Genomic DNA, 113,298 nt, shown 5'->3' with positions numbered 1-113,298 from the left:
GGTCTCCGGGAGCGTCCAGCGCCACCAGCAATCGAAGGCGCAGGACCAGTACGAGCAACAGCAGTACGAGCAGCAACAGCAGCAGATGGAGATGCAGGCGATGGCGCAGCAGGCTGCACAGCAGCAGGCCGCGCAGCAGCAAGCTGCGATCCCCGCGGCAGCGGCGGCGCCCGCGGACGACATGATGACGAAGCTGCAGCAGCTGGGCACGCTGCACTCGCAGGGCATCCTGTCGGACGAGGAGTTCTCGGCCGCCAAGGCCAAGCTGCTCGCCTGAGGCCGACGAACCCTTCGTCCCGGCACGCCGTTCACGAGCGCACTCGTGCGGCGTGCCGGGACGAATCGTTCGACGTCAGCGGCGGTAGCCGGGGTGTCCGTCGGGGGTGAGATCGGAGGCCGCGGCGAGCTTGGCCAGGAGCGCAGCGAGTGCCTGCTGCTCGCCTGGGTCGAGCGGAGCGAGCACGTCGCGCTGATGGGTCTGCGCGACCTCCCGCAACTGCGCCAGCATGCGTTCGCCGCCGGGCGCGAGCGTGAGGACGTTGTTGCGGCGATCCCCCTCACTGCGCTCGCGGACCACGTAGCCCTTGGTCTCGAGTTCGTCGACGAGTGCGACGAGGCGGCTCGGCACGGTTCCCAGCAGCTCGGCGAGCTCGCGCTGGCTGAGGCCCTGGCGGCGGCCGAGGACGCGGATGGCGCCGGCCTCCCGAGGCGTCAGACCGAGTTCGGCGACCCGGTCGGCGAAGCGGTCGGCCGCGTCGGCTCCGAGCTGGGCGAGCAGGAACGCGGTGCGCGGGGGCGCTCCGCGGCGGGGCCGGGCCGACGGGACGCCGTCTGGACCGGGTTCGGCGGCGGGGTCGGTGAGGGGAGCGTTCGTCACGGATCCAGAATAGCGCTTGCGCGTAACGATTACACTATGTAACGATTATCGACATGAACGATATTCAGCCGACCTCCCGTCGTCGCGGCTCGGGCGGGCCTCCGCTCGGCATTCTCGCGATCGTGCACGCGGGGCTGTTCCTGCTCGCGCTGCTCGTCGGCGTGCTGCTCTCGGGCACCGGCGCCTTCCTCTCGCCGTTCGCCGGCGCCGATGCCGTCGCCGCCCACGCGCACGCCGACTGGGCCGCGATCCGTGTCGGCGCGATGCTGCAGTTCGGCTCGGCCGTCCCGCTCGGCATCTACGCCGCGACCGCGTTCGCTCGCCTGCAACGACTGGGCGTGCGCGTTCCTGGCCCCGCGATCGGCTTCGCCGGAGGGCTGACCGCCTCCATCATGCTCATGGTGTCGGCGCTCGGCAGCTACCTGCTCAGCCGGCCCGAACTGACCGCCGACCCGCACCTCGCCCTCGCGTTCTCCTTCCTCGCTTTCGCCGCGGGCGGCGTCGGCTACGTCGTCGGCCTGGGGTTGCTGATCGCGGGGATGGCGGTGCCGGGGCTCATCCTCGGCCTCCTCCCCCGGTGGCTGGCCTGGGTCGGGCTGGTCGTCGCAGCACTTTCCGAGCTCTCGTTCCTGTCGCTCGCCGTCGAGCCCCTGCAGTTCCTCCTGCCGGTCGGACGATTCGTGGGGATGGCCTGGTTGATCGCCGCCGGTTTCCTCCTGCCACTCGACCGGCGCGAGGTGCGCGATGCCCGCGGCGGAGGCGGCGCGCGCGGCGCTCAGACGGAGGTGCGATCGTGACCGACGCGCTTCCCGCCGACACCCGGATCGCCCTCGTCCTCGGCGCCGACGGCCGGATCGGCAACGCGATCTGCCACGCGCTCGGCGAGGAGGGGCTGGCGGTCGTGCCGTGCGCCCGCGACGTGCAGGCACTGGCGCGACTCCGGAGCGAACTTGTGGACGCCGCGCTCGATTGCCCGCGCACCATCGCGGTCGACGCCACCGACGACGCCGCGCTGGCGTCCGCGGTCGCGGAGGCGGCCTCCCTCGGCGATCTCGCCGTCGCGGTCAACAACGTGGGCCGCGGCCACCGACCGATTCCGCTCGCGGACATGCCCCTCAACGAGTTCGACTCGGTCGTGTCGGTCACGTTCCGCAGTGTGGCGGTCGCGATGCGCGAGGAGGTGCGGGCCATGCGCGCTACCGCCGGGCCTCGGGCGATCGTCAACGTCTCGTCGACCGCCGGTGTGAGCGGCGCCCCGGGCATGGCCGCGTACACGGCGGCCAAGCACGCGATCGTCGGGCTCACGCGCACGACCGCACTCGACGAGGCCCGCGCGGGCATCCGCGTGAACGCCGTGGCGCCGGGTCCGATCGAGTCCGGCCCGATCATGAAGCAGGACCCGGCTGTGCGCGAGCGGGTCGGCGGCTACGTGCCGCTGGGGCGCATGGGGTCGCCGGCGGAGGTCGCGGCGGCCGTGGCCTGGCTCGCGTCTCCCGCGGCCTCCTACGTGACCGGGACCGTGCTCGCGGTGGACGGCGGCCGCACGATCTGACCGGCCGTCGCCTCTACGATGGACGGGTGAGCGAACTGGCAGGCTGGAAGCACGTCTACTCCGGGAAGGTCCGCGACCTGTACGTGCCGGAGGGCGCGGACGGGCTGGAGGACACCGACGCCGTGCTCGTCGTGGCCTCCGACCGCGTGAGTGCGTTCGACCACGTGCTCGAGCCGGGAATCCCCGGCAAGGGCGAGCTGCTCACCACCCTGAGCCTATGGTGGTTCGACCGGCTGCACGGCGTCCCCAACCATCTGATCCCCGACCACCGCCTCGACGGCGACCGGGTCGTCGAGCGGATCCCGGCCGACGTGTCGGGCCGCGCGATGCTCGTGAAGCCTCTGGACATGTTCCCGATCGAGTGCGTCGTGCGCGGCTATCTGACCGGCAGCGGCTGGGCCGAGTACCAGCAGTCCCAGAGCGTCTGCGGCGTGCCCCTGCCCTCCGGTCTCACCGACGGCGACCGCCTCCCCGAGCCGATCTACACTCCCGCGTGGAAGGCTCCGCTCGGCGAGCACGACGAGAACATCAGTTTCGAGCGCACCGTGGAGCTGGTCGGCCCGCAGATCGCCGAGGAGCTGCGCCGGCTCTCGCTCGAGGTGTACGCGCGAGGTGCGGCGATCGCCGAGGACCGCGGCGTGATCATCGCCGACACGAAGTTCGAGTTCGGCGCCGACCGGACGACGGGCGAGATCACCCTCGCCGACGAGGTGCTGACCAGCGACTCCAGCCGGTACTGGGACGCCCGGGTGTTCGCGACCGCCTCAACGGCCCGCGAGCGGATGGCGAGCTTCGACAAGCAGATCGTGCGGGACTGGCTGGCCGCCAACTGGGACAAGACCGGTACGCCTCCGCACCTCCCCGACGAGATCGTGGCCCGCACCGCCGACCGCTACCGTGAGCTGCTGCGGCGGCTGACCGGGGAGTAGGCGTCAGGAGGCGCATTCCCCCGCGCGCATGCGGACGGCGGTAGCGTCGCGCCATGGATACGAACACAGCGCTCCCTGCCTCGATCGCGGAGGCCACTACCGTCGCGACCGCCGCCCTCTCCGACGCCGCGGTGCGCCTCGGCATCCCGGTCGCCGTCGCACCCGTCACCCTCACCGCTCTCCTCCCCGGACGCCCTTTCCAGGGACCGGCCGCACCGGTCACGCACCTCGGCAGCGTGGACGTCCTCCTCGAGACGATCGACGACGCGCCGCCCGGGGCAGTGCTCGTGGTCGACAATGGAGGCCGCCGCGACGAAGCCTGCGTCGGTGACCTCATGCTGCTGGAGGCTGCCGGCGCCGGGATGGCCGGCGCGGTCATCTGGGGGCTCCATCGCGACACCGCCCAGCTGCGCGAGATCGGCCTCCCGCTGTTCAGCCTCGGTGCGCATCCGTTCGGGCCGCGGCGCGTTCCTCCGGCCGGCACGGCCATGCGCAGGGCGTTCCTCGACGGGGTCGCCGTGGCACCGGGCGACTGGATCGTAGGGGACGACGACGGCATCCTCGTCATCGCGGGCGGCCACGACGACGAGCTCTTCGCGGAGGCGCAGCGCATCCAGTCGGTCGAAGGCGCCCAGGCCGACCGGATGCGGGCCGGTTCCTCCCTGCGCGACCAGCTCGACTTCCGCCGCTACCGCGAGCTCCAATCCGCCGACCCGACGCTGACGCTGCGCCGCTACCTCGCCGAGACCGGTGGGGCGATCGAGACCTGAAAGCACGGGAGACGAAATTCTTGCGGCCCCCCGGCTGTTGAATCTCCCATGCCCGAACTCCTGCCTGCCGACTCCGCCATGGGAGCGGTGACGCTGCGCGTCGCCGATCTCGATGCGATGACCGCCTATTACCGCGACGCCGTCACGCTGGCCGTGCTGGCCGCCGAGGGCGGACGCGTCATCCTGGGCCGAGGGGCGACCCCGTCCGTCATCCTGGAGCATGCGCCGGAGCTGAAGCACGCCTCACCCGGCGAGGCCGGCCTGTTCCACACGGCGATCCTCTTCGACAGCCAGGAGGCCCTCGCCGCCGCGGTCTACTCCGTCGCGCGACGCGCGCCCGGCACGTTCACCGGCAGCGCCGACCACCTGGTGTCGCAGGCCTTCTACTTCACCGATCCGGAGGGCAACGGCGTCGAGCTGTACTGGGACCGCGACCGCAGCCAGTGGAGTTGGACCCACGGTCAGGTGGAGATGGACACGCTCTTCCTCGACCCGAACGCGTTCCTCCGCGAGCACCTCACCGACCGTGGCGCCGCGCTGGCCGAGGCCGCTGCGGACACGCCCGGCGACGACCCGCGATTCGGTGACGCGACCGTCGGCCACGTGCATCTCTCGGTGGGCGACGTCGCGACTGCGCGCGCCTTCTACGTCGATCGGCTCGGATTCGAAGCCACGGCCTCCGTCGGCTCGTCGGCACTGTTCGTCTCCGCAGGCGGCTACCACCACCACATGGCGATGAACACCTGGAACAGCCGAGGTGCGGGCGCGCGACGGCTCGCCCTCGGACTCGGCGAGGTGGAGCTGCGCCTCCCCGGGGCCGACGACATCGGCGCCCTGACCGAGCGGATGCGGCACTACGGGGTGCAGACGCGCGACGACGGCCGCTCGGTCGCCTTCGACGACCCGTGGGCGAACGCCGTGCGGGTGGTCGCCGAGCCGTAGCGGAGGAGATCCGCGGCGCCGTGACGCCGGAAAGCAGCGAAGGGAGGACTCCCGGGCCGGATCGGCTCGGGAGTCCTCCCTTTGTTCAGGCGTTCGTCAGTCGGTGGCCGGCGCGGCGTGGATGCCGTGGTGCTCGTCGCCGTCGCGAAGCGCTTCGGCCGGTTCGGCCGCGTGCGCGCCGTGCTGCACCGCGTCGATCGGTGCCGCGGCGGCGTGAGCGCCGTGCGCGGCTCCGGCCGCCGCGGGCTCCGCGGAGCCCAGCGTCGCCTCGGCCTGTGCTCCCGCAGGGGCCACGGCGCGCGGTCCCCACGCGGGCGGACGGGGCTTCTCCCACCAGATGACGATGAGGGCGCCGAGGAAGGCGACGGCCGCCGGCAGCAGCAGGGCCTCCGACATCGCCTGGGTGAACCCGGCGTGCAGGAAGGTCGGCAGCTCGGTGCCGGTGGTGGTGGCCGGAGCCGCGCCGCCCGGCGCCTTCGGCAGGTCGGCGGCGAGACGACTCGTGATGAGCGCCGAGATGGAGGCGCTGCCGAGCACCGCACCGATCTGGCGTGTGGTGTTGAAGACGCCCGACCCCGCACCCGCCTGGTCCATCGGAAGGTTGCGGGTCGTGGTCGCGGAGATCGGACCCCAGACACCGGACATCGCGATGCCGAGCAGGGCGCTCGGGACGAGCAGCCACCAGATGCTGACATCCGGCGTGAGCATCCGCGAGTAGAGGAACAGCGACAGCGAGAAGAGCACGAGGCCCGGGGTCGCGACCCACTTCGGGTTGATCTTGTCGATCAGCCGGCCCATCACCGGGGCGAGCACGCCGGAGAGCACCGCAGTCGGGGCGAGCATCAGCGCCGACTCGGTCGGGGTGAGGCCGCGGACGGTCTGGAAGTAGAACACCAGCGGCAGCGCCATACAGGTCACCGCGAAGCCGACCGTGGTGATCGCGCCGTTGCTGAGCGAGAAGTTGCGGTCTTTGAACAGCGGGAGCGGAAGCAGCGGCTCCTTCTTGTTGAGCGCCTGCCAGACGACGAACGCGATCAGGACGACGATGCCGGCGATGATCAGACCCCACACGCTGAACGGGCCGTCGCCGATGGTCCCCCAGTTGTAAGTGCCGCCCTCCTGAATGCCGAAGACCAGCAGGAACATGCCGACGCCCGAGAGCAGCACGCCGAGGATGTCGAAGGCGTGCGTGTGCGTCGGCAGCTTGGGCACGAGGCGCATCGCGAGGATGAAGGCGACGATTCCGACCGGCACGTTGATGAAGAAGATCCACTCCCAGCCGAGCGTGTCGACGAGGACACCGCCGAGCAGCGGGCCGATCAGGGTCGCGACGCCGGCGACGGCGCCCCAGAGGCCCATGGCGGCACCACGACGGTCCGGCGGGAAGATGCGGGTGATGACGGCCATCGTCTGCGGGGTCATCAGCGCGGCGCCGAGACCCTGCACGACGCGGGCGGCGATCAGCATCCCGATGCCGCCTCCCGGCAGCGCTCCGGAGAACCCGCACCACGCGGAGGCCAGGGTGAAGATCACGAGCCCGATGAGGTAGATGTTCTTGGGGCCGAAGCGGTCGCCGAGGCGACCGGTGATCAGCAGCGGGACGGCGTACGCGAGCAGGTAGGCGCTGGTGACCCAGATGACCGCGTTGTAGTCCGTCCCGAGGTCGAGGCCCTTCATGATCGACGGGTTGGCGACCGACACGATGGTCGTGTCGATCAGGATCATGAAGAACCCGATGACGAGCGCCCAGAGGGCGGGCCACGGCTTCAGTTGGCGTTCCATGTGATTCTTTCTCTCAGTGCTTCTTCTCCTCGTCCCAGGAGATGGATCCCGAGTCGAGGTCGTCGATGAGGGCTTCGAGGGCGGAGGCGTCGGCCTCCGCCATCGTGCGCAGGTAGCGCACGTCGAGCCAGTACTTGGCGGGCAGCTCCTTCGCCGTGACGCGGCGGATGCCGTCGTCGAGGAGCGCGATGTCGGCACGGAGCAGGCCGACGCGCTTGCGCAGGAGGTCGATCACGGTCTCGAGCGGGAGGTTGTGCGCCTCGCCGAGGCCGAGCGGGAACTCCGGGAACTCGTTGACCGGCGTCGCGATGATGTCCGCGACGCGTTCGCCCAGCGCCAGGGTGCCCTCCTCCGTGATCTCGTAGGTGGTGCGCTCCGGGCGGTTGCCCTCGCGCTCGGTGCCGGTCGACCGGACCAGGCCCTGGCGGGCCAGCCGGTCGACCGTGTGGTACAGCGATCCCGGGCGCACCTTGACGAGCCGGTCCTCCGAGCGCATCACGAGCGTCTGATACATCTCGTACGGGTGCGTCGGCCCCTCGGCGAGCAGCGCGAGCGCTGCGACGGCGAGAGGTGTCAGGGAGGGGGAGTGCGGCATGGATCTCTCGGGTGGTGGATGATGATCGGAGAGGATTATTCCACATGGAATAATACGCGAGGGGCAATCGCGACGCAAGCGGCTACGGCTTAAGGCCGCGGTTCAGCTCGATCAGCTGCTCGGCGAAGAGCGCCGCCCCGCCCTGCGCGGGGGGCCGGATCGCCGGCGCCTCCACGCCCGCAGCGGCGATCGCGCCCTGCGCCTTGCGCCCGACGGCGACAACAGTCTCGATGTCGAGCGCTCGGATCAGCTCGAGCGCGACCGGCGCCCCGGCCCGCACCTCGGCGGGCCTCGGCGTGCGATTGGTGCGCGGGTCGCCCGCCACGAACGGATGCAGGGGATACACCGGCCACGACAGGGGGATCGGCCCGCGCCAGTCGCGCAGCGTCGCCCACACCACCCGACTGGAGGCCTCCCACGGCGCCTGCGGATGTTCGGGGAGCTCCAGCCCGGCCTGCGCCTCCCGAACGGACACGAACGGCACTCCCGTCACGGTCATCCCCCGCCACCCCGGCGCCTCGCCGAGCAGCAGCACGGGCGCGTGCGGCATCGCGAAGTAGCGGCGGAGGTTGCGCTCGCGGCGCCGCCCCTCGGCGTCGTCACCGTAGAGCGGCTCTGCGTCGACGGGTTCGGGCAGCGCGCGCAGCAGCTCGAAGAAGCGGGCGAGCGGATCGGCGGGCACGCCTCCACCCTGGCACGAGGGCGGCGCGCGCGTCAGCGCCGCCGGTCAGTGCACCGCAGCGGCCCCGCGCGGCTTCGACATCCGGTCGATCGCGGCGAGCGCCACGGCTGACACGATGAACACCAGATGGATCATCACCTGCCAGAACACGCCGAGCGAGGTGTACCGCTCCCCGTCGATGGAGCCGCCGTTCGTGGCGCCCAGGTCGCCGACCGCGATGAACGTCTTCAGGAGGTGGATGGACGAAATGCCGATGATCGCCATCGCGAGCTTGACCTTCAGCACGTTGGCGTTGACGTGCGAGAGCCACTCGGGCTGGTCGGGATGCCCCTGTACGTTCACGCGCGAGACGAACGTCTCGTAGCCTCCGATGATCACCATGATGAGGAGGTTGGCGATCATCACGACGTCAATCAGCCCGAGCACCGCCAGCATGACGTAGGCCTCGTCGACGTGGCTCGGGTCGGAGATCACCTCCTCGGTGAGGTGCCACAGTTCGACCACGAACACGTAGACGTAGACGGCCTGCGCGACGATCAGGCCCAGGTAGAGCGGGGCCTGCAACCACCGGCTGGAGAAGATCAGGGCACCGATCACGCGGCTCGGCATCCGAGGGGACGGTGACGCGGCTGGGCGCGGCGCGGGCGGTGCGGGCGGCTGGTCGTCGGCGGCGGGCTGGGCGGTGGTCGGGGCGACAGGGGTCTCGATCACGGGTGTCCTCACGGTCGGGCGGATCCCAGAATACGAACCCGAAAATGTGAGAACGCTCAGGAAAGAACTACGGCCGCACCGCCACCCGCGCAGAACCTCGGCACACCAGCGCCGCATCCACCTCGGCGAGGGGGAACACGGCGCCGACCTGCTGAGCGAACGGATACTTGGCGCCCGCGTCGGTCAGGAACCGCACCGCCTCCTCCAGGTGCCGCGGCGCGTAGTTGTGGACGCCGCGGATGGTGAGCAGGTGCCGCACGAGAAGGTCGGGGACGACCGGCAGCTCCGGGCCGGGCGACACCGAACCGGCGAGGACCAGCACGCCCCCCACGTCGACGACGGAGAGCAACGAGCGGACGGCGGATGCTGCACCTGAGAGCTCGAGGGCGATCGAGGGCACGGAGGCGCGGCCTCCCGCCTTGGCCAGCGCGTGCTGCAGACCCGAGCGGGCTCCCGGCGCGGCGTTCGGGTCGGCGACCGCGAGGGCGCCGAACAGCAGCGCGGTCTCGCGTCGTTCCGGGAGGGGGTCGATCACGACGACCTTCGCCCCCGCCTCCGTCGCCATCGCGGTGGCCGTCAGTCCGAGCATCCCTGCGCCGGCGATGACCAGCAGCGCTCCGTCGAGCGGGACGATCGCCGCCGCTGCCTCGAGCGCCGCCGCGACCGTCGCGGTGGAGCACGACGCGGGTGCGAGCACCTCGGCCGCGACGCCCTCGGGGACGGCCACCAGCGGGGTGCCGTCCAGGATGTGCGTGTGCGTGGCGAAGCCGCCCGAGAGCTCCCAGCCGCGCCGCATGCGTTCGTGCCCGTACTTCTGGAGGCTCACGCACTGCTGCGGGACGCCTCGGCGGCACCGCGCGCACCGGCCGCAGGGCACGGCGGCCGACCAGACCACCCGCTCCCCGAGCGCCACCCGCTTGCCGTCGGTCGTCTTCGCGCCGCCGCGGCCGAGTGCGATCACCCTGCCGACCTGCTCGTGACCCAGCACCAGCGGCGTGGAGGCCGGCCGATGGCCGAGCACCGTCTCGACATCGGACCCGCAGACCGTCGCGAGCTCCACCTCCACGAGCGCGTCGCCGGGCGCGAGCCGCACACCGGGCACGGCGACCGCCTCGTGCGTGTGCCCCTCACCCGGCCACACCATCGCGGTGGCCGACGGATACACGCTCACCCCCATCCCCAGGCTCGCCGGTGGCTCGACGACGCGCGGGGTCACTGCTTTGATCGTCACCGCGGGGTCTGCCCCTCCGGCTGGTCGTCCGCGTCGAGGTCATCGAAGTCGTCGAAGTCGTCGAAGTCGTCGAAGTCGTCGAAGTCGTCGTCGAGCCTGTCGACGTGCTCCAGGTCGTCGAGGCCGAGCAACTCGCCGAGGTCGGCGACGCTCGCGACGACGGCATCGGCTCCGGCAGCGGTGAGCGCGCGCTCGTCGTTCGAGCCCGTCAACACCCCGACGACGAGACCGGCGCCCGCGGCCAGGCCGCTCGCGATATCGGCGGAGGTGTCACCGACGACGACCATCCCCTCGACGGTGGACGTCCCCGTCCGCAGCAGCGCCGTCAGCGGGAGGTCGGGGTACGGGCCGCCCCGGCCCGCCTCCGCCGGGGTGAGGGTGAGGTCGGCGAGGTCGCGCCAGCCGACGGCGTCGAGCACGGCGTCGGCAGTGGCGCGCGAGAGCCCGGTGGTCAGGACGACGGCCACGCCGATCGCGCGCAGACGCCGGATGATCTCCGCGGCCCCGGGAACGGGCCGGATCCCGCCCGCGGCCGCGAGCTCGGCGTAGGACGACTCGAAGACGGCGTTGGCGTGCTGCGCCTGCTCCTCATCGCCGGTGAGGGCGCGGAAGACCGCCACGGTCGAGCGACCCGTGGTCGCGCGGACGAACGCGAGCGCGCGCTCGAACTCGTCGTCGGACTCGGCGATGCCTGCGGCGTCTGCGGCGCGCTCGAACGCCCGCTCCACGAGGCCGTCGTCGACCACGGTGGTGCCCGTCAGATCGAGCACCACGACTTCGAGGTCGGCGAGGTCGTCGGGATCCTCGCCTTCGTCGACGGCGGCGGCGACGGCGGCGACATCGGCGTCGATGATCGCGGCGTCGTCGAACTCACTCGTGATGAGTCCTTCAGGGGACATGGCAGAAGCCTTTCTGTGCGGTCTTCCTGGTCGGCGGGGCGGGTGTCGGCGGGGCGGTCGGTTGCGGGGCGGTCGGTGGTGGGAGGCCGGCTCGGGCGGCCGGCGGAGGTCAGCGGGAGCGGGCGGCCCCTGCCGCGGTCAGCACTCCCGGAGCGGTCGAGAAGAGCTCATCGACGACCCGGTCCGCGAGACCGAGTCCGGTTGTCATGCCGATGCCACCAGTGACGGAGACGACCCTCACCGACGGCGCCGGGGACGACACGAGGAAGTCGTCGGGCGCCGCTGCATCGATGCCCTGCCAGCGCTCGAGTACTCGCACGCGGCCGAGCCCGAAGAGCGTCCGTGCGCGCTCGACGAGCAGCTCGGAGGCGGACTCCGACTGGAACGGCGACACGTCGTCACCGCGGTGGCGGGTGTGGCCGAGGATCAGCGCGCCGTCCGGTCGCTGCACGTACATCAGGTCGGCGTCGAGGGCGGCCGGCACCGGATCCTCCGCGGCCAGCCGTTCGCGCAGCGCGTCCGCAGACGGGGTGTGCGCGAACCCGGGGAGGCGCAGGAGCGACCACCCGGTGAGCACGGGCGCCGCGAGCGGTTCGTCCAGCTCGGCCTCCACGAGCATCATGTCGAGACCGCAGCGCTGGATGCCGTTCGCCTCCGCGATGCCGGGGAAGAGCTGGTCGACGTCCTGATTCACGGCGACGACCACCGCGTCGGCCGACACGCGTCCGCGCGAGGTGTGCACGCGTCCTGTCTCGACGCCGGTCACTGTCGTCTGCCAGAAGAAGTCGACCCCGTGCGCGTCGAGCCAGCGCGCGATCGCGGGGGCCGCCTCGCGCGGATCGACCTGGAGGTCGGCCGGAAGATGCGCACCGCCGACGGCGACGCCGTCTCCCACGGGGATCCGCTCCCGCACCTGCGCGGGCGTGAGCAACCGCACATCGTGGCCGCCGCGCCGATCGCGGAACTCCTGGAGCACGTCCAGCTCGTCCGGCGCCTGGGCGACGACCACCGCGCCGGACTCGCGCAGCCAGAACCCCGCCTCGACCGACAGGGTCAGCCACAGCTCGCGTGCCAGCTCGGCGTACGCCCGCGCTTCGCCCTCCTGACCGGTGATGCCGAGATGGCCGAAGTTGCGGATGGACGCGCCGTTCACGCTCGACGCCCGATCGACGACGGCCACGGTGAGGCCGCGGCGCAGGGCCGCGACGGCATGGCCGAGTCCGACGATTCCACCGCCGACGATCGCGAGGTCGTAGTGCCTGCCCATGCCCGTCTCCCGTCCGCGTGCCGACGCAGCGCCTCCACGCTAGGAGGCAGCGACGACGGAGGCGGCAACTCCGGGTAACCGGCGGGTGAACGGAGGCGAACGTGCGGGTGCCGATCGGCCTCCCGCCGCCCTTCGTGCCCCGCGAGCGGCTTACCTGTTGCACTTTCGTGACGATCGACGCAGAATCGCAACATGGCTGTCAACGAGAACACCCGAGAGTTCGACCCGGACATCGTCACCGACTTCCGTGAGCGGATGTCGTACGGGTCGTACTTGGACCTCGGCACTTTGCTCAGCGCACAGAAGCCGGTGAGCGTCCCCGAGCATCACGACGAGCTGCTGTTCATCATCCAGCACCAGACGACCGAGCTCTGGCTCAAGCTCGTGCTGCACGAACTCGAGGACGCCCGCGACCTGCTCCGGGCCGACCAGCTCCCGCAGGCGCTCAAGCGCATCGCGCGCGTCAAGCACATCCAGAAGACGCTCACCGAGCAGTGGTCCGTGCTCGCCACCCTGACGCCGACCGAGTACGCGCAGTTCCGCGGATTCCTCGGCAACTCGTCCGGTTTCCAGTCGTACCAGTACCGCGCCGTGGAGTTCGTGCTCGGCAACAAGAACCGGCGCATGCTGACCGTGTTCCGCGACGACCCCGACGCCCTGGCCTTGCTGACCGAGCTGCTGGAGGCGCCCAGCGTCTACGACGAGTTCCTGCGGTACCTGGCGCGCGCCGGCCACCCCGTGCCGCAGTCGGTGCTCGACCGCGACGTGACGGAGGCCCACGTCTTCTGCCCAGAACTCGTCCCCGTCTTCCGCGACATCTACGAGCACGCCGCGGAGCACTGGAGCGAGTACGAGGCCTGCGAAGAACTGGTCGATCTGGAGGACAACTTCCAGCTCTGGCGCTTCCGCCACCTCAAGACGGTGCAACGCACCATCGGCATGAAGGTCGGCACCGGCGGCTCGAGCGGCGTGTCCTTCTTGCAGAAGGCCCTCGACCTCACGTTCTTCCCCGAGCTCTTCGCGGTGCGCACCGAGATCGGCGCGCCGGAGTGAGCAGCGGCGGGCTCGTCCGAGTCGACGCGCTCTGGACCGGCGACCGCTTCACCGGCCCGACCCTCCTCTCGCTCGTCGGCGAGCGCCTCCAGCGGGCGACGGACGTCGCGACCACGTCGAACGTCGTCGAGCTCGGCGGCACCCTCTTCGCGTCGCTCACCGACCACCACACGCACCTCGGCCTGAGCAACCCCACCGCACTCTTCCGCGGTGGCATCACGCACGCGGTCGACCTGGGCTGGGTCCCGTCCGTCGCCGCCACCTGGCTGCGTGACGTGCGCGACCGCCCGGCCGTCGCCATCGCGGGCGCGCTCCTCACCGCTCCCGGTGGCTACCCCGTGATGTCGGGGTGGGCTCCTCCCGGTGCGGCGAGCGAGGTGGGCGGCCCCCGGGAGGCCGGAGAAGCAGTGCAGCAACAGATCATGACAGGAGCCTCCCGCATCAAAGTCGCGCTCAACAGCGACGCGGGCGAAACCGTGGACAACCTGACCTTGAGCGCGATTGTGCAGGAGTCTCATGCGGCCGGCATCCCGGTCGTCGCCCACGTGGAGGGCGTCGGCCAGACCGCCCGAGCCCTGCGCGCCGGCGTCGACCAGCTCGCCCACACCCCGTTCAGCGAACGCCTCGACGACGGGCTTGTGGCCGAGGCGGTCGACGCGGGGATGAGTTGGATCAGCACCCTCGACATCCACGGCTGGGGCACGCCGACCGCCGCGTTTCGCATCGCCGTCGACAACCTCCGCCGCTTCGCGGCCCGCGGCGGGCGCGTGCTCTACGGCACCGACCTCGGCAACGGCGACCTCCCGGTCGGCGTGAACGCGCGCGAACTCGCCGCCCTCCAGAAGGCAGGGCTGAACGGCCCCGCCCTCCTCCGCACGATCGCGGACACCACCAGCACCAGCGGCACCAGCACAATCGAAACCACCCCACCCCTCGGCCCCCGCGTCGCCTGGGTCCCCTCCCCGCCTCCCGCAGAACCCGCCCGCCTCGCCGCCTGGCTGGCCGGCGCGCGCGGCCTCCACCTCTCCGACCTCGCGCCCATCCGACAGGAGCACTCATGACCGACACCCCCACTGACGACCCCTTCGCCGACGACGAGGCCCTCGACGGCGACCCTCTGGCGGCGGCGCGCGCACTCGACGCCGCCGACCCCCTCGCCGCCTACCGTGAGCGCTTCGTCGGCGTCACGCCGAGCGCTGCGACTCCGGAGCCCGTGCTCGCCTACTTCGACGGCAACTCGCTCGGCCGCCCCGCCGTCGCGAGCGTCGAGCGCCTCCAGCGCTTCGTGATCGACGGCTGGGGAGGCCGCCTGATCCGCGGGTGGGACGAGGAGTGGATGGAACTCCCGTTCCGCATCGGCGACGACCTCGGCTCCACCGCCCTCGGCGCCGGAACCGGCCAGGTCTTCATCGGCGACTCGACGACGGTCCTGCTCTACAAGCTCGCGCGCGCGGCCGTCGACTCCTTGCCCGAGCGCAGCGAGATCGTGCTGGACACCGACAACTTCCCGACCGACCGCTACGTGCTCGACGGCATCGCGCGCGAGCGGGGCCTCGACCTCGTCTGGATCGAGGCCGACACCGAGGCCGGCGTCACCCCGGAACAGGTCTCCGCGGCCGTCGGACCGCGCACCGCACTGGTGGTCCTGAGCCACGTCGCCTACCGTTCCGGCTTCCTCGCCGACGCCCGGGCGATCACCCGCATCGTGCACGACGCGGGCGCGCTCGTGCTGTGGGATCTGTGCCACTCCGCCGGATCCGTGCCCGTCGAGCTCGACGACTGGGAGGTCGACCTCGCCGTCGGCTGCACCTACAAGTATCTGAACGGCGGCCCGGGTTCGCCCGCCTTCGGCTACGTGAACGAACGCCTGCAGAGCCGGCTGGTCCAGCCGATCCAGGGCTGGATGGGCGTCCGCGACGTCTTCCTGATGGGACCGGAGTACCAGCCGGCCGACGGCCTCCGGCGCTTCCTGTCCGGCACCCCGCCGATCGTCGGGATGCTCGCCCTCCAGGACACCGTCGCGATGATCCGCGAGTGCGGCATCCAGGCGGTGCGCGACAAGTCGGTCGCCCTCACCGAGTTCGCGCTGCGCCTGGCCGAGACCTGGCTGACCCCGCTCGGCGTCGCGCTCGCGAGTCCGCGCGACCCTGAGCGCCGGGGAGGTCACCTCACGCTGAACCATCCGGCGATGCGGGAGGTCACCGCGCGGCTCTGGGAGCGGGACGTCATCCCCGACTACCGCGATCCCGGCGGCCTCCGGATCGGCCTGTCGCCGCTGAGCACGAGCTTCGAGGAGGTCGCGGTCGGCCTGGCCGCCGTGCGCGACGTGCTCGGGGAGCTGATCCACGAGTGACCATCGGCCGCGAGGATCTGGAGGCGCGCAGCGGCTCGGCCACCGCCCTGCTCCGCACGGTCGTCGGCAGCACGCTGCGCCCGATCGGCGGCTGGATGAGCTCTGCGGGCGCGGTCGAGCTGATGGGCGCGCTGGGCTTCCCCGCCGCGACCGCGCGTTCCAGTCTCGCGCGGCTCTGCTCGCGCGGCGTGCTCGTCCGCGAGCCGCTGGACGGCGTGGCCGGGTACTCGCTCGACCCGGAGGCCGTGCCGATGCTCGAGCGCGGCGACGCCCGCATCTTCGGCGAGCGCCGCGCCACCGAGCACTGGTGTCTGGTCTCCTTCTCGTTCCCCGAGCACCAGCGCTCCCTGCGCCATCAGCTGCGCCGGCGGCTCGCGGCTCTCGGCTGCGGCACCGTCGCGGACGGGCTATGGATCGGCCCCGACCGTCTCGAGCCCGAGCTCGCGGAAGTCGCGGCCGAGTTCGGCGCCGACCTCTTCACCGGAGCCCGGCCCGCCGCCGACGCAGCGGAGCTCGCGGTCGCCGTCTCCCGCTGGTACGACCTGGAGGCCCTCCGCGCGCTGCACGAGTCGTTCCTCTCCCGGTTCGGCGACACGACGGTGCCCACCGCCGACGCCGAGGCGTTCGCGCTGTGGATCCGCGTACTCGACGAGTGGCGCGTGATCCCGTATCGCGACCCGGGCTTCCCCGCCGCCGCGCTGCCGGCCGAATGGCCCGGGGAGGCCTCCGCGGCGCTGTTCGCCCGCCTGCACCGCGACCTCGCCCCGCGCGCCGTCGCCTTCGCCTCCCGCGAGGCCGCGGTCCCGTCGCGCACCTAGATTCTCTGCGCGTCCGACGCCCTCCCGGGTGAATTCGCGCGTGCTCGGAGGGTCGCGCCGCCACGGTAGAATCGCTGCTGGCCCCGGATGCGCGAGTGGAGCGGAGATCACCCTTGTCGACGATCGTTGTTGAAGTCATGCCCAAGGCAGAACTGCTCGACCCGCAGGGCAAGGCCGTCGCCGGCGCCCTGGCCCGCATCGGCAAGGGCCAATTCTCGGCCGTCCGGGTCGGCAAGCGCTTCGAGTTGAGCGTCGACGGCCCGATCGACGACGCGACCAAGGCCGCCGTCGAGGAGATCGCGAACGAGATCCTCTCCAACTCCGTGATCGAAGACGTCGTGGGCATCCACTACCCGGAGGGCGACGCCTGATGCGCATCGGCGTCATCACGTTCCCCGGCTCGCTCGACGACCGCGACGCACTGCGCGCCGTGCGGCTCGCCGGCGCGGAGCCTGTCGCGCTCTGGCACGGCGACCACGACCTCCAGGGCGTCGACGCCCTCGTGCTGCCGGGCGGGTTCAGCTACGGCGACTACCTGCGCTGCGGCGCCATCGCGAGCCTCTCGCCGATCATGACCGAGGTCGTTGACGCCGCCGGCCGCGGGATGCCGGTGCTCGGCATCTGCAACGGCTTCCAGATGCTGGCGGAGGCGCACCTCGTCGCCGGCGGCCTGATCCGCAACGACCACGGCAACTTCATCCGCCGCGACCAGCACCTCGTGGTGGAGAACACCAGCACCCCGTGGACGAGCGGCTTCGAGCAGGGCCAGGAGATCGTCATTCCGCTCAAGAACGGCGAGGGCGGCTTCATCGCGTCCGCCGAGGAGCTGAAGCGGCTCGAGGGCGAGGGCCTCGTGGTGTTCCGCTACACCGGCGTCAACCCGAACGGTTCGCTCGACGACATCGCCGGCGTTCGCAATGAGCGCGGCAACGTCGTCGGCCTGATGCCGCACCCCGAGCACGCGGTCGAGCCGGGCTTCGGCCCCGACACCGCGGCCGCGATGCGCTCCGGCACCGACGGACTCACGTTCTTCACCTCGGTCATCCGTTCGGCCCTGGTCGAGGCCTAGCAGCACGACCCCGGCCGGCGGAGTCCCCGTCGGCCGACGCCAGCTGGCGCGCGAGCACATCCGCCTGGTGGCGGTACCCGACCGTCTCGTAGCCCACCACGACGACCGCGGGCGACAACGTCACCAGCATGAGGCTGACCCCGAGCGAGCCTCCCGCCGCCGCCAGCCAGACCGCCGCGACCAGCGTCGCCACCGTGCCCGCGAACAGCCCGACGTGGAACGAGTCGCCCTCGTGCACGAGGTAGGTGTAGAGCAGGAACAGCACGACCGAGAACAGCAGCACCGGCACCGCGACGCTCACGATTGCGCCCGTCACCCCGATCTCGGCCTGACCCTCGATCAGATACGCGACCACGTGCAGTCCTGCGCCCGTCGCGGCGATGGAGGCGAACAGCAGCACGTGACTGTATCCCCACACCACCGCGCGCCCGCGGTACCGGCGCAGGATCGCGGACGAGGGGATGATGAAGTACGTCCACCACAGGCCGAACGTGAGCCCGACCCCCGCCACCGCAACCAGCGCGGCCTCCACGCTCCACCCCTGCTCGGCCACGAGCGCCGACACCGACGTGACCGTGCCGAAGAGCACCTCGCCGAGGGCGATGATCGTCAGGAGGCCGTAGCGCTCCGCGATGTGCGCGGCGTTCCAGGGCGTGCCGCCGAGCCGGGTCTCCGCGAAGGCCGGGCCCCCGAGCTCGAGAAGGTAGAGCAGCACCGCGACGATGAGCACGGTGATGAAGTCGGGCGCCGCGATCACGAGCACGACCCAGCCGATCTGGGCCGCAGTGACGAAACAGGCGTAGGTCAGCGCCACCCTTCGTCGCACCTGGTCCTGCACCGCCGCGCGGAGCCACTGCGCGACCATGGCGATCCGCATCACGACGTAGCCCGCGACCAGGCCGCCGATCAGGAAGCTCCCTCCGTGCTCGACCGAGGCGAAGAGCTGCGGCAGCCCGAGCGCGAGCACGACCACGCCGACCATCTGCACCATCGTGGTGACGCGATAGAACCAATCGTCGGTGTCGTACGCGGACGCGAACCAGGAGAAGTTGATCCAGGCCCAGCAGATCGCGAACATGGCGAAAACGAACGCGGCGATCCCGGCCGCGACCTCCCCGACAGCGAGCAGGTGAGCGAGCTGGTCGCCGGCCTGGCCGAACGCGACGACGAACGTGAGGTCGAACAGCAGCTCCAGCGGCGTCGCGGCACGATGCGCCTCTCCGGGGTCGCGGCCGGTCATCCGCATCAGACGATGGTTGAACCCGGCTCCGGCGCTCGGCGGTGAGGTCGGCGGCGTGCTCGGCGATGTGCTCTCGGACACACGCCCATTCTGCTCACCCGAGCGCCGTGTACACCACCACGCGCAGGTCCGGATGGTCCGTCGGGGCGAGCTGGTGGTGCTCGAGCCGAACATCGCCGTCGCGCGGATGACGGAAGCGGCGCTCGCGCGAGGTGAAGCCCTGGATGTCGTAGCGGTCCCACGCCTCCCGGAACTCGGGGCTCGCCTCCCGCAGCCGCTCGACGAGCGCGCGCACCGCCGGATCGCCCGCACGTGTGCCGGTCTCGGCCCGGAACTCCGCCAGGAACCGCGCGCTGGTCTCCTCCCAGTCGGGCAACAGCTCGCGAACGGCCGGGTCGGTGTAGACGAGCCAGAGGAGGTTGCGGTCCTCGCGCGGAACCCGCGCGACGTTCGGGTAGAGCCGCGTGTACGCGTCGTTCCAGCCGGCGATCCCCCAGTCGGGCGCCAGCGCGAACGCCGGGTTGTCCCCGAGCGCGTCGAGGAGGCGCTGCACGTGCGCCGGTGCGTCCTCCACCGGTCTGGTGCCGCCGGGCGCCGGGAGGCCGAAGCCGGCGAGCGAGAGGAGGTACTCGTGCTCGGGGGCCGACAGCCGCAGCGTGCGCGCGACCGCGTCGAGCACGGATCGCGACGGGTTGATCGGCCGGCCCTGCTCCAGCCACGTGTACCAGGTGACGCTGACGCCGGAGAGGTAGGCGACCTCCTCGCGGCGGAGGCCGCGGTCGCGAGACCGGCCGACCGGCGGGAGGCCGTAATCCGCGCGCGCCGCCTGCTCGCGACGGCTGCGCAGAAAGCGACCCAGCTCCGCGCGCGCTCCGTCGGCATCCACGCGTCGATACTAGTGCTCTCACTACTAGTAGTGACGCCGTCTTCCTGCAACACCCGGGCGCCCGCAGCATGAGAGCATGCCCGCTCTCCGTTCCCGCACTGTCACCCACGGCCGCAACATGGCCGGCGCCCGCGCACTGCTGCGCGCCGCCGGCGTCGCCCGCGAAGATTTCGGCAAGCCGATCATTGCCGTCGCCAACAGCTTCACCGAGTTCGTGCCGGGCCACACCCACCTGCAGCCGGTCGGCCGCATCGTCTCGCAGGCCGTTCAGGCCGCGGGCGGCATCCCGCGCGAGTTCAACACGATCGCGGTCGACGACGGCATCGCGATGGGCCACGGCGGCATGCTCTACTCGCTGCCGTCGCGCGAGCTGATCGCCGACTCGGTCGAATACATGGTGAACGCTCACTGCGCCGACGCACTGGTGTGCGTCTCCAACTGCGACAAGATCACGCCGGGGATGCTGCTCGCCGCGCTGCGCCTCAACATCCCGACCGTCTTCGTCTCGGGCGGCCCGATGGAGGGCGGCCGCGCCGTCCTCGTCGACGGCACCGTCCGCAAGCTCGACCTCATCTCGGCGATCGCCGACTCCGCGAACGACGCCGTGTCGGAGGCCGACCTCCTCCGCATCGAGGAGAACGCCTGCCCGACCTGCGGGTCGTGCTCAGGGATGTTCACCGCCAACTCGATGAACTTCCTCACCGAGGCGCTCGGCCTGGCCCTCCCCGGCAACGGCTCGACGCTCGCCACTCACACCGCCCGCAAGGCGCTGTACGAGAAGGCCGGGGCGACCGCCGTCGAGCTGGCGCACCGGTACTACGACCAGGACGACGAGTCGGTACTCCCCCGTTCGATCGCGACGAGCGCCGCCTTCGGCAACGCCATGGCGCTCGACATCGCCATGGGCGGCTCCACCAACACGATCCTCCACCTGCTCGCCGCGGCGCGCGAAGGCGGCGTCGACTACGATCTGTCCGACATCGACGCGCTGTCGCGCCGGGTCCCCTGCCTCTCGAAGGTCGCCCCCAACGGCGCCGCGCTGGTGGAGGACGTGCACCGCGCGGGCGGCGTCCCCGCCCTCCTCGGCGAACTCGACCGGGCCGGCCTCCTCGACCGCGGGGTGCACACCGTGCACGCGTCCACGCTGGCGGGGTGGCTCGCCGACTGGGACATCCGGGGCGGCTCCGCTACGCAGGAGGCGATCGAGCTGTTCCACGCGGCTCCGGGAGGCGTCCGGTCGTCGACCGCGTTCTCGCAGTCGGAGCGGTGGCACGAGCTCGACCTCGACGCCGAGACGGGCGTGATCCGCGACGTCGCGCACGCGTACTCGAAAGACGGCGGCCTCGCGATCCTCCGCGGCAACCTCGCGCCCGACGGCGCCGTGGTCAAGACGGCAGGCGTGGACGAGAGCATCCTCACCTTCACCGGCCCCGCGGTGGTCGTGGACTCGCAGGAGGCCGCGGTCGAGGCCATCCTCGGCAAGCGAGTGAAGGAGGGCGACGTGGTCGTCATCCGCTACGAGGGCCCCCGCGGCGGCCCCGGCATGCAGGAGATGCTCTATCCGACGTCGTTCCTCAAGGGCCGCGGGCTCGGCGCGAAGTGCGCGTTGATCACCGACGGCCGCTTCTCCGGAGGAACCTCGGGCCTGTCGATCGGCCACGTGTCGCCCGAGGCGGCGGCCGGAGGACTGATCGCGCTCGTCGAGGACGGCGACACGATCAGCATCGACGTGCACACCCGCGCCCTCCGCCTCGACGTGCCCGATGCGGTGCTCGACGCGCGCCGCGAGGCGCTGGAGGCCGGGCGCGGCTACCGCCCGCTCGAACGCGACCGCCCCCTGTCGGCGGCGCTGCGCGCCTACGCGGCCATGGCCCTCTCGGCCGACCAGGGCGCCGCCCGCGACGTCGACCAGCTCACCCGCACGCCGATCCCGGCCGCCTGACCCCGCGGCGAACGGCACGTTGCGTGACCGGCTCCGGCCGCTCACACTGGTGATGTGAACCACGGCAACCGGGTGAAGGCTCGCATCAGCCGCGCCGACCGCGAGGGAGCACAGCGCTACACCCAGCTCGTCGCCGGCACCCCGCTCGACGACCGCGGCGAGGTCGACCTCGAGGCGTTTTCGCTCCTCTCCACCAGCGAGCTCGACGTGCTCGTCGCCGACCTGGTGGCCGGCGAATCGCAGCCGTCCACTCCGCCCTCCGCCGTGGGGTCGGTGCGGCGCTTCCTGCATGGGGAGCTCGGCTTAGCGGCCGCGTTGCTCGCCGCTTTCGCGCTCATCGGGGCGCTGGTGGTCGGCGCCGCCGCCTTCTCGAACAGCGGCGTCGTTGCGACGACGACGCCGCCGAGTCAGACGTCCGGTTCGACGACGTCCGGTTCGACGACCACCGGCCACTCGGCACCCGGCACCTCGATGCGACCGGGGGTCATCACCGACAGCTACGGCTCCGATTGGTGATGCCGGCTCGGGAGGTCACGCCTCCAGACGGAACGCCACCGCCCGCACCGGCGCCCCGTCGGCCCCGCTGAGCGGGATCGGGAAGAGCGAGACGAACGGGTCGGCGAAGGTCACGTCCTCCAGCCGCGTCAGGTTCTCGCAGATCACCCCGCCTGCTGCCGCGATGAGCCGGTGGCACGGATAATCCTTGCCCGAGCCCTCCTCGATCGGAGTCTCGTCGATGCTCGGGGCGTCGAGACCGAACGTCCGCACGCCGCAGTCGAGCGCCCCGGAACACGCGTCCGCGTCGAGAAAGGGATGCGCGTAGTACCGCTCGGTGCCGTAGTGGGCGCTCCACCCTGTGCGGAACAGCAGCACGACGCCCTCGTGCAGACGGTCCTCCAGCGGATCGAGCTGCCGCCGCCCGATCCTCCCGTGCGGCCCGAGGCCGCTCACGTCGACGATCACGGCCGGCCCGGAGAAGAGCGCGAGCGGCAGTTCGTCGACACGGGCACCGTCCGCCGCGAAATGGAACGGCGCATCGACGTGCGTGCCCGACTGCGAGCCCAGCTGCACCGCGAGGAGGTTGAAGCCGTCGGCCGCGATCGTCGCGTGCGGCTCGAGCCGCACCTCCGGGTCGCCCGGATAGACGTCCGTCTCATCGCCGAGCGGATGCGTCAGGTCGACGAACGAAGTGAGGCGCATCGGCTAACGTGCGCTCGCGCGCGGCGCCCGCGGCTTCTTCACCTTCGGCGGCATCGCCCCGACCTCCTCGAGCGCGACGCCGATCCACTCGCGCAGACGATCCGGTTCGTCGCGCCAGGAGTCGGGGAGGGCGACGTAACCGCCCATCGGCCGCTCGGCCGGCCCGTAGGGTCCCGTTCCGTCGATCGCGAGCAGCTGCTCGCGCACCGCCTCGTCGGGCAAACGGACCCCGACACTCTCACCGAACAGCCCGGCGAACATGTTGCCGTTCACGAACGCCCCGAGGTTGGCGAACATCGGCTTGACCTCCACGCCCGGCGCCTCGGGCACCACCGAGCGGAACAGCTCCATCGTCTCCTGCGACGGTCGTGGGATCTGCATCGGGCGGCCCTCCATCCGGCTCCGGGAGGCGCGCGGAGCGCCTGCCCACATCCTGCCACGCGCCACCTCGCCCCGGGCCGGCCGAGCGGCTCGGAGCCCGGGACGGGATGCCGCCGCGCGCCGGTAGACTTGACCCATCCCCGCCACCGCCCAGCAGCCTGGAGTGCCCGCGTGACCGACACCTCAATCCAGCACGTCGTCGACACTGTCGCGAACGCCGCCGCGACGCCGGAGAAGGAGCAGCCGTATGCGGCGCTCGGCCTCAAGAGCGACGAGTACGCGCGCATCCGCGAGATCCTGGGCCGCCGCCCCACCTCGGGCGAGCTGGCGATGTACTCCGTCATGTGGTCGGAGCACTGCTCCTACAAGTCGTCGAAGATCTACCTCCGCCAGTTCGGCCAGAAGGTCTCGCCTGCGATGAAGAAGAACCTCATGGTCGGCATGGGCGAGAACGCGGGCGTCGTCGACGTCGGCGAGGGCTGGGCCGTCACATTCAAAGTGGAGTCGCACAACCACCCGTCGTACATCGAGCCGTTCCAGGGCGCGGCCACCGGCGTCGGCGGCATCGTGCGAGACATCATCTCGATGGGCGCGCGCCCGGTCGCGGTCATGGACCAGCTGCGCTTCGGCGCGATCGACCAGGCGGACACCGCCCGCGTGGTGCACGGCGTCGTCTCGGGCATCTCCTTCTACGGCAACTGCCTCGGCCTGCCGAACATCGGAGGCGAGACCTACTTCGACCCGATCTACCAGGGCAACCCGCTCGTCAACGCCCTCTCGGTCGGAGTCCTGCGCCACGAAGACCTCCACCTGGCCAACGCCTCCGGCATCGGCAACAAGGTCGTGCTGTTCGGCGCCCGCACCGGCGGCGACGGCATCGGCGGCGCGAGCATCCTGGCCTCCGACACCTTCTCGGCCGGAGGCCCGACCAAGCGCCCCGCCGTGCAGGTCGGCGACCCGTTCGCCGAGAAGGTGCTCATCGAGTGCTGCCTCGAGCTCTACCGCGACAAGCTCGTCGAAGGCATCCAAGACCTCGGCGCAGCCGGCATCTCCTGCGCCACCTCCGAGCTCGCCTCCAACGGCGACGGCGGCATGTTCATCGAGCTCGACAGCGTGCTGCTGCGCGACCCCACGCTCACGGCGGAGGAGATCCTCATGTCCGAGAGCCAGGAGCGCATGATGGCGGTCGTCAAGCCCGAGCTGCTCGACGCCTTCCTCGCCGTCACCGCCAAGTGGGACGTCGAGACCAGCGTGCTGGGCGAGGTCACCGACACCGGCCGCCTCGTCATCAACTGGCAGGGCGAGGAGATCGTCAACGTCGACCCGCGCACCGTCGCTGTCGACGGCCCCGTGTACGAGCGCCCCGTTGCCTACCCCGCGTGGATCGACGCCCTCCAGGCCGACTCCGCGTCCGTGCTGGCCCGCCCGGCCTCCGGCGACGAGCTGCGCGAGCAGGTCCTCGCCCTCCTCGGAAGCGCCAACCTGGCCGACAAGAGCTGGATCACCGACCAGTACGACTACTTCGTCGGCGGCAACACGGCGCTCTCCTTCCCCGACGACTCCGGCATGATCCGAGTCGATGAGGAGAGCGGCCTGGGCTTCGCCATCGCGACCGACGCCAACGGCCGCTACTGCCAGCTCGATCCGAAGCAGGGCGCCAAGCTCGCCCTTGCGGAGGCCTACCGCAACGTCGCCGCGTCCGGCGCCGTGCCCGTCGCGGTCACCGACTGCCTCAACTTCGGCAGCCCTGAGAACCCCGAGGTCATGTGGCAGTTCTCGCAGGCGGTCGAGGGGCTCTCCGACGCCTGCCTCGAGCTGGAGGTCCCGGTCACCGGCGGCAACGTCTCGTTCTACAACCAGACCGGCGACACCCCGATCTTCCCGACGCCCGTCGTCGGCGTGCTCGGCGTGATCGACGACGTCGCCCGTCGCATCCCCGCCGGCTGGCAAGACGAAGGCGAGAACGTCTACCTGCTCGGCATCACACGTGAGGAGCTCGACGGCTCGGCGTGGGCCGGGACGGTGCACGGCCACCTGGGCGGCCGGCCCCCCGCGGTCGACCTGGCAGCCGAGCGCACGCTGGCCGAGACGCTGCACGCCGCGTCGCAGGAGGGCCTGATCTCGTCGGCCCACGACCTCGCCGACGGAGGCCTCGCGCAGGCGCTGGCCGAAAGCGTGATGCGGTTCGGCGTCGGCGCGCGCGTCTGGCTGGGTGAGCTGCAGGAGCGCGACGGCGTCGACGCCGCGACCGCCCTCTTCAGCGAGTCGACCGCACGCGTCATCGTCTCGGTTCCGCGGGAGGACGACGTGAAGTTCCGCGGACTGTGCGAAGGCCGCGGCGTCCCGCTCCTCCGCATCGGCGTGACCGACGCCGAGGTCGGCACGCAGCCGGTCCTCGAGGTGCAGGATCTCTTCACGATCGGCCTGGAGGAGCTCCACGGCGTGCACCGCTCGACCCTCCCGGAGCACTTCGGCCCGACGGTCGCCTGAGCAGCAGCCCGAGAGGCAGCGTCTCAGCTGCTGCTGCCGACCAGTTCGGCCTGCCGGCGCGTGAAGAGGCGCACGCGCTGCTGCGTGAGCAGGATGCCCGCGAGCACGATCACCGCTCCGACGGGTTCATTCCAGCTCAGGTGCTCTCCGAGAACCAGGATGCCGAGGGCGACTCCGACCACCGGAGTCACGTAAGTCACGCCGGACGTCGCGGTCGGCCCCCACGCGCGCAGCACGTTCATGTTCCAGATGTAGACGACCCCCGTGCCGAGGGCGCCGAGTGCCAGCAGGCTGAGCAGCACAGGCCAGCTGAAAGTGATCGGCGACAGCGCGACCACCGGTGTGAGCACCAGCATGATCGCCGCGGCGATTCCGATGTTGAGGAAGGCGACAGAGGTCGCCGGGATGTCCCTGTGGCTGATGAAGCGCCGGATGTAGCCGAAGCTGAAGCCGTAGCAGGTGACGGCGCCGAGACAGGCCAGCTGCCCCCACACGCTGCCGGAGAGCGCGGCGATCGACCACGGCCCGACGACCACGACGACACCGACCACCCCGACGAGAACCCCCAGCACCTGGTCGCGGTTGAGCTTCTCGACACGGAACGCAGCGGTCGCGAGGATCGCCGTGGTGATCGGGGTGACCGCGTTGTAGATGCTCGCCAGACTCGACGACACGTACTGCTCGGCCCAGGCGAACAGCAGGAACGGGACCACGCAGTACGTGACCGCGACGACCACGAAGTGGAGGTAGACGATCGGTTGTCGTGGCAGCCGGCTGCGGGTCGCGAGCACGATGATGCCGAGCGTCACCGCGCCGAACACCAGACGCGCCCACGCCACCTGCCCGAACGAGACACCCTCGAGCGCGACTTTCATGAACAGGAAGCTGGCACCCCAGACCAGTCCCATGGCGATGAACTGCAGAGCGACCTTCACTCGTCGAGGCTACTGCCCACCACCGACGTGCCACTCGCGGGAATCGGACAGGGCGTTCAGTTGCGCACCGGGCGCGACGCGGCGTCAGGAAGCTGGCCCCCAGGGAATTTGGTGTTGGCGGAGGTCATATACTCCTTCCAAACCCGGTGTCGCAGATTGTCCGCCCGGATGCCTCCGACCTCGGATCGTCGCAGCGAGACGTTCCCGTTGACGTTCCCCACCCAGACGGCAGTGGCGAGTCGGGTGGTCGCGCCGACGAACCAGGTGTCCTTCTCGGAGTCGGTCGTGCCGGTCTTGCCGAACACGGGTATGCCATCATGCGGGTTCGAAGCAGAGCCGGTCCCGCCCTGGATGACGCTGGTGAGCGCCGATGCCATAGTCGCGGCGACCTCTGGCGCAACGGCCTCGGAGCAAGCGCTCTTCGGAACCGGAACCTCCGAACCGTCCGGCGCGACGATCCGGTCGATCGCGATCGGCGAGCAGTACACCCCCTTGTTGGCGATGGCGGCGAACGCTGAGGCGACCCGAACCGGCGACACTTCGTTCGTCCCGAGCACGTCGGAGACGTAGGAGGTCAGTTCCTTACCGTCGGCACGCTTCATGCCGAAGGCTTCGGCCGTCTTGCGGATCTCGCACTGGTCGAGCTTCTGAGCCATCGAGAAGTAGGCCCCGTTGACAGATCCAGCCGTCGCCGCGCGCACGGACATGCTGCCCGGCTTCTGGGCGCCGTCGTTCTTCGGCGAGTAGGTCCCGGAACCCGTTCCCTGGCAGCTGTCTTTGAAGCTGGAGAGATTGAGCGCTCGGGAGTCGCCGTTGACCACGTCGCCGATCGATCTGCCGCTCTTGAGCCATTCGGCGAGCGTGAAGATCTTGTAGGCCGAGCCGGCCTGGAAGCCGCTCGATCCGCCGTACTCATAGTCGGCCCCGTAGTTGATAGCGGTGTTCCCTGCGGAGACCTCGTCCGGATCCGCGTTGAAGTCCTTGTTCTGCGCCATCGCCAGGATGCGTCCGGTGCCCGGTTCGACGGTGACCAACGACGAGCCGATGTCGAGGACCTCCGTGCTGTGCGGGACATAGGCGTCGACAGCGCTCAGCGCAGCGGCCTGGAGGTCGAGGTCGAGGGTGGTGAAGATGTCGTACCCACCTCGAGCCAGCGTGGTGTGTTCGATGTCTTGGGGATCGGCGAGGACCTTCTCATTCTCGATGACGCGCTGCACGTAGTCGCAGAAGAATCCTGCACCGAGGGGGTTCGCGGCATGACAGCCCGTGGACGGCGGAGTGATCCGCGGCTCGATCGGGGTCGCGACTGCCGCGTCGAACTGTGCCTGCGTGATGGCGCGCTGCTGGAGCATCGCCGCGAGCACGTCGTTGTCGCGCCGGAACTTGTTGTCGGCGATGTTATCGGGGTCATCGATACGCAGGCCGTTCGGCTCGTTGACCATGGCCACGAGGGAAGCGGCCTGTGCAAGTGTGAGTTCGGAGGCGCTGACACCGAAGTAGTACTCGGCTGCCGCTTGGATGCCGTACACAGATCCGCCGAAGTGTGCGATGTTGAGGTAGCCCAGCAGGATCTGATCCTTGGTCAGCGCCTTCTCGAGACCGATCGCGAGGCGCATCTCGCGCAGCTTCCTGTCGACGCTCGTCTTCACGGCCTCCTCGTAGGCGGCCTCGCGCGCCTCCTTGTCGCGGATTGCCTCTGCGCGCTGCACGAGTACGTTCTTGACGTACTGCATCGAGATCGTCGAAGCGCCCGAGCCGACCTCCCCCGATGCCGCGTTGCCGATGGCGGCACGCAGCGCGGAAGTGATGTCGACGCCGCCGTGCGTGAAGAACCGCGGGTCCTCCGTCGAGACGACCGCGTCCTTGACGAAGATCGACACGGCCTCCCACGGCACGCTCTTGCGATTCTGCTCGTAGACCGACGCCAAGAGGACGGGTTCGCCCGCGGCGTTCTTCGCGTAGATATCGGTCGTCTGCGCGAGGGCATCGATGGCGAGGGCCTCCGGCAATGTCTCGAAAAGCTGGATGCCCGTCTCGGCGGCAACGCCCGCGACAGCGACGAGGGGCGTCACCAGCGCACTTACCAGCGCTCCCGCCACGACACTGAGACCGACGAAGCCGAGCAGCGACGTCGATCGCCGATCGCTTGAACGGGCGTCAAAGCGGTCAGGCTGATTCATCGGATCCTCACTCTCGGTTAGCAGAGCCATTCTGATCCATGAACCTGGACGTTTGCATTTTACATTTGAATTTGTATTTCAAGATCTTTTAGTTAGTATTTAGCGCAACGACTCCGCCACCAAGGGTGACAAGCCCGTGTGACGGAGGTGAAATTCATATTCCCAATTCCCAATTGCACCCTCGACTGCCATGCTTGTCTTACGGACAACGACTATGACGGGTGCGCGCGAGCGGAATCTCGGCATCGAGCTCCGGCAACCCATGGTGTACTTTTATTGTTAGCATTTGAAATTACACTGTGAACTCGTTGATCGACCAAATTCCACGAGGTCGCTCGTATCCACGTACCGAAGGAAATCCTGTGAACGACTCTGAGAACCCGAAATCCAAGCTCTCTCGCCGGACGATGGTGGGGGCTGCTGCCTGGGCGGCGCCGGCCATCGCCCTCACGGCCGCTTCTCCCGCGCAGGCTGCGTCCACGCCGAAGGAGCCCGCGGTGCCAGGCGTGCGGATCGCCAACGCCGATGCACTGGCGAAAGCGTTCACCGGGCCCGGCTTCTATGCGGCGTACTACGGCAGCGACGGGAGTGGTGGCACCAGGCTGCGAGGCATGGAGATCAGTGCAACGGTGGATAGCCTGCCGGCCAATCCCAGCGCCAACCGCATCACCGTGAATCTGCCTCCTCAGTTCACCTTCTCCGACGGATCGACTTCCAAGAGCTTCGATCCGTCCGGCGACACGATCTCGGTGGCCTTGGGCGCGCAGGACATCAACGTGGCGTGGGGCACGGCGCCGGGCAAGTACCCCATCACGGTCGATTATCAGGGGGTGACCGACAGCGTCCTCATCACCGTCCTCAACGGCGGCACCGCCTGGGCCTGGGGCACCTCGACGAACGCTGTCAACGGCCTCGGTTCGGGTGTCATGGTCCCGACTCAGTGGACCTACTCCTCGAGCTACCGGGCCAACGAAGTCGCGACGTTCACCACCTACAACGCAATCGTCGGCACCGGCAACACCATGGCCGCCTACTCCGACCTCTACGACTGCCTCGTCGGGACCGGCATTGTCGGCAAGCCGCGCTGGCGTCGCGACTTCGACGTGGACCACATCGTCGCCGCCAACGCGGGCCAGCCCCACGGCGCCACGTTCTTCTGGTCCGGCGCCGGCACCCTGAACGCGTTCGGCACGAACAACGGCGACATGTTCTCCCTCGGCGACAACAGCCCGGCCACCGGCGCCGGCAAAGGCTACGACACGCCCGTCGCAGTCGGCACGAAGATCCTCGAGGCCAACCCGGGCAAGAAGATCATCGCGGTTCACGCCGCCCTGCTTCGCGCCGCCTACATCCTCGATGACAAGACCGTGTGGTGGTCCGGCGTCAACACCGGCCGCGCGATGGGCAACAACGACAGCTATAACGGTGCCTCACATGTGGCCACCCAGACCCTCACGGCCCCCGGAACCCCGCTGACCGATGTCGTGGACATCGCCTTCGGCGATGACACCTCGTTGTTCCTCGACGGCTCGGGAAACCTGTGGGGCGCCGGAACCGCAGGATCCCGCTCCGGGGCGGTCCAGCTTCCCGGCTTCACGGCCCTGGCCCCCGTCACCCTGGCAAAGCCTGTGTCACTTCCCGACGGCAAGAAGGTCAAGAAGATCTGGGGCTCCCAGAACAACTACATCGTCCAGACGACCGACAACGCCGTCTACTTCGCCGGATTGAACGCCTATGGCCAGGGCGGTAGCGGAGCTGTCGGCAGCACCTTCGGCGCCTGGCGCCAGACCAACGTCGCGGCCGGCAAGACCGTCGCAAACGTCACCATGAACAACAATCACGCGTTCTACCTGATGACCGACGGAACCTTGTACGCCGCGGGCGTCGGCTCCACGAACCCGCTCGGAGTCACCAACCCGTCAGCCAACAACATCACCACCATGGCCAAGGTCAACACCAACCCGGCCGCCAAGGTGCTCGACTTCAGCCTCACCGACAACGGCGCCTTCGTCGCCATCCTCCAATAACACACAGCAGAATCAGAGTGGGCCTGTGCCCGGCGATCGCCGGGCGCAGGCCCACTTTCGTTATGGAATCCCGCGCAACGAGCGAGAGCGACGTTTATGCTGCGGGAATACTCGAGCCTTCCCGGTGTTGTATGCATTTGCATAGATACGGCGAGAACGAACCTGAGGAGCCAGCAATGCAGTACGGAATCTTCTCCGTCAGCGACATCACCCGCGACCCGGTGTCGGGTGAGACGCCGAGCGAGGCGGAGCGCATCGATGCGATCGTGAAGATCGCCACCCACGCGGAGGAGGTGGGCCTCGACGTCTTCGCGATCGGCGAGCACCACAACCCGCCCTTCTTCTCGTCGTCGCCGACCACGCTGCTCGCGCACATCGCTGCCCTCACCGAGCGCCTGATCGTCACGACCTCCACGACGCTCATCACCACGAACGACCCGGTGCGGCTCGCGGAGGAGTACGCGATGCTCCAGCACCTGTCGAAGGGCCGCATGGACCTCATGCTCGGCCGCGGCAACACCGGCCCGGTGTACCCGTGGTTCGGCCAGGACATCCGCCAGAGCCTCCCGCTCGCGCTCGAGAACTACAACCTCCTGCACCGCCTGTGGCACGAGGACGTCGTGGACTGGGAGGGTCGCTTCCGCACGCCGCTGCAGGGCTTCACCTCCACGCCGCGCCCGCTGGACGACGTGCCGCCGTTCGTCTGGCACGGCAGCATCCGCACACCGGAGATCGCCGAGCAGGCGGCGTACTACGGCAACGGCTTCTTCGCGAACAACATCTTCTGGCCCAAGGAGCACTACCAGCACCTGATCGCCTTCTACCGCGAGCGCTTCGAGCACTACGGCCACGGCACCGCCAAGCAGGCGATCGTCGGGCTCGGCGGCCAGGCGTACATCGCCAAGAACTCGCAGGACGCGAAGAACGAGTTCCGTCCGTACTTCAACGAGGCTCCCGTCTACGGAAACGGACCGACGATGGAGGAGTTCACCGACGCGACGCCGCTCACGGTCGGCAGCCCGCAGGAGGTCATCGACAAGACGCTCGGCTTCCGCGAGTGGGCGGGCGACTACCAGCGCCAGCTGTTCCTGATGGATCACGCCGGCCTCCCCCTGAAAACCGTGCTGAAGCAGCTCGACCTGCTGGGCGAGGAGGTCGTGCCCGTGCTCCGCAAGGAGACCGAGTCCCGCAAGGACCCGGAGACGCCGGAGGCCCCCACCCACGAGTCGCTGGTGCGCGCGAAGTACGGCGACGCCACCCCGCGTCAGCCCCGCCCGAACGCCAATCGCGGCGACAACGTCACCGGCGCCTCCCCGTACCAGGACTCGGCCGACGAGTTCCAGGCCGAGTACCCGGCGCTCTGACGACGACCAACGCATCGAACGCGTGCGAGAGAAGGACATCATGACCAGCACCGACCTGCGACCCTTCAAGGTCGTCGTCGTCAACGCGGGCGTCAGCGACCCGTCGTCCACCAAGATGCTCGCCGACCGCCTCAGCCTGCGGGTGGAGGCCGCCGCCCAGCGCGACGGACGCACCGTCGAGACGCAGCACCTCGATCTGCGCGAGCTGCTGCCCGAGCTCTCGGGGGCCCTGGCCTCCGGTCACCTGGGGCCGAAGTTCACGGCCGCGATCGAGAAGCTCGCCGAGGCCGACGGGATCATCGCGACGGCCCCGGTCTACAAGGCCGGGCCGAGCGGGCTGTTCACCTCGTTCTTCCAGGTGCTCGACAACGACGTGCTGATCGCCAAGCCGGTCGTGCTCGGCGCGACGGCCGGCACGGCCAGGCACGCGCTGGTCGTCGACGAGCAGATGCGGTCGATGTTCGCGTTCCTCCGCACCATGACGGCTCCGACCTCGGTCTTCGCCGCCACGGAGGACTGGCAGGACAACTCCCTCGGCAAGCGCATCGACCGTGCGGCACGCGAGCTCGTCGTGCTCATGGAGGCCGGTGTGGAGGCGCGGATCAAGGACGCGTCCTGGGACAGCTACCAGCACGAGTTCGGCTCGGCGGGCGGCAACGAGCTCGGGATCGACCTGGGGTCGGACCTGATGCGGCTGGCGGCCGGCGGCTCGCTCGGAGGACCGGCGCGCAGCTGACCTGCGGAGACGGTCGCTCCTCCCTCTAGGCTTGTGCCACGCATCAGCCAGAGCGAGGAGCGCCGTCGTGACCACTGAAGCCGACGTGACCACCGACGAGGGACACCTCCGTTTCGAGCACGAGGCGATCAGGAGCGCCGCCGACCTGTACCAGGCGGGCAAGGCTGCGCGCACCCGCGTGCCGCGCAGCATCCACGGTGCGTATACGCCCGCACCGGACCGCGACCCGGTCGGCGTCCTCAAGCGGCAGCACGTGCACCGGGTCGCGGAGCTGATCCCCCTCCGGCTCGAGCGGATGACCGCCAACCCGTTCGCGTTCTACCGCGGATCGGCGGCCATCCAGGCGGTGGATCTGAGCTGCGAGCAGCGCACCGGCATCGACGTGACGATCTGCGGCGATGCGCACATCGCCAACTTCGGGATCTACGCCTCCCCCGAGCGCAGCCTCGTCTTCGACCTCAACGATTTCGACGAGTCGGCGTACGGGCCGTGGGAATGGGATGTGAAGCGCTTCGTCGGGAGCGTCGTCCTGGCGGCCCGCCAGAGCGGGTTCCGTGAGACGAAGGTGGAGGCCGCCGCACTGGAAGCCGCTGCCGCCTATCGCACCGGCCTGCGCCAGATGACCGGGCTCGGAGTCCTCGAGCGCTACTACCTCCGCGCCGACGTCAGCCGAGGGCGACGAGCTCTGAGCTCCCAGGAGGTGCTCGACCGGGCGATCGCGGCCGCATCGCGGCGGACGTCGGCGCGGGTCGTGCGGAAGATCACGCGCCGCGCGGAGGACGGGGCCGTGACGATCGTCGAGAATCCTCCGCTGCTCGCACACGTGCCGGAGGCCACCGAGCAGAACATGCTCGAGATCATCGATGCCTACCTCGCCACGGTGCCGTCGGACATCGCGGTGCTGCTGTCGCAGTACGTGACGACGGACGCCGCGCGCCGCGTCGTGGGTGTCGGCAGCGTCGGCACGCGGTGCTACATCATCGTCCTCACCGGGCCGGCGGGCGAGCCTCTCGTGCTGCAGGTCAAGGAGGCGAGCGAGTCCGTCGCCGTCGAGTTCGGAGGCGCCACCGCCGGGCGGTCCCCGGTGTTCGATGACCACGCTCACGACGACGAGCACGGCCATCGCGTCGTCGGCAATCAGCGCGTGCTCCAGTCCGTCAGCGATCCGTTCCTCGGCTACGCCCGCAAGGACGGGCACGCGTTCTACATCCGGCAGTTCCGCGACAAGAACGTGTCGATCGACACCGAGACGCTCGACTTCCGGCCGTTCGCCGACTACGTGGACGCGTGCGGCACCGTGCTGGCGCGCGCTCACGCGCAGTCCCCCGACGCGCCATTCATCGCCGGCTACCTCGGCAGCGGCGCCGCGTTCGACGCAGCCGTGGTGGAATGGGCCTTCTCGTACGCCGACCAGGCTCACGCGGACTACCTGACGGTCCGCCAGGCGTTCGCGGACGGCGAGTTCAGTGCGCCCGCCGCCGCCACGCACCGTCCCGACTAGACGACACGGGCCCATCGGGGGCAGACCTCCCGGGTATTGTGTGGGGGGACGAGGGGAGCCGCGTGGACGTGCTGGGCGTACTGCAATGGATCGGCGTCGTCGTGTGCCTGATCCTGGCCCTGAGCGGGCTGATCCCCGTGGTCGCGGCAGCCGCGACCTTCGTCGTGATCCCCTTCCATGCCTGGATCAACCACTACAAGAAGGCCGCGCCCTACCTCCCCCGTGTCGCCATCATCGTCCCGGCGTGGAACGAAGGCGCCGTCATCGGCGCCTCCATCGACCGCCTGATGGGCCTCGACTACCCCAAGGAGGCGTTGCGCATCTACGTCGTCGACGACGCCAGCACCGACGCGACTCCCGACGTCGTGCGGAGTCGCGCGGAGCAGTTCCCCGGCAGTGTCTTCCTGCTGCGGCGCGAGCAGGGCGGCCAGGGCAAGGCGCACACGCTGAACCACGGGATCGAGCGCGTGCTCGCCGAAGACTGGATGGAGGCGCTCCTGATCATGGACGCCGACGTCATCTACCTGCCCGACTCGCTGCGGCGGATGACCCGGCACCTGGCCGATCCGGAGGTCGGCGCCGTGTCCGCGTACATCCGCGAAGGCAGCAGCGACCGCAACTACCTCACCAAGTTCGTCAGCGTCGAGTACGTGCTCTCGCAGCCGGCGGCCCGGCGCGCGCAGAACGTGCTCGGGGCACAGGCGTGCCTCGCCGGCGGCGCCCAGCTGCACACCCGCGAGAACCTGGTCGCGCTCGGCGGCCGCGTGGACACCTCCACCCTCGCCGAGGACACCATCACGACGTTCGAGACCCAGCTGCACGGCAAGAGGGTCGTGTTCGAGCCGCACGCGCACGTGCTCGCGGAGGAGCCGCGTGCGGTCGACGCCCTGTGGAAGCAGCGGCTGCGGTGGGCTCGGGGCAATGTCTCCGTGACATCCCGCTATTCGAAGATCTGGTTCCGGCCGTCCAAGGTGCATCACCTCGGCGCGTGGACGTTCGGCATCGTGTGGTTCAGCCTGTGGCTGCTGCCGCTGATCATGGTGACCTCGGCCATCGGCCTCGCCGGTCTGCTGTTCCTGCAGAACGGCCTCGCGACCTCGGTGTTCCGGGTGCTCTGGATCTCGGCGGCGCTCGCCTACCTGTTCGTGCTGGTGCTCGGGTCGTTGACCGACGCGAAGACGAGCAGGAAAGAGCTGGGGCACATCCTGCTCTTCCCCGGCATCATCAACATGCTGGTGATGATCACAGCGCTGTTCCCGCCACTCACGCTGGTCTGGCTGCCCGGCCTGTTCGGTGTGACGCTCAGCACCGCCGCGCTGTTCATCCTGACCCTCGCGATCTACATCTGGATCCCGTTCTCGATGGTCGTCGCCTGGCTCGCGCGGCGCGCCGAGCGCACACGGGCCGGACGCTGGCTGGCGCCCACCCTCATCTACCTGGCAGGGTACGGATCGCTGCTGTGCGCGATCACGTTCGACTCCTACCTCAAGGAGCTGGCGGGCGCCGAGGCCCGCTGGGACAAGACCGAGAAGGTCGGCCGGGTCGCCACCGGCTGAGCGCGGCGACCCGGGAGTTGCGCGTCAGTCGACGAGCGTGAGCCGGACGGGGACGTTGCCCCGGGTCGCGTTGGAGTACGGGCACACGTGGTGGGCCTTCTCCATCGTCTGCTCGGCCTGGTCGCGGCCGAGGCGCGGAAGATACACGTCCAGCTCGATCTCGAGCCCGTAGCCTCCCTCGCCGTTCGCCCCGATGCCCACGCTCGCGGAGACCGCGGCGTCGCTGGTGTCGAGCTTTTCGGCTCGCCCGACGGCGTGGATGGCGCTCAGGAAGCAGGCGGCGAAGCCGGCCGCGAACAGCTGCTCGGGGTTGGTGCCCTCTCCGGAGCCGCCGAGCTCGCGCGGCGGGCGGGTCGGAAGGTCGATGAGGTCGTCCTCGCTGCGGACGTGACCGTCGCGTCCGCCTCCCGAGGCGTGCGCGATGGCGGTGTAGGCGATTTCCATGCTGCTCAGCCCACTCCAGGGTTCTGAACGTGCGCTGGGAGGACGCGGCGCGTGCGGGTGTATAGGAACCGGGGCGGGCCGGCACGGGCCGTGGCGGATCGGCCGCCGTCGGCCGGGTCGGGTAGCGTTGCAGCGGACGCCCGCTTCCGACCCGAGCGCCCGCCCGATCTCGGACCGCCTGCGCACCCCGCCCTCGGTCCTTCCCGTCCCGCCCCACGAGGAGTGCTCCAGCCGATGAAGGTCCGCGGACTGACCCAGAGCAGCGAGACGCAGCAGCTCACCGCCGAGGCGGACGACGCCCAGACGGCGCGAGAGCTCGTCGAAGCGCAGGTCCCGGAGGGCTACGAGCTGATCCAGGTGCACAACGCGATGCCGCGCGGTGGGCGCGTGATCGCCACCGCGGTCGTGCGTGCGACCGCCGTGACGGAGATCGAGGCGGACGGCCCCGACTACATCACTGCGCGCGACGCTCTGAGAGCGGCGGTGCCCGAAGGGCATCGGCTGCTGTCGATCGTCGCCGACGACGCGTAGGCCCGACGACGCCTAGGCCCGACGACGCCTAGGCCGATCGGGAGTCCGACGCGCTCACGGTCTCAGGGCAGCGTGAACGGCTGATCGGCCGCGGCCTCCAGAAGCGGCCACAGCCGGGTTCCGGTGCGCGGCGAGCGCGAGCTGCGCGTCGGATGCGCGTGGGTCGGGAGGCCCTTCGTGCGGCCGACCGGCCCGAGGTAGTCGTCCCCCGTGATGGTGCGGTCGAGGACGGCCCGGACCGGCGCCCAGGCGCCGTGATCTTTGCCCTGCGACCAGGCCGCCTGCAGGTTGTCCGCGAAGCGCTTCGCCTTCGTGGGCTGGTTGACCCCGCGTACTCCCGGCGTGCGCCCGGACGTCGAGTAGCCGGGATGGACGACGATGCTCGTGACGCCGCTCCCTGCCGCCCGCAGCCTCCGCTCGAGCTCGAAGCCGAACGCCTGGGCGGCGATCTTGGAGCCGGCGTACGCGCGCCACGACGTGTACCCGCGTTCGAGCTGGAGGTCGTCCAGCCGCAGCCGGGAGAGTCGTGTCGCAAGGGAACCGAGGGTGACCACACGGGCGCCCTCGGTGGCCTCCAGCACAGGGAGGGCGCGGGCGACGAGCCGGAAGTGGCCGAGCACGTTCGTCGCGAGTACCAGTTCGTTGCCGTACGCGTCGGTGCGACGGTCGCGCGGGGCGTGCACCATGCCCGCGTTCAGCACGAGGGCGTCGACGCGGCCTCGCTCGAGGAGCGCCGCGGCCTGGGCGTCGACCGACCGGCGGTCGGTGACGTCGAGAGGGGTGGCCTCCACGCGTGAGCCCGGCATCCGGCGGCGGATGGCCGACACCGCGGCCTCGGCGCGCTCCGGGTCACGGCACGCCAGCACGACGTGCGCGCCCGCACGGGCGAGCTGCTCGCCGGTGAAGTAGCCGACTCCGGAGTTGCCTCCGGTGACGACGACGGTTCGGCCGTGGGCGTCCGGAAGCTCCGCGGGATCCCAGGCCACGCCTCAGCGGCCGTTCTCGGACGCGATGCGCTCGTGGTGGTGGATGACCTCCGCCACGATGAAGCCCAGGAACTTCTCCGCGAAAGCGGGATCGAGGTGGCTCTCTTCCGCCAGCACTCGGAGGCGTTGGATCTGCTCCCGCTCGCGTTCCGGGTCGGCGGGCGGGAGGCCGTGCTCGGCCTTGAGAGCGCCCACCTGCTGGGTGAACTTGAATCGCTCGGCGAGCATGTGGATGACGGCCGCGTCGATGTTGTCGATGCTCTGCCGGATGCTCCGCAGACGCTCCAGCGCCTGTGCGGTCGACTCGTTCTCAGCCATGCTCCGACCCTACCGGGCCGGAGCATGGCACGAGCGCGGTTCAGAGCGACGGGGAGGTCTCGGCGAGCACGTGCTCCAGCACCGGCCGTGTCGCCCGCAGCGCCGCCCAGACCAGCAGGACGCCGGCCGCCAGGCACCCCGCCACCATGAGGAGCGTGAGCGGCGCGACCAGCAGGCTCAGCCCGGCGAGCGGCAGCACGACGATCGCCGCGGTGAGTGCGGAGCCGATCGTGGTCACTCTGAGGGGCGACATCACGGCGCGGCTGCGGGCCGCGTCCATTTCGCGCACGGGCATGCCGATGCGGTCGAGGCTCACGTAGAGATCGCGACGATCCAGCACGGCCGCGGCCTGGTTCACGCCCGCGGAGCAGGCGACCATGAGGAACGACACGATCACGGTGACCACGACGCCGGTGCGGATGTCGGCGAGGAGCGTCCGGGCCTGGTCGCCGCCTCCCTCGCCTGCGATCCCGAGGATCCCGACCCCGACGCCCGCGAAGACGGCCATGAAGCTCGTCATCGCAACGCCCGAGACCTGGCGCCAGGCCGCTTTCGGCGATTCGAGCACTGCGCGGGCGGCCAGTAGCCGACGCGCGGTGGTGGCGCGCCGAGCCTGACCGGAGGCGATCATCCGGAGCGCCCACGGCCCCACCAGGTTGAGTACGGCGATCGTGCCGCCGAACCCGATCCCGAGGACGGTCAGCACGATGAGCGCGCCGTCGAAGAGCTGCAGGACGCTCATGAACAGGTAGGTCGCCACGACCACGACGACGGCGACGAGGGCGCGGATCCAGTGCATCCGCGGCGCCGTCTGGCGGGTCCGTACGCCCAGGGGCGACACCACGACGCTCCGCAGTCCGAGACCCGCGCTCACGGCGGAGAGCACCGCGACGGCCAGTACGGCCAACGCGACCGCGCCCGGCTGGAGGGCGGCGTCGGCTCCGAGCGGGTGACCGCGGAACGGGATCAGCCCGACCAGCGGGGCGACGGGCAGATACAGCACGACCCCGGTGACCGCGCCGGCGACGGCGAGCGCGGTCGACTCGATCACCGTGAGGGCGGCCACCATGGCCGGCGACGCGCCGAGCAGCCGCAGACCGGACAGGCGGTCGTCACGGCGGCGCGCGGAGAGCCGAGCGGCGGAGCCCCCGAGCCCGACGAGCGGGACGACGAGCAGAGCGAGCGCGATGACCGCGAGAGCCTGGTAGACGAACGCGTCGCCGTCGCTCCAGGAGAAGAACGCTTGAGCGCCTCCCGCGACGACGAGCAGCAACAGCGACGACACCGCGAACGCGATGACCGGCAGCAGCACGGTCGCGCGGTCGGCGGCGCTGCGCCGCGCGAACAACCAGGCGATCCGGAGCGTCGTCATCGGGTCACCGCCTCGTCGACGATGCGGCCGTCGGACAGCTTGAGGACGCGCGCGCACTGCCGCGCGACCTCGTCGTCGTGAGTCACGACCACGAGCGAGCGTCCGTTGCCGGTGGTGGAGGCGATCAGGGCCGCCATGACCTCCGCCGAGGTGCTGGAGTCGAGTGCCCCGGTCGGCTCGTCGGCGAACACCACCGACGCGCCCGTCACCTGGGAGCGGGCGATCGCGACCCGCTGGGCCTGGCCGCCGGAGAGCTCGCCGATGCGGCGCGCCTCCATCCCCGCGAGGCCGAGCCGGCCCAGCCACTCGGCAGCAGAGACCTCCGCGGTCTTGCGCGGGGTGCCCGACAGCATCAGCGGGAGGGCGACGTTCTCCACAGCCGTCAACTCCGGCAGGAGCAGGCCCTGCTGGAAGACGAACCCGAACGCCTCGCGGCGCAGTCTGGACCGCTCCGACTCCCGGAGGGCCGTCACCTCGACGGGACCGGCCGGCGCGTTCAGCACCACCCTCCCCGAGTCGGGCTTCACGATCCCGGCCAGGCAGTGCAGGAGGGTCGTCTTACCCGAGCCCGATGCCCCCATGATCGCGACGGACTCGCCTGCGGCGATGCGGAAGTCGACGCCGCCGAGAGCGACAGCGGAGCCGTAGGCCTTGGTGAGCGCAGCGGCCTGGAGGACGGGGTGGACGGGTGATGAGGTCATGGTCTCCAGCCTCGTGAAGGGGGCGTGCGCGCGCGTCGGGCGGAAGCACGATTCCGGCGCCGGCGCCTCATCCGCTCGGAGTGGTCCCCGGGTACCAGAAGGGGGTTGCGCGCTCTGCTGGCTCGGTTTACTCTATGCATAGATCATCTACGCACAGAGAAAGGTGACGATGATGTGGACTACAGAAGAAGTCGCAGAGACCACCGCCTCCCGCTCCGCCGTCTGGGAGGCCGTGCGCGACCTCCACACCGGCGACCTGACCTACCCGGGCGCCGATCGGTTCGAACTGCACGGGCCGTTCGAGGTCGGCACGGAGCTGACCGTCACGCCGGAGGGCCAGGAGCCGATCCGCTCGCGGATCGTGGAGCTCTCTGCCGGACGCGCCTACGCCGACCTCACCGAGTTCGGCGAAGTGCAGCTGACCTTCCGCTACGACCTCGACGACCGGGAGGAGGGGACCGTCGTCCGCTACTCGCTCACGATCGACGGCGCGGACTCCGACACTGTCGGCCCCGAGCTCGGACCGCAGATCAGCGCCGACTTCCCCGCCTCGCTCGCCGCGCTGCTGGCGGAGGCGGAGCGCCGCGCCGCAGCCGCCGCCGCCGAGGCCGACGCCGCCGAGGGCACACTGGACGCATGACCGACTTCCCCGAAGGGCCGGCGACCAGCCCCGGCTTCCTGCTGTGGCATGCCACCCTGCGCTGGCAACGCGCGATGGCGGATGCGCTGCAGCCGCACGACCTGACCCACGCTCAGTTCGTGCTGCTCGCCTCCACGTGGTGGCTGAACGGTCAGGACGAACGGCCGAGCCAGTCGCGGCTGTCCGAGCTCACCGGCTCGGACCCGCGCATGACGTCGGAGGTCGTGAGGCGGCTCGCCGCGAAGGGACTCCTCGAGCGCGAGCAGGACCCGTCGGACAGCCGAGCGAAGGTCCTGCGGGTGACGCCGTCGGGCGCCGCGGTCGCGGTCGCGGCGATCGGGTCGGTCGAGGCGGCGGATGCGGCGTTCTTCGGGCCGGCGGCGAGTGCCGCGCCCGAGGCACTGCTCCCGATCCTCCACGCGCTCGCGGAGCGGTGAGCCGGGCCACGGCATCCGCCGGACGGCACCCGCTGGACGGCACCCGCCGGACGGCACCCGCCGGACGGCTCCCGCCGGACGGCTCTGGCCCGGCGTCGGACCGTCCCGATAGCGTGGAGGCATGACGGAGACACACCTCACCGCACCCGTTGACGAGCGTTCGAAGAGCGCGCTGGCCGACTCCGGCCTCCGGCTGTCGCTCGTCGACCCGACCGACACGGCCGCCCTCGACGCCTGGATCGTCGCGGACTTCCGCGGCTTCCACGGCCGCCGGCCGACGGAGGAAGTGCTCGAGGAGGCACGCGGCAACTTCGACGGTCGTCGCACCACCGCGGTGTACGACGACGGCGTGAGCACGCCGGTCGGCACCGTGAACTCCTGGGTCGCGCCGCTCACCGTCCCGGGCGGAGCTGCGCTCGACACGTGGGCGATCAGCTCCGTCACGGTGGCGCCGACGCACCGCCGCCGCGGCATCGCCACCGCGCTGCTCGGCGCCGAGCTTCGCACCGCCCACGCGCTCGGTGTCCCCGCCGCGATCCTGACCGTGTCGGAATCCACGATCTACGGGCGCTGGGGCTTCGGGCCGGCCACGTTCGCCACCGGCTGGAGCGTTGACGCCAAGCGGGTCCGCTGGGCCGGCGCCCCCACGCCGGGTCGGCTGTCGTTCACGACGCCGGAGGAGTACCGCGAGACGGGCTACGCCGTGCTCGCGGAGGCCATGGCCTCCCGCGCGGGAGAGATCGGCCTGGAGCCCTACCTCGCCGACCGCCTGATCGGGCCGCTGAAGGGCGACGACGACGGCGCCAAGCGTCTGCTCGTGCGCTACGACTCCCCGGAGGGACGGCCCGAGGGCTTCGTCAGCTACACTGTGCGCGGCGGCGAGGAGGACTTCTCGCGGCACGTGGTAGAGGTCGCCTACCTGGCGGCGGCCACCGACGCCGCCCTGACCGCGCTCTGGCGCTACCTCCTCGAGCTCGACCTGGTTGCCGAGGTGAAGGCGTGGACGCGCGGCGTCGACGAGCCGCTGCAGCTACTGGTGCACGACATCCGCGGCGCGCAGATCACGAGCGTGCAGGACCACCTGTGGGTCCGCATCCTCGACGTGCCGGCGACGCTGACCTCCCGCCGTTACGAGAGCGACGGCGACCTGGTGCTGGAGGTCACGGACGAACTCGGGTTCGCCGGCGGACGCTACCGGCTCATCGTGGAGGACGGCGAGGCGCGCGTCGAGCCGACGACGGATGCGCCGGACGTGACGCTCCCTGTCGAGTCGCTCGGCAGCGTCTACCTCGGGCACGACCTGGCCCGCGGGCTCGCGCTCGCCGGCCGCATCGAGGGCGACGCGGAGGGGCTCGACCGGATGTTCCGCACCGCGGTGCCGCCGCGGCTGAGCACCTGGTTCTGAGGCACGCGGCGGCGCACACTCGTCACGAATGTCGCGATTCGTGGCACGAATGTCGTGATTCGTGACGAGTGTCGTCGGCGCGGCTGGGGCTCGACGCCTCAGTCGACGAGGTCGTGGCGCACGACGATCTCGTCGCGGGCCGGGCCCACGCCGATCGCCGAGATGCGGGCACCGGAGATGGCCTCCAGCGCGAGCACGTAGTCCTGCGCGTTCTTCGGGAGCTCTTCGAAGGTGCGGGCGCCGCTGATGTCCTCGGTCCAGCCGGGGAACTCCTCGTAGATCGGCACCGCGTGGTGGAAGTCGCTCTGCGAGGAGGGGACCTCGTCGTGGCGCACGCCGTCGACGTCGTAGGCGACGCACACCGGGATGCGCTCGATGCCCGTGAGGGTGTCGAGCTTGGTGAGCACGAAATCGGTGACGCCGTTGATGCGGGCCGTGTAGCGGGCGACGGGGGCGTCGTACCAGCCGGTGCGGCGGGGGCGGCCGGTGGTGGTGCCGAACTCGAAGCCGCGCTCGCGCAAGAACTCGCCCCACTCGTCGAACAGCTCGGTCGGGAACGGACCGGCGCCGACGCGCGTGGTGTACGCCTTCACGATGCCGATGACGCGGTCGATGCGGTTGGGGCCGATGCCCGAGCCGGTGGCCGCGCCTCCCGCCGTCGAGTTGGAGGACGTGACGAACGGATAGGTGCCGTGGTCGACGTCGAGCATGGTCGCCTGGCCGCCCTCGAACAGCACGTACTTGCCGTCTTCGAGCGCCTCGTTCAGCAGCAGCGACGAGTCGACCACCATCGGCCGCAGTCGATCGGCGTAGCCCAGCAGGTCTTCGACGACCTCGTCGACGCCGATCGCGCGGCGGTTGTAGACCTTGACCAGCAGATGGTTCTTCTGGTCGAGGGCGCCCTCCACCTTCTGCCGCAGGATGTTCTCGTCGAACAGGTCTTGGATGCGGATGCCGACGCGGTTGATCTTGTCGGCGTAGGTCGGGCCGATCCCGCGGCCGGTGGTGCCGATCTGACGCTTGCCGAGGAAGCGCTCGGTGACCTTGTCGATGGTGCGGTGGTACTGCGTGATCACGTGGGCGTTGGAGCTGACCTTGAGGCGCGACACGTCGACGCCGCGGGCGATCAGTCCGTCGAGCTCCTGGAACAGCACCTCCAGGTCGACGACGACGCCGTTGGCGATCACGGGCGTGACACCGTCGGTCAGGATGCCGGACGGGAGCAGGTGCAGCGCGTACTTCTCGTCGCCGACGACGACCGTGTGACCGGCGTTGTTGCCGCCGTTGAACTTGACGACGTAGTCGATGCGGCTGCCGAGCAGGTCGGTCGCTTTGCCTTTGCCTTCGTCGCCCCACTGGGCGCCGATGATCACGATCGCGGGCACGTTTCGGTCCTCTCGATGGTCGGGAGCGCGTCGGCGCCTCGCGGTCGACCGTCGCACTCGATCCTATCGCGAGCCGTTTGCGGGGACACCGAAGGGCGTCAAGCCGGTCTTGACGCCGCACCAGCGTCAATCTAACCTTGACGCATGGACAACTCACCCGTCTCCTTCGACAGCCTCATCGCCTACGTCGAGCACCGCCACCCCGACGGCGACCCGCTCGCCCGCTTGAGCGACGCGGTGCTCATCGGCTCGCAGCTCAACGAGCAGGGCGACGCGCTCATCGGCCATTACGTCGACCAGGCCAGGCGGTCCGGCGCCTCCTGGAGCCAGATCGGGGCGAGCATGGGCGTGACCAAGCAGGCGGCGCAGCAGCGGTTCGTCGGCAAGGCGGTCGCGTTCGAGGTGCCGGGCGACCAGCTCTTCTCGCGCTTCACCCCGCGTGCCGGCGACGCGCTCGCGACTGCCGCGGCGAGCGCGCACGGCGGCCCGGTGGAGGCCGAGCACATCGTCGTCGGCGCCGTCTCCGACCCGGACGGCCTCGCCGGTCGCATCGCGGTCAGAGCCGGGCTCGACGCGGTGAGACTCGCCACGGCACTCCAGGTGGGACTCGCGCGGACGACCGGCGCGACCCCGGAGGAGCTGCGCGACATAGACTTCGCCGAGTCCGGCGGCGAGGTGCTCAAGGGGACCCTGCGCGCGGTCCTCAGCCTCAGCCACAACTACGTCGGCACCGAGCACCTCCTCCTCGGTGCCCTTCTGAGCGGAACGCCGGCGGCGTCGAAACTGGTCGAGCTCGGGCTCGACGAGCAGGTCGTGCGGGCGGGCATCGCGGAGGAGGTCGCGCGGATCACGGCGGAGCGGCACGGGGCCTGACCCTCCTGGGAGGCCGGGCCCGACCCTCGGGAGAGGCCGGGCCGCCCCAAGGCGAGGCATTGTCGGAAGCTGAGCGAAGCTCTACATTGGCCCCGATGTCGTCCCTTCTGTACATGTTGGGCCGCGCTGCCTTCCGGGCGCGGAGATGGGTGCTCGCCGGCTGGCTGGTGGCGCTCGTCCTCCTGCTGGCCGGAGCCGGGTTGCTCAGCAACGGGACCGACAACACCTTCAGCATCCCCGGCACCGAGTCGCAGGAGGCTCAGGACGCGCTCGCCCGCACCTTCCCGGAGGTCAGCGGCACTTCCGCGCAGCTCGTCGCCGTCGCGCCGAAGGGCACGGACGTCCACGATCCCGCGTTCCAGTCGGCGGTCGAGTCGTCGGCGGCCGCGATCGCGAAGATCCCGCAGGTGACCTCCGCGTCCTCCCCCTACAGCGGCCCGTCGACCGGCAACATCGCCACCGACGGCTCCGCGGTGATCGTGCCCATCCAGCTCTCGGTCTCGCAGACGGCCGTGCTGCCGTCCACCTCCGACGCCCTCCAGAAGGCCGGGCGCGACCTGGAGGCCGCCCTGCCGAAAGGTTCGGAGGTCGCGGTCGGCGGCCAGCTGTTCTCGCAGACGGTCGCCGGGATCAGCGTCACCGAGCTGCTCGGCATCGCCGTCGCGTTCGCGGTGCTGATCGCGACGTTCGCCTCCGTGATCGCCGCCACCCTGCCCCTGATCACGGCCTTGCTCGGCGCCGGGCTCTCGCTGTCACTGATCTTCGCGGCGACCCACTGGCTCACGATCGCCTCCACGACTCCGCTGCTGGCCCTCATGCTCGGGCTCGCGGTCGGGATCGACTACGCGCTGTTCATCGTCTCCCGCCACCAGGAGCAGCTGAAACGCGGGATGGAGCCGGAGGAGTCCGCCGCCCGCGCGGTCGCGACAGCCGGGTCGGCCGTGGTTTTTGCGGCCGTCACGGTCATCATCGCGCTGGTGGGGCTGAGCGTCGCGGGGATCCCGTTCCTCACGACGATGGGCGTCGCCGCCGCGCTCGCGGTGACGATCGCCGTGCTGATCTCGATGACGCTGACGCCGGCACTCCTCGGGTTCGCGGGGATGCGGGTGGTGGCGAGGAGGTACCGGAAGGGCGCGGCGCCGACTCCTCCGCCTCCGCGTCGCATGTCGAAGCCCCGGCGCCGCACGCCTAAGCCCCGCCGCGAGCATCCCGTCGCCACCACCTGGGTGCACGCGGTCACCCGCATTCCGATCCTCACGGTGGTACTCGTGGTCGGGCTGCTCGGGCTGGTCGCGCTGCCGGCGGCCTCCCTGCGGCTCGCCCTGCCGGACGCAGGCTCGCTCGACGAGCACGAGCCCGCACGCATCGCCTACGACCTGGTCGCCGAACATTTCGGCCCGGGCTACAACGGTCCGCTGATCGCCACCGGGTCGGTGATCGGCAGCACCGACCCGGTCGGGCTGATGAACGACCTCGCCGCCGAGCTGAAGACCGTCCCCGGCGTCGCGGCCGTGCCGCTGTCGACGCCGAACGAGTCCGGCGACACCGGGATCGCCCAGGTGGTGCCGACCGGCGCCCCGGATTCGCCGCAGACGCAGGAGCTCGTCGCGAAGCTCCGCTCGATGCACGACCACTTCGAGCGCGAGTACGGCATCGACCTGTCGATCACCGGGTACACGGCCGCGGGCATCGACATCTCCGCCCGGCTCGGAGGGGCGTTGCTGCCGTTCGCGCTGCTGGTCGTCGGGCTGTCGCTGGTGCTGCTCGCCATCGTGTTCCGGTCGATCGTGGTGCCGGTCACGGCCGCGCTCGGCTACCTGCTCAGCATCGGCGCGGCGTTCGGCGTCACCAGCCTGGTATTCATGAGCGGCTGGTTCGCCGGGCCGCTCGGCGTCGCGCACATCGGGTCGGTGATCAGCTTCATGCCGATCATCGTGATGGGCGTGCTGTTCGGGCTGGCCATGGATTACGAGGTGTTCCTCGCCAGCCGCATGCGCGAGGAGCACCTTCTCGGCGAGGACACGAAGGGCTCCGTACACAAGGGATTCGAGGGATCGGCCAAGGTGGTCACGGCCGCCGCGATCATCATGTTCGCGGTGTTCGCCGCCTTCATCCCGGGCGGCGACGCCCAGATCCAGCCGATCGCGCTCGGCCTCGCCGTCGGAGTCGTCGTGGACGCGTTCGTCGTGCGGATGACCCTGATCCCCGCCGTGCTCGTGCTGTTCGGGAGGGCGACCTGGTGGATGCCGCGGTCGTGGGACCGCGCCCTGCCCGTGCTCGACATCGAGGGCGAAGGCGTGCAGGCCGAGCTCGACGCGGCCGACTGGCCCGAACCGGGCGCCACTTACGCGATCGCCGCCGACGGCGCTCGAGCCGGAGGTTCCGGATCGTTCGACGCCCTGGTGCCGCGCGGCGGCGCCATCGTGCTCACCGGGCCGGGGCACACCGCCTTGGCGTCGGCGATCGCCGGGCGCGCGCCCCTGGAGGCCGGGCGCCTCAAGGTGGACGGCCTCCTGCTGCCGGTTCGGCGGTCGTCGGTGCGGTCGCGCGCGGCGATCGCCCGGCTGGACCGCACGCGCGACGCGGTCGCGGCGGTGCGGGACGCGACAGCCGACCGGCCGGTGGTCCTGGTCGTGGACGGCGCCGAGGCGGTTACCGGCGCCGAGCGGCAGGCGCTGGCCGATCAGCTCGCGCGGGTCACGGCCGGCGGCACGGCTCTCGTGCTCGCCGCGACCTCCCCCGAGGCGGTCGCGGACCTCCTGCCGCCCAACGCCAACCCGCCCATCGCCGACGCCCACATCACCGAGCCCGACCTCCCCACCGACTTCCAGTCCGGCACGGCCGAATCCGACCCCTCCACCCCAGGCACGCGACGGGAGCCCATCCCATGACAGACCGCAACGACGACCGGGCGCCCTTCGACGCCCGCGCCGGATCCGAGCGCACGCGCGCCGTCACGCTCATCGGGCTCGCCCTCGCACCGCTCCTCGTGGTCGGCGTGCTGGGCTGGGGCCTCTTCTCGCCCGCCCTGCACCTCGACCGGGTGACCGCGGCGGTGGTGAACAACGACGCCCCGGTGACCGTCAACGGCAAGACGGTCCCGCTCGGGAGGCAGTTCGCCGGTTCACTGATCGCCGGAGGGTCGACCGCCTCGGCGGCCGGCTCCGGCTCCCCGACGGAGGCCCCGCCGAGCGACGACCCGACGAACTTCACCTGGGTGCTCACGAACGACGCGGACGCCGCCGCCGGGCTCGCGAACGGGCACTACGCGGCGGTGCTCACCATCCCGTCGTCGTTCTCCGCCGACGCGACCTCCATCGGAGGCCCTGCTGCGAGCGCGCAGCAGGCGACCGTGACCGTGAAGACCAGCCCGGCCGCGTCGCTCGTCGACCCGGCGCTCGCGGCGGCGGTCAGCCAGGCGGCGACCGCCGCCCTCGACCGCCAGCTGACCGCCCAGTACCTCCAGAACGTCTACGCCGGCTTCAACACGATCGACCAGCAGATCGGGTCGGCCGCATCGGGTGCGGCATCGCTCTCGGCAGGGGCGTCGTCGCTCGCGCAGGGCACGCAGTCCCTCGCGAGCGGGGCGGCGACGCTCGCCACGGGAACGCAGTCGCTCGATGCCGGCGCCCAATCGCTCGCCTCGGGTCTCGGCACGCTGAGCGACAAGTCGCAGCCCCTCCCCGGCCAGACCCAGCAGCTCGCGCAGGGGTCCGCCACGCTCGCCGGGGCGGCCGATCAGGCCTCCGCGGGAGCAGCGTCGGCGACGACTCAGTTCGCCCAGGTCGTCGCGCAGGTCTGCGCGACCGGCCCGGCCGTGCTGTGCACGCGCGCTCAAGCCGCCCTCGCAACTCTGCAGAACGCGAGCAGCGGGCTCTCTGCTTTCGCCACCGGGTCGAACGCGGTCGCGTCCGGCAACGCGGCCCTCGCAGCGGCGATGCCCGCGCTGGTCGACGGCATCGACGCATCGGCGGCCGGCGCCGATCAGGTCGCGGCCGGCGCCGCGCAGACCGCGTCGGGAGCGGCGTCGCTCAGCGCAGGCGCGTCCTCAGCCGCCACCGGTGCGGCACAGACCGCGGACGGCGCCGCCCAGCTGTCGTCGGGGCTCGCGCAGGCCGCGCAATCGATCCCGACCTACAGCGACAGCGACATGACGACGCTCTCCGCCGTGGCCGCCCAACCGGTGCGCGCGGTGCAGAAGGCGCCGCCCGCCGGGCTCGCCACCCTCCCCCTCTTCGCCGTGCTCGCGCTCTGGCTGGGCGCGATGGCGACCACTCTCGCGCGCCGCGCCGTGCCTTCCCGGCTGCTGCTGTCGACCGTGCCGTCTGCGCTGATCGCCCTGCGCTCCGCCGCCTGGATGGCGCTGATCGGCGCGGGCCAAGGCGTCGTCGTCGCGGGCGCCGCGCAGTTCGGCCTCGGCCTCCGCCCGGACATCTGGCTGGGGTTCGCACTGGCGGCCGCCTTCGTCGGCGCCGTCTTCTGCGTGCTCAACCAGGCTCTGGCCGCCGCGTTCGGCGGGGTCGGCCGGCTGATCGCCCTCGTCGTCGGCATCGTCGCCCTCACGGCGGGGATGTCCTCCACCGTGCCGGCGACGCTCTCGTCGCTGGCGGGCGCGCTGCCGACGGCGCCCGCCCTCGCGCTGCTGCGTTCGGCCGCGAGCGGCGACGTCGGAGGCGCGTTCGGCACCGTCGGCCCGTTGCTCGTGTACGCGGTGGCGGCGCTCGCGCTGACGCTCGCGGCGGTCGCGGCCCGGCGCAGCGTCCGGCTGCCGCGTCTCGCGCGCAGTACCGCCGCCGCGTAACCCGGCTTAAGTTGCACATGCGTGTGCAAGAAGAGTATCCTCGAGACATGCCCACCCCCTCCACGCGCGCACCGCGACGCGACGCGACCGCGAACCGGGAGGCCATCCTCGTCGCCGCCGCAGCGGCGCTCAACGAGGACATCGACGCCTCCCTCGAGACCATCGCCGCCCGCGCCGGCCTCAGCCGCCGCGCGCTCTACGGCCATTTCGCCAACCGGGACGACCTCCTGATCGACGTCTTCACCCGTGGCGCCGCCCGACTCTCGGCGCTTCTCGATCCCGTGTCGCACCCTGACGCGCGCGTCGAGATCGCGCTGTTCGGCGCGACCCTGTGGGCGGAGGTCGAGCACATCCGCGTGAGCGCGGCCCTCGCCGTGCGCGGGCCGCACCGCGAGCTGGTGGGCACGGCGCTCGATCCCGCTCGCGACCGCCTCCGGGGCACCGTGCAGCGCGGGATGAACGACGGCACGATCCGCACCGACCTCGACCGCGAGACCGTCACCCGCCTCATCGAGAACGCGGCCGTGTCCGTGCTCGACGAGGCCACGCGGGCCGGTCTCTCCCATCGCGCGGGCCACCGACTCGTCATCCTCGCCGCCCTCTCGGCGGCGGGCATGGGCTGGCGGGAGGCCGACGCGCTACTCGACGACACTCCGGAGCTGGCGTTCGAAGCCGTGCAGCCGCAGCAGCCGCAGCAGCCGCAGGAGGCTCAGAAGTGAAGATCGTGCTCGATGCGGTCGCCAAAGGACCGCGCTCCGCGGTGCTGCCCGCGACCTCCGCGACGTTCGAGTCGGGGCAGGCGGCGCTGGTTCGCGCCGAGACCGAGCAGCGCCCGACGGTGCTCGGCCTGATCGCCTCCGGACGCATGCGGCCCGACTCCGGCACCGTGACCATCGACGGGCGGCAGGACTACGGCAGCATGCGCAAGCGCATCGCTCTGATCGACGCGCCCGACGTGTGCGAGCCGGCGCCCGACGTGACCGTCGCCGGGATCGTCGCGGAGGAGCTCATGTTCGCCGGCCGGGCCTCCCACCCGATCGCCGTCGGCCGCCGCCTGAGCGAGCTCGGCGCGTCCGAGTACAGCCGCTCCGCGATCGGCACGGTTCCGCCGACGGTGCGCATCCGCCTGCTCGCCGAGCTCGCGCTGATGCGCGCAGGTGTCGAGGGGCTCGTGATCGTCTCGCCAGACCGGCACGGCGGCGACCCCGTCGAGTGGTGGGAGTTCGCCCGCGAGCTCGCCGCCCGCGGCATCGCCGTGCTCGTGGTCGCGGGCGACGCCTCCGCCGCCGCGATCGCAGCGGCCTCCCTGGTCTCGCGCCTCGACGAGACGCAGACCGGCCCCCAGACATTCGACGAAGACCCGGGACGGGACGACACCGACGAGGTGCCCGACCTGATCCTGAGCGACCCGGTGGAGAACGCATGAAGATCCCCCAGATGATCGCGGCGGAGTTCCGCCGCCTGACCGCCAGCCCGATGTCCATCGTCGCGCTCATCGCGCTGATGTGCGTGCCCGTGCTCTACGGCGGCCTCTACCTCTGGGCCAACCAGAACCCGTACGCCAACCTCGACCGCATCCCCGCGGCGATCGTCGTCGACGACACCGGCACGACTGTCGACGGCAAGACCGTCAACTACGGCGACCAGGTCGCCGACCAGCTGATCGAAGACGGCTCCTTCCAGTGGCACCGTGTCGCGTCCGGCTCGGCCGCGAGCGGCGTCGACGACTCGAAGTACGACTTCAGCATCACGTTCCCCTCCGACTTCTCCTCGGCCCTCGCCTCCGCCTCCGGCGACAGCCCGCGCCGTGCGATCGTCACGCTGACGACCAACGACACCAACAGCTATCTGGCCTCCACGATCGGCACCCAGGCGGCCGAGAAGATCCGCACCTCGATCGTGAAGCAGGTCAACGAGGAGGCCGCCCAGCGCTTCCTGCTCGGCCTCGCCGACATCCGCTCCAGCCTCGTGAAGGCCGTGGACGGCGCCGACCAGCTCGTCGACGGCAGCGCGACCGCCCAGAGCGGCGCCTCCCAGCTCGCCGACGGCACCGCCCAGCTCGCCACCGGATCGCAGACGCTCGCCGACAAACTCGGGGAGCTGTCCGCGGGCGCGGCACAGGTCAGCGACGGCGCCTCCCGCGTCGCGGCCGGCAACGACCAGCTCGCCGCGAAGGCGACGCAGGCCGGTCAGGTCGCCGCACAGTTGGCCACGGACGCCCCGGCGGTCGGTCAGGACCTCGTCGCCCGGCTCCAGGCGGCTCACGTCGACCCCGCGGTGATCGAGCAGGTGCAGGCCGCGCTCGGCGACATCGACGGCAAGGTGCAGTCGGGCAACGCGCAGATCCAGTCCGCGGTCGGCCAGGTGAACCAGCTGGCCTCCGGCGCAGACCAGGTCGCCTCCGGCGCAGCGCAGGTCGCGAGCGGATCGTCGCAGGCGCAGGCCGGCGCAGGGCAGCTCGCGAGCGGCGCCGCCTCTGCGGCCACGGGCTCGGCGCAGCTCCGCGACGGGCTCACGACCCTCCACGACGGCACGACGCAACTGCGCGACGGTCTCGTGAACGGGGTGTCCCAGATCCCCGACAATTCGCCGTCGCTGCAGAAGAAGCAGGCGTCGACCATCGCCGATCCGGTGAACCTTCACAACGACTCCATCACCTCCGCCGGCACGTACGGCGCGGGCCTCGCCCCGTTCTTCGTCGCACTCGCGGGCTGGATCGGCATCTACGCGCTCTTCCTCATCGTCAAGCCGGTGTCCCGTCGCGCGATCACCGCGCTGCACTCGCCGGTCAAGATCACGCTCGCGGGCTGGCTCACGCCCGGCCTCCTCGGCGCAGTGCAGATGGTCGGGCTATTCGCGATCGTCGCCGGAGCGCTCGGCTTCGCCATCCACAACCCGCTCGGCATGTTCGGGATGATGGCGCTCGCCTCCCTGACGTTCGCGTCGATCATCCTCGCGCTCAACGTCTGGCTCGGCAGCGTCGGGCAGTTCCTCGGCCTCGTGCTGATGGTGCTGCAGCTGGTCACCGCGGGAGGGACCTTCCCGTGGCAGACGCTGCCCGGGCCGCTCGCCGCACTGCACCACGTCCTGCCGATGTCGTATGCCGTCGACGGAATACGGCAGCTCATGTACGGCGGGAACCCGGCGACGGCGTGGGCCGACGCGGGCGTGCTGGCGCTGTGGATGCTGATCGCTCTGCTCGTCTCGGCGATCGGCGTCACGCGGATGACGCACTTCCGCACGCTGCGCGACCTGCGACCATCGCTGATCGGCTGAGCGCGGACCTACCCGTACCTCCCGCCGATGGGTAGGGTGTCGCACGACAGCACCCGACCCGAGGAGGACGACTATGGCCGATCTCGAAGCCCAGGCAGCGATCTCGCAGGCTCGGCAGGCGGCGAACGCGGCGAGCTATGACATCCAGAAGCTCGCGGAGGACTCGATCGAGAGGCAGGCGCTGCACAACCTCCTCACGGCGGTCGAAGCGCTCATCCTGGCGGCCGACAGCGAGTGAGGCGCGACGCTGGCCCGCGCGGGGTGAGGCGCGCGGAGTGAGGGTCGGCGCTCGGCGCTAGGGTGGCCGCGTGACCGATCCTCTGCGCATCCTGCACCTGAGCGACACCCACCTCTACGGCGACGGCCGGCTGCACTACGGCCTGGTCGACACCCTGGCGGCGCTCGATCGGGTGCTCGCGCGCGCCGGCGAGCTGGAGGCGGTCGAGCTGGTCGTCGCCTCGGGCGACCTCTCCGACGACGGCAGCGCCGCGTCCTACCGATTGCTGCGGGAGCGACTGGAGCCGTGGGCTGCCGAGCGCGGTGCCGTCGTCGCCTACGCGATGGGCAACCACGACCTCCCCGACGCGTTCGAGGAGGTGCTCGGAGCGCGGGAGACCGAGCTGGAGGTCGGCGGTTTCCGGGTCGTGACCGTCGACACCACCGTCACGCGCGCCGGCTACGGCAGGCTCGACGAGGCACGTCTCGAACGCCTGCGCGCGACGCTGAGCACTCCGAGCGCGAACGGAACGGTCGTCGTCCTCCACCACCCGCCGGTGCCGCCGACGACCGGGCTCTTCGACACCCTGCGACTCGTCGACCCGCAGCCTCTCCTCGACGTCTGCTCGGCCTCCGATGTGCGGCTCATCCTCGCCGGGCACTACCACCACGCGCTGCTGACGGAGGCCGGTCCCGGCGGCATTCCGGTCGTCGTGGCCCCGGCCGTCGCGAACACGACCGACGTGCTGTGGCCGCGTCCGCGCGAGCGTGCCGAGCGCGGATCCGGGTTCGCGGTGATCCAGCTCCCGGTCGACGGGCCGGTGCGGGCGCACGTGGTCCGCGCACCCGCCGCCGACGACGGCGAGACGGTCTACGATCTCGACGCCGACGCGATCGCCCGGATCGCGGCCCACGCGGGCTGGGCGGGCGACGCATGAGCGGCGGCGCAGCGGGCTACTCCGGCACGCCGCTCTGGAAGAAGCTCGGCCTCAAGCCCGGGATGCGCGCGCAGCTGCTGCACGCTGACCCCGGCTGGTCGGTGCCGGTGGAGGACGGCCCGGCCGACGTCGAGTGGCTGCCGCCGGGCTCGACCGAGCCGGCCGGCCTCATCGTGGCGTTCTACCGGCACGCGGCCGAGTACCTGGACGAGCTCGACGCCCTGGCGCCGCGCATCCACCCGGCCGGGATGATCTGGGCCGCCTGGCCGCGCAAGGCCGCCGGCCACGTCAGCGACCTCGACGAGAACGTGATCCGCGACAACGCGCTCGCCCGCGGTCTCGTGGACGTCAAAGTCGCCGCGATCTCGCACGACTGGTCGGCGCTCAAGCTCGTCATCCGCCGCGAGAACCGCTGAAGCACGTGCCTATGCGAAGGTGACGTGCTGGACGATCCAGGCGTGCATGGCGACGGCGGCCGCCGCCGACGCGTTGATGGAGCGGGTGGAGCCGAACTGCGAGATCTCGACGACGACATCGGCGGCCGCCAGGGCGGCGGCCGAGAGACCGGGACCTTCCTGGCCGAAGAGCAGCACGCACTCCCGCGGAAGCGCGTAGGTCTCGATGAGCACCGAACCCGGCACGTTGTCGACCGCGACGATCGGGAGGCCGGCCTCCCGCGCCCAGGCCACGAACGCCTCCACGTCGTCGTGGTGCACCACATGCTGGTAGCGGTCGGTCACCATCGCCCCGCGCTTGTTCCAGCGACGACGGCCGATGATGTGCACGGTGTCGGCGGCGAACGCGTTAGCGCTGCGCACGATCGAGCCGATGTTCATGTCGTGCTGCCAGTTCTCGATCGCCACGTGGAACGGGTGCCGATGCTCGTCCAGGTCGGCGACGACAGCCTCCATGCGCCAGTACCGATAGCGATCGATCACGTTGCGGGTGTCACCGTGGCGAAGCAGGTCGGGGTCGTAGCGATCGTCGTCCGGCCACTCCCCGGGCCACGGGCCGACGCCGTGCGTGGTCAGCTCGGCCGACGGCGGGAGGTCGCGCGGGGTCGGGCCGTGCGGGTCCGGGTCGTGCGGGTCCGGCTCGTGCGCGGTCCGCTCCTCCGGGTTCTCTGGCGTCACCGATCCAGCGTAGCGGCCGTGCCCTGACCTTCCGGCAGCACTCCATTCGGGGGAACCCGACAGGCGCTGGAAACCCTGCTGCAACCCGCCGGGCAATAAGCTGGTGGCGTCACTTCACCTTCGAAAGGGGTTCTGCGTGGCGCGACGCGACGAGATCGAGTGCTGGCTGACCGATATGGACGGCGTGCTCGTCCACGAGAACGCGGCCCTCCCCGGTGCCCCCGAGCTGATCCAGCAGTGGCGCGACCAGGGCACGCCGTTCCTCGTGCTCACCAACAACTCGATCTACACGCCTCGTGACCTCGCTGCGCGCCTCCGCGCCTCCGGGCTCGATGTGCCGGAGGAGTCCATCTGGACCTCCGCGCTCGCCACCGCCGACTTCCTCAAGTCGCAGGCCCCGGGCGGCAGTGCCTACGTCATCGGCGAGGCCGGGCTGACCACCGCCCTGCACGAGGCCGGCTTCATCATGACCGACACGAACCCCGACTACGTGGTCGTCGGCGAGACCCGCAGCTACTCCTTCGACGCGATCACCAAGGCGATCCGCCTGATCGGCGCGGGTGCCCGCTTCATCTCGACCAACCCGGACGCCACCGGCCCCAGCGCCGAGGGCCCGCTGCCCGCAACCGGTGCGGTGACCGCGATGATCACGAAGGCGACCGGCGGCATGGAGCCGTACGTGGTCGGCAAGCCGAACCCGATGATGTTCCGCTCGGCGCTCAACCGCATCGGCGCACACTCCGAGAACACCGCCATGATCGGCGACCGCATGGACACCGACGTCGTCGCGGGGATCGAGGCCGGCCTCCACACCATCCTCGTGCTCACGGGCATCAGCGACCAGGCCGAGATCGACCGCTACCCGTTCCGTCCTGACGAGATCCTCTCCGGCGTCCACGAGCTCGTCACGGCGACTCCGGTCGAGTCGGATCTCTGACCCAGGGCGGGCGGGCACGCATAGCCGGGATCAGCCGGTCGGCCCCTGCCCCTGCACGGAGGTGTTGAGCGGCTGACCGCTCGACCGGCTCGCGAAGCAGTAGTACGAGCGCTGGCCGCTCTTCCACTGCTCCTCGGTCGCCGGGAAGGTGCCCTGCACCTGCAGGTCGGGATACGCCCCGGCCGCGTTCAGGTCGATCACGCCGCTCGCCGTGCACAGCGTGTTGATCTGCTGAGCGAGCGCGTCCGCGCCCGGGTAAGGAGCCGCCGGATCGGCCGAGATCAGGTTGGTGTAGACCATCTGGGCGGTGTGGTCGGTCGTGCAGGCGACGACCGTGAACGTCTCGGCCCACGGTGAGGTGTACGGCTGGATGCACTCCCCGCCGCCCAGGGTGTCCCAGGCGTGGTCGCCGGGGCCGACGGCCGCCGCCGGCTTGGGGCTCACGGTCGGCGTGGGGGTCGGAGTGGGCGTCGGGGTCGCGGACGGCGTGTGGGAGGCCGACGCCTGCGGAGATGGAGCAGCCGCGCCGAAGAGCGAGGGGATGCGCGTGCCGAGGGCGAACAGCCCGACGAGCACGAGCAGCACGGCCAGCACGCCCGCGATGAGATAGACCCGGCGGTTGAACCGCGGATCGCGTGGCCCCCGCGGGGGCTCGGGCGGCTCCGGCGGGGTCTCGCCCGGCGCCGTCGTCGGGTGTGCAGGGGAGGTGGTGTCGGACGGGGAGGACACGGCTGCCGACGCCGGGGCCGCAGGGGTGGGTGCGGGGGAGGTCAGCGGCTCGCGCGCCGCGGCTGCTGCGTCGAAGGCGACGGTCGGTGGCGCGATCGTGTCGAAGTCGTCGAAGTCGGCGGCGGAGTCCGAACCCAGCTGGGGGCCCTCCATCGCGGCGGAGGGTTCTGGAACCGCGGCGGCGGAGGCGTCTGCCGTGTCGTCGGCGAGCTCCGGGAAGAGGATCGCGTTGATTCCGGGAGCGGCTGTGCCAGTGGTGTCGGTGGTGTCGGTGGTGTCGGCGGCGACCGCGGGAGCGATCTCCGATTCCGCAGGGGTCTGGGTGGCGTCGTGGACCTGTGGTTCATCGGCTCCGGTCAGGTCTTCGTCGATGCTGTCGTCGGAGCCCGCGGCGATGTCCAGAGCGAAGTCGCCGAAGAGTGCAGAGATGCCGTCGGGCTCGTCGGTGGCCTCCTGGTCAGGGGTCGCCTCCGGCTCGGTGATCGCCTCCGGCTCGGCGATGGGCTCAGGCTCGGTGTCGGGCTCCGGCTCGGTTATGGGCTCCGGCTCGGTGATGGGCTCCGGCGCGGCCGGGATCGCAGCCGTCGGCAGCTCAGCGGACGCGGCGGCGAGCGCCTCGGCGTCGAACGGGCTCGTGGCCGGCGACGGCGGCGCACCGAGGACAGCCTCGGTCTGCGCGGCACCGCCGAAAGGCGCGGCCTCCGGCGGACGGATGGGCTCGGGAGGCGCCGGCTCGATCAGCGGAGGCGGAACCGCCGCGCTCGCGGACGCGATCGCCGCCTCCTCAGCCCGGAGGGCCTCCCGGCGCGAAGTCGGAGTCCCGGCGTCGGAAGGCGGGTTCGCGGCCGGCGGAGTGTAGGTGGGCGGGAGCGGGATGATGCCGGTCGTGTCGCCGAGGAGCGGGCGTGGCGCGGGGCGCTCCTGCTGGGACGCCCCACCGAGCAGGGCGGCCAGTCCGTGGCCCCGGAGCGGTCCTGTGTCCTTCGTCGGAGGCTCGGCCTCCGGCTCCGCCTCCCCCTTCGGCTCGGTGGTCCGGGGCGAGGCATCGGCGCCCGGCTCGTCCGCGGTAGGGGCGCTGTCGGTCGGCGCCGGCGGCTCGGCGGGGGCGGCGGGGGCATCGCCCCACTCCGGAGGGTGCGGCATGCGAAGTGCCGCCACGAAGCTGGGCGGCTCGGAGCTCTGCGCCGGCTCGCTCTGCGGCGGCTCGGGCACGACGACGGGAGCGACGTCCGGCTCGCGCGTCGGTTTCGGCTCGACGTAGTTCGTTCGACGAACCGGTGGGTTCGCGTCGTCATCGACTGCGACGTCCTCCGCGTCGTCTCGGTCTTCGCTCGTCCGAGACGCGAGGTTCCAGACGAAACCCTGAGGTGCTGTGGCGATCGGACCGGTGGCGCCGTCGCTCGGCCCTGTCGTCTCGTCAGGCGCCGGACTGACCGGATCGCGAAGCAGGTCCGCGAAACCGACGGGCGCCGGTGGCTCCTCGACGTCCGCGGCCCCTGTCACAGGCGATGCAGCCTCGTCGGGCGCCTCGCTCTTGCTGTGCGACCCTTCGGGCGACGCTACGGGCGGGCCGTCCGCTTCGGGCTCCGCGCGCCGGCCGCCGGTCAGCTGGGCGAGCAGCCACTCGGAGCTGCCGAACTCGGGCTCGGCGTCGTCGTGGGGCTGCTCGTGCTCCGGCTGATCCGGCTCGCCTCCCGTGCCGGGATCGCGGTGCTCGGCCACTACTCCAACCCCAGATCCTCGAGGCCGATGGCGGCGAGGTAGGGGTAGCCGGCCGACTCGATGACCTCGCGCGCGCCCGTGTTGCGGTCGACGACGACAGCCACGCCTGCGATCTCCGCGCCGACCTTCTTCAGTGCCTCGATCGCCTTGAGCGGCGAGCCTCCGGTGGTGGAGGTGTCTTCGAGCACGATCACGCGCTTGCCCTCGAGGTCGGGGCCTTCGACCTGCTTGCCGCGACCGTGGTCCTTCGGCTCCTTGCGGACGACGAACGCGTCGTAGGCAAGCCCGCGCGCGGCGCCCTGGTGCAGGATCGCGGCCGCCACGGGGTCCGCGCCCATCGTCATGCCGCCGACGGCGACGACGTCGGGGACGCCCGCGATCAGGTCGATCATCACCTGACCGATCAGCGGCGCGACCCGGTGGTCGAGGCTGACCTTGCGCAGGTCGACGTAGTAGCTGGCCTTCTTGCCGCTGGTCAGCGTGAAGTCGCCGTGGAACACGGCCTCGGCCGAGATGAAGTCGATGAGCTGCTGTCGCGCGTCCGTCACGTCTGACATTCTACGGGCACCCTGCCCACGGCAGCGGGTCGGTGGCGGCCGATACGATCGGGGCATGCGCGTCGCCACCTGGAATGTGAACTCCATCCGCACCCGAGTCGCGAGGGTGGTGGACTGGATGGTCCGCGAAGACGTCGATGTGCTGGCCATGCAAGAGATCAAGTGCAAGCCGGAGCAGTTCCCCTACGAAGCCTTCGAGGCGGCCGGCTACGAGGTCGTGCTGCACGGCCTGAACCAGTGGAACGGCGTGGCCATCGCGGCCCGGCTGCCGATCGAGGACGTCGAGATCGGCTTCCCCGACATGCCCGGCTTCCTCAAAGACCACGACGGCCCCGATCTGCCCAAGGAGGCGCGCGCGATCGGCGCGACGGTCGACGGCCTCCGGCTGTGGAGCCTGTACGTGCCCAATGGGCGGGCGCTCGACGATCCCCACTACGTCTACAAGCTCGACTGGCTCGCCGCCCTCGCCGCCGACACGCAGCGCTGGCTGGGCGAGAACCCCGACCAGCCTCTCGCCCTGATGGGCGACTGGAACGTCGCGCCGCTCGACTCCGACGTCGGCGACCCGAGCCTGGTCCCCGGCGCCTCCACTCACATCTCGCCCCCGGAGCGCACCGCGTTCGCCGCCTTCGAGAAGGCCGGGCTGACCGACGTCGTGCGCCCGATCGTTCCCGACGGCTACACCTACTGGGACTACAAGCAGCTGCGCTTCCCGCGCAACGAAGGGCTGCGGATCGACTTCATCCTCGGTTCGGCGGCGTTCGCCGATCGCGTCGTCGACGCCAGCATCCACCGCAACGAGCGCAAGGGCGACGCCCCCAGCGACCACGTCCCGGTGCTCGTGGAGCTCTCGGAGGCCGCCGAGGTCGAGGACGACGACGACCGCCCGATGATCTGGTGACCGACCCGGCGCTCCTCGGCCCCTAGCGCCGAAGCGCCGCATCCGGGCGGTTTCGTTACGCGGTGTTGCGACTGGGGATCACCCGCTGGCCCACTGTCGATACGGTCGAAGTCACCATGGTCTCTCCGTCGTCCGCGTATCCCGTCGAGTTCGCCGGGATCGGTCGCGCCTTCGCGGCACCGAGGCGGAAGGGCGCAGCCCCGGAGTCGCGGACCGTCCTCCGTGACGTTTCGTTGACCATCGACGCGGGCGAGGTCGTGGCGATCCTCGGCGCGAGCGGCTGCGGCAAGTCGACGCTGCTGCGCATCGCCGGCGGGCTCGACGCCCCGACCGCCGGATCGGCCCGCATCGACGGCACCCCTGTCGCGGGCATCGACGCACGGTGCGCCGTCGGCTTCCAGGAACCGCGCCTGCTCCCCTGGCGCTCCCTCGCCGACAACGTCGCGCTCGGCCTCCCGCGCGGGCTCGAGCGATCGGAAGGCGCCCAGCGCGTCGCGCGGCTCCTCGAGCTCGTCGGGCTGGGAGCCTCGGCCGCCCTGCGCCCCCGGGAGGTCTCCGGCGGTATGGCCCAGCGGGCCTCCCTCGCTCGCGCGCTCGCCCGCAACCCCGGCGTCCTGCTCCTGGACGAGCCGTTCGGCGCCCTCGACGCGCTGACGCGACTCCGGATGCAGGACCTCCTGCTCGAGGTGCACGCCACCGCCCCGACGACGATCCTCCTCGTGACGCACGACGTCGACGAGGCCCTCCAGCTCGCCGACCGCATCATCCTGCTGGGCGGCGAGGACGGACGGGAGGGCGCGACCATCCGTCGCGTCGTGACCGTCCCCGGCGCACGCCCCCGCGACCGCGGGTCGGCCGCGCTGGCGGAATTGCGCGCGGAACTGCTCGACGGCCTCGGCATCGACCGGCACGGCCGAGCACTGGAGGACGCGCAGTCCTCCACGATCCCGGTCTTCCCCTACTGATCCACAGATCCATCGGATCGCCTCCGTTGCGGCGGCGCATCCGCGAGGCTCGACCCACAGCACCTCCGAGCCGCACTCACCAGACATCACCAGAACCGAGAGGCATCCCGAACATGCACCGCAGACCCACGATCGTCACCGCTGTCGCCGCGCTCGCGGCCTCCGCCGCTCTGCTGCTCTCGGGCTGCGTCGCCGGCGAAGGCTCCGCCTCGGGCTCGACCAGCTCGGCCGGCGTCACCGAGGGCGGCACCCTCAACATCGACTTCGCCACCTACAACCCGCTGAGCCTGGTCATCAAGAAGGAGGGCTGGCTCGAGAAGGCGCTCAAGAAGCAGAACATCACCGTCAACTGGGTGCAGTCCGCCGGCTCGAACAAGGCCAACGAGGCACTGCGCTCCGGCGCGATCGACGTCGGCTCGACCGCGGGTTCCGCCGCCTTGCTCGCACGGGCGAACGGCTCGGACATCAAGACCATCGACATCTTCTCGCAGCCCGAGTGGTCGGCGATCGTGGTCGGCCCGAACTCCGACATCACCTCCGTCGCGCAGCTGAAGGGCAAGCAGATCGCGGCGACGAAGGGAACCGATCCCTACTTCTTCCTGCTGCAGGCGCTGGAGGCCAACGGCCTGTCCGCGAGCGACGTCACGATCCAGAACCTCCAGCACGCCGACGGCTGGGCGGCCCTGCAGGGCGGCTCGGTGCAGGCCTGGAGCGGGCTCGACCCGATCATGGCGAACGCCGAGAAGTCCGGGGCGAAGCTGATCTATCGCAACGTCGCCTTCAACACCTACGGGTTCCTCAACGCGACGGAGTCGTTCCTCACGTCGAAGCCCGACGTCGCTCAGACGGTCGTGAACACGTACGAGTACGCGCGCGCCTGGGCGTTGAAGCACAAGGACGAGACCGCCCAAATCCTCGCCGAGGTCGCCGGCATCGACCCGGCCGTCGCGACGACGGTGATCACGCAGCGCACCAACCTCGATGTGTCGAACGTCCCCGGTAGCGCCCAGCTGAAGGTGCTCAAGAAGGTCGGCCCCATCTTCGTGCAGTCAGGCGACGTGCGCACGCAGAAGGACATCGACACGGCGCTCGACTCCCTCCTCGACCCGTCCTTCGCCAAGAAGGCCGACCCGAGCGCGATCGGCGGCTGATCGCGCTTGTCGTACCAGAACGCTCCTGACCGCGACGGTCCGCTGATCGTCGTCGGCGGCCCCGGGGAGGGCCTCGCGTCGACCTCTGTCACACGCGAGGCCCCTCGGGAGCCTGGGCCGACCACGGCCGGCGGCCGCGCGTCGTTGCTGTCGCGGCGTTGGGTGCGTGTGGTCGGAGGCGCCCTCATCCCGGTCGCACTCCTGGTGATCTGGCAGCTCGCGTCCACCTCCGGCGCGTTCACGTCGTCGCAGCTGCCCACCCCTGCGATGGTCGTCGACGCTGCCGTCGATCTCGCGCAGCGCGGCCTCCTCGGCCTCTACATCGCCATCTCCACCCAGCGCGTGCTGATCGGCTTCGCGATCGGCGCCGCCCTCGGCCTGGGGTTCGGCGCCGTGGTCGGCCTCTCGCGCCTGGGTGACATCCTCTTCAGCCCGACCCTCGGTGCCATCCGCGCGGTGCCGTCGCTGGCCTGGGTGCCCTTGCTGATCCTCTGGTTCAAGATCGGCGAGGACTCGAAGATCATCCTCATCGCGATCGGCGCCTTCTTCCCCGTCTACACCACGGTGGCCGCGGCGCTCCGGCACGTCGACCGCCAGCTGGTGGAGGCCGGGCGCGCGTTCGGCCTGGGCGGCGTGCGCCTGTTCACGACGGTCCAGCTCCCGTCGGTGCTCCCTGCGGTCATCTCGGGGCTCCGCCTCGCGCTGGCCCAGGCCTGGCTGTTCCTGGTGGCCGCCGAGCTGATCGCTTCGTCGATGGGGCTCGGGTTCCTGCTCAGCGACTCGCAGAACAACGGACGCACCGACCGGCTGTTCCTCGCGATCATCCTGCTGGCGATCCTCGGCAAGCTCACCGACTCGCTGGTCGGTCTCTTCGAGCGGTGGGCGAACCGCCGCTGGGCGTGACTCCGCGGCGCCGCGAATGCCACCGCCGGGCGGCTACGGTCGCCCGGTGAACTCGTCCATCGAGGTGTAGACGCCGAAGACGCGGTCGGCGAGCAGGTCCCACACCCTCACCGGCAGAACGCCCTTCAACGTCTTCGCCAGCCCGACCGACCAGGGAAGCATCAGCATCGGCTTGCCCGCCAGCATGGCCTTCCAGACCCGGTCCACGACGTACTCCGGCGTCAGCACAGGCGTAAGGAGGGGGCCGCGGGCTCCCTCGAACATCCCCGTGTCGATGTAGCTCGGCGCGACCGTCGTGACCTTGACGTGCCCGAAACCCTGTTGGTCCAGTTCGATGCGGAGGCTGTCGCTCCACCCGATCACCGCCCACTTGCTGGCGGCGTAGACGCTCATCCTCGGGTTGGCGAGGGTGCCGGCCGCCGACGCGATGTTGACGATGCGCGCCTCGCGGGAGCTCGCGATCATCGCGGGCAGGAACTCCCGGGTCGTGTACATCGGCGCGAGCGCGTTGACCTGCATCGTCGCGCGGGTGTCGTCGCCGTTGTCGTGCTCCCAGAAGTACTTGCCCCGAACGATCCCGGCGTTGTTGATGAGCACGTCGACGCCGCCGAGCTCCTTGCGCACCGACTGTGCTGCCTGCGCGATCCCTCCGAGCTCGCCGAGGTCGACCGTATACGGGTGGATGCTCGTGCCCGACCTCCCGTTCGCAGAGCTGGGCGACCCCGCCGGCGCGCCCCAGGCCGTCGCCGTACGGCCGGTGAGGACTTCCGTTCGGAGCCGGTCGGCGAGGCGGGTGAGCCCCGCCGCGTCGCGGTCCCACAGCACGACGGCTCGGGCGCCCTCCAAGACGGCGCGCTCGGCGTAGAGCCGCCCCATGCCGGAAGCAGCGCCGGTGATCAGGACGCGTGCGCCACGAACGGTTCTTGCCATTCCTCCATCATCCCAGGTCGGCCGCGCCGATCGCCGGGGCTCTTCCCACCAACGCGTGCCGCTGTCGACCCCTCGATCGGCCGCCTGCGCAGGCCTAGCGTCGGCGCCGGATCGGAAACCACCCCCGAGAGGAGCCGAATCATGGCCGAAGTAACCGAGAGCATCGACGTCGACGTGCCCGTGACGACCGCCTACAACCAGTGGACGCAGTTCGAGAGCTTCCCGCGGTTCCTGGACGAGGTCGACGAGATCCGCCAGGTCGACGACACCACCAACCACTGGCACGTGACGATCGGCGGTGCGACCCGGGAGTTCGACACGGTCATCAGCGAGCAGCACCCCGACGAGCGGGTCGCCTGGAAGAGCGTCGCCGGAGACGTCGTGCACGCCGGAGTGGTGACCTTCCACCGGCTCTCCGACACCTCCACCCGCGTGACCGTGCAGTTGGACTGGCAGCCGGGAGACGTGGTCGAGAAGGTCGGCGCCGTCTTCGGCCTCGACGACCACGCCGTCAAGAAGGACCTCCGCAACTTCAAGGAGTTCATCGAGGCGCAGCCCGTCGAAACCGGGTCGTGGCGCGGCGACGTCAACGCGGGCGGCCACGCATGAGTTCGCACGCGCGGCACCGGGCGTCGGGGAACGACGAGGCGACCGGGCGCGACGACGCCGGCGCGGCGGCCGATGCCGACGCGACGTCGGACGATGCGGAGCAGACGGCCAAGGATCGCTCGTACAGTCCCGGCAGCGAGCGTGAGACCGAGGTGCGGCAGCGCGAGTCGTCCGACGCTACAGCGCTGCGGCCCGGCACGGGAGGCCCGGACGACTCGGGCGACCTGCCCGCGCCGGAGGAACTCGACGTCTCGATCGTCGCCGAGCGCAGTCCGGGAGGCCAGCGGCCGAACGACACCTAACGGCGGCGCCGCGCCTCCCGCGGCACCGCCCGATACGCCGCGCGGGTCTCCGCATCGAGGTGCTCGGTCGCGTACGAGAGCATCGTGCGCGGCATCCGCGCGGCGTGCGCGTCGAGGAAGGCGAGGAGCAGTGCACGGTCGACGCGCTTGCCGGTCTCGCGCAGCATCCACCCGACCGCTTTGTGCATGAGGTCTTCCGGATCGTCCAGCAGCCGCGCGGCGAGCTCCAGCGTCGTCGACGCGTCACCGTGCTTGATGAAGGCGAACGTCGCCAGCACGGCGACACGGCGCTCCCAGAGCACGGGACTGGCCGCGAGCTCGTCGAGCAGGTCGCGCGGCCGGTCCACGAGGTACTCGCCGAGGACGAACTCGGCGGAGGCGTCGACGAGATCCCAGTTGTTCACGCGGCCGGCGCGCACGGCCTCCAGGTAGAAGGCGGCGAGGCGTTCGCGCTCCGCGTCGTCCCGATGACGGGCGCTGCTCGCGCAAGCGAAGGCCGCGTTCAGGAGGATGAGACCGGCCAGGCGGTGCTCGTGCACGGGGCTGTCGAGCAGCACCCGCACCTCCGTCAGCGGGAGGCCCGCGAACCGCTGGGCGACCGTCCGGATCTGCGGCACGCGCACGCCGATGAACACGTCGCCCTCGCCGTACTGCCCCGGACCGGTCTTGAAGAAGCGTTGCAAGAAGGCGGCGTCCTCCGGGTCGGCGAGGGCGGAGAGCGCCTCCTGGACGTCGCGCGCGGTGGTCACGACAGCACTCTAGCGAGGACCATCACGATGGATTCGTGCGTGAAAGAGCCGACGCGCGCATGTTTCCGTCGAAACTGTCAAAGAATCGTCCGGTCTGCGCGGTTAGGCTCGAAAGATGGGTGCGCACCGGCGCGCCCATCGCACCGCCGCGACCGCGGCCGATCGCACGACGGGAGGTTCGTCATGTCTCAATTCGTCCCGCAGTTCACTGCAGGAGCCATTGTCGGGGAGCCCGAGGTCGTCGAGGACGGCCGCTCGGTGCGCGCGGTCGCGACGCATCCCGCCTGGCTGCGTCTCAAAGCAGCGGCGACCTCCCTCCAGGCCCTCCAGGTCAAGGACGGCTCGGTCGAGCAGGACTCCGACAAGCCCGCCGCCGCCGAGCACACCGCCGCAATTGTGGAGGCGGTCGCCGAGCTCGCACCGTTCTTCCCGCACGACGCGTCGTACCTCGCCGCGCTGCAGCGGGACTTCGCCCGCTGGGCCGACGAAGGCTTCGGAGTGCCCGATTTCCTCGACGCGCTGAACGAGTTCCAGCCGCAGCAGCACCGCGTCGACGGGCTCGGCCACCTGGTGGTCTTCCCGATGTACACGCAGAACGGCAGCACGAACCGCCTCGTGGAGGCCGTGCTCGTCGAGGTCATCTGGCCCGACTTCGTCGCGGCGCTCGAGGCCGGCGACTACGGCAACAAGCTGTTCGTCGCACTGCGCTTCGTGGACTTCACGCCCGGCTACGACACCAACTCCGCCGTGCTGTTCCCGGAGACCGTCGCGATGCGCGAGATCCCGCAGTTCACCTGGGGAGCGATCTTCCAGGACCGCGAGGCCGCCCGCTACCGCCGCGTCGTGCGTGCCGCCGCCGAGATCACCAAGCTCGAGCTGCCGGAGGACGCGGCGCGGATGCTGGACGACCAGCACCTCACGGAGGAGACCTTCGTGATGTGGGACATCATCCACGACCGCAGCCACATGCGCGGCGACCTGCCGTTCGATCCCTTCATGATCAAGCAGCGGATGCCGTTCTTCCTCTACTCGCTCGAGGAGCTGCGGTGCGACCTGACCGCGTTCCGCGAGTCGGTGCGGCTGCAGCGCGAGCTCGGCGCCCTCCCCGACTCGGAGCTGTCGGAGGTGCAGCGCGAGATCCGCGACCACGCGAAGCTCGTGCAGTACGCGGTGATCTTCGACCGCATCTTCCGGTTCGCCATCACCGGCAGCCGCGTGCGCAACTACGACGGGCTCGGCGGCCAGCTGCTGTTCGCGTGGATGCACCAGCACGACGTGCTGCACTGGACCGACACGCAGCTCACCATCGACTGGGAGGACGTGCCCGACGTGGTCGTGGCGCTCAGCGACCGGATCAACGAGCTGTACTGGCGCTCCATCGACCGCCCGAAGGTGGCGCACTGGCTCGCCGCGTACGCGATGCTCACCGAGACGGTCACGCCGCACCCGGCCTCCAACTGGGCGCGCGGGCTCTCCGACGAGATCCTCTCGGGCGCGCCGAAGGGTTACACCGACGCCGTGCTGGACGACGAGTTCCCCCTGTCGATGTTCTACGAGGCGCTCAACAAGAAGATGGCTGCCGTCATCGAGTCCACCTCGGGGATCACCGGCACCACGGACGCGGCGTGACGGATCAGGAGGGTTCGACGTCGGCCCGGTTCTCACCCGAAGAGACCGGGCCGGCGTCGGCGATGAGCACGAAGGAGGACGGCGTGCTCGCCGGGCGGCTGGTGCTGATCGCCGGCGCGACGAGCGCGTCGGGGGAGGCCGTGGCGCGCGCGCTCACGGCAGCGGGCGCGACCGTTCTCGCGGTCGGCACCCGGCAGGAGGCCCTTGAGGCGCTGGCCGACGCCGTGCCCGGCGTCGACACCCGCGTGTGCGACCTCGCGGACCGCGACGCGGTGGCCGAACTCGCCATGCGCATCCACCTCAAGTTCGGCCGGATCGACGGCCTGGTGCACCTGGTCGGAGGCTGGCGCGGCGGCGGCGGGATCGCCGGCCAGAGCGACGAGGACTGGGAGTTCCTGGAGCGCGGCTTCCGCACCCTGCGCAACACCACGCGGGTGTTCTACGACGACCTGATCGCGTCGCCCGCCGGCCGGCTGGCGATCGTGTCCTCCACCGCCGTCGACTCGCCGTACGCCGGCGGCGCGAACTACGCCGCGGCCAAGGCGGCCGCCGACGCCTGGACGCGCGCGGTCGCGCAGGGCTTCGCGAAGCAGGCGCCCCAGTCGGCCGCGGTGGTCTTCGTGGTGAAAACGCTCGCGGGGCTGGAGGCGCGGCTCGGCGACGAGGTGGTGGCGCTGTGGAACGCCGACGCCGCGTCGCTGAACGGTGCCCGGCTGAAACTTAGGATGGACGGGTGACTCTGCAACTCCATGACCTGAACCTCCGCGGCTTCGCCTCCGACAACTACGCCGGGGTCCACCCCGAGATCCTCGACGCCATCGCCGCGGCCAACGCCGGCCACCAGATCTCCTACGGGGAGGACGTCTACACCGAGCGGCTGCACGACGTCTTCGCCGAGCACTTCGGCGAGGGCGTGCAGGTGTTCCCCGTGTTCAACGGGACCGGCGCGAACGTCATCGGGCTGCAGTCGATGGTTCCGCGCTGGGGTGCGGTGATCTGCGCGAAGACGGCGCACATCAACACCGATGAGGCCGGCGCGCCCGAGAAGGTCGGCGGCCTCAAGCTGCTGCCGATCGAGACCCCCGACGGCAAGCTGACGCCCGAACTGATCGACCGTGAGGCGTGGGGCTGGGGCGACGAGCACCGCGCGCAGCCGCTCGTCGTGTCCATCACGCAGACCACCGAACTCGGCACCGCGTACACGGTGGAGGAGATCCGCGCGATCGCCGATCACGTGCACGCACGCGGCATGAAGCTGCACATGGACGGCGCCCGCATCTCGAACGCCGCCGCCACCCTGGGCGTGCCGCTGCGCGCGTTCACCACCGACGCCGGCGTCGACGTGCTGAGCTTCGGCGGCACCAAGAACGGCATGCTGTACGGCGAAGCCGTCGTGGTGCTGAACCCGGCCTCCTCGGAGGGGCTGCTCTACCTGCGCAAGCTGAACATGCAGCTGGCCTCGAAGATGCGCTTCATCTCGGCCCAGCTCATCGCGCTGCTGCACGACGACCTCTACCTGCGCTCGGCTTCGCACGCGAACGCGATGGCCTCCCGTCTGCGCCACGCGCTGGAGGCCGGCATCGCCGACGGCAGCATCGAGGGCGTCGGTTTCAGCCAGGCCACCGAGGCGAACGGCGTCTTCGCCACGCTCCCCGCGGGCGTCGCCGACCGGCTGCGCGAGCACTTCCGCTTCTACGACTGGGATGCATCGCGCAACGAGGTGCGCTGGATGTGCTCGTTCGACACCACCGAGCAGGACATCGACGACTTCGTGGCAGCCCTCGTCGGCGAACTGTCGGCCTGAGACGGTCGGCGCCGCGGGGCCGTGACCCTCAGACTGGGGGCAGACCGGGGTACAAGAATGTCCTCCATTTGACCGACATCTTTGGTAGTCTCAGAGAGTCGTCGGAGGAACCCGAATAATCCACCGGCGATAACCCCGAACGCATGCCGGGCTGTGTGGTAACCCTAGTATCCACACCGCCCGGCATCGTGGTTTTAAGAGGGTCGTACCAGCCGTACCTGCTCCCGATAGGAGTAGCCGGACGCCCGCACGAAACCGAGCCCGGCATAGAGGGCGTGCGCGGCCGCGTTGTCGGCGAGCACCTGCAACCACAGCCGCTCGACACCCCGGTCAGCCGCTGCGGCGGCGAGCGCACCCGCGAGCGCACGGGCCAACCCGCGTCGGCGCGCACGCGGGAGGGTCGCGACGGCGTAGAGGCCTCCCCACTCGCCGGCCAGAGCGAGCCGGGCGACCGCCTCGGGAGCCTCCGGCTCGCCCGACCAGGCGTACAGAGCGGGACCGCCGGCGAGGATGTGCGCGACGACCTCCCGCTCGCGGTCTCCGCCACGGCCATCCACCTCCCACCAGGTGTCGAGCCAGCCCGCAGGAGGCGCGTCCGCGATGGCGACGGCGGGTGCGGCGGCAGTCGCAGAGGCGACCGCGTCGCGATCCGCGACGAGGATGTCCGTCGGCGAATGCTCTCGGTAGCCGCGCCGAGCGAGCGCCACGGCGAGCCCGGACGGCGACGCCGGGCTGACCTGGAACACGGCGGGAAGGCCGCGCGCGGCGTACCAGGCCTCGGCCCGGACGATCGCATCCTCCAGGCTGCGCGCATCATCGCCGCCGGCCCCGGCGCAGGCGAGCACCGAGTTCGCGCGGTTGGTGACGCCCGAGGAGGCGCGGAGCGTCCAGCCTCCCAGCTGTTCGGTCTCCAGCGCGGGCCAGCCGCGGTCGGCCAGGCGATCGAGCAGCTCAGGACCGGGAAGACGCATCTGTCGACGCTAACGCACCCGGCGTACCGTGCGTGGCATGACCGATACGAAGCACGCCGAACCCGATGTCGTCGCGGAGCCGTTCCCGGCGGCGGAGATCGCCGGGCTCAGCGCGAAGACCGTGGCACACGTCGTCCACTACCGCAGGAAGACCTACGTCACGCAGCCGTCGGAGGGCTATGCCTTCCTGAAACGCGTGCGCACGCTGCTGCGCGACGGCACGACCGACCTGGTGCCGCTGGTGCACCGGGACGGCTTCGTCTGGCTGGCGGTCGGGCCGAGCATCCCGGTCGCCGTCGACGAAGTGGAGACCGAGCGCGGCGAGAGCGAGAAGCACGCGCTCAAGCGGCTCGGCCTCCACTGAGCGCTGGAGCTCAAGGGCAGCGCGTAGCGATGCCGCGACCCCAGCTCCGAGGGAGCCTGCGACCGAGGCAGTCAGGAAGCCCGCTCAGGCGCCCGCGATCTGCAACAGCTCCCGGGCGGCCGGCTCGAGCGGCAACGGTAGCGCCGGGATGCTGCCGGTGTCGGCCGGGCCCGCGTTCTCGGCGAACTCGCGCAGCCACGGCAGCAGCTCGGGCCCGAGGTCGTCGCGTGCGACGGCGAGCTGAACGATCGCCTTCAGATAGTCGAGACGGTCGCCCGTGTCGTACCGACGGCCGCGGAAGACCACACCGTGCACGCCGCCCGTCCACGCCGGAGCCGTCGCCAGGCCCTCCAGCGCATCGGTCAGCTGGATCTCGCCGCCCTTGCCGGGGGCCGTCTTCTCCAGGATGTCGAAGATCTCGGGACGCAGCACGTACCTGCCGATCACGGCGTAGTTCGACGGCGCGTTCTCACGGCTCGGCTTCTCGACCAGGCCGGTGATGCGCACCACGTCGTCCTGGTCGGTCTCGACGATCGCCGCCGCACCGTACAGGTGGATGCTCTCCGGCGGCACCTCCATCAGGGCGACGACCGTCGTGTTCAGCGCGTGCTGCACCTGCAGCATGCGGCTGAGCAGCGGATCGCGCTCGTCGATGATGTCGTCGCCGAGGAGCACGGCGAACGGCTCGTGGCCGATGTGGGCCTTGGCGCGGAGCACCGCGTGCCCGAGGCCCTTGGGGTCGCCCTGACGCGTGTAGTGGAGGTCGGCGAGCGAGGTCGAGTAGCTGACCTTGCGCAGCTTGTCGGTGTCGCCCTTCTTCTCGAGCGTGTCCTCCAGCTCGGCGTTGCGGTCGAAGTGGTTCTCGAGCGCGTTCTTGTTGCGTCCGGTGATCATCAGCACGTCGTTCAGACCGCTGGCGACGGCCTCCTCCACGACGTACTGGATGGCCGGCTTGTCGACGACCGGCAGCATCTCCTTGGGCATGGCCTTGGTCGCCGGCAGGAACCGGGTGCCGAGTCCCGCTGCGGGGATCACGGCCTTCGTCACGTAACTGCTCATCTCGTACTCGCTTTCTCGCGGTGTGTCTTCGCCTCGGCGGCGGTGGGTCAGTGGATGGCGACGGGCAGGGCGTCGGGGACGAGCGCGGCCGTCTCGGGCACCCGGCCCATGCCGAGGACGGTCCAGCCGGCAGCGTTCCAGGCGGCCGCGTCCAGGCAGTTGCGCGCGTCGATGACCGTGGTGCCGTTCGCCAGCGCGGCCAGCCGCGACGGGTCTGCGCCCGTGAACTCGTCCCACTCGGTGAGCACGACCGTCAGGTCGGCCCCGCCGACGGCGTCCTCCATCGAGTCCGCGTAGCCGAGGGTCGGGAACAGCCGCTGCGCGGTACCGCGCGCCTGCGGGTCGTAGACGACCACCTGCGCACCGCGGAGGTGAAGTGCGGCGGCCACGTTCAGCGCCGGCGAGTCGCGCACATCGTCGGTGTGCGGCTTGAACGCGGCGCCGAGCACGCCGATGCGGCGGTTGAGCACCGAGCCGCCGAGCGCCTCCAGGGCCAGGTCGATGACGCGCTGCCTGCGACCCATGTTGATCTCGTCCACCTGCTGCAGGAGGCCGACCGCCGCGTGCGCGCCCAGCTCGTTCGAGCGGTGCATGAGCGCACGGATGTCCTTCGGGAGGCACCCGCCGCCGAACCCGAGGCCCGCGTTGAGGAACTGGCGCCCGATGCGCGCGTCGTGGCCGAGGGCGTCCGCCAGCAGCGAGACGTCGGCGCCCGCCGCGTCGCACACCTCGGCGATCGCGTTGATGAACGAGATCTTGGTGGCGAGGAACGCGTTCGCGCTCACCTTCACCAGCTCGGCGGTGGGCAGGTCGGCGACGAGCACCGGGGTCCCGTCGGCGATCGGCTTCGCGTAGACCCGGCGGAGGGTGGCCTCCGACTTCTCGGAGGTGCCGCCGAAGACGAGGCGGTCGGGGCGCAGCGTGTCGTCGACGGCCTTGCCCTCGCGCAGGAACTCCGGGTTCCAGACGAGCTCGACGTCCACACCCGCCGGCGCGGCCTCCGCGACGATCGCACGCAGCCGGGCGCCGGTGCCGACCGGGACGGTCGACTTGCCGACGATCAGGGCGTCGTGCGTGAGGTGGGCGGCGATGCCGCGCGCCGCGGCCTCCACGTAGCTCAGGTTCGCGGCGAACGAGCCGGACTGCTGCGGGGTGCCCACGCAGATGAAGTGCACGTCGGAGACGGCGACGGCCTCCGCGATGTCGGTCGTGAACCGCAGCCGCCCGGCGGCGACGTTGCTGCGGATGAGCTCGGGCAGGCCCGGCTCGAAGAAGGGCGCGCGGCCTTCGGTGAGCTCGGCGACCTTGTGCGGGTCGGTGTCGACCCCGATGACGTCGAAGCCGAGCTCGGCCATGGCCGCGGCGTGCGTGGCGCCGAGGTAGCCGGTGCCGATCACGCTGATGCGCGGAGCCGGCTGCTCCTTGGGCTTCTTGGTGGAGGTGGTGGAGGTCATGTGCGTTCCTTCCGTGGCGAGTGAACGGGGTCTACGAGTGAACGGGGTCTATTGGGCCGGGGTGAGCGTGAAGTCGTCTTCCGGTCTGGTGAGGCCGGCGATGAACGCGGACAACGTGTCCGGCCGGGAGTCGATGCGCCAGTCGTTGGTGGCGCGCACGCCCTCCACGTAACTGGTCACCGCGAGGTTGAACCACGAGAAGCCGATGACGTCGGAGTTCTCGGGCTTGGAGAGGCTGTCGAAGAACGAGCTGATCCAGGCGGCCTTGTGGCCGTCGGTCTCGGAGGCCCCCATCTCCGCCAGGATGATCGGCTTCTTCGTGATGCTCCGCAGCTTGTCCAGGCTCGGCTTGAACGTGTAGTCGAAACTGAAGTCGTTGTCGGACTTGTAGGGCGGGCGCAGGTATCCGGAGAGCCCCACCCAGTCGACGTAGGCGTCACCCGGATAGAGGTTCTCGAGGTAGCCGGCCGCCTTGTGCGAGGCGGGGAGGTTGTTGATGATGTTCGGCGCCCACACCCAGATCACGAGGTTGTTCGCGCCCTCCTGCTGGAAGATGTCGTGGACGTGCCGCCACATCTTCACGTAGTCGCCGGGGTTGTTGCCGTTGATCGAGTTGCCCGACCCGTCGTTCTCCGCCCACGGGTACCAGATGCCGTTCATCTCGTGGTCGAGCCGGAGCGCGAGCGGCAGCCCGGTGGCCACGATGTCCTTCGCGTACTGGTGCAGGTAGGCGTCGAAGTCGCCTCCGATGATCTTCGGCAGGGAGTAGTCCGGTGCCGAGTTGGACGAGTTGTCCGCGTTGATCGGGCGCGACTCCCACGTCATCATCGGCATCCGGCCCTGCTGCCAGGAGCGGGTGACGGCGTCGGCGCGGAAGGTCTGGTCCCAGCCCTGGAAGTAGCCGACCAGGTTCGGCGAGACCCCGATCTTCGAGCTGGTCGCGTCGAAGGTCGCCCAGTTGAAGGGCGCCTGGTCGGTGTACATGCCGAAGTAGCGCGACGACGGGTTCAGGAGGTCGGCGCGGGCGGGCGCGGTGACCGGCGTCGCGCCGTTGCCCGACGAGCCCGAGTTCGACGCCGGCTTGCCCGACGCTCCCGCACCGCTGGACGAGTGACCGCCCTTCGCCTGGGCCGCGGCGAGCTGCGTCTTGACGCTCGCGAGCTCGTTCTGGGCCGCCAGCGCCTTCTGCTGGGCGGCCGCGAGCTGCTTGGCGGAGCCGGCCTGGGCGGCCAGCGCCTGAGCCTGCATCGCGGTCATCTTGCCCTTCTGGGAGGCGATGGTCTGCGTCGCGCGGTTCAGGTTGCGCTTGAGCTCGGCGTTCTGCGCGGCGAACGGGGTGATCGTCTCCGCGGCACCCGCGACGGCGTTGCGGAGCGGGGCGCCGGTGGGCGAGACCCAGACGTAAGCGGAGATGCCGACGAGGACCATCGCGAGGGCGATGAACGCCGCAGCGGTGGCCTGCGATCGCGACTTCGACTGGGCCCACCAGGAGTGGGCCCGGCTGCTGAGGGTAGCGGTCGGACTAGACAAGGAACAGGGCCTCCAGGGTCAGGATCGCGATTCCGATCACGTACGGGATGGCGGCGAGCGGGTTGAGCTTGCGGCGCGCCGGCTTCGTGGACTTCTTGGTGGTCGCCTTGGCGGTGGTCTTGGCCTGCGTCTTGGCCTCGGCGCGCGTGACGACCGCTGTCGTCGGGCGCGTGGCCGTGGCCAGCGCGGTGGCCGAGCTGACGCCTCCCACCTCGTCGGGAAGACCGGCGATCGGCAGGGCGCCGGACGGAGCCGGGGAGGATCCGAAGGACGCGATCTCGTCTTCGCTGCTGATCTCGCCCGGACCTCCCGCGTATGCCCCGGCCCTGGTGCCCCAGCCGCTGGCGTGCGCCATGCGGAAGAACCCGATGAGGCGGATCGGCATGAGGAAGAACGTCGAGACGATGATGAACACCGGCAGGCGGAAGAAGTCGCTCGGCTTCTCGGAGAGGTGGCGGATCTGCCGGATCGACATGCTGATCACCGACGAGGCGACCATGAGCGCGACGACGGTGATGATGCCGCCCTGGATGCCGTAGGACTTCAGGAAGCCCTCGTAGAAGTTGTAGCCCTCGCCCGTGATCGACCGGTACACCCAGCCGCCCATGACGCCGGCGAGGATGAACGGCAGCAGGATGTCCATCACGAAGAAGAACGACAGGATCGGCGCGTGGCCGAGCATCCAGGGGAGCATGCGCATGGTGTTGTACTGGCTGCCGCGCGCCCAGCGGAGCTGCTGCTTGAACAGCTTCTTCACCTTCAGCGGGGCGTCGGTGTAGACCAGGCTGGTGTGCTGGTACACCGTCCGGTAGCCCTCCTTGAGGGTGAGGTTCGTCAGCGTCCGGTCGTCGGAGACCTCCAGGAACACGCCGAGGAACTTCTCGGTCATGAACTTCTCCATCACCCGCATCAGGATCGAGCGGCGGAACGCGATCGTGCGGCCGGGGAGGCAGCCGATCTGGCCGACCACGCTCTGCGCCGGCATCGAGTACAGGGCGCGGGAGTTCTCCAGCCAGTCCGCCCACCGGGTGATCCACGACCGCTCCGGCTCCAGGATGCGCTGCTTGGTGGTGACGCCGCCGACGCGCTGGTCGGCGAACGGCTTGACGAGCTCGCTGAGCGTGTTCTGCGTCCACACGGTGTCCGAGTCGACGAGGACGGTGATCTCGCCGGTGGACATCTTCGTCCCGATCATCACCGCGTTGCGCTTGCCCGGGATCGGGGTGTGCACCCACCGCACCAAGGGGGCGAACTCTTCGCAGACCTCCGCCAGCTCCGGGTTCGGGGCGCCGTTGATGACCACGATGATCTCGCCGGGCCGCTGCTCGACCATGCGGCCCAGCACGTCACGGAACAGGTCGAGCGGCTCGTCCACGACGGGCACGACGACGCTGGTCGTGCCGTGGAAATCGTCGGTGTACGGGCGGTAACGCCGGGACATCAGGACCTTCACGATCCAGATGACCCAGATCAGGGCGGAGTAGATGGCGAACAGGTAGAACTCCGGATGTCCGCCGAGCATGTGCCGGAGTTGCAGCAGGAAGATGAACACGAGGCAGACCTCTCACTGAGTTGAATGGGGGGTGGCATCCGCGACGGTGGGGATCTGGGTCGGTTCGGGTTTTCACAGTTCTACGGGTCACCGGCCACGGCCCGCAAGTGGGGGTGGAACGCACTTGACGGCGCGTCGCCGATCTGCATTCGGGGGACATGTCCGCAGACACGCCGACACGGCATACCGCTCGGTACCGGAGTGGTCGAAGCGCAGGTGGGAGCGGAAATCCGCGTTCAGAATCCCGGGAGTGGCGCGCGACGAAACGGCTCGATCCTGTACCCCGGAAAGGCCGTGGGAGCGCTCCCTGAAAGATTACGAACTTTTACACCGCCGTCACACAGCGTTCACATGCGGAGTACCCTCGCCGCCCTCGAGACGCCTCTACTGCGGAGGTCGCACCCGGCGCTATGCTGACGCCGTGACCGCAGTCGAGCGCTCCACCCGCCGGATGAGCCGCCATCGGATCGCGCGCCGCCGAGCGGCCGCGGCGATCGTCGGAGTGGCCGTCCTCGGCCTCCTCACGGGCTGCGACCTGTTCGCGCCGCAGGACACGAAGTACATCCAGGAGACCGCCGACGGCGTCAACGGCGACATCGGCGCGATCTTCATCGGGAACGCGGTTCTGCTCACGACGGATGCCTCCGGCACCACGAGCCTGGTGGCCACTCTCGTCAACCAGGGCGAATCGAACGAGGACGTGCGGATCAGCACCGACGCGGGCACGCACACGGTGACCGTGAAGCCGGCCGAGTCGGTGCAGACGGGCACACCCGACGGCGAGTCGGTGCTGTTCGAGGGGCTCGGGGCGAAGCCGGGCTCGCTGGCCTACGTGACGTTCGAGACGAGCACGGAAACGGAGACGCTCAACGTGCCGGTGCTGGACGGCGGGCTTCCGCAGTACAAGGATCTGGCGCCGTAGCCCCGGACGCGCCCACCTGAGAGAACCATCATGCGCGCCCTGCCGCGTCCCAGCACGCCAGGCCGTAGGTTGGAGCGTCGCATCAAGTGGAGGTCGCGTGACGCAGCAGGTTCAGGAGTCGCTCCGTGTTCGCGGCGCGCTGTTCGACGGAGACGAGCGGACGGAGATCGGGACGATCGGCGAGCTGCTCGACGAACTCCAGACGAGCACCGCCTTCGGCTATCTCGAGATCAACGACCCCGACCGGCTGCAGCTGTCCGAGATCGCGGAACGCCTCGGCGCACCTGAGCTACTGGCGCCTCCGGCGTCCGCCTCCACCGGGCACATGCCGCTCGTCGCCGGCGAGCACGTCCGGCTGTCGGCGCACCGTGTGCAGCTGGAGGAGCCGACCTTCCAGCTGGTGGTGGCCGACCTCCACATCTACGTGCTGCCGCGGCTGCTGATCCTCGACCACGACGGCGGGTTCGACACCGCGCCGCTGCGCGCACGGCTCGACTCCGAGAAGCGCCACCGCGACCAGGGCGTCGGCTGGCTGCTCTGGATCGTGCTCGACGAGCTGCTCGCCGAGGCCGGCGCCGCGCTGTCGGCGCTCGACGACGAGCTCGACGACATCGAAGACGTGCTGCTGACACCCGGTACGAAGCCGGCCGCGATCCAGACGCGCGTCTACCAGCTGCGCAAGTCGGCCGCGCGACTGCGCCGCTGCCTGCTGCCGCTGCGCGACGCGGTAGACGCCCTGCTGCGACGGGAGGCCGACTGCGTCAGCGCTCCCCTGTTCCCGCTGTTCCAGGGGCTCTACGACCGGGGAGTGCACCACGTGGAGTGGGCGGACTCGCTCCGCGACCTGGTGACCGCGCTCTCCGACACCCAGATCGCGATGGAGGGCAATCGGCTCAACGTCATCATGAAGAAGGTGACCAGCTGGGCGGCGATCATCGCCATCCCCGCGGCGGTCACGGGCTTCTACGGCCAGAACCTCCCGTACCCGGGCTTCAACTCGATGGGCGGGCTGTGGACCTCCACCCTGCTCATGGTCGTGGGCTGCGGCGGGCTGTATGCGACGTTCAAGCGCAAAGACTGGCTGTGAACCCCCTGGAATAGTCGAACCTATCCATGTGTTCTCATGGATATAGCTGGGCAATGGAGCCTCGAGCATCACCGAACCACTGTCGAGGAGAAACCATCCCATGTCGCTGACCGACACCGTCACCCGCACCGCCGACACCTCCTACCCGCTGCTGCCCGTGCTCGCCGAGCGCTGGAGCCCGCGCGCCTTCGACACCGAGGCCGCGATCGACGAGGCCAAGCTCACCGCCGCCCTGGAGGCCGCGCGCTGGTCGCCGTCGGCCAACAACTCCCAGCCGTGGCGCTTCATCGTCGCCCGCCGCGGCAGCGCCGCCTTCGACACGATCGTCGCGAACCTGATGGGCTTCAACCAGGCCTGGGCCGGCGCTGCCGGCGCTCTCGTGGTCGCCCTCGCCGAGGTCGTGGACGCCGATGGCAACGAGCGCCGCTGGGCCACCTACGACGTCGGCCAGGCTGTCGCCCACTTCAGCGTGCAGGCGCACCACGACGGCCTCCACACGCACCAGATGGGCGGCTTCGACGCCGCGGGCCTGCGTGCCGCGTTCGACTTCGACGAGCGATTCCTCCCCGTGTCGGTGACCGCCGTCGGCATGCTCGGCGACGTGGACGCCCTGCCGGAGCCGCTGCGTGAGCGCGAGCTCGCGCCGCGCACGCGCACCGCGCTCGACGACCTCCTCGTCGTCAACTCCTGAGCCACCTCCCCACCCGGGGAAACGCGAAGGGCACGTCGTTGTCACTTTCCGCACGGAAAAGTGACAACGACGTGCCCTTCGGCGTTCTGGGTTAGGGTCGCACGAGGGTCTTGATGGCGCGGCGCTCGTCCATGGCGGCATAGGCCTCGGCGATGTCGGAGAGCGGCAGCTCGAGGTCGAACACGCGTCCGGGCTGGATGGCGCCGGACCAGACGTCCTGCAGCAGCTCCTCCACGTAGTTGCGCACCGGCGCCACGCCGCCGTTCACGCCGACGTTCGTGTTGAAGAGCGTGCGGATGGGCAGCTCGGCGCCGCCGTTCGGCACGCCGACGTAGCCGACCATGCCGCCGGGGCGGGCCGAGCGGATCGCCTGGTCCATCGACTCCTTGGTGCCGACCGCCTCCAGCACGCAGTCCGGGCCGATCCCGTCGAAGAGGTCCTTGACCGCGGCGATGCCCTCGTCACCGCGCTCGGCGACGATGTCCGTCGCACCGAACTCGCGCGCGAGCGCCTGGCGGGACTCGTGCCGCGACATCGCGACGATGCGGGAGGCGCCCAGCCGCGCGGACGCGAGCACCGCGCACAGGCCGACCGCGCCGTCGCCGACGACGACGACGGTGCTGCCCTGCGTCACGCCCGCCGAGACCGCGGCGTGGTGGCCGGTGCCCATGACGTCCGAGAGCGTGAGCAGGCTCGGGACGAGGTCGTCGCTCGGGTACTCGGGGGTCGCGACGAGCGAGCCGTCGGCGTGCGGCACGCGCACCTTCTGGCCCTGGCCGCCGTCGGCAAAGCCGCCGAGCTGGTCTTCGGCACCCCACCAGCCGCCGTGCAGGCAGGAGGTGCTGACGCCGTTCTTGCAGTTGGCGCAGGTCATGTCGCAGTCGTAGAACGGCGCGATCACGAAGTCGCCGACGGCGATCGTGCGCACGTCGGGGCCGACCTCCTCAACGACGCCGACGAACTCGTGGCCGATGCGGCGCGGGCTGTTGGTGGGCGTGACGCCCCGGTACGGCCAGAGGTCGGAGCCGCACACGCATGCAGCCACGACCCGCACGATGGCGTCGCCGCCGGTGGAGAGGACGGGGTCGGGAACTTCTTCGAGGCGAACGTCGCGTTCGCCGTGGATCACGGTCGCAAGCATGAGGAAGAGCCTACGCTTCCTCCGCCCTCCGCCCCCGCCGACGGAGGACCAGCAGTCCTCCCGCGGCCAGCAGCAGGAGAGCGAGCAGTCCCGCTCCGGCGACATCGCTGCCGGTGTCGGCGAGGCCGCCGACAGAACCGGTGGAGGCCGTGGAGCCCGACCCGCCGGTCCCGGTCGCCGTGCCGGATCCACCCGAGCCGCCCGAGCCGCCGGGCAGCACGACGTCCGTGCGGAGCACCCGGGTGCTGCCATCCGGCGCTGTGCCGATCGCGACGAGCGAGTGGGCGCCCGTGTAGCCGGCGGGGATGACGACGGTCGCGGTCGCGGTGCCCGTGACATCGGCGTTCACCACCGCCAGGACGACGGGCGAGGAGTAGATGCCGAAGGTCACCGGGGATCCGGCCGCGAAGCCGCCCGCCGTCAGCACGATCGTCTGACCCGCCTGCGGCGACGAGGGCACACCGGGCAGCGCGCCGTCCGGGGCCGGCGGGACGAGCGGCAGCGTCACCGGCGCGACATCGGCCACCACGATGCTCAGGGTCTGGCTCGCCGCGCCCGCGGTCAGCGTGACCGCGCTCGTGGCCGCCGGGTCGAGCGTGCGGCCCGCGATCGTCGCGGTGCCGTCGCCGTTGTCGGTGAAGGTCAGGCCGATCGGGAGGGCGCCGGTCAGGGTGATGCCCGCGGCCGCCGGATAGGCGTGCGCCGTGGTGACCGTGAAGTCGACGTCGACCCCGCGCTCGACGGGGAGCGTGGCCGGGCTGGTGATCGCGCCGGCCTCCTCCACGGTCAGCACGAAGGTCTGCGAGGCGGTCGGGGCCGGTGCGTTGGCCACCGACACGGTCACGGTGTAGACACCGCCGGTGCCGGCCGCCGGGGTCCCGGTGAAGACGGCTGTGCCGTCGCCCTGGTCGACGAACCGTACTCCGGTGGGCAGCGTGCCCGACTCGCTCAGAGCGCGGGTAGCCGGGTACCCGACGGCCGTCGTCACGGTGAACGAGGAGGACGCTCCGGCCGTGAAGGTGGTGCCTGGCGCGCTCGTGAACGCCGAGGGCTCCAGAACGGTCAGCACGAACGGCTGCGTCGCGTCCGGGAGCGAGCCGTTCGCCGCCGTGATCGCGATCGGGTAGGTTCCTCCCGCGCCGACGATGGGCGTGCCGGCGATCGTCGCGGTGCCGTCCCCGTTGTCGGTGAACCTCAGCCAGGCGGGCAGAGTCGAGGACGTGCTCAGCGCCGGGACGGGCGAACCGTTCGTGGTGACGGTGAACGATCCGGCCGAACCGGTCGTGAACGACGCTCCCGCCGCGCTGGTGATCGTGGGCGTCAGGGTCACGGTGAGGGTCGCGGGCAGCGTCGTCACAGTTCCGGACGGGTTGCTGAACGTCGCAGCGTAGCGGTAGCCGCTCTGCGCCAGGGAGGCCGCGACACTGAGGGTGGTGGAGGTCGCCCCGGGGATGGCGGCGTACGTGCCGCCTCCGTCGATCGAGCGGACCCACTGCACGTTCGGGGCCGGGAAGCCCGTGGCCGCCGCCGTGAACACCGCTGTTCCCCCGTCGCCGACGGTCAGGTCGGCCGGCGCGAGCGTGATCACGGGCGCGGCGGAGACGACGAGGTTCAGCGCCTCGACGTCGGAGCCGGCGCTGGAGGCCGCCCTCAGAGAGACCGGGAAGGAACCGCCGGAGCCGGCCGGGGTTCCGGAGATCGTGGCCGTTCCGTCACCGTTGTCGACGAACGCGACCCCGGCGGGCAGGGCGCCGGTCAGGGTGAGTGCCGGCACGGGATAGGCGTGCGCGGTCGTCACCGTGAACGAGAACGCGGCCCCGACCAGCGCGTTCGTCTGCGCACTGCTGGTGATCCTCGGGGCTTCGAGCACGGTGACAGTGAACGACTGGGTCGCCGGGGAGCCGACACCGTTGGCGGCGCGCAGCACAACCGTGACGACGCCACCTGTGCCCGCGGCCGGAGTGCCGGCGATCGTCGCCGTGCCGTCGCCGTTGTCCGTGAGGCTCAGCCCGGCCGGCAGGGTGCCGGTGAGGGTGATCGGCGTCGGGGTCGGCCGCCCGGTCGTGGTCACGGTGAACGATCCCGCGGCACCGACGGCGAACTGCGCCGACGACGCGCTCGAGAACGCCGGCGTCTGGTTCAGGGTGTACGCGATGGTCTGCGTGGCCGTGCCCGCCGCGTTGGAGGCCGTCACCGTCAGCGTGTAGTCGGCGGCCGGTCCGGTGGGGGTGCCGATCAGGCCGGCGGTGCCGTCGCCGTGATCGACGAGGCTGAGCCCGGTCGGCGGGGTTCCGACGAGAGCGAAGCTCGGCTTCGGGTAACCGGTCGCGGTCACGACGGACGACTGCGCCTGGCCGATCACGCCGGTGAGCGTCGTCGAGGACGTGAAGGTCGGCGGCGCGTAGACCAGGACCGGGGCGGTGACCCGCGCCTGGTCGAGCGCAGCCGTGACCGTCGCCGCGCCCGGCTGGGACGAGGAGAACGTCGTGGAGGCCTGCCCGGTCGTGAGCGCCCCGCTGCCAGGGGACACGGAGGCGGAGGCGATGCCCGAGACGCTCCAGGCGACGGTCAGGCCCGTGAGCGCGCCGAGCTGGCCGACCGGGACGGCCACGCCGTCCGAGTCGGCCAGCACCGAGGCCGTGAGGCTGGTGCTGGACGTCGGCAGCGTGATCGGCGAGGCCGCGGCCGACGCCGTCAGCGTCAGGTACGGGGTCGCCGCCACCGCTCCGGAGGCGGTGTCGCAGTTGGTCGCACCCGGCGCTCCTGCGCATCCCCACCAGTTGCGCTTCGCGGTGACAGCGCCGCCGAGGTTGGCCACCGCGACCCCGGTATTGCCGGTGATGCGGTCGTACTGCGCCGTCAGGGTGCCGGCCGTCACGCCGATCGCGGCGCCGCCTCCCGTGGTGTTCTGGTTGCCGGTGAACGTCGAGCCCGTGACGGCGAGCGCGCCGCCGTCCAGCCACAGCGCGGCGCCGCGGAAGAGCCCGGTGCCCGCGGTCGCCGTGTTGCCGGTGAAGGTGCTTCCGGTGATCGAGAGGGAGGCGGCACCTCCCGGATCGCTCACCGCGACACCCGCGCCGCCTGTCGCGTTCGTCGCTGCGGCCGTGTTGCCGCTGAAGGTGGAGCCGGAGATCGACAGCGCCTGACCGCTCGTGCCGACGCTCTGGTAGAAGATCGCGCCTCCGGAGCCCGCCCCGGCGTCGTTGCCCGAGAACACCGAGTTCGACACGGTGAGCGAGCCGCCGACGAATTGGATGGCGCCGCCGGGGTTGGTGTTTCCGGCCACCGTGTTCGCACGGTTGCCGCTGAACTGCGAGTCGGTGACGGTCAGGCTGTCCGGCGAACCGATGGAGGTACCGCCGAGCAGCGCGCCTCCGCCGTAGACGTTGTCGACGCCTCCGGTGATCTTCAGGCCGTCGAGGGTGGCGCTCACACCGCCCACCGGCGCGGGGTCGATCAGGAACACCTGGTGCTGACCGTCGCCGACGATGGTCGGCGTGCCCTGGCCGGTGATCGTGATGTTCGAGCCAGGGGTCGTGCCGACGAGCAGGGAGCCGAGCGAGGCGGACAGCGCGTACGTGCCGGCCGGCACGTTGACGGTCTGCGATCCGCCCAGGTTGTTCGCCACGCAGAGCGCGTTTCGGAGGGTCGCCGGCGAGCTCTGCGTCGTGACGCTCGGCTGAGCGCAGGCGCCGTTCGGGTCGCTGTCGGCGGTCGAGTTCACCGTGAGCGTGGGGGCGGCCTGGGCGGGCAGCGCACCGCCGAACAGGCCCGCGATGAGCGCGACGACCGCTCCTGCTGCGATGAACGGGAGGCGGCGCACGGTCGAAGTCGGCATGACGGGAACGGGCTCCTCGCGCGCGGCCGCGCGTCGGGCACGCGCGGGGATCGTGCCGCGGGTCGGGTCGCGGCTTTCCGATGCTATCGGCGCGCAGCGCGCCGGCGATGTCCCCTCTCTGCGGGCCAGAAGGGGTGGGCGACGATGCCCTAAGCTCGCACCAGGCTGCGCGCGACCCGACCCGCCGAGCGGCCGTTCCAGGAAGGACACCCCTTGCCCGAGCTGTCGCGCCGCGCCGTCATGGTGTCCACGCTGGGCGGCCTCGGCGTCGCCGCCGCAGCCGCCCTGCCGGCAGCTCCTGCTCTGGCGCGCGGGTTCGCGGGCACCGCTGCCGCGGGCGCCGCGACCGCGGTCGCCTCCGACGCCGTCCCGGTGCGATCACTCTTCACGCCCGCTGTCGGCCGGGCCTTCCGCGCCACCGAGATCGTCGACGGAGAAACCGCCGGCGACCGGACGATCGACCTCGTCCTGTCCGCGGTCGAGGACATCGCCGACAGCGCCCCCGGCGACGAGAACCGCTTCCTGCTGCTGTTCACGGCCTCCGGCTACACCGCCGCAGACGGCATCTACACGCTGCGCCGCGCCGGCGCGCCCCAGGTGACCCTCTTCCTCAGCGCGATCGGCCCGCGCGGCATGACCCGCGCGATGCAGGCCGTGGTGAGCCGGACGGCCTGATGGCGCTGCGCACCGTCGAGCTGCGGCCGGCCGTCCCCTCCGACGACGCCTTCCTGCGCCGTGTGTTCCTGGACGCCCGCCGCGGCGAGTTCCCCGGAATCCCCGCCGCCGACCTCGACCCGCTGCTCGGCCTCCAGTACCGCGCGCACGCCGTCGAGCGCCGCGACCGCCACCCGCGCGCCGAGACTTCGATCATCCTGGACGCCCACGAGGCGGTCGGAACGGTCACCGTCGATCGCGAGGGCTCCCGCGTGCACCTCGTCGACATCGCCGTGCTGGCCGAGCACCGCGGGCGCGGGATCGCGTCGCGCGTCATCGCCGACCTCGTCGCGAACAGCGGCCGCGTGACCCTCTCGGTGTGGGGCCTGAACTTCGGTGCGCGCCGGCTCTACGAGCGGCACGGCTTCGCGGTCGTCTCGGAGCAGTTCGGCTACCTGCTGATGGCCACGGAGGCGGACGGATGACCGCGTACGACGACTGGGCCGCGGCGACCGGGCAGACATTCGATGCGGGGGCCGGGAGCGGCGAGCGGCACAGCCTCCGGCTCGCCTCCGTCAGCCCCGCCCGGCGCGCGAACGGCTGGCTCGGTTACAGCCTCCACTTCGCCGCCGCACCCGACAGCCCGCTGCAGCAGCAGACCTACGAGCTCAGCGGCGCCGGCATCGCCGAAGCGGTGTTCCTGGTCCCCACCGGGCTCACCGCCGACGCACTGACCCTGGAGGCCGTGTTCATGGTGCCCGACCCGGCCGCCGGCCCCGACGAGGAGAAACGATGAGCGATCCCTACATCGGGGAGATCCGCATGTTCGCGGGCAACTTCCCACCGGCGGGCTGGGCGCTGTGCCAGGGCCAGCTGCTGCCGATCTCGGAGTACGACACGCTGTTCAACCTGCTCGGCACCACGTACGGAGGCGACGGCCAGGAGACGTTCGCCCTGCCGAACCTGAACGCCCGTTTCCCCGTGCACGCCGGGACAGGCCCGGGAGGTGCCCCCTTCACCATCGCCCAGACCGGCGGAACGGACGAGGTCACGCTCACCACCGGCCAGCTACCGGCGCACTCGCATCCGGTCACCGCCGGCTCGGCCGCGACCACGGCGAGCGCGAACGGCGCGTACCCGGGCGTCTGGGCCGACACGCCGTACACCGCGAACGCACCGGACACCACGCTCTCGCCGCAGCAGATCGCGCCGGGCGGAGGCTCGCAGCCGCACGAGAACCGGCAGCCGTACCTCGCGATGACCTTCATCATCTCGCTGTTCGGCATCTACCCCAGCCAGACCTGACCCGAGGACGATCCGTGAGCGAACCCTTCCTGTCCGAGATCAAACTCGTCAGCTTCGCCTTTCCGCCGAAGGGCTGGGCGCTGTGCAACGGCCAGTTGCTGCCCATCAACCAGAACCAGGCACTGTTCGCACTGCTGGGCACCACGTTCGGCGGCGACGGCCAGGTCACCTTCGCGCTGCCGAACCTCCAGGGGCGCGTGCCGGTCGGGGTGGGCAACGGCCACACCCTCGGCGAGGCCGGGGGCGAGTACGCGCACACCCTGTCGGTGCCGGAGATGGCCTCGCACGTCCATCCCGCCTCGGTCGCCGCCACGGCGAGCACCGGCACCCCGACCTCCTCGACCGTGCTCGCCCAGCCGGGCAAGGCCGCCTACTCGGCGACCGCCGCCGGCACGATGGCCGCGGGCAGCGTGTCGACGGCCGGTGGGAACCAGCCGCACGAGAACACGGCGCCCTACCTGGCCCTGTATTACGTCATCGCCCTGCAGGGCATCTTCCCATCGCAGAACTGAGGTCACGATGAGCAACCCCTTCGTCGCCGAGATCCGGCTCGTCCCCTTCAACTTCGCCCCGAAGGGCTGGGCGTTCTGCAACGGGCAGATCCTGCCGCTGTCGCAGAACACGGCCCTCTTCTCGCTGCTCGGCACCACGTACGGCGGCGACGGCAAGTCGACCTTCGCCCTCCCGAACCTGCAGGGGCTCACGGTCCTCGGCGCGGACAGCGACCAGTTCTGGCTGGGCCAGCAGGGAGGCGCGGAGACCGTCAGCCTCCTCGCGAGCGAGATCCCGTCCCACAGTCACCAGCTCTCCGTAGCGGCCCGACCGGGATCGTCGGCGAGCCCCTCGGGCGCGACCTTCGCCATGCCGCGGGTGGGCCGCACCCAGGAGAGCGCCTACGGCACCGGCCCGAGCGTCCCGCTCGCCGCGAACGCCATCGCGCCCGCGGGCGCCTCGCAGCCGCACAACAACATGCAGCCGTATCTCGTGCTGAACTACATCATCGCGCTGCAAGGCGTCTACCCGCCGCGGCAGTAGCCCGCGACGAGTGAGCAGGTGCGGGAATCCATCGAGGATTCCCGCACCTGCTCACGTTTCGGCCGTCAGTCGCGTATGGGGGCGACGGTGAGGCGGTCGCCGTCGGGGGCGAGGTCGACCCGCACCTGGTCGCCGTCGCGGATCTCGCCTGCGAGGAGCTCCGTCGCCAGCCGGTCCTCGATCTCGCGCTGCATCAGACGACGCAACGGGCGAGCGCCGTAGATCGGGTCGTAGCCGCGCTCGGCCAGCCAGCGCCGGGCGTCGGGCGTGACCGCCAGCTCCAGCCGGCGCTCCTCCAGCCGCCGCATCAGACGATCGATGTTCAGCTCGACGATCTCGCCGAGCTCCTCCTGGTTCAGCGTCGAGAACACCACGATGTCGTCGAGCCGGTTGACGAACTCGGGCTTGAACGCCTGCCGCACCATCTGCAAGACGGCCTCTTCGCGCTCGGTCTCGTTCAGGGTCGGGTCGACCAGGTACTGGCTGCCCAGGTTGGAGGTCAGGATGAGGATCGTGTTGCGGAAGTCGACCGTGCGGCCCTGGCCATCGGTGAGCCGACCGTCGTCGAGCACCTGCAGCAGCACGTCGAACACCTCGGGGTGCGCCTTCTCGACCTCGTCGAGGAGGATGACCGAGTACGGACGCCGCCGCACGGCCTCCGTCAGCTGACCGCCCTGCTCATAACCGACATAGCCGGGAGGGGCTCCGACGAGCCGCGAGACGGAGAACTTCTCCCCGTACTCGCTCATGTCGATGCGCACCATCGCCTTCTCGTCGTCGAACAGGAACGCGGCGAGCGCCTTCGCGAGCTCGGTCTTGCCGACACCCGTCGGGCCGAGGAACAGGAACGAGCCCGTCGGGCGACCAGGGTCGGAGATGCCCGCGCGCGTGCGGCGCACGGCGTCGGCGACGGCCTGCACGGCCTTCTTCTGGCCGATGATCCGGCGGCCGAGCTCGTGCTCCAGGTGCAGCAGCTTCTCCGTCTCGCCCTGGGTGAGCCGGGCGACCGGGATGCCGGTCCACGCGGCGACCACCGCGGCGATGTCGTCGGCGGTGACCTGCTCGTTCACCATGCGCGGGTGGTCGGGGTTCTGCTCGGCCTGCTCGGCCTCCGCCAGCTCGCGCTCGATGCCCGGGATCGTCTCGTACTCGATGCGCGAGGCCTCCTGGTAGCGGCCGTCGCGCAGCGCGAGGTCGCGCCGGGTCTTGGCCTCTTCGAGTTGCGAGCGCAGCTCGCCGACCCGGTTGAGGGAGGCCTTCTCGGCCCGCCACCGCTCCTGCAGCGCCTCCAGTTCGCCCTCCTGCTCGTGGAGGCGCTGGCGCAGCTGCTCGAGACGCTCCTTGCTGGCTTCGTCCTTCTCCTTCTTGAGCGCGAATTCCTCGAGCTTCATGCGCTCGACCTGACGCTGCAGGGTGTCGATCTCCACCGGAGCGGAGTCGATCTCCATCTTCAGCCGGCTGGCGGCCTCGTCGATGAGGTCGATCGCCTTGTCGGGCAGCTGCCGGGCGGTGATGTACCGGTTCGACAGGGAGGCCGCGGCGACCAGTGCGGAGTCCTCGATCGTGACGCCGTGGTGCGCCTCATAGCGGCCCTTGAGCCCGCGCAGGATCGCGACCGTGTCCTCCACGCTCGGCTCGCCGACGTAGACCTGCTGGAACCGGCGCTCGAGCGCGGCGTCCTTCTCGATGAACTCGCGGTACTCGTTGAGCGTCGTCGCGCCGATCAGGCGCAGCTCGCCGCGGGCCAGCATCGGCTTCAGCATGTTGGAGGCCGCGACCGAGCCCTCCCCGCCGCCGGCGCCCATGAGGATGTGCAGCTCGTCGACGAAGGTGATGATCTCGCCCTCGGCGTCGTTGATCTCCTTGAGGACGGCCTTGAGCCGCTCCTCGAACTGGCCGCGGTACATCGCACCGGCCACCAGGGCGGACAGGTCGAGCGTCACGAGCTGCTTGCCCTTGAGCGAGTCGGCGACGTCGCCGGCGACGATCCGCTGGGCCAGCCCTTCGACGACGGCGGTCTTGCCGACGCCGGGCTCGCCGATGAGCACGGGGTTGTTCTTGGTGCGCCGCGTCAGCACCTGGCTGACCCGGCGGATCTCGGCGTCACGCCCGATCACCGGGTCGAGCTTGCCGCTCTTCGCGATCTCGGTGAGGTTGATGCCGTACTGTTCGAGGGCGCTCTTCGCCTCCTCCTGCGTGGAGGGGGCGCCTTGCATGTTCGCCATTCTCCGTGATTTCCTTTCGAAGTCCTGTGACAAAGTTGAGTCTACTAAGCTCAACTTTGGTTTGGCGAGGGCTATTCCGGATTCTTTCGACGCTTTCCGGCCACCAGGGCGACTAGCCTGAACTCCATGATCGACCCGATGGACGTGCGGGTCGTGCTCCTCGACAGCGCGACCGCCGCGACGCTCGCCCAGGTCCTCCCGCTGCTCCTGCTGACGCTCATGGTCGAGCTGCGGCGGGTGGAGGTGCACCGACGCGGGCGCGTCCGGCTGACGCGCACCCTCCTCGGCGTGTTCTTCCTGATCTTCGGGATCATCGAGACCGTACTGGTGCTGTCGATCGACGGCACGTTCATCCCGTTCGAGTGGACCGACCTCGTGCTCGCCCTGGTGATCTTCGGTCTGCTGGCCCTGCTGTTCTGGCTCTCGCTGCTCGACGCGCCGAGCGCGAAGAAGCGCAAGCACGACTGAGAACGCCGAAGGGCACGTCGTTGTCGCTTTTCGGGGGCGAAAGTGACAACGACGTGCCCTTCGAGGATCAGTCCTCCGAGGTGGGCGCCTGCGGAGCCTGTGGGCCCTCCGGGGGCTGCGGGGGCTTGCGCCTCGCGGTGAGGATGACGATGACCACGCCGATCAGCGCGAGCACCACGATGCCGATGCCGATCCCGATGACGAGCGGGAGGCCGCTGTCGGTCGACGACGGAGCGGTCGCGGGCGCCGAGGTCGACACCGTCTCACCGGGCGTCGGGGCCACCGCTCCCGGGGTCGCCACCACGTCTCCCGGAGTCGCCGGAGCGCCGCACGTCGGCGTCGCCGAGCCGCTGGACGCCGCCGCGGCGCCCGAGGCCGGCTTGTACTCGAACCCGTAGGTGCCCGAGACCGTGTGGCCGTCGGCCGAGACGATCTGCCAGTTCACGGTGTACGCGCCGGCCGCGCCGAGAGTCACCGGCGCGCTCACGCCGCGATCGAGGATCGTCGGGCACCCGGTCTCGAAGTAGCGGCCTCCCGAACTCACTTGGAGGATCGCCGACTTGCCGTCACCGGTCAGGTCGAGCACCCGGTCGTTGAACGTCAGGCTCACCTGCGTCAACGGCTCGGTCTGCGTCGCTCCGCTGGCAGGGGAGGTCTCCACCAGGTAGTCGTGCGCACTCGCAGCCGCGGCCGGAGCGAGCGCCAGCGCGGCCGCCACGAGCATCGCCCCGACGGCGGCGACGCCGCGTCGGCGGCTGCGCCACGTGGGCGTTCCGGTCTCGCGCATCATGACTTCGTCCCTTCCGTCGGGGCCGCCGGCACGGTCGCGGGGCGCGGGCGACGCATCAGCGCCACCACCGAGACGACGAGCGCGACGGCGCCGAGAAGCAGGCCGCCGATACCCAGGCCGATCGCGGTCGCGGCCGCCGCGGGGGAGGCCGCCGATGGCGTCGCCGGAGCGACGGCTGTCGGGGTCGCCAGCAGCCCGGTCGCCCCGCCGTCGGCGGCCGGAGGCGCGTCGTTGATGTAGACCGTGGGGGCCGGGTGCTCCGGCTCGGCTCCGGAGGCCGGTGTCTTCTGATCCCAGTCCACCACCGAGCCGTCGGAGTAGAACTGGTGGGTCGGCAGCACGATGCTCCCGGTGTCGGGCATCGCGCCCGCCGAGATCACGAACTGCTGGAACTGACCCGGCGCGATCTGCACGCCCGGCTCTGCGGTCCAGACGACCTTGACCGGCGCCTCCGTGACCGTGCCGTCGTCGGTCTTGATCGGCTTCGCGAGCTTCTCGGTGACGACCTGGGTCGTCCAGCCGGCGAGCGGCTGGTACGACACCGAGCCGAGCGGCGTGGCGGTCGGGAGGTCGACCTCCAGCTTGACCGTGCCGGCGGTCGCCGACTCGGTGGGGACCTTGAAGGTGAGCGTGGCGTAACTGCCGACGGAAGCCTGGTCGGGGTCGACGTGGACGTGCGCGCTGGCGGCGAGCGGCGCCGCGAGAGCGAGGGCGATCGCGGCGACGGAGGCCGAGCCGGCCACGGCTGCGGTTCGGAGGCGCAGGCGGCTGCGCGTGATGGAGTTGTTCATGGGTTCGTCCGATTCTCGGCCGCGTCGACGCGGGCCGGGTGAGGGGATGGATGAGGCCTCCGGGCCGATCCCGCGACGGCGGTTGCTGTGCGGCGGATGGCGAGGAGGGAGCATTCCCCGGACGGCGGCGAGACGCAGAGTGCTGTTCAGCCGACCGGGACGAACACCGTGGGCGGCCCGCGGCGACGTCTTCCGTCGAGCACGGGGTCGAGCCGGCGGGGGCCGAGCGGTGCGTCGGCGAGCGCGGTTGCGACGCGCCGAAGCGGCTGCGCTCGCACCGCTGTCACGCGGTCGACGAGCCGGCCCAGGACGAAGAACGCGAACCGCGCGACCGCCAGCAGCGTGCGCTCGCCGTGCAGCAGCGCTGCGATGGTCAGCAGCGCGGCAGCGGCGTGCGAGAGCCACATCCACGGGCTGTCGCCGAAGATCATCGCCGGCATCGTCATCCCGGGCGCCGGGGCCACCGGGGTCGAGCCCGGCACCAGGGTCAGGTGCATGCCCGCGTGGAGGTGGCCGTCGGCCGGCATCCCGCTGAACGTCGCCGAGGGGCTCAGTGTGAAGAGCGCGTGGAACAGGAACTGGCTGACCAGCACGGACATGGTCAGCCTCCACGCGGCGACCCGCTTGCCCACCAGGGCGATGCTTCCGAGCGATGAGAACACGAGGCTGAGCGTGAGGGCGAGCGCGCTCGGCGCCAGGCCGCCTCCCACCATGTGGAACAGAGCGGCGACGAGGGTCGCGACGGACGCGGCGGCGAAGCCGCGAGCGACCCGGGCTCCGCGCGAACTCATGCGACCCACTCTACGCGGCGTTCTACACGCGGTCGAAGTGCGTGACGCGGCTGCGGGGCAGCGCCGGACATGACGCGACCGCCGAGCATCCGAGGGTTGGAGGATGCCGGGCGGTCGCGCCGGGTCGAGACTCGTCAGAGCGCGGCGGGATCCTTGTCGTCGATGTTCGCCGGAGCCTTGGCGTCGAGCTCCGCGGGGAGCTCCAGCGGGCGGCGCGTGTAGTAGTCCTTGCCCTTCCGGTAGAAGAGCACCAGCGGCACGATACCCAGGACGATGAGGCCGACGCCGAGGATGTTGACGATCGGGTCGTTCTGGCTGATGCCCATCACGAAGATCACGCCCATGAAGATCGCTCCTGCCGCCGGCCAGAGGAAGATCAGCAGGAAGTTCTTCACCGACTTGAACAGCACCCGCCGGTACGCGACCACCACGGCCACGCCCGCGAGCGTGTAGTAGAACGCGATCTGCATGCCGATCGAGGCGATGGCGTTGGTCATGATCTCGCCGACCGACCCGAGCAGGTTGGAGCCCACGAACAGGATGATCGACACGGCGACGACGATGAGGGTCGCGAACGCCGGGGTCCGCCAGCGCGGGTGGATGCGCCCGAACGCCTTCGGGATGGTGTGGTCGCGGCCCATGGCGAACAGGGTGCGGGTCACCTGGATGAGCGTGGTCTCCAACGTCGCGATGGTCGACAGCGCCACGGCGACCACGAGGATCTTGCCGCCGATGCCCGGCCAGACCGCGTCGCCGAGCACCGAGAGGATGTTCGCGCTGTTGTTCTCGATCGTCTTCGACGGCAGCATGACCAGCGTCGCGATGGTGAAGATCTCGAAGAGCAGGAAGACGATGACGATGCCGATGATGCCGGCCGAGCCCGCGTTCTTGTGGCCGTCCTTCGTCTCCTCGTTCAGGTTCGACGAGACGTCCCAGCCCCAGTAGTAGAAGGCGGCGATCAGGGCGGCCGAGACGAAGACGCCCTGGCCGCTCAGGTGGCTGAAGCCCAGCCAGTCCCACGAGAAGTTCGGTCCGGCGTGGCTGCTGGTCGCCGCCCGCACGATCATCAGCACGGCGAAGAGGATGAGGATGCCGACCTCGATGAGCGACATGATCCACTGCGCCCGAGCGGTCACGTGGACGCCGAACAGCACGCACGCCGCCATCACGAGGAACCAGATGGCGCCCACTCCGGTGATGAGCCAGGCGTTGTTCGCCTGGTCGGGCGCGAACAGCGTGACGGTCATCGCACCGGCGGGGAGGGCTCCCGCGACCATGAAGATCGTCGCCGAGATCACCAGCGCCCAGCCGGACAGGAAGCCGAGGATGGGGTGGAGGGCCCGGGCGACCCACGAGTACGTGGCTCCGGCGTTGACATCCGCGCGTCCCAGATAGAGGAACGCCCACGCGATGCCGAGCATCGGGATGCCGCACCAGAGCAGTGCGGCCGGTGCGCCGAGCGCGGCGGCGCCGACGAGCGTCGCGGTCGTGGCCGCGATCGAGTAGGCGGGCGCGCTGCCTGCGACAGCCATCACGATGGAGCCGGCGGCGCTCACCCCGTCCGCCTGCAGTGCGTGCTTGTCTTCGCCTCCGCGAGGGTCGGCTCCGTTGCCGAGTGCTACGGAATCCGCCCGGGAATCTTCCTGCGTCATTGCTCTCCCTGGCTAGGGTCGCGTGTGCGACAGAGGGACGTTAGCAAGTGGATGGCGCCTACGTAAAGCTTTTCTGCTACGAAATCGGTTGTCGCTGCGAAGAAATGTGACGGAAACCGAAAGCATTCTGTGTGAAATCAGAGTTTCTCGACACTTTCCGGCCGGGGCGGCGAGGCTTCGGAGGCCCCGCGGACCGGCCGGGCCGGCCGATGCTCGCTCGCCGCGATCACGAACGTGGCGTGATCGGCGGTCCCGCCGGCGGGGCGGAAGCCGAGGCGCAGGGCGAGCCGCGCCGACGCGATGTTCGAGCGGGCGACGACCGCCGTCACCAGGCAGGCGCCGAGCTCGTCGAACGCGAGATCGAGCATGGCGCGCGCAGCCTCCGTGGCGTACCCGTGACCTCCCGCGGCCGTGAGCTGCAGCCAGCCGATCTCGGCGACGCGGGTCTCTAGAGCGACGGTCCGCAGGTGTAGCGAGACATCGCCGATCACGTGGCCGTCGAGCTCCATGGCGAGCACCAGGAGGTCCCCCGGGCGCGAGAGCGTGGTGTGGGCGGTGCGGTCGACCAGGTGTTCCCTCACCTGACGAGCCGTTCGCAGCGGCCAGTCGAGCCCGAGGCGCACCTCCTCGTCGTCCTCGATGCGACGCCAGTCGGCCTCGTCGGACACCCGGTAGGGACGCAGGAGCAGGCGCGCCGTCCGCACTTCGTGCGCCTCGACCGGCCTCCCGATGGCCGGTGCGCTCCACAGGGAACGGAGCGCGCCCCATCCGGAGACGGGGCTCCAGGGGCGCAGCGGGTGAGGGCGGCGCGGGAGAGAAGCCAAAGCATCCTCCTCTCCTGGCTCGACGCTAACTCCGCGCCGCTATGCCGGGGCTGCGACCTCCACTCGCACCGTGAGAAGCACGGAAGCGATCCATAGGACACGCACAGGCCCGCGAGTCGACCCCCGACGGGGTGACTTCAGATCCGGGAGCCGATGTGCCTAGGGTGTCGCATGGCAGACGGGCAGCAGGATGGAGGCGCGCAGCGCGGCGGCGTCTCCCGCCGCACCGTCGTGGCGGTCTCGATCGGCGCGGGCGCGGCGCTGCTCGCAGCGGGAGCTGCGGGCGTCGCACCCCTGCTGACCGGTCGCGGCCTTCTCGCTCCGGCACGGACAGCCACGCCCTCGCCGACACCCACGCCGACGCGCCCCACGACGCTCACGGTCGCGCACCGCGGAGGCTCCAGGGACTGGCCCGAGATGTCGATGCTCGGGTACGCCAACTCCGCGAAGCTCGGCGCGCAGGCGCTCGAGATCTCGCTGGCCCGCACGAAGGACGCCGTCTGGTTCGGCCTCCACGACCAGACCCTCGATCGCACCTCCGGCACCGCGGGCTTCGTCGCCGCCGACCACACCTGGCAGGAGGTCGCGCAGTACCGGATCACGGCGGCCCAGACGACGAATCCCGCCCAGCCGCCGCAGCCCTACCTCCGCTTCGAGGAGCTCGTCGCCGCGTTCGCCGCGACGCACGTGATCTACGTCGATCCCAAGATCGTGCCCGCCCAGTACCACGCCGAGCTGTTCGCGATGATGTCGCGCGCGCCGTCCCCGGCCCGGGCGTTCGTCGCCAAGGGGTACTGCACGGCGACCGGATGGGCGCAGGAGGCCACGGCCCGCGGCTACCGCACCTGGGGCTACTACTACGCGGCCGATCTGGAGTCCGATCCGCACCTGCTGGAGACGACCCAGTCGCTCTGGACGACGCTCGGGCTCGACTACACCGCCGCGCCCGCAGTGTGGGAGCAGGTCAAGGCCTACCGCAAGCCCGTGCTCGCGCACGTGGTGCCGAATGCCGCCGCGGCGGAGTCGGCCCTTCAGCGCGGCGCCGACGGGATCGTGGCCTCCGGAGTGCGCGAGGTGCTCGCCGAGGCGCGCGGCTGAGCGCGGCCCGCAGCGTCGAGGGCGGTCAGCCGCGGCGGGAGGCCGTGACGGTGAACTTCGGATTGCGCGCGATCTGGCGGGTCGGGCCGACCGTGCGCTCCAGCGCCGCGCGGTAGCCGAGGTGCGAGTTCCAGACCGTCCACAGCTCGCCGCCCGGTGCGAGCACACGCGCGGCGTCGGCGAACATCCGGTGGGCGATGCCCGTGTGCACCGCGCCGCCGATGTGGAACGGCGGGTTGAGCACGATGAGGTCGGCCGACGCGTCCGGTTGTGCGGCCAGGCCGTCGTCGCGGACGACCTCCACCCGGTCGGCGACCCCGTTCGCCGCCGCGGTGGCTCGCGCCGACGCCACGGCCGCCGCCGACTGATCGGTCGCGATCACGCGCACGCCGGGCCGCCGGGTGGCGAGCGCGGCGGCGAGCACGCCGGTTCCGCAGCCGAGGTCGATCGCGGTCGCCGCCTCGGGCACCGCCCGGTCGAGCACCGACAGCAGGAGGCGCGTGCCGATGTCGACGTTCGCACCGGCGAACGCAGCGCCGTACGCGCAAACGAACAGGCCCGTCTCGGTGTCGAGTGCGCGCTCCGGCCAGTGGTCGAGCGCCGTGGCCGCGGCCGGGTGCGGCTCGCGCACGGTGAGCGCGCGGGCCTTCTGCCGGGCCAGCGAGACCTGGAGGTCGCCGAACACCTCCGCGAAGACGGCGTTCATCGCCGGCGTCATGTGCTTGACCATGCCGCCGGCGTACACGACGACCTCGGCATGCGCGTGCTCGGCGACGAGCGCGGCGATCTCGGCGAGCGCCTCCAGGCTGCGCGGCAGCCGCAGCAGCACGACGCGCGCGCCCGCGATGAGCTCGGCATCGAGGGGATGGTGCGCGAACGCGCCGTCGAGGCCGAGCGCCGCGGCATTGGCGTCGAGGGCCAGCTCGGCCGTCAGCGGATCCTGGTGCACCCGGATCCCGCGAGCGCCGCGCGCGGCCGCGGCCAGCGTGAGAGCGCCGTAAGAGTCGCCGATGACGACGAGCCCGCTCTGCAGCACATCGTCGCCGGCGATGTCGGCGAGAAGGCGGTCGGCGGCGTCGGACGCGAACAGGTTCGGCGCCTCGACATCGGGGCGTCGGCGCAGCTGCTCGTAGGGGAACACCACGACAGTCAATCAGACGGGGCACTGTGGTAGTTCTGAGGCGTGACCACCGCCGACGCGCACATCCTCGCCCCCGGCCTCGCGCCCACGCCGTTCACCGCGGCCGAGATCCGGGCCGGCTGCCCGGTCGGGCGCGTCTCGATCGTCCGGACGCCTGACGGACTCGGCTCGATCCGGTTCGCCTCCGACGACGAGGAGGGCGCGTGGATCGAGGAGACGGCGCTCGATGAGCGTGGTGAGGCCGCGGGACCGGTCGAGCGTGAACGGTCGACGTGGCTGGAGCTGCAGGAGCACGCGGCGTTCCCCGCGGAGAGCACGTCGATCGACCGCGCGGAGCTCAACGGCCCGCTCGGGACGCTGCCCTGCCTGCGGTACACGGTGAGGCGAGGCGAGGCTGTGCTGGTCTTCTGGTTCGCCGTCGACCTCCCGGGGATGCCGATCCGGGTCGAGCGCACGGAGGGCGGCGAGACTCGGACCACGCTCGAGGTGGTCGCCGTATCGGGGTTGCCCGGGCGCTGAGCCGCGCATGGGCTCGCTCTCAGCGGAAAGAGACGTCGCTCGCGCCGACGACTTCCGCGGTTCGACCGGGGGCCCGATGGTTTCCCCAGTAGAGGTTCGTGTGGGCGATCACCAGGTCGGGCGTCGGCGCACCCCACTCGCTGAGGTTCTCCGTGGTGTGCGCGTCGCCGACCAGCGTCACGTCATAGCCGCGGACGATGCCGCCGTGGATGGTCGAACGGATGCACTCGTCGGTCTGCGAGCCGGTCACCACGAGATGCCCGACCTCAGCTGCGGCCAGCACGTCCTCCAGCGACGTCTCTTCGAACGCGTCGGCGTAGTGCTTCGGCACGAGCGCTTCGCTGTCGTCGCGGGACAGCTCGGGGACGTACTCCCAGGCCTCGCTTCCGTACTCGACGTTGTCGTCGGAGTGCTGGATCCAGACCACGGGCACCCCTTCGGCCCGGGCCCGGTCGACCAGCCCGCGGATGTTCTCCACGACCTCGTCGCGGCGGTACGCGCCGCCGATCACCCCGTTCTGGACGTCGATCACGAGCAGGGCGGACCCCTCGCGGTTGTGCAGTGTCGTCATGCGCTCCCCCTTGTCTCTGCGTGGGAGGGTACTCGCTGCCGCCGACAGGGGGAACAGGAACGAATGGTCGGTTATTTGCCGTCGCCCTGAAGAAGACGCGACAAGGATGACCGAGCGGGTGATTGCCGAACTCGACGTCTTCATCGAGTCGAACGTCGAGTGCGCCACCGTGTACGACGTCGAAAAGGCCGTCGTAAACAGCCTCCCCGCGGGCGCCTGCTCTCGCACCTTCGCCAGCTCGTCGTGGGCACGAGGGCACTACCCGAACGATCGCGATGGTGCTGAGCAGCCGCTCACACCCCTCAGCCTGGGTACATGAACGACACCCCGAACCTCGCGACCCAGGCTGCCGCTAACCCCCGATCCCGCCTTGCGAACCCCGCCCTCGTCGACGAGCGCCGATTCAACAAGCACATCCTCAATGCACTCGTCTTCTTGGTGATCTGCCCAGTGGTCTCCATCGTTCTCGGCCACATCGCGTACTCTCAGATCACGAGGATCCCTCAGCGCGGCAAACGCCTCGCCATCACCGCCGTCACGCTCGGCTACATCTACTACGCCGTCGTCGCGGTCTTCATCACCGTCATGATCGTGACCGCCATCAACACCGGCAGCGTCGACAGCGTCCCCGACCAGAACACCGGCTACCGGTTCGACGGCTACGACTCCTGACCAGAAACCACAGCCGGCCGCGGAGGCGGTCTTGCCAACCGGGAGCGGAAACTGGTGCGCCCCCTCGACCGGAGCGATCACGGTCGAGGGGGCGGGCTCAGACGCCGGCGGGAGGCCGTCGCGGAATCACACGGTGAAGCGGATCGGCTCCCCCAGCGTCGCGACGGACGTTCCCACCTGCACGGCGTACTCGCCCGGCTCGGTGCGCCACGCGTGGTCGTCGACCGACCAGTACTGCAGCGATCGCGGCTCGAGCTCGATGGTCGCGACCGCGGCCTCCCCCGCCTCCGCGCGGATCAGCGCGTAGCCGGCCAGCCAGAGCACCGGGCGCTCGATGGGCGACTCCGAGACGCGCGACAGGTAGACCTGGACGACCTGCTTGCCCGCGCGTGCTCCGACATTGATGACCGGCACGCTCACGCTGCGGCCGTCGAGCGTCGCCTCGCCGAGCTCCCACTCGGTGTAGCCCAGGCCGTGGCCGAACGGGATGGCCGGCGCGGGGCCGCCGAGGGCGGCGCGGCGCAGCCACTCGCGGTAGCCGACGTTGAGCTTCTCGTCGTAGAAGAGCGCGCCGTCGATCGGCTCGACCTGCCAGACCGGCACGTCCTCCTCGTCGGCCGCCCAGGTGGTGGGGATGCGGCCGCCCGGCTCGCGCGCGCCCGAGAGCACGTCGGCGAGGGCGCCTCCGGTCTCCTGACCGGGGAACCACGTGAGCAGCACGGCGGGGGCGTCCTCCAGCCAGGGGAGGATGACCGGGCCGCCGGAGTTCACCACGACGACCGTCCGCGGGTTGGCGGCCAGCACGCGGCGCACCAGCTCGTCCTGCCCGGCGGGGAGGCGCAGGCCGGTGCGGTCGAAGCCCTCCGACTCGAGGGTCTCGGTGGTGCCGACGACGACCACGGCGACATCGGAGGCCGCGGCCAGCTCGACCGCACGCTCCAGCTCGGCCGAGGGGTCGGCGAAGGGCTCCTCGTAACCGAAGGTGAACATGACCGCGGAGAGCCCGGCCTGCTGCTGCGGCCGGTGCTCCAAGCGCAGCGAAACACTCTCGCCGGCCTTCAGCCGCACGGGGAACGACTGCTTCGGCGGGTTGAGGAACGCCATGAACGGGTCGGTGCCCTCGGGGAAGAACAGACCGTCGCTCTTCAGCTCGCCGTCCACCTCGAACCGGAACAGCCCGAGGCCGGCGAAGCCGACCGCGTACTCGCCGTCCTCCGGCGCGGTGAACTCGGTTGTGGCCTCCACCACGGCGGTGTCGCCGAGCACGGGGTCGCCCAGCCAGACCAGCTTGCCGGAGGTGCGGTGCTCGTCGAGCAGCACGTCACCCGCCTCGCTGAAGAACCGCACGTGCAGCCCCGGCTCGCCGGTGACGGGGTCGGTGGCGACGCGGCCGTCGATCGGGAGGACCGACTCCGACGACTTGACGCCCGCCGCGTACCGCACGCGGTCGGCGCCGAAGGTCTCCGTGAGGCCCTCGAACGGCGTGACGACGTGGTCGGGGAAGACCGTCGCCGAGCCGCCGCCCTGCGTGCGCGCGATGCGGGCGTGCTCGCCCACCACCGCGACGCTCGGGCGGTTGGACGCGTCGAAGGGCAGCACGCCGCCCTCGTTGCGCACGAGCACCATCCCGTCGGCGGCGGCCTCCCGCAGCAGAGCGTCGATGTCCTCCTGCGGCCACGGCTGCGCGAGCGGGGCCGCGGCCTCCACGCCCTCGAGCGCGCCGAGGCGGCCGGCGAGACGGAGGATGCGACGCACCTTCTCGTCGATGGAGGCCTCGTCGACCTCGCCCGAGCGCACCGCCGCCACGAGTGCGGCGCCCCAGACGCCCTCCGGGCCGGGCATCGCCAGATCCTGCGCGGCACGGCCGGCGGCGACGGTGTCGCGCACGCCCATCCAGTCGGAGACGACGACGCCGTCGAAGCCCCACTCCTCTTTCAGGGGGGAGTGCAGCAGGTCGTTCTCGGTCATCGTGACGCCGTTGACGGAGTTGTACGACGACATCACCAGCCACGCGCCGCCCTCGACGACCATGCGCTCGAACGGGGCGAGGTAGACCTCGCGCAGGGTGCGCTCGTCCACGTGGACGTCCACGGTCATGCGGTCGGTCTCGCTGTCGTTCGCCACGTAGTGCTTGGGCGTGGCGCCGACGCCGCAGGACTGCACGCCCTTCACGAAGGCCGTGCCGACGACGCCCGAGAGCCACGGGTCCTCGCTGTAGGCCTCGAAGTGGCGGCCTCCGCGCGGCGAGCGCTGGATGTTGACGGTCGGGCCGAGCGCGACGCCGACGCCCTTGCGGCGGGCCTCGGCAGCGATGAGCCGGCCGAGACGGTGCACCCGCTCGACGTCCCACGAGGCGGCGAGGGAGGTCGGCGACGGCAGGCTCGCGGACGAGTCGCGCTCGTCCCACAGCTGCCCGCGGATGCCGGCCGGCCCGTCGGAGACCACGATGGTCTCCAGGCCGATCTGCGGTTCGTCGTGCAGCGTCCAGAAGGACGCGCCGGTGAGGAGGCGCACCTTCTGCTCCAGCGAGAGCGAGCCGAGCAGGCCGTCGAGGAACTCGTCCGCGACGTCGGTGGCGGTGGTGATGTCGGTCATGCGGTTGGTTCTCCTAGCGGACGGACTTGATCGGGAGGACCGCGAAGGCGCCGAGGAGGGCGATCACGATGCCGATCGGGAACAGGGCGGCGTACCCGCCCAGGCTGAGGATGACGAGGCTGGCGATTCCGGGGGCGAGCGTCTGCGGCAGCGTTGCCGCGATGTTGAGCACGCCGAGGTCTTTGGCGAAGTCGTCCTTCGACGGCAGCACCTCGCTCATCAGCGCCGTGTCGACCGCCTGGAACGCGCCGAAGCCGAGCCCGGAGACGAACGCGAACAGCATCATCCCGACCAGCGACGGGAGGACGAGCGGGAACACCATCGAGACCGCCATCACGGAACCGGCGACGATGACGACGACCTTGCGGCGTCCGAGCTTGTCGGAGAGCGGGCCTCCGATGAGCGTCGTGATGATGGTGCCGGCCATGCTGATCAGGCTGAGCAGGGGCACGAACGCACCGGCCTTCGCCCCGAGCCCGACGTAGTCGCGGAGGATGAAGAGCTGGTAGCCGGTGACCATGAAGTAGCCCGCGTAGAGCAGGAGGCGCCCGGTGAAGCCCCAGAAGAAGTCCGGGTGCTTGACCGGGTTCACCCAGAACGTGCGGAGGAAGGCGCCCAGACTGAACGGCGGCTTCGGCTCGCCCTTGTTCGAGCGATCGGGGTTGAACACCACGAACAGCACGAGGATGATCAGCGCGACACCGGCGAAGACGAGGTAGCCGGTCGCAACGTTAGCGAGGAACATGGCGCCGACGATGCTGCCGCCCAGTGCGCCGACCATGAGCCCGAGACCCGAGAGCGACGAGAACGTGCCGCGGGCTCCGCTCGGGACGCGGTCGGGCAGGATCGCTGAGAGCGGGCCCTGCGCGAAGTTGTAGCAGACCTGCACCATGACCCAGGCGATGCCCACCTGGAGGATGCCGTTCGAGGCACCCATGAACACCAGCGAGAGACCGCCGAGGAGGCCGCCGGCGACCATCCACGGGGCGCGGCGCCCGAAGCGGCTGCGGGTGCGGTCGGAGACCAGGCCGGCGAGCGGCTGGGCGACCATGGCCGCGAAGGCGCCGATGGTGGCGATCAGACCGAACGCACCGACGCTGGCCTTCTCGCCGACGATGTTCGTGATCTGCGTCGGCAAGAGGAGGCCGGGGACCGCACCCCAGATGCCGAAGACGGCGATGTTCGCCAGCATCATCCAGAGCATCAGCTTGAGGAGCTTGCCGCGCACCTTGACCTTCTGCGGGCTCTGGGCCGACACCGCGGAGGTGGGCGCTGCCGAGAACACCGAGTCGGCGGTGGTGAGGGTCGAGCCGAGCGCCACGCTGTCGGGCGCACCGGACAGGTTCGGGGGGAGGGTGGGCTGCACCGGGCGGGGGGCTTCGGGGAAGTCATCAGACGGCGATGTCACGGGGGATGTCCTTTCAGAGCAGGCGACGTTGCGTGCTAACACGCGTAACCATACGGGACGCGATGGACGAATACAAGCCATCACTCGGTTTTGCTGACACGTGTAAGCAGATGCATGGCCGAGACCTAGACTGAAGCCACCATGTTCACGCCGCAGGTCGTCAAAGCACCGACGAGCGCCGATGTCGCCCTCGCAGCCGGCGTCTCGCGCGCGACCGTCTCGTTCGTGCTCAACGACAAGCCGAACTCGCGCGTCTCCGACGACACCCGGCACCGCGTGCTCGAAGCAGCCCGCCTCCTCGGCTACACCCCCAACACCGCGGCGCGGTCGCTCGCGAGCGGGGAGGCCGTGGCCGGTCTGCTGCTCGCCGCCTCCACCTCCGACCACGGCGCGACGGTCGAGCGCACGTTCGACGCGCTGCTCGGCCGCACGGTCGACGACGGCACCGACGCGCTGCGCCATGCCGACACCGCGGCGACGGGCGCGGAGGCCGGCCAGCTCTGGGCGAAGCTGCGGCCGGAGGCCGTGCTCGCCGAGGCCGAGCGGTGCGACGAGGCGGCGACCGAGGTGCTGCGCCTCTCGGGCGTGCGCGCCCTCATCGTGCACGGCACCGAAGCGGTGGAGTACGCCCCATCGCTCGTCATCCCGCAGCGCCCCTTCGGGAGCATCGCGATCGAGCACCTGGCCGCGCTCGGGCACCGGCACATCGTCTATCTGACGCCCGCCCAGCCCGGCCCGGCGGCCACCGACCGGCTCGCCGGCGCCCGGGAGGCCGCCGAGCGGCTCCGCGTCCGTCTCGACGTCACCCACGCCGCCGCCTCCGCACGCACCCTGCGCGACTGGGCGCACGGGCTCCGCTACGACCCCGTCGCACCGACCGCGGTCGCTGCCGCCGACGACGGGCTGGCGATGGCCGCTATCCGCGCGCTCGCCGACGCGGGCCTCCGAGTGCCGGCCGACCTCTCCGTGGTGGGCGCCGACGACCATCCGGCCGGTGCGGACTTCGTGCCCCGCCTCAGCACCGTCACCTTCGACGCCGAGGCGCTCGCGACCGACCTCCTCGAGGCGTACACGCGGATGCGTGCGGGCGAGCGGGTCGAGCGGCTGCAGGCGCCCGCGGTGCGACTGGTCCCGCGGGAGTCCTCCGCGGCCGCGTCGTCCGCACCCCCGGTTTCGGGGGTGCCCGGCGGCGGCAGGGGGTAGACCCGCCGGTTAGGGTGGAAGGTGTGGGGACTCTCGCCTGGCTCACACTCGCTCTCGGCCTGCTTGCCGCCTATCCGGCCTCGCGATTCGCCGTGCGCGCGTGGCGGTTCGGTGCCGGGCCGACGGTCCGCGCTGTACTGATCGGCCAGGTCGCGGGCCTGGCCTTCATTCTGCTCTGGTCCCTCTTCGCTCCGCGCCCCGATCTGGGTGGCATCGGCTGGTTCGCGATCGCGCTCGCGTCCCTCGCCCTCCCGCTCGCACTCGGCGACATGCTGCAGTCGCGCGGCGGCGTGCGCACCGTCGCGCTCGCGCTCACCGTCGTGACGGGTCTCGTCGGCATCGTGGCCGCCGGGCTCACCGTGCAGCCGACGCTCGCGACGGCCACCATCGCCGGAAGGACCGTGCCGCTCACGGCCGACAACCTCGCGAACGGCGCACAGCTGACCGTGCGGATCCCGCCTACCGCCTCCGGGTTCTCCGCCCGAGACGCCCACCTGTTCGTTCCCTCCGGCTGGCTGCGCGATCCCGCGAGCACGCGCCCGGTGGTCGAGATGATGATGGGCCAGCCGGGACGGCCTACCCTGGGCGCGACGCTCGACGCCCTCCACAGCCTCGGCGCCGAGCGCCTGGACGACGCGCCCTTCGTGCTCGTCGTCGACCAGCTCGGCGCGATCGACAAGAACCCGCCGTGCAGCGACACGAACGGGGGAAAGCTCGACACCTACCTGTCGAAGGACGTGCCCGACTGGATCCGCGCCAACCTGCCCGCCAGCGGCGACCGGCAGGACTGGGTGATCGCCGGCTACTCCCACGGCGGCGAATGCGCGGCCTACCTGGGCGCGAAGCATCCCGGCACCTGGGGGAACGTCGTCGACATCTCCGGCCCGGACAAGCCGGGCGAACACCGCCCGGTCTACACGCGCGACACGTACTACGGCGGCAGCCAAGCCGCGTTCGAGGCCACCTGGCCCGCGCACATCCTGGCCACGACGAAGTACTCCGAGCCGATGACGGGCATATTCGTCGCCGGCGAACTGGACACGCACTTCCGACCGCAGGTGGAGGCCACGGCCACCGCCGCCGAGAACGCCGGCTGGAAGGTCACCTACTGGGCGGTTCCCCACTCGACGCACACGGAGGCGCTCGAGCCGGGCCTCGCGACCGCCTACAACCAGCTCATCCCGCGGTGGCTCGCCACGGGCGCGATCCCGTCGACCGACCGGTTCATCTGCGCGCCCGACCAGAACGCGCGCGCGTGCGGCCTCACCCAGGCGGCGGCCGTCGCCGGAACGGTGACCATCGTCGATCTCAGCGCGCTGGCCGTCTTCCTGGGGACGCAGCTGCTCCTGTTCTTCACCCGCCGCCGCACGATCGCCGCCTCCGACGCCGAGTAGCAGCGCGAGAAACTACGGCGTTAAGCCGTCACGGCCTCCCGCGCCGCGGTGAACGCATCGACGCACCGATGGATCCCCTCGTCGGTGTGCGCCGCCGACAGCTGCACCCGGATGCGCGCCTTGCCGCGGGGCACCACCGGGAACGAGAACGCGGTGACGTAGACGCCGTGCTTCTGCATCTCGTCGGCGATACGGGCGGTGAGAGCGGCGTCCCCGAACATCACCGGCACGATGGGGTGCTCGCCGGGCAGGAGGTCGAAGCCGGCCTCCGTCATCAGCTCGCGGAACAGCACCGCGTTGCCCAGGAGTTGCGCACGCAGCTGGTCGGACTGCTCGAGCAGGTCGAGCGCGGCCAGCGTGCCAGCGACGATCGACGGCGCGAGTGTGTTCGAGAACAGGTAGGGCCGTGCGCGCTGACGCAGGAGATCGACGATCTCCTGCCGCGACGACACGTAGCCTCCCGACGCCCCGCCGAGGGCCTTGCCGAAGGTGCCGGTGTAGATGTCGACGCGGTCGGCCACGCCGCAGAACTCGGGGGTGCCGCGGCCGTGCTCGCCGACGAAGCCGACGGCGTGCGAGTCGTCGACGAACACCAGGGCCCCGAACTCGTCGGCCAGGTCGCAGATCTCGCGCAGCGGGGCGATGTAGCCGTCCATCGAGAACACGCCGTCGGTGACGATCACCGTGAACCGGGCGCCGGCCTCCTTCGCCGCGGTCAGCTGCGCGCGGAGGTCGTCGATGTCGCGGTTCTTGTACCGGTAGCGCTGCGCCTTCGACAGCCGGATGCCGTCGATGATCGACGCGTGGTTGAGCTCGTCGGAGACGATCGCGTCCTCCGCCGAGAAGAGGGTCTCGAAGACTCCGCCGTTCGCGTCGAAGCACGAGGAGAACAGGATGGTGGCCTCGGTGCCGAGGAACGCGGACACCCGGCGCTCCAGCTCGAGGTGCTGCTCCTGCGTTCCGCAGATGAACCGCACGCTCGCCATCCCGTAGCCCCAGTCGTCGAGCGCGGTCTTCGCCGCGTCGCGGAGGGCGGGGTGGTCGGCCAGGCCGAGGTAGTTGTTGGCGCAGAAGTTGAGCACCTCGGCGCCGTCGGCCGTGATCAGTGCGGCCTGCGGACCGTGGATGCTGCGCTCGCGCTTGGTGAGCCCGGCCTCCTCGATCTCCGTCAGCTGCGCTGCGAGATGCTCGCGAAACGTTCCGTACATCAGAGCTCCGTCCAGTCGAGGATGACCTTGCCGCCGCCGCCCGATGCCGCAGCGCTGAACCCCTTCTCCCAGTCGCGGGCGGGGAAACGGTCGGACACGATCGAGGCGATGGAGTCGTGCAGCGGCTTGGAGGTCTGCAGCATGGCTCCCATCGCGTTCCAGGTCTCGAACATCTCGCGCCCGTAGATGCCCTTGAGCGTGAGCATGTGGGTGACGACGATGCCCCAGTCGACCCCGAACTTCTGGGAGGGCAGCCCGAGCATCGCGATGCGGCCGCCGTGGTTCATGTTCTCGATCATCGAGGGCAGCGCCGTCGGGGCCCCGCTCATCTCGAACCCGACGTCGAAGCCTTCGCGCATGCCGAGCGCCCGCTGGGCCTCCCGGATGTCGTGCTTCGAGACGTCGACGGTGAAGTCGGCACCCATGCCCTTCGCCAGCTCGAGGCGCTGGGCGCTCACATCGGTGCCGACGATGAAGCGGGCGCCGACGTGGCGGGCGACGGCGATCGCCATCAGCCCGATCGGGCCGCAGCCGGTGACGAGCACGTCCTCGCCGACCACCGGGAAGGCGAGAGCGGTGTGCACGGCGTTGCCGAGCGGGTCGAACAGCGCGCCGACCTCCGGCTCGACGCCGACGTGGTGCACCCAGACGTTCGTCGCGGGCAGTACGAGGTATTCGGCGAACGCGCCGTCCCGCTGCACGCCGACGCCCTTCGTGCGGATGCACATCTGGCGGCGGCCGGCGCGGCAGTTGCGGCAGGTGCCGCAGACGATGTGACCCTCGCCGGAGACCTTGTCGCCGACCTCCACGTCGTGCACGAGATCGCCGACCTCCACGACCTCGCCGTAGAACTCGTGGCCGGGGACCAGCGGTGCGGCGACAGCGGACGCCGCCCAGTCGTCCCAGCGCAGGATGTGCAGATCGGTTCCGCAGATGCCGGTGCGGAGCACCCGGATCTTGACGTCCTCCGGGCCGATCTGCGGCTCCGGGACGTCGACCAGGGTCAGCCCGGGGCCGGCCTCGCTCTTGTACAGGGCTCTCATGTTCGCCATCCTCGTGGGGTCGTGCGGTGTGCGTCGTCGCAGGGCCTCCCTCGCCTTGTGAGCAGGAGGCCGCCAACCAGCCTACTTCGTGCCCGCGTCGTATTTCGTGCCGGCAGGAAGACGACTTTCACCGGTGCCGGATGGTCAGTATGCTCTGCGCCATGACGGGCGAACTGGTCACCGGAGGCGCGCCTCCTGCGGACGGCGGCCGACCGTGGACGGACGCCGACAGCGCCCTCTGGCACACGGTGCGCCTCCTCGCCACGGTGGAGAGCGGCGTCGTGCCCGACGAAGGGATCCGCACACTCTTCCCGCTGCACGACGGGGAGGTCGCGATCGCGCAAGGCACCTACACCCTCGACTCCATGCGCGCGGTCGGCGACGGCAGCTACCAGCGATCGGGGTCGTTCGTGTTCGGCACAGGTGCCCTCGGACTCGCGCTCACCGCGGGGACTCTCGCCGCCAACGCCTCCCAGAACAATGCGGCCCGCGCGCAGGCCGCCGCCGACGCGCAAGTGGTCTGGCGGCCGGACCACGCCGGGCTGCTCACCGTCACGAACCTCGGCTTCTGGATCGTCACCAACACCGGCACCTTCTGGTGGGACTGGGCGTCCGTCGATCTGATGCAGGTGGTCGCCTTCAACACGGTCGTGCTGCAGGGCCGCTCGGAACACGGCCCGGTCACCTGGCGCATCTTCTCGTACTGGTCGGAGCTGCTGTTCGTGCTGTGGGCGCGGGCACGGCATCCCGGTCATCCGCAGCTCGCCGGCCGGGCATGGCTGCCGGAGCGGTGGGAGGCGTGGGCGGCCGCCGTCGGCCACCCGCTGCCGATCGCGCCCGCTGTCTGACGGGCGAGACCGCGCGCTAGAGTGCGGTCATGAAGCGCGCACTCATCGTGATCGACGTCCAGAACGAGTACGTCACGGGCAACCTGAAGATCTGCCACCCCGACCTGATGACGTCCATCCCGAACATCGAGGTCGCGATGGACGCCGCGGCCGACCACGGCGTCAAACTCGTGCTGGTGCAGCACATCGAAGACGAGGGCTCTCCGGTGTTCGCACGCGGCTCGGACGGCGCCGCCCTGCACTCGTCGGTCGCGGACCGCACGCCCGACCTGCTGCTGACGAAGCAGGGCGTCTCGTCGTTCGCGGGAACCGAGCTGGAGCAGTGGCTGCGCTCCGAGGAGATCGACACGGTCACCATCGCCGGCTACATGACGCAGCACTGCTGCGCGGGCACCGCTCGCGACGCGGCGGCGCTCGGTTTCACGGTCGAGTTCCTGTCCGACGCGACCGGGACGCTCGACCTGGTCAACCCGGCGGGCTCGATCTCGGCGGACGCCCTCCACATCAGCGTGCTCGTCACGATGGACTCCGAGTTCGCCGCGGTCGCGACGACCGAGGAGTGGACGCTCGCGGTGGAGGCCGGCGACACCCTCCCGGTGTCGAACCTCTGGGACAGCACCGGCCACGCCCGCGTGCCGGGCAAGCACGAGGAACTGCACAAGCTGATGCGGGAGGTCCGCGCGGGCATCGACCGCGATATCGCGGCGGAGGAGGCGCACGAGTTCGCCAACACGCTGTATGTGGGGCAGGGAGCTTCGACCTCGTTGTGAGGCGGGATCCGAACAGCCGCTCCTGAACACCTCCACACCTCCAGCCCCTCCCAGCTGAGAGCCCGCTCCACGGCGTCCCCCGCCCGGTGAACGCCGCGTGAAGGCTGGGCGAGCAGTGGGTCGTGCGGATGGTGGCGGGCCCGCGAGGCCGCCAGGATCGACGAGGTTGAACGCCCCCGTTCGGGGGCGGCCTCTCGAAAGGATGCTGATGGCCCCCATGAGAAGGACCACCGGATCGCGGTTCCTCGGCGCGAGCGCCGCCATCGTCGGCGGCGCTCTGCTCGTCGGCGTGACCGCCGCGCCCTCCCTCGCCGATGACGGCCACGACGGGCAGGGCGGCGACCGTGACGGTCGCACCGCGGTGAAGCACGTTCTGCTGCTGTCGGTGGACGGCCTCCACCAGAAGGACCTCGACTGGTACGTGCGCACCCACCCGGGCTCCGCGATGGCCTCCCTCGCCGCACACGGCACCGACTACACGCGCGCCTCCACCCCGGTGCCGTCCGACTCGTTCCCCGGGATGGTCGCTCAGGTCACCGGCGGCAACCCGGGCACGACCGGCGTGTACTACGACGACACCTACAACCACGCGCTGCTCCCGGCCGGGACCACGAACTGCGTCGGCGCGAAGCCCGGTGCGGAGGTCGCCTTCACCGAGGCCGCGGACAAGAACCAGTCCAGCATCGACGCCGGACAGGGGCTCTCCGGCCTCCCCGGCAGCATCCTCTCGATGACCGGGACGCCCGCCACACTGCTCGACCCGGCCCAGCTCCCGGTCGACCCGGCCACCTGCAAGCCGGTATACCCGCACCAGTTCATCAAGGTGAACACCGTGTTCGAGGTCGCCAAGAAGGCCGGCCTCCGCACCGCGTGGAGCGACAAGCACCCGGCCTACGAAATCCTCGACGGCCCGTCGGGTACCGGCGTGGACGACCTCTTCACGCCGGAGATCAACAGCAACGCTGCCGCGCCGTTCACGGGCGACTGGACGCAGGACAACCTCTCCACGCAGCAGTACGACGGCTACAAGGTGAAGGCCGTGCTCAACGAGATCGACGGCAAGGACCACTCCGGCACGACCGCCGAGCAGGTGCCCGGCATCTTCGGCATGAACTTCCAGACGGTCTCCACCGCCCAGAAGCTGCCGACCTCGGACGGGCTCACGGGAGGCTACCTCGCGGACGGCTCGACGCCCGGTCCGCTGCTGAGCAAGGCGCTCGACTACGTCGACGCCTCGCTGGGAGCGTTCACCTCCGAGCTGAAGAAGACCGGCCACGCGGGTGACACGACGATCATCCTGTCGGCCAAGCACGGCCAGTCCCCGACCGACCCGGCCGCCCTCAAGCGCGTGGACGACGGCCCCATCATCGCCGGCCTCGACGCCGCGTGGACCGCCGCCCACCCGGGCTCCGGCGACCTGGTCGCGTTCTCGACGGACGACGACATCATGCAGCTGTGGCTGAACGACCACACCCAGGCGGCCGCCGACTTCGCCAAGCAGTACCTGGCGACCCACACCGCGGCGGGCAACACCGTCTCCAAGGCGCCGATCACGGTGCAGGCGTCGGGTCTGACGACGATCTACGCCGGGGCCGGAGTCGCCACGTACTTCGGAACGGCGGCCACCGACCCGCGCATCCCGGACGTCCTGGGCATCGCGCAGACCGGCGTCGTCTACACGGGCGGCACCTCGAAGATCGCGGAGCACGGCGGCGCGAGCGCCGACGACCGCAACGTCCCGATCCTGGTCTCGGCCCCCGGCGCGAAGCACGCGCAGCGGATCGGTGCCCCGGTCGAGACGACGCAGATCGCCCCCACCATCCTGAGCCAGCTCGGGATCGACCCGCGCGCCCTCCAGGCCGTGAAGATCGAGGGGACGAAGGCCCTCCCGGCTTCGCAGCGGTAATCCCAACGGCGGAGGGGCACGTTTTTCGTCACTTTTCGGGTGTGGAAACGTGACGACGACGTGCCCCTCAGCGTTTCGCCGCTTGCCGAGGTGCTGCTCATCAGTCGCGCCCCCGGAGCGGAGCGGGAGCTCCAGATACACCGAGGCCGAGCCGACCTGGTGCGAGCGGTCGCTGACCTCGGGCTCACGCGCGCGCTAAGCCCGCCACAGCCTCCAGCCGGGTGCGACGCTGAATCTCTTTCGCCAGCTGCTTCTCGCGCTTCTTCTGGCGATGACGCTGGCGTTGCATCGAGCTCACGGTTCTCGCTCTAATCCACCCGCCGATCGTCCACCCGGCGGCGCGACCCGGATTCGCGCGTCGGCCCGTCCAGAGGGCGCTGACCATCACGAGTGAAGCGGGAACAGCCATGACGACCGTGAGGGCGGGCTCCCCCCAGAGACAGAGCGTGGAAGCCATGACTCCTGTAACAGCGACGAGCGCGGTGATTGCCAGCATCATGACGGCGATGTACAGCTTCGAAGCGAGAGTCGACGCCGGCGAAAGCTGCTGCACCCGCATATTTGACACTGCTCCCCCGGCGCCACCGCATACCACAACCCAAAACAGCCCCCCCGACGATCACGATGACCTTTTCGACGGACGACGCCTGGCTCACGGCTCCGACAAGCACGATCGCGCCGATCACCATCACAATCGCCATCGCGACGGCGACGACGACCCAGCGAGGTTCCCGGTTCTTAGCCTCCTCTGGAGTCCAAGCTTCCACTTGCCGGCGCAGCCTACTGATCTCGCGCTTCGTGTTCTTCCGCTGCACCTTGAGCGGGATCCGGGGCGTGATCCGGCCGACTTCGACGCATGTGATGAGAATGACGAGCAGGGCCAGCAGCACGGGCAGCGTGCCCGCCGACAAACTGGTCTGCTTGGACTGCGCCACCACCGCACCAGTGGCCGCCCAAACTGTCGCGGCGGCGACCAGCGCCAAACCGGCCTGACGGAGTGCAAGTTCGCGACGCTCTTGCCGCGAGAGGGCCGTGCCGAGCCGTGTCCACACTCCGAACGCGACGAGCGCGCCGAAGACGAGCGGGAGGAGCCAGCCGAATTCCCGTGAAACCGAGACGTATCGCAGGAGCATCCAGTCGGAGAAGGCGGACGCCGCGGGCCAAAAGGGCCCCTGTACATCGAATAGCATCCCGAAGAAGTACATCGGGACTAAAGCTACGAATGTGGCAAAGGCCAGGAAAAACCCGCGCGATGATCGAGCCTCCCATTCGTCGGTCGGAAAGCGATCGAATCGGTGTTGCTTATTCTTCATGCTCACATTCTTGTTGGGCCTCCGACACTTAGCCGTCTCGCAGCGATGTGTTCCTGTTGCTGATATGTTTGAGGACAGTTGCACGAGCATCTGTGCCGTGTCCAACGCGGTGACGAGGGGACAGATGTCAGCGGGGAGAGTCGTTTCGAGCACGGTCGGTGCCGATGCGGCGGTGCATGAGTTGGTGGGTATCGACACTTCCGGGTATGCGGATCAGCAGGTGACGTTCGGGTTCGCCGGTGGCATCTCGGGGATGGACGCGGGGCGTGATGCACTTCCGGGTATGCGGATCAGCAGGTGACGTTCGGGTTCGCCGGTGGCATCTCGGGGATGGACGCGGGGCGTGATGTCGCGAACGAGATGTTCCAGACCATCAGCCGGTTCTGTGCTGCGGTGTTGGGGCAGGCGAATAAGTTCCCGGAGCTTGCGGGCAGTATCGAGAGGCGTGATGTTGCGGATGCCGAACGGTGGGCGAGCGGTTCCATGCGGTGGGGCGGGACCGGGAGTCGTCCCTCGGGGAGCGCATGCAGGCCGGTGACAGTAGCGTGCAGCACGAACTGGAGGCACGTCGCGACCTGCTGGTGGGGCGGGACCGGGAGTCGTCCCTCGGGGAGCGCATGCAGGCCGGTGACAGTAGCGTGCAGCACGAACTGGAGGCACGTCGCGACCTGCTGGTGAAGGTTGACCGGTACGTCGAAGTAACGTCGGAGGAGCTTGAGCAGACGCGTTCGCGAGTCCGGCAGTCGTTTGACGATGAGTTAGAGCTGCTCGCCAAGGAGAGGAACGCACTGCCGTGGGAATAAGGTTCAGCGCCCGGCAGTCGTTTGACGATGAGTTAGAGCTGCTCGCCAAGGAGAGGAACGCACTGCCGTGGGAATAAGGTTCAGCGCCGCCGATTCGAGCAATCTCATCACCGCGATGCGCAACAACGTCACTTCTGCGAACCTGGTCATCGGCCGTCTGGACGCGGGGTCGCAGCATCTGATCGCCCAACTGGATGCGGGTGTGCTTCAGGGGGCCGCGTTCACGGCCGGGCAGGGCTTGTTCACGGAGCTGATCCTGCCGGGGATCGCGAAACTCCGTGAAGCCGTAAGTGATATTCAGGCCGAGCTGGCGTCGTACGAACACGCGCACTCCGTGCTCGCCCAGTACG

Annotated in this window: 110 protein-coding genes (1 of these 110 only partly in view); 65 read left to right on the top strand and 45 right to left on the bottom strand. The window is 70.6% G+C overall.

The window, feature by feature from the left end:
- On the top strand, positions 1–277 hold the 3' portion of the coding sequence (locus ASF88_RS00555) for an SHOCT domain-containing protein (RefSeq protein WP_055912801.1). It extends 65 nt beyond the left edge of the window; 277 of the gene's 342 nt are visible here — the last part of the coding sequence; the start codon falls outside the window, past its left edge; the stop codon is at positions 275–277.
- A gap of 75 nt (positions 278–352) precedes the next feature.
- Here the strand turns inward: ASF88_RS00555 and ASF88_RS00550 are convergent, their stop codons facing one another.
- The gene (locus tag ASF88_RS00550; RefSeq protein ID WP_082518652.1) at positions 353–877 is read right to left on the bottom strand and encodes a MarR family winged helix-turn-helix transcriptional regulator; all 525 of its coding nucleotides are present in this window, start codon (positions 875–877) and stop codon (positions 353–355) included.
- A 53-nt stretch (positions 878–930) separates the two neighbouring features.
- Here ASF88_RS00550 and ASF88_RS00545 point away from each other — a divergent pair, with 53 nt between their 5' ends.
- From ASF88_RS00545 to ASF88_RS00525, 5 genes are read left to right on the top strand one after another with little or no spacing between them, the layout of a single operon-like run.
- Entirely contained in the window at positions 931–1,674 is a 744-nt protein-coding gene (locus ASF88_RS00545; RefSeq protein ID WP_200935209.1) for a hypothetical protein, read from the top strand.
- Entirely contained in the window at positions 1,671–2,429 is a 759-nt protein-coding gene (locus tag ASF88_RS00540; protein WP_055912798.1) for an SDR family NAD(P)-dependent oxidoreductase, read from the top strand. Before ASF88_RS00545 ends, ASF88_RS00540 begins: the two co-directional genes overlap by 4 nt.
- Positions 2,430–2,455: 26 nt before the next feature.
- A complete protein-coding gene (locus tag ASF88_RS00535; protein ID WP_055912795.1) occupies positions 2,456–3,358 on the top strand; it encodes a phosphoribosylaminoimidazolesuccinocarboxamide synthase in 903 nt (300 codons plus the stop codon).
- Positions 3,359–3,411: 53 nt separating this feature from the next.
- Positions 3,412–4,128, top strand: coding sequence for an RraA family protein (locus ASF88_RS00530; RefSeq protein WP_055912792.1), 717 nt, complete (start codon positions 3,412–3,414; stop codon positions 4,126–4,128).
- Positions 4,129–4,176: 48 nt separating this feature from the next.
- Positions 4,177–5,070 (top strand): VOC family protein, encoded by an 894-nt coding sequence (locus ASF88_RS00525; RefSeq protein ID WP_055912789.1) that lies wholly within the window; start codon positions 4,177–4,179, stop codon positions 5,068–5,070.
- Positions 5,071–5,166: 96 nt separating this feature from the next.
- Here the strand turns inward: ASF88_RS00525 and ASF88_RS00520 are convergent, their stop codons facing one another.
- From ASF88_RS00520 to ASF88_RS00490, 7 genes are all read right to left on the bottom strand, one after another.
- Complete coding sequence (locus tag ASF88_RS00520; protein ID WP_055912786.1) at positions 5,167–6,852, bottom strand: DHA2 family efflux MFS transporter permease subunit; 1,686 nt, start codon at positions 6,850–6,852, stop codon at positions 5,167–5,169.
- 13 nt (positions 6,853–6,865) lie between these two features.
- The gene (locus ASF88_RS00515) at positions 6,866–7,447 is read right to left on the bottom strand and encodes a PadR family transcriptional regulator (protein ID WP_055912783.1); all 582 of its coding nucleotides are present in this window, start codon (positions 7,445–7,447) and stop codon (positions 6,866–6,868) included.
- Positions 7,448–7,529: 82 nt separating this feature from the next.
- On the bottom strand, positions 7,530–8,129 hold the full coding sequence (locus tag ASF88_RS00510; RefSeq protein WP_055912781.1) for a uracil-DNA glycosylase: 600 nt from the start codon (positions 8,127–8,129) through the stop codon (positions 7,530–7,532).
- Positions 8,130–8,174: 45 nt separating this feature from the next.
- Complete coding sequence (locus ASF88_RS00505) at positions 8,175–8,840, bottom strand: TIGR00645 family protein (protein WP_235493212.1); 666 nt, start codon at positions 8,838–8,840, stop codon at positions 8,175–8,177.
- 67 nt (positions 8,841–8,907) lie between these two features.
- Positions 8,908–10,071, bottom strand: coding sequence for an alcohol dehydrogenase catalytic domain-containing protein (locus ASF88_RS00500; protein ID WP_055912778.1), 1,164 nt, complete (start codon positions 10,069–10,071; stop codon positions 8,908–8,910).
- Positions 10,068–10,970, bottom strand: a complete 903-nt coding sequence (locus ASF88_RS00495) for an HAD family hydrolase (RefSeq protein WP_082518650.1) — start codon at positions 10,968–10,970, stop codon at positions 10,068–10,070. Before ASF88_RS00495 ends, ASF88_RS00500 begins: the two co-directional genes overlap by 4 nt.
- Before the next feature lie 109 nt (positions 10,971–11,079).
- A complete protein-coding gene (locus tag ASF88_RS00490) occupies positions 11,080–12,237 on the bottom strand; it encodes a TIGR03364 family FAD-dependent oxidoreductase (RefSeq protein ID WP_055912775.1) in 1,158 nt (385 codons plus the stop codon).
- 192 nt (positions 12,238–12,429) lie between these two features.
- Between ASF88_RS00490 and kynA the strand changes: the two genes are divergently transcribed.
- From kynA to purQ, 6 genes are all read left to right on the top strand, one after another.
- Positions 12,430–13,290 (top strand): tryptophan 2,3-dioxygenase, encoded by an 861-nt coding sequence (gene kynA / locus ASF88_RS00485; protein WP_055912772.1) that lies wholly within the window; start codon positions 12,430–12,432, stop codon positions 13,288–13,290.
- Positions 13,287–14,351 carry a hypothetical protein gene (locus ASF88_RS00480; protein ID WP_055912770.1) on the top strand — a complete coding sequence of 355 codons (1,065 nt, stop codon included), beginning with the start codon at positions 13,287–13,289 and terminating at the stop codon, positions 14,349–14,351. The genes kynA and ASF88_RS00480 overlap by 4 nt, the downstream gene beginning before the upstream one ends.
- Positions 14,348–15,643 (top strand): kynureninase, encoded by a 1,296-nt coding sequence (locus ASF88_RS00475; protein WP_055912767.1) that lies wholly within the window; start codon positions 14,348–14,350, stop codon positions 15,641–15,643. Before ASF88_RS00480 ends, ASF88_RS00475 begins: the two co-directional genes overlap by 4 nt.
- Positions 15,640–16,461, top strand: coding sequence for a PaaX family transcriptional regulator (locus ASF88_RS00470; RefSeq protein WP_082518649.1), 822 nt, complete (start codon positions 15,640–15,642; stop codon positions 16,459–16,461). The genes ASF88_RS00475 and ASF88_RS00470 overlap by 4 nt, the downstream gene beginning before the upstream one ends.
- Before the next feature lie 113 nt (positions 16,462–16,574).
- Positions 16,575–16,832 (top strand): phosphoribosylformylglycinamidine synthase subunit PurS, encoded by a 258-nt coding sequence (gene purS, locus ASF88_RS00465; RefSeq protein WP_200935208.1) that lies wholly within the window; start codon positions 16,575–16,577, stop codon positions 16,830–16,832.
- Positions 16,832–17,530 carry a phosphoribosylformylglycinamidine synthase subunit PurQ gene (gene purQ / locus ASF88_RS00460; RefSeq protein ID WP_055912758.1) on the top strand — a complete coding sequence of 233 codons (699 nt, stop codon included), beginning with the start codon at positions 16,832–16,834 and terminating at the stop codon, positions 17,528–17,530. The genes purS and purQ overlap by 1 nt, the downstream gene beginning before the upstream one ends.
- Here purQ and ASF88_RS00455 read toward each other — a convergent pair.
- Entirely contained in the window at positions 17,502–18,851 is a 1,350-nt protein-coding gene (locus ASF88_RS00455; RefSeq protein WP_235493211.1) for a low temperature requirement protein A, read from the bottom strand. The genes purQ and ASF88_RS00455 overlap by 29 nt on opposite strands.
- 13 nt (positions 18,852–18,864) lie before the next feature.
- On the bottom strand, positions 18,865–19,656 hold the full coding sequence (locus ASF88_RS00450) for a helix-turn-helix transcriptional regulator (RefSeq protein WP_055912755.1): 792 nt from the start codon (positions 19,654–19,656) through the stop codon (positions 18,865–18,867).
- Between the two features lie 76 nt (positions 19,657–19,732).
- On the opposite strand from ASF88_RS00450, the gene ilvD reads away from it, so the two are divergent.
- Both ilvD and ASF88_RS00440 read left to right on the top strand, forming a co-directional pair.
- Positions 19,733–21,598, top strand: coding sequence for a dihydroxy-acid dehydratase (gene ilvD / locus ASF88_RS00445; protein WP_055912752.1), 1,866 nt, complete (start codon positions 19,733–19,735; stop codon positions 21,596–21,598).
- A 54-nt stretch (positions 21,599–21,652) separates the two neighbouring features.
- Positions 21,653–22,114 (top strand): hypothetical protein, encoded by a 462-nt coding sequence (locus ASF88_RS00440; protein ID WP_055912749.1) that lies wholly within the window; start codon positions 21,653–21,655, stop codon positions 22,112–22,114.
- 15 nt (positions 22,115–22,129) lie between these two features.
- Here ASF88_RS00440 and ASF88_RS00435 read toward each other — a convergent pair whose 3' ends face one another.
- Both ASF88_RS00435 and ASF88_RS00430 read right to left on the bottom strand, forming a co-directional pair.
- The gene (locus ASF88_RS00435) at positions 22,130–22,798 is read right to left on the bottom strand and encodes a cyclase family protein (RefSeq protein WP_055912747.1); all 669 of its coding nucleotides are present in this window, start codon (positions 22,796–22,798) and stop codon (positions 22,130–22,132) included.
- Positions 22,799–22,801: 3 nt separating this feature from the next.
- Positions 22,802–23,179 carry a TfoX/Sxy family protein gene (locus tag ASF88_RS00430; RefSeq protein ID WP_055916512.1) on the bottom strand — a complete coding sequence of 126 codons (378 nt, stop codon included), beginning with the start codon at positions 23,177–23,179 and terminating at the stop codon, positions 22,802–22,804.
- A gap of 171 nt (positions 23,180–23,350) precedes the next feature.
- Between ASF88_RS00430 and purL the strand changes: the two genes are divergently transcribed.
- On the top strand, positions 23,351–25,669 hold the full coding sequence (purL, locus tag ASF88_RS00425; protein ID WP_055912745.1) for a phosphoribosylformylglycinamidine synthase subunit PurL: 2,319 nt from the start codon (positions 23,351–23,353) through the stop codon (positions 25,667–25,669).
- Positions 25,670–25,692: 23 nt separating this feature from the next.
- Here purL and ASF88_RS00420 read toward each other — a convergent pair whose 3' ends face one another.
- Complete coding sequence (locus tag ASF88_RS00420) at positions 25,693–26,604, bottom strand: DMT family transporter (RefSeq protein ID WP_055912742.1); 912 nt, start codon at positions 26,602–26,604, stop codon at positions 25,693–25,695.
- A 56-nt stretch (positions 26,605–26,660) separates the two neighbouring features.
- On the bottom strand, positions 26,661–28,784 hold the full coding sequence (locus ASF88_RS00415; protein WP_055912738.1) for a transglycosylase domain-containing protein: 2,124 nt from the start codon (positions 28,782–28,784) through the stop codon (positions 26,661–26,663).
- A gap of 299 nt (positions 28,785–29,083) precedes the next feature.
- On the opposite strand from ASF88_RS00415, the gene ASF88_RS00410 reads away from it, so the two are divergent.
- The 5 genes from ASF88_RS00410 to ASF88_RS00390 all read left to right on the top strand — a co-directional run bounded on the left by ASF88_RS00410 (position 29,084) and on the right by ASF88_RS00390 (position 35,968).
- Positions 29,084–30,811 (top strand): hypothetical protein, encoded by a 1,728-nt coding sequence (locus ASF88_RS00410; protein ID WP_157498131.1) that lies wholly within the window; start codon positions 29,084–29,086, stop codon positions 30,809–30,811.
- A gap of 176 nt (positions 30,812–30,987) precedes the next feature.
- Positions 30,988–32,175, top strand: a complete 1,188-nt coding sequence (locus ASF88_RS00405; protein ID WP_055912732.1) for an LLM class flavin-dependent oxidoreductase — start codon at positions 30,988–30,990, stop codon at positions 32,173–32,175.
- Positions 32,176–32,215: 40 nt separating this feature from the next.
- A complete protein-coding gene (locus tag ASF88_RS00400; RefSeq protein ID WP_055916511.1) occupies positions 32,216–32,911 on the top strand; it encodes a CE1759 family FMN reductase in 696 nt (231 codons plus the stop codon).
- Between the two features lie 67 nt (positions 32,912–32,978).
- On the top strand, positions 32,979–34,412 hold the full coding sequence (locus ASF88_RS00395) for a DUF2252 domain-containing protein (RefSeq protein ID WP_055912729.1): 1,434 nt from the start codon (positions 32,979–32,981) through the stop codon (positions 34,410–34,412).
- 62 nt (positions 34,413–34,474) lie between these two features.
- On the top strand, positions 34,475–35,968 hold the full coding sequence (locus ASF88_RS00390; protein ID WP_157498129.1) for a glycosyltransferase family 2 protein: 1,494 nt from the start codon (positions 34,475–34,477) through the stop codon (positions 35,966–35,968).
- 24 nt (positions 35,969–35,992) lie between these two features.
- Here ASF88_RS00390 and ASF88_RS00385 read toward each other — a convergent pair whose 3' ends face one another.
- Entirely contained in the window at positions 35,993–36,412 is a 420-nt protein-coding gene (locus tag ASF88_RS00385; RefSeq protein WP_055912725.1) for an organic hydroperoxide resistance protein, read from the bottom strand.
- A gap of 234 nt (positions 36,413–36,646) precedes the next feature.
- Here ASF88_RS00385 and ASF88_RS00380 point away from each other — a divergent pair, with 234 nt between their 5' ends.
- A complete protein-coding gene (locus ASF88_RS00380) occupies positions 36,647–36,943 on the top strand; it encodes a hypothetical protein (protein WP_055912722.1) in 297 nt (98 codons plus the stop codon).
- 62 nt (positions 36,944–37,005) lie between these two features.
- Here ASF88_RS00380 and ASF88_RS00375 read toward each other — a convergent pair whose 3' ends face one another.
- Genes ASF88_RS00375 through ASF88_RS00360 form a run of 4 tightly spaced genes read right to left on the bottom strand, consistent with a single transcriptional unit; the run spans position 37,006 to position 40,320 of the window.
- A complete protein-coding gene (locus tag ASF88_RS00375) occupies positions 37,006–37,929 on the bottom strand; it encodes an SDR family NAD(P)-dependent oxidoreductase (protein ID WP_055912719.1) in 924 nt (307 codons plus the stop codon).
- A gap of 3 nt (positions 37,930–37,932) precedes the next feature.
- Entirely contained in the window at positions 37,933–38,247 is a 315-nt protein-coding gene (locus tag ASF88_RS00370; protein ID WP_055912715.1) for a chorismate mutase, read from the bottom strand.
- A gap of 40 nt (positions 38,248–38,287) precedes the next feature.
- Positions 38,288–39,619, bottom strand: a complete 1,332-nt coding sequence (locus ASF88_RS00365) for an FtsX-like permease family protein (RefSeq protein WP_055912712.1) — start codon at positions 39,617–39,619, stop codon at positions 38,288–38,290.
- Complete coding sequence (locus ASF88_RS00360) at positions 39,616–40,320, bottom strand: ABC transporter ATP-binding protein (RefSeq protein ID WP_055912709.1); 705 nt, start codon at positions 40,318–40,320, stop codon at positions 39,616–39,618. The genes ASF88_RS00365 and ASF88_RS00360 overlap by 4 nt, the downstream gene beginning before the upstream one ends.
- 172 nt (positions 40,321–40,492) lie before the next feature.
- Here ASF88_RS00360 and ASF88_RS00355 point away from each other — a divergent pair, with 172 nt between their 5' ends.
- The 3 genes from ASF88_RS00355 to ASF88_RS00345 all read left to right on the top strand — a co-directional run bounded on the left by ASF88_RS00355 (position 40,493) and on the right by ASF88_RS00345 (position 42,802).
- Entirely contained in the window at positions 40,493–40,960 is a 468-nt protein-coding gene (locus ASF88_RS00355; protein ID WP_055912706.1) for an SRPBCC family protein, read from the top strand.
- Positions 40,957–41,397 (top strand): MarR family winged helix-turn-helix transcriptional regulator, encoded by a 441-nt coding sequence (locus ASF88_RS00350; protein WP_055912704.1) that lies wholly within the window; start codon positions 40,957–40,959, stop codon positions 41,395–41,397. Before ASF88_RS00355 ends, ASF88_RS00350 begins: the two co-directional genes overlap by 4 nt.
- 121 nt (positions 41,398–41,518) lie before the next feature.
- Complete coding sequence (locus ASF88_RS00345) at positions 41,519–42,802, top strand: GNAT family N-acetyltransferase (protein ID WP_055912701.1); 1,284 nt, start codon at positions 41,519–41,521, stop codon at positions 42,800–42,802.
- 98 nt (positions 42,803–42,900) lie between these two features.
- Here ASF88_RS00345 and ASF88_RS00340 read toward each other — a convergent pair whose 3' ends face one another.
- Positions 42,901–44,187 carry an adenylosuccinate synthase gene (locus ASF88_RS00340; RefSeq protein ID WP_055912698.1) on the bottom strand — a complete coding sequence of 429 codons (1,287 nt, stop codon included), beginning with the start codon at positions 44,185–44,187 and terminating at the stop codon, positions 42,901–42,903.
- Between the two features lie 144 nt (positions 44,188–44,331).
- Here ASF88_RS00340 and ASF88_RS00335 point away from each other — a divergent pair, with 144 nt between their 5' ends.
- The 9 genes from ASF88_RS00335 to ASF88_RS00300 all read left to right on the top strand — a co-directional run bounded on the left by ASF88_RS00335 (position 44,332) and on the right by ASF88_RS00300 (position 54,707).
- Entirely contained in the window at positions 44,332–45,060 is a 729-nt protein-coding gene (locus ASF88_RS00335; RefSeq protein WP_055912695.1) for a Clp protease N-terminal domain-containing protein, read from the top strand.
- A gap of 95 nt (positions 45,061–45,155) precedes the next feature.
- Positions 45,156–47,951, top strand: coding sequence for an MMPL family transporter (locus tag ASF88_RS00330; protein WP_082518646.1), 2,796 nt, complete (start codon positions 45,156–45,158; stop codon positions 47,949–47,951).
- Positions 47,948–49,861: a hypothetical protein gene (locus tag ASF88_RS00325; protein WP_055912692.1), complete on the top strand. Its 1,914-nt coding sequence runs from the start codon at positions 47,948–47,950 to the stop codon at positions 49,859–49,861. Before ASF88_RS00330 ends, ASF88_RS00325 begins: the two co-directional genes overlap by 4 nt.
- Positions 49,862–49,908: 47 nt before the next feature.
- Positions 49,909–50,580, top strand: a complete 672-nt coding sequence (locus tag ASF88_RS00320) for a TetR/AcrR family transcriptional regulator (RefSeq protein ID WP_055912688.1) — start codon at positions 49,909–49,911, stop codon at positions 50,578–50,580.
- The gene (locus ASF88_RS00315) at positions 50,577–51,287 is read left to right on the top strand and encodes a hypothetical protein (protein WP_055912685.1); all 711 of its coding nucleotides are present in this window, start codon (positions 50,577–50,579) and stop codon (positions 51,285–51,287) included. Before ASF88_RS00320 ends, ASF88_RS00315 begins: the two co-directional genes overlap by 4 nt.
- Positions 51,284–53,137, top strand: coding sequence for a YhgE/Pip domain-containing protein (locus ASF88_RS00310; protein WP_055912681.1), 1,854 nt, complete (start codon positions 51,284–51,286; stop codon positions 53,135–53,137). Before ASF88_RS00315 ends, ASF88_RS00310 begins: the two co-directional genes overlap by 4 nt.
- A gap of 73 nt (positions 53,138–53,210) precedes the next feature.
- Positions 53,211–53,375, top strand: a complete 165-nt coding sequence (locus tag ASF88_RS20760) for a hypothetical protein (protein ID WP_200935207.1) — start codon at positions 53,211–53,213, stop codon at positions 53,373–53,375.
- Between the two features lie 70 nt (positions 53,376–53,445).
- On the top strand, positions 53,446–54,291 hold the full coding sequence (locus ASF88_RS00305; protein WP_055912678.1) for a metallophosphoesterase: 846 nt from the start codon (positions 53,446–53,448) through the stop codon (positions 54,289–54,291).
- Positions 54,288–54,707, top strand: a complete 420-nt coding sequence (locus ASF88_RS00300; protein WP_055912673.1) for a DUF3052 family protein — start codon at positions 54,288–54,290, stop codon at positions 54,705–54,707. The genes ASF88_RS00305 and ASF88_RS00300 overlap by 4 nt, the downstream gene beginning before the upstream one ends.
- A gap of 9 nt (positions 54,708–54,716) precedes the next feature.
- Here the strand turns inward: ASF88_RS00300 and ASF88_RS00295 are convergent, their stop codons facing one another.
- On the bottom strand, positions 54,717–55,322 hold the full coding sequence (locus ASF88_RS00295; RefSeq protein ID WP_055916507.1) for a TrmH family RNA methyltransferase: 606 nt from the start codon (positions 55,320–55,322) through the stop codon (positions 54,717–54,719).
- A 238-nt stretch (positions 55,323–55,560) separates the two neighbouring features.
- Between ASF88_RS00295 and ASF88_RS00290 the strand changes: the two genes are divergently transcribed.
- Positions 55,561–56,361, top strand: a complete 801-nt coding sequence (locus ASF88_RS00290) for an HAD-IIA family hydrolase (protein ID WP_157498127.1) — start codon at positions 55,561–55,563, stop codon at positions 56,359–56,361.
- Positions 56,362–56,391: 30 nt separating this feature from the next.
- On the opposite strand, the gene ASF88_RS00285 is transcribed toward ASF88_RS00290, so the two are convergent.
- Together ASF88_RS00285 and pyrE are read right to left on the bottom strand one after the other, a co-directional pair.
- Positions 56,392–58,812 carry a hypothetical protein gene (locus ASF88_RS00285; RefSeq protein WP_055912670.1) on the bottom strand — a complete coding sequence of 807 codons (2,421 nt, stop codon included), beginning with the start codon at positions 58,810–58,812 and terminating at the stop codon, positions 56,392–56,394.
- Positions 58,812–59,369: an orotate phosphoribosyltransferase gene (pyrE, locus tag ASF88_RS00280; protein ID WP_055912667.1), complete on the bottom strand. Its 558-nt coding sequence runs from the start codon at positions 59,367–59,369 to the stop codon at positions 58,812–58,814. The genes ASF88_RS00285 and pyrE overlap by 1 nt, the downstream gene beginning before the upstream one ends.
- Before the next feature lie 55 nt (positions 59,370–59,424).
- Between pyrE and ASF88_RS00275 the strand changes: the two genes are divergently transcribed.
- From ASF88_RS00275 to ASF88_RS00260, 4 genes are all read left to right on the top strand, one after another.
- Positions 59,425–60,270 (top strand): exodeoxyribonuclease III, encoded by an 846-nt coding sequence (locus ASF88_RS00275; protein ID WP_055912664.1) that lies wholly within the window; start codon positions 59,425–59,427, stop codon positions 60,268–60,270.
- A 116-nt stretch (positions 60,271–60,386) separates the two neighbouring features.
- The gene (locus ASF88_RS00270; RefSeq protein WP_055912661.1) at positions 60,387–61,235 is read left to right on the top strand and encodes an ABC transporter ATP-binding protein; all 849 of its coding nucleotides are present in this window, start codon (positions 60,387–60,389) and stop codon (positions 61,233–61,235) included.
- A gap of 113 nt (positions 61,236–61,348) precedes the next feature.
- On the top strand, positions 61,349–62,386 hold the full coding sequence (locus ASF88_RS00265) for an aliphatic sulfonate ABC transporter substrate-binding protein (RefSeq protein ID WP_055912658.1): 1,038 nt from the start codon (positions 61,349–61,351) through the stop codon (positions 62,384–62,386).
- Positions 62,387–62,530: 144 nt separating this feature from the next.
- Positions 62,531–63,289 carry an ABC transporter permease gene (locus ASF88_RS00260; RefSeq protein WP_055916503.1) on the top strand — a complete coding sequence of 253 codons (759 nt, stop codon included), beginning with the start codon at positions 62,531–62,533 and terminating at the stop codon, positions 63,287–63,289.
- 33 nt (positions 63,290–63,322) lie between these two features.
- Here ASF88_RS00260 and ASF88_RS00255 read toward each other — a convergent pair whose 3' ends face one another.
- Positions 63,323–64,219: an SDR family NAD(P)-dependent oxidoreductase gene (locus ASF88_RS00255; protein ID WP_055912655.1), complete on the bottom strand. Its 897-nt coding sequence runs from the start codon at positions 64,217–64,219 to the stop codon at positions 63,323–63,325.
- Between the two features lie 141 nt (positions 64,220–64,360).
- Here ASF88_RS00255 and ASF88_RS00250 point away from each other — a divergent pair, with 141 nt between their 5' ends.
- Both ASF88_RS00250 and ASF88_RS00245 read left to right on the top strand, forming a co-directional pair.
- Positions 64,361–64,828, top strand: a complete 468-nt coding sequence (locus ASF88_RS00250) for an SRPBCC family protein (protein ID WP_055912652.1) — start codon at positions 64,361–64,363, stop codon at positions 64,826–64,828.
- Positions 64,825–65,130, top strand: a complete 306-nt coding sequence (locus ASF88_RS00245; protein ID WP_200935205.1) for a hypothetical protein — start codon at positions 64,825–64,827, stop codon at positions 65,128–65,130. Before ASF88_RS00250 ends, ASF88_RS00245 begins: the two co-directional genes overlap by 4 nt.
- On the opposite strand, the gene ASF88_RS00240 is transcribed toward ASF88_RS00245, so the two are convergent.
- The gene (locus tag ASF88_RS00240; RefSeq protein WP_055912649.1) at positions 65,127–65,879 is read right to left on the bottom strand and encodes a DNA alkylation repair protein; all 753 of its coding nucleotides are present in this window, start codon (positions 65,877–65,879) and stop codon (positions 65,127–65,129) included. The two genes, ASF88_RS00245 and ASF88_RS00240, sit on opposite strands and share 4 nt — an antisense overlap.
- 183 nt (positions 65,880–66,062) lie before the next feature.
- Here ASF88_RS00240 and ASF88_RS00235 point away from each other — a divergent pair, with 183 nt between their 5' ends.
- The 3 genes from ASF88_RS00235 to ASF88_RS00225 all read left to right on the top strand — a co-directional run bounded on the left by ASF88_RS00235 (position 66,063) and on the right by ASF88_RS00225 (position 69,312).
- Positions 66,063–67,508 (top strand): DUF6421 family protein, encoded by a 1,446-nt coding sequence (locus ASF88_RS00235; RefSeq protein ID WP_055912647.1) that lies wholly within the window; start codon positions 66,063–66,065, stop codon positions 67,506–67,508.
- A 62-nt stretch (positions 67,509–67,570) separates the two neighbouring features.
- Positions 67,571–68,245: an SDR family oxidoreductase gene (locus ASF88_RS00230; protein WP_055916501.1), complete on the top strand. Its 675-nt coding sequence runs from the start codon at positions 67,571–67,573 to the stop codon at positions 68,243–68,245.
- Entirely contained in the window at positions 68,242–69,312 is a 1,071-nt protein-coding gene (locus ASF88_RS00225) for a threonine aldolase family protein (RefSeq protein WP_055912644.1), read from the top strand. The genes ASF88_RS00230 and ASF88_RS00225 overlap by 4 nt, the downstream gene beginning before the upstream one ends.
- A gap of 194 nt (positions 69,313–69,506) precedes the next feature.
- Here ASF88_RS00225 and ASF88_RS00220 read toward each other — a convergent pair whose 3' ends face one another.
- On the bottom strand, positions 69,507–70,283 hold the full coding sequence (locus ASF88_RS00220) for a GNAT family N-acetyltransferase (protein ID WP_055912641.1): 777 nt from the start codon (positions 70,281–70,283) through the stop codon (positions 69,507–69,509).
- A 37-nt stretch (positions 70,284–70,320) separates the two neighbouring features.
- Here ASF88_RS00220 and ASF88_RS00215 point away from each other — a divergent pair, with 37 nt between their 5' ends.
- On the top strand, positions 70,321–70,647 hold the full coding sequence (locus ASF88_RS00215) for a hypothetical protein (protein WP_055912638.1): 327 nt from the start codon (positions 70,321–70,323) through the stop codon (positions 70,645–70,647).
- Positions 70,648–70,731: 84 nt separating this feature from the next.
- Here ASF88_RS00215 and galU read toward each other — a convergent pair whose 3' ends face one another.
- From galU to ASF88_RS00195, 4 genes are read right to left on the bottom strand one after another with little or no spacing between them, the layout of a single operon-like run.
- Positions 70,732–71,706, bottom strand: a complete 975-nt coding sequence (gene galU / locus ASF88_RS00210) for a UTP--glucose-1-phosphate uridylyltransferase GalU (protein ID WP_235493210.1) — start codon at positions 71,704–71,706, stop codon at positions 70,732–70,734.
- A 47-nt stretch (positions 71,707–71,753) separates the two neighbouring features.
- The gene (locus ASF88_RS00205) at positions 71,754–73,160 is read right to left on the bottom strand and encodes a UDP-glucose dehydrogenase family protein (RefSeq protein ID WP_055912635.1); all 1,407 of its coding nucleotides are present in this window, start codon (positions 73,158–73,160) and stop codon (positions 71,754–71,756) included.
- A gap of 48 nt (positions 73,161–73,208) precedes the next feature.
- Positions 73,209–74,690 carry a glycoside hydrolase family 26 protein gene (locus ASF88_RS00200; protein WP_055912632.1) on the bottom strand — a complete coding sequence of 494 codons (1,482 nt, stop codon included), beginning with the start codon at positions 74,688–74,690 and terminating at the stop codon, positions 73,209–73,211.
- Positions 74,683–76,242, bottom strand: coding sequence for a glycosyltransferase family 2 protein (locus tag ASF88_RS00195; protein WP_055912629.1), 1,560 nt, complete (start codon positions 76,240–76,242; stop codon positions 74,683–74,685). Before ASF88_RS00195 ends, ASF88_RS00200 begins: the two co-directional genes overlap by 8 nt.
- Positions 76,243–76,663: 421 nt before the next feature.
- Between ASF88_RS00195 and ASF88_RS00190 the strand changes: the two genes are divergently transcribed.
- The 3 genes from ASF88_RS00190 to ASF88_RS00180 all read left to right on the top strand — a co-directional run bounded on the left by ASF88_RS00190 (position 76,664) and on the right by ASF88_RS00180 (position 78,942).
- The gene (locus ASF88_RS00190; protein ID WP_157498125.1) at positions 76,664–77,164 is read left to right on the top strand and encodes a hypothetical protein; all 501 of its coding nucleotides are present in this window, start codon (positions 76,664–76,666) and stop codon (positions 77,162–77,164) included.
- 97 nt (positions 77,165–77,261) lie between these two features.
- The gene (locus ASF88_RS00185) at positions 77,262–78,251 is read left to right on the top strand and encodes a CorA family divalent cation transporter (protein ID WP_055912624.1); all 990 of its coding nucleotides are present in this window, start codon (positions 77,262–77,264) and stop codon (positions 78,249–78,251) included.
- A gap of 100 nt (positions 78,252–78,351) precedes the next feature.
- Positions 78,352–78,942, top strand: coding sequence for a nitroreductase family protein (locus tag ASF88_RS00180; protein WP_055912621.1), 591 nt, complete (start codon positions 78,352–78,354; stop codon positions 78,940–78,942).
- 91 nt (positions 78,943–79,033) lie between these two features.
- Here ASF88_RS00180 and ASF88_RS00175 read toward each other — a convergent pair whose 3' ends face one another.
- Together ASF88_RS00175 and ASF88_RS00170 are read right to left on the bottom strand one after the other, a co-directional pair.
- The gene (locus tag ASF88_RS00175) at positions 79,034–80,083 is read right to left on the bottom strand and encodes a zinc-dependent alcohol dehydrogenase family protein (RefSeq protein WP_055912618.1); all 1,050 of its coding nucleotides are present in this window, start codon (positions 80,081–80,083) and stop codon (positions 79,034–79,036) included.
- A gap of 10 nt (positions 80,084–80,093) precedes the next feature.
- Entirely contained in the window at positions 80,094–83,921 is a 3,828-nt protein-coding gene (locus ASF88_RS00170; protein ID WP_055912615.1) for a beta strand repeat-containing protein, read from the bottom strand.
- A gap of 213 nt (positions 83,922–84,134) precedes the next feature.
- On the opposite strand from ASF88_RS00170, the gene ASF88_RS00165 reads away from it, so the two are divergent.
- The 6 genes from ASF88_RS00165 to ASF88_RS00140 are packed head-to-tail and all read left to right on the top strand — an operon-like array spanning position 84,135 to position 86,915.
- Positions 84,135–84,596 (top strand): DUF6916 family protein, encoded by a 462-nt coding sequence (locus ASF88_RS00165; protein ID WP_055912612.1) that lies wholly within the window; start codon positions 84,135–84,137, stop codon positions 84,594–84,596.
- The gene (locus ASF88_RS00160) at positions 84,596–85,060 is read left to right on the top strand and encodes a GNAT family N-acetyltransferase (protein WP_055912610.1); all 465 of its coding nucleotides are present in this window, start codon (positions 84,596–84,598) and stop codon (positions 85,058–85,060) included. The genes ASF88_RS00165 and ASF88_RS00160 overlap by 1 nt, the downstream gene beginning before the upstream one ends.
- A complete protein-coding gene (locus tag ASF88_RS00155; protein WP_055912607.1) occupies positions 85,057–85,371 on the top strand; it encodes a DUF6916 family protein in 315 nt (104 codons plus the stop codon). Before ASF88_RS00160 ends, ASF88_RS00155 begins: the two co-directional genes overlap by 4 nt.
- Entirely contained in the window at positions 85,368–85,880 is a 513-nt protein-coding gene (locus ASF88_RS00150; protein ID WP_055912605.1) for a phage tail protein, read from the top strand. Before ASF88_RS00155 ends, ASF88_RS00150 begins: the two co-directional genes overlap by 4 nt.
- A 14-nt stretch (positions 85,881–85,894) precedes the next feature.
- Positions 85,895–86,392, top strand: a complete 498-nt coding sequence (locus ASF88_RS00145; RefSeq protein WP_055912602.1) for a phage tail protein — start codon at positions 85,895–85,897, stop codon at positions 86,390–86,392.
- Positions 86,393–86,399: 7 nt separating this feature from the next.
- Positions 86,400–86,915: a phage tail protein gene (locus ASF88_RS00140; protein WP_055912599.1), complete on the top strand. Its 516-nt coding sequence runs from the start codon at positions 86,400–86,402 to the stop codon at positions 86,913–86,915.
- 65 nt (positions 86,916–86,980) lie between these two features.
- Here the strand turns inward: ASF88_RS00140 and ASF88_RS00135 are convergent, their stop codons facing one another.
- Positions 86,981–89,140 carry an ATP-dependent Clp protease ATP-binding subunit gene (locus ASF88_RS00135; RefSeq protein ID WP_082518644.1) on the bottom strand — a complete coding sequence of 720 codons (2,160 nt, stop codon included), beginning with the start codon at positions 89,138–89,140 and terminating at the stop codon, positions 86,981–86,983.
- Positions 89,141–89,266: 126 nt separating this feature from the next.
- On the opposite strand from ASF88_RS00135, the gene ASF88_RS00130 reads away from it, so the two are divergent.
- Positions 89,267–89,608 carry a hypothetical protein gene (locus ASF88_RS00130; protein WP_055912597.1) on the top strand — a complete coding sequence of 114 codons (342 nt, stop codon included), beginning with the start codon at positions 89,267–89,269 and terminating at the stop codon, positions 89,606–89,608.
- A 67-nt stretch (positions 89,609–89,675) separates the two neighbouring features.
- On the opposite strand, the gene ASF88_RS00125 is transcribed toward ASF88_RS00130, so the two are convergent.
- The 5 genes from ASF88_RS00125 to ASF88_RS00105 all read right to left on the bottom strand — a co-directional run bounded on the left by ASF88_RS00125 (position 89,676) and on the right by ASF88_RS00105 (position 94,456).
- A complete protein-coding gene (locus tag ASF88_RS00125; RefSeq protein WP_235493209.1) occupies positions 89,676–90,398 on the bottom strand; it encodes a copper resistance CopC family protein in 723 nt (240 codons plus the stop codon).
- Positions 90,395–91,189: a YcnI family copper-binding membrane protein gene (locus ASF88_RS00120; RefSeq protein WP_055912591.1), complete on the bottom strand. Its 795-nt coding sequence runs from the start codon at positions 91,187–91,189 to the stop codon at positions 90,395–90,397. Before ASF88_RS00120 ends, ASF88_RS00125 begins: the two co-directional genes overlap by 4 nt.
- Positions 91,190–91,335: 146 nt before the next feature.
- Positions 91,336–91,980 carry a hypothetical protein gene (locus ASF88_RS00115; RefSeq protein ID WP_055912588.1) on the bottom strand — a complete coding sequence of 215 codons (645 nt, stop codon included), beginning with the start codon at positions 91,978–91,980 and terminating at the stop codon, positions 91,336–91,338.
- A 134-nt stretch (positions 91,981–92,114) separates the two neighbouring features.
- Positions 92,115–93,632, bottom strand: coding sequence for an APC family permease (locus ASF88_RS00110; RefSeq protein ID WP_055912585.1), 1,518 nt, complete (start codon positions 93,630–93,632; stop codon positions 92,115–92,117).
- A 137-nt stretch (positions 93,633–93,769) separates the two neighbouring features.
- Positions 93,770–94,456 carry a GNAT family N-acetyltransferase gene (locus ASF88_RS00105; protein ID WP_082518643.1) on the bottom strand — a complete coding sequence of 229 codons (687 nt, stop codon included), beginning with the start codon at positions 94,454–94,456 and terminating at the stop codon, positions 93,770–93,772.
- Positions 94,457–94,627: 171 nt separating this feature from the next.
- Between ASF88_RS00105 and ASF88_RS00100 the strand changes: the two genes are divergently transcribed.
- Positions 94,628–95,554, top strand: a complete 927-nt coding sequence (locus ASF88_RS00100) for a glycerophosphodiester phosphodiesterase (protein ID WP_055912576.1) — start codon at positions 94,628–94,630, stop codon at positions 95,552–95,554.
- A 25-nt stretch (positions 95,555–95,579) separates the two neighbouring features.
- Here the strand turns inward: ASF88_RS00100 and ASF88_RS00095 are convergent, their stop codons facing one another.
- A complete protein-coding gene (locus ASF88_RS00095) occupies positions 95,580–96,698 on the bottom strand; it encodes a class I SAM-dependent methyltransferase (protein WP_200935204.1) in 1,119 nt (372 codons plus the stop codon).
- A 39-nt stretch (positions 96,699–96,737) separates the two neighbouring features.
- Here ASF88_RS00095 and ASF88_RS00090 point away from each other — a divergent pair, with 39 nt between their 5' ends.
- The gene (locus ASF88_RS00090; protein ID WP_055912570.1) at positions 96,738–97,214 is read left to right on the top strand and encodes a hypothetical protein; all 477 of its coding nucleotides are present in this window, start codon (positions 96,738–96,740) and stop codon (positions 97,212–97,214) included.
- Positions 97,215–97,233: 19 nt separating this feature from the next.
- Here ASF88_RS00090 and ASF88_RS00085 read toward each other — a convergent pair whose 3' ends face one another.
- Entirely contained in the window at positions 97,234–97,785 is a 552-nt protein-coding gene (locus ASF88_RS00085; RefSeq protein ID WP_055912567.1) for an isochorismatase family protein, read from the bottom strand.
- Between the two features lie 106 nt (positions 97,786–97,891).
- Between ASF88_RS00085 and ASF88_RS00080 the strand changes: the two genes are divergently transcribed.
- Both ASF88_RS00080 and ASF88_RS00075 read left to right on the top strand, forming a co-directional pair.
- Positions 97,892–98,104, top strand: a complete 213-nt coding sequence (locus ASF88_RS00080) for a hypothetical protein (protein WP_055912564.1) — start codon at positions 97,892–97,894, stop codon at positions 98,102–98,104.
- The gene (locus tag ASF88_RS00075) at positions 98,101–98,457 is read left to right on the top strand and encodes a DUF4190 domain-containing protein (RefSeq protein ID WP_055912561.1); all 357 of its coding nucleotides are present in this window, start codon (positions 98,101–98,103) and stop codon (positions 98,455–98,457) included. The genes ASF88_RS00080 and ASF88_RS00075 overlap by 4 nt, the downstream gene beginning before the upstream one ends.
- A 126-nt stretch (positions 98,458–98,583) precedes the next feature.
- Here the strand turns inward: ASF88_RS00075 and ASF88_RS00070 are convergent, their stop codons facing one another.
- Both ASF88_RS00070 and ASF88_RS00065 read right to left on the bottom strand, forming a co-directional pair.
- Positions 98,584–101,052 (bottom strand): beta-glucosidase H, encoded by a 2,469-nt coding sequence (locus ASF88_RS00070; RefSeq protein WP_055912559.1) that lies wholly within the window; start codon positions 101,050–101,052, stop codon positions 98,584–98,586.
- Between the two features lie 13 nt (positions 101,053–101,065).
- Positions 101,066–102,460 carry an MFS transporter gene (locus ASF88_RS00065; RefSeq protein WP_235493207.1) on the bottom strand — a complete coding sequence of 465 codons (1,395 nt, stop codon included), beginning with the start codon at positions 102,458–102,460 and terminating at the stop codon, positions 101,066–101,068.
- Positions 102,461–102,601: 141 nt separating this feature from the next.
- On the opposite strand from ASF88_RS00065, the gene ASF88_RS00060 reads away from it, so the two are divergent.
- On the top strand, positions 102,602–103,663 hold the full coding sequence (locus ASF88_RS00060) for a LacI family DNA-binding transcriptional regulator (RefSeq protein WP_055912556.1): 1,062 nt from the start codon (positions 102,602–102,604) through the stop codon (positions 103,661–103,663).
- A 23-nt stretch (positions 103,664–103,686) separates the two neighbouring features.
- Positions 103,687–105,057 (top strand): alpha/beta hydrolase, encoded by a 1,371-nt coding sequence (locus tag ASF88_RS00055; RefSeq protein ID WP_055912553.1) that lies wholly within the window; start codon positions 103,687–103,689, stop codon positions 105,055–105,057.
- A gap of 20 nt (positions 105,058–105,077) precedes the next feature.
- Here the strand turns inward: ASF88_RS00055 and ASF88_RS00050 are convergent, their stop codons facing one another.
- Positions 105,078–106,265, bottom strand: coding sequence for a glycine C-acetyltransferase (locus ASF88_RS00050; RefSeq protein WP_055912550.1), 1,188 nt, complete (start codon positions 106,263–106,265; stop codon positions 105,078–105,080).
- Entirely contained in the window at positions 106,265–107,308 is a 1,044-nt protein-coding gene (tdh, locus tag ASF88_RS00045) for an L-threonine 3-dehydrogenase (RefSeq protein WP_055916497.1), read from the bottom strand. The genes ASF88_RS00050 and tdh overlap by 1 nt, the downstream gene beginning before the upstream one ends.
- 161 nt (positions 107,309–107,469) lie before the next feature.
- Here tdh and ASF88_RS00040 point away from each other — a divergent pair, with 161 nt between their 5' ends.
- From ASF88_RS00040 to ASF88_RS00030, 3 genes are all read left to right on the top strand, one after another.
- Positions 107,470–108,156 carry a hypothetical protein gene (locus tag ASF88_RS00040; RefSeq protein ID WP_157498123.1) on the top strand — a complete coding sequence of 229 codons (687 nt, stop codon included), beginning with the start codon at positions 107,470–107,472 and terminating at the stop codon, positions 108,154–108,156.
- 29 nt (positions 108,157–108,185) lie between these two features.
- Positions 108,186–108,926 carry a cysteine hydrolase family protein gene (locus ASF88_RS00035; RefSeq protein ID WP_055912543.1) on the top strand — a complete coding sequence of 247 codons (741 nt, stop codon included), beginning with the start codon at positions 108,186–108,188 and terminating at the stop codon, positions 108,924–108,926.
- A gap of 217 nt (positions 108,927–109,143) precedes the next feature.
- Positions 109,144–110,832, top strand: a complete 1,689-nt coding sequence (locus tag ASF88_RS00030; RefSeq protein ID WP_082518641.1) for an alkaline phosphatase family protein — start codon at positions 109,144–109,146, stop codon at positions 110,830–110,832.
- 308 nt (positions 110,833–111,140) lie between these two features.
- Here the strand turns inward: ASF88_RS00030 and ASF88_RS20225 are convergent, their stop codons facing one another.
- A complete protein-coding gene (locus tag ASF88_RS20225; RefSeq protein ID WP_157498121.1) occupies positions 111,141–112,145 on the bottom strand; it encodes a hypothetical protein in 1,005 nt (334 codons plus the stop codon).
- A 467-nt stretch (positions 112,146–112,612) separates the two neighbouring features.
- Between ASF88_RS20225 and ASF88_RS00010 the strand changes: the two genes are divergently transcribed.
- Both ASF88_RS00010 and ASF88_RS00005 read left to right on the top strand, forming a co-directional pair.
- A complete protein-coding gene (locus tag ASF88_RS00010; RefSeq protein WP_055912533.1) occupies positions 112,613–112,948 on the top strand; it encodes a hypothetical protein in 336 nt (111 codons plus the stop codon).
- A 115-nt stretch (positions 112,949–113,063) separates the two neighbouring features.
- The coding region (locus ASF88_RS00005) for a hypothetical protein (RefSeq protein ID WP_200935203.1) at positions 113,064–113,298 on the top strand (235 nt) is incomplete at its 3' end.

This window comes from Leifsonia sp. Leaf336, assembly GCF_001423695.1.
Classification (GTDB): Bacteria; Actinomycetota; Actinomycetes; order Actinomycetales; family Microbacteriaceae; genus Leifsonia.
Note: the sequence above shows the minus strand (reverse complement) of the source record. Positions and strands in the feature narration are given on the sequence as shown.

Coding starts and splice junctions, on each gene's coding strand:
- ASF88_RS00545 (WP_200935209.1), top strand. CDS start 931: ATGAACGATATTCAGCCGACCTCCCGTCGTCGCGGCTCGGGCGGGCCT.
- ASF88_RS00530 (WP_055912792.1), top strand. CDS start 3,412: ATGGATACGAACACAGCGCTCCCTGCCTCGATCGCGGAGGCCACTACC.
- ASF88_RS00525 (WP_055912789.1), top strand. CDS start 4,177: ATGCCCGAACTCCTGCCTGCCGACTCCGCCATGGGAGCGGTGACGCTG.
- ASF88_RS00520 (WP_055912786.1), bottom strand. CDS start 6,852: ATGGAACGCCAACTGAAGCCGTGGCCCGCCCTCTGGGCGCTCGTCATC.
- ASF88_RS00515 (WP_055912783.1), bottom strand. CDS start 7,447: ATGCCGCACTCCCCCTCCCTGACACCTCTCGCCGTCGCAGCGCTCGCG.
- ASF88_RS00495 (WP_082518650.1), bottom strand. CDS start 10,970: ATGTCCCCTGAAGGACTCATCACGAGTGAGTTCGACGACGCCGCGATC.
- ASF88_RS00490 (WP_055912775.1), bottom strand. CDS start 12,237: ATGGGCAGGCACTACGACCTCGCGATCGTCGGCGGTGGAATCGTCGGA.
- kynA (WP_055912772.1), top strand. CDS start 12,430: ATGGCTGTCAACGAGAACACCCGAGAGTTCGACCCGGACATCGTCACC.
- ASF88_RS00475 (WP_055912767.1), top strand. CDS start 14,348: ATGACCGACACCCCCACTGACGACCCCTTCGCCGACGACGAGGCCCTC.
- purQ (WP_055912758.1), top strand. CDS start 16,832: ATGCGCATCGGCGTCATCACGTTCCCCGGCTCGCTCGACGACCGCGAC.
- ilvD (WP_055912752.1), top strand. CDS start 19,733: ATGCCCGCTCTCCGTTCCCGCACTGTCACCCACGGCCGCAACATGGCC.
- ASF88_RS00435 (WP_055912747.1), bottom strand. CDS start 22,798: ATGCGCCTCACTTCGTTCGTCGACCTGACGCATCCGCTCGGCGATGAG.
- ASF88_RS00430 (WP_055916512.1), bottom strand. CDS start 23,179: ATGCAGATCCCACGACCGTCGCAGGAGACGATGGAGCTGTTCCGCTCG.
- ASF88_RS00415 (WP_055912738.1), bottom strand. CDS start 28,784: ATGAATCAGCCTGACCGCTTTGACGCCCGTTCAAGCGATCGGCGATCG.
- ASF88_RS00405 (WP_055912732.1), top strand. CDS start 30,988: ATGCAGTACGGAATCTTCTCCGTCAGCGACATCACCCGCGACCCGGTG.
- ASF88_RS00400 (WP_055916511.1), top strand. CDS start 32,216: ATGACCAGCACCGACCTGCGACCCTTCAAGGTCGTCGTCGTCAACGCG.
- ASF88_RS00385 (WP_055912725.1), bottom strand. CDS start 36,412: ATGGAAATCGCCTACACCGCCATCGCGCACGCCTCGGGAGGCGGACGC.
- ASF88_RS00380 (WP_055912722.1), top strand. CDS start 36,647: ATGAAGGTCCGCGGACTGACCCAGAGCAGCGAGACGCAGCAGCTCACC.
- ASF88_RS00370 (WP_055912715.1), bottom strand. CDS start 38,247: ATGGCTGAGAACGAGTCGACCGCACAGGCGCTGGAGCGTCTGCGGAGC.
- ASF88_RS00365 (WP_055912712.1), bottom strand. CDS start 39,619: ATGACGACGCTCCGGATCGCCTGGTTGTTCGCGCGGCGCAGCGCCGCC.
- ASF88_RS00360 (WP_055912709.1), bottom strand. CDS start 40,320: ATGACCTCATCACCCGTCCACCCCGTCCTCCAGGCCGCTGCGCTCACC.
- ASF88_RS00355 (WP_055912706.1), top strand. CDS start 40,493: ATGTGGACTACAGAAGAAGTCGCAGAGACCACCGCCTCCCGCTCCGCC.
- ASF88_RS00350 (WP_055912704.1), top strand. CDS start 40,957: ATGACCGACTTCCCCGAAGGGCCGGCGACCAGCCCCGGCTTCCTGCTG.
- ASF88_RS00345 (WP_055912701.1), top strand. CDS start 41,519: ATGACGGAGACACACCTCACCGCACCCGTTGACGAGCGTTCGAAGAGC.
- ASF88_RS00335 (WP_055912695.1), top strand. CDS start 44,332: ATGGACAACTCACCCGTCTCCTTCGACAGCCTCATCGCCTACGTCGAG.
- ASF88_RS00330 (WP_082518646.1), top strand. CDS start 45,156: ATGTCGTCCCTTCTGTACATGTTGGGCCGCGCTGCCTTCCGGGCGCGG.
- ASF88_RS00325 (WP_055912692.1), top strand. CDS start 47,948: ATGACAGACCGCAACGACGACCGGGCGCCCTTCGACGCCCGCGCCGGA.
- ASF88_RS00320 (WP_055912688.1), top strand. CDS start 49,909: ATGCCCACCCCCTCCACGCGCGCACCGCGACGCGACGCGACCGCGAAC.
- ASF88_RS00310 (WP_055912681.1), top strand. CDS start 51,284: ATGAAGATCCCCCAGATGATCGCGGCGGAGTTCCGCCGCCTGACCGCC.
- ASF88_RS20760 (WP_200935207.1), top strand. CDS start 53,211: ATGGCCGATCTCGAAGCCCAGGCAGCGATCTCGCAGGCTCGGCAGGCG.
- ASF88_RS00300 (WP_055912673.1), top strand. CDS start 54,288: ATGAGCGGCGGCGCAGCGGGCTACTCCGGCACGCCGCTCTGGAAGAAG.
- pyrE (WP_055912667.1), bottom strand. CDS start 59,369: ATGTCAGACGTGACGGACGCGCGACAGCAGCTCATCGACTTCATCTCG.
- ASF88_RS00275 (WP_055912664.1), top strand. CDS start 59,425: ATGCGCGTCGCCACCTGGAATGTGAACTCCATCCGCACCCGAGTCGCG.
- ASF88_RS00270 (WP_055912661.1), top strand. CDS start 60,387: ATGGTCTCTCCGTCGTCCGCGTATCCCGTCGAGTTCGCCGGGATCGGT.
- ASF88_RS00265 (WP_055912658.1), top strand. CDS start 61,349: ATGCACCGCAGACCCACGATCGTCACCGCTGTCGCCGCGCTCGCGGCC.
- ASF88_RS00255 (WP_055912655.1), bottom strand. CDS start 64,219: ATGGCAAGAACCGTTCGTGGCGCACGCGTCCTGATCACCGGCGCTGCT.
- ASF88_RS00250 (WP_055912652.1), top strand. CDS start 64,361: ATGGCCGAAGTAACCGAGAGCATCGACGTCGACGTGCCCGTGACGACC.
- ASF88_RS00245 (WP_200935205.1), top strand. CDS start 64,825: ATGAGTTCGCACGCGCGGCACCGGGCGTCGGGGAACGACGAGGCGACC.
- ASF88_RS00235 (WP_055912647.1), top strand. CDS start 66,063: ATGTCTCAATTCGTCCCGCAGTTCACTGCAGGAGCCATTGTCGGGGAG.
- ASF88_RS00230 (WP_055916501.1), top strand. CDS start 67,571: ATGAGCACGAAGGAGGACGGCGTGCTCGCCGGGCGGCTGGTGCTGATC.
- ASF88_RS00220 (WP_055912641.1), bottom strand. CDS start 70,283: ATGCGTCTTCCCGGTCCTGAGCTGCTCGATCGCCTGGCCGACCGCGGC.
- ASF88_RS00215 (WP_055912638.1), top strand. CDS start 70,321: ATGACCGATACGAAGCACGCCGAACCCGATGTCGTCGCGGAGCCGTTC.
- galU (WP_235493210.1), bottom strand. CDS start 71,706: ATGAGCAGTTACGTGACGAAGGCCGTGATCCCCGCAGCGGGACTCGGC.
- ASF88_RS00205 (WP_055912635.1), bottom strand. CDS start 73,160: ATGACCTCCACCACCTCCACCAAGAAGCCCAAGGAGCAGCCGGCTCCG.
- ASF88_RS00180 (WP_055912621.1), top strand. CDS start 78,352: ATGTCGCTGACCGACACCGTCACCCGCACCGCCGACACCTCCTACCCG.
- ASF88_RS00175 (WP_055912618.1), bottom strand. CDS start 80,083: ATGCTTGCGACCGTGATCCACGGCGAACGCGACGTTCGCCTCGAAGAA.
- ASF88_RS00170 (WP_055912615.1), bottom strand. CDS start 83,921: ATGCCGACTTCGACCGTGCGCCGCCTCCCGTTCATCGCAGCAGGAGCG.
- ASF88_RS00160 (WP_055912610.1), top strand. CDS start 84,596: ATGGCGCTGCGCACCGTCGAGCTGCGGCCGGCCGTCCCCTCCGACGAC.
- ASF88_RS00155 (WP_055912607.1), top strand. CDS start 85,057: ATGACCGCGTACGACGACTGGGCCGCGGCGACCGGGCAGACATTCGAT.
- ASF88_RS00150 (WP_055912605.1), top strand. CDS start 85,368: ATGAGCGATCCCTACATCGGGGAGATCCGCATGTTCGCGGGCAACTTC.
- ASF88_RS00140 (WP_055912599.1), top strand. CDS start 86,400: ATGAGCAACCCCTTCGTCGCCGAGATCCGGCTCGTCCCCTTCAACTTC.
- ASF88_RS00135 (WP_082518644.1), bottom strand. CDS start 89,140: ATGGCGAACATGCAAGGCGCCCCCTCCACGCAGGAGGAGGCGAAGAGC.
- ASF88_RS00130 (WP_055912597.1), top strand. CDS start 89,267: ATGATCGACCCGATGGACGTGCGGGTCGTGCTCCTCGACAGCGCGACC.
- ASF88_RS00125 (WP_235493209.1), bottom strand. CDS start 90,398: ATGATGCGCGAGACCGGAACGCCCACGTGGCGCAGCCGCCGACGCGGC.
- ASF88_RS00120 (WP_055912591.1), bottom strand. CDS start 91,189: ATGAACAACTCCATCACGCGCAGCCGCCTGCGCCTCCGAACCGCAGCC.
- ASF88_RS00115 (WP_055912588.1), bottom strand. CDS start 91,980: ATGAGTTCGCGCGGAGCCCGGGTCGCTCGCGGCTTCGCCGCCGCGTCC.
- ASF88_RS00110 (WP_055912585.1), bottom strand. CDS start 93,632: ATGACGCAGGAAGATTCCCGGGCGGATTCCGTAGCACTCGGCAACGGA.
- ASF88_RS00100 (WP_055912576.1), top strand. CDS start 94,628: ATGGCAGACGGGCAGCAGGATGGAGGCGCGCAGCGCGGCGGCGTCTCC.
- ASF88_RS00085 (WP_055912567.1), bottom strand. CDS start 97,785: ATGACGACACTGCACAACCGCGAGGGGTCCGCCCTGCTCGTGATCGAC.
- ASF88_RS00080 (WP_055912564.1), top strand. CDS start 97,892: ATGACCGAGCGGGTGATTGCCGAACTCGACGTCTTCATCGAGTCGAAC.
- ASF88_RS00075 (WP_055912561.1), top strand. CDS start 98,101: ATGAACGACACCCCGAACCTCGCGACCCAGGCTGCCGCTAACCCCCGA.
- ASF88_RS00070 (WP_055912559.1), bottom strand. CDS start 101,052: ATGACCGACATCACCACCGCCACCGACGTCGCGGACGAGTTCCTCGAC.
- ASF88_RS00060 (WP_055912556.1), top strand. CDS start 102,602: ATGTTCACGCCGCAGGTCGTCAAAGCACCGACGAGCGCCGATGTCGCC.
- ASF88_RS00050 (WP_055912550.1), bottom strand. CDS start 106,265: ATGTACGGAACGTTTCGCGAGCATCTCGCAGCGCAGCTGACGGAGATC.
- tdh (WP_055916497.1), bottom strand. CDS start 107,308: ATGAGAGCCCTGTACAAGAGCGAGGCCGGCCCCGGGCTGACCCTGGTC.
- ASF88_RS00040 (WP_157498123.1), top strand. CDS start 107,470: ATGACGGGCGAACTGGTCACCGGAGGCGCGCCTCCTGCGGACGGCGGC.
- ASF88_RS00035 (WP_055912543.1), top strand. CDS start 108,186: ATGAAGCGCGCACTCATCGTGATCGACGTCCAGAACGAGTACGTCACG.
- ASF88_RS00030 (WP_082518641.1), top strand. CDS start 109,144: ATGAGAAGGACCACCGGATCGCGGTTCCTCGGCGCGAGCGCCGCCATC.
- ASF88_RS20225 (WP_157498121.1), bottom strand. CDS start 112,145: ATGAAGAATAAGCAACACCGATTCGATCGCTTTCCGACCGACGAATGG.